The 111823-nt window shown below is 66.0% G+C and carries 110 protein-coding genes, 1 tRNA gene and 2 pseudogenes (2 of these 113 cut by a window edge); 41 read left to right on the forward strand and 72 right to left on the reverse strand.

Annotated elements, in window-relative coordinates; translation table 11 throughout:
* Positions 1–1522, reverse strand: partial view of an acetolactate synthase large subunit gene (locus tag ACQR1I_RS16970; RefSeq protein WP_434866810.1) — the 5' portion only. Its footprint begins 140 nt before the window's first position; the window shows 1522 of its 1662 coding nt (coding positions 1–1522); the start codon lies at positions 1520–1522; its stop codon lies off the left edge, out of view.
* Positions 1523–1679: 157 nt separating this feature from the next.
* On the opposite strand from ACQR1I_RS16970, the gene ACQR1I_RS16975 reads away from it, so the two are divergent.
* Positions 1680–2738, forward strand: coding sequence for a LysR family transcriptional regulator (locus ACQR1I_RS16975; RefSeq protein ID WP_434866809.1), 1059 nt, complete (start codon positions 1680–1682; stop codon positions 2736–2738).
* Positions 2739–2756: 18 nt separating this feature from the next.
* Here ACQR1I_RS16975 and ACQR1I_RS16980 read toward each other — a convergent pair whose 3' ends face one another.
* From ACQR1I_RS16980 to lepB, 7 genes are all read right to left on the reverse strand, one after another.
* Positions 2757–3167: an ACT domain-containing protein gene (locus ACQR1I_RS16980; protein WP_434866808.1), complete on the reverse strand. Its 411-nt coding sequence runs from the start codon at positions 3165–3167 to the stop codon at positions 2757–2759.
* A gap of 9 nt (positions 3168–3176) precedes the next feature.
* Complete coding sequence (locus ACQR1I_RS16985; protein WP_434866807.1) at positions 3177–4163, reverse strand: glutathione S-transferase family protein; 987 nt, start codon at positions 4161–4163, stop codon at positions 3177–3179.
* A 19-nt stretch (positions 4164–4182) separates the two neighbouring features.
* Positions 4183–4929 carry a DNA repair protein RecO gene (gene recO, locus ACQR1I_RS16990; protein ID WP_434866806.1) on the reverse strand — a complete coding sequence of 249 codons (747 nt, stop codon included), beginning with the start codon at positions 4927–4929 and terminating at the stop codon, positions 4183–4185.
* 127 nt (positions 4930–5056) lie between these two features.
* Positions 5057–5437, reverse strand: a complete 381-nt coding sequence (locus ACQR1I_RS16995; protein WP_434866805.1) for a hypothetical protein — start codon at positions 5435–5437, stop codon at positions 5057–5059.
* A gap of 2 nt (positions 5438–5439) precedes the next feature.
* The gene (era, locus tag ACQR1I_RS17000) at positions 5440–6357 is read right to left on the reverse strand and encodes a GTPase Era (protein WP_434866804.1); all 918 of its coding nucleotides are present in this window, start codon (positions 6355–6357) and stop codon (positions 5440–5442) included.
* Complete coding sequence (gene rnc, locus ACQR1I_RS17005) at positions 6347–7432, reverse strand: ribonuclease III (RefSeq protein ID WP_434866803.1); 1086 nt, start codon at positions 7430–7432, stop codon at positions 6347–6349. The genes era and rnc overlap by 11 nt, the downstream gene beginning before the upstream one ends.
* Positions 7429–8190, reverse strand: a complete 762-nt coding sequence (gene lepB / locus ACQR1I_RS17010; protein WP_434866802.1) for a signal peptidase I — start codon at positions 8188–8190, stop codon at positions 7429–7431. The genes rnc and lepB overlap by 4 nt, the downstream gene beginning before the upstream one ends.
* A 121-nt stretch (positions 8191–8311) precedes the next feature.
* Between lepB and ACQR1I_RS17015 the strand changes: the two genes are divergently transcribed.
* A complete protein-coding gene (locus ACQR1I_RS17015; RefSeq protein ID WP_434866801.1) occupies positions 8312–8506 on the forward strand; it encodes a hypothetical protein in 195 nt (64 codons plus the stop codon).
* Here ACQR1I_RS17015 and acpS read toward each other — a convergent pair.
* The 4 genes from acpS to rpoZ all read right to left on the reverse strand — a co-directional run bounded on the left by acpS (position 8480) and on the right by rpoZ (position 12623).
* On the reverse strand, positions 8480–8899 hold the full coding sequence (gene acpS / locus ACQR1I_RS17020) for a holo-ACP synthase (RefSeq protein WP_434866800.1): 420 nt from the start codon (positions 8897–8899) through the stop codon (positions 8480–8482). The genes ACQR1I_RS17015 and acpS overlap by 27 nt on opposite strands.
* Complete coding sequence (locus tag ACQR1I_RS17025; protein WP_434866799.1) at positions 8896–9684, reverse strand: pyridoxine 5'-phosphate synthase; 789 nt, start codon at positions 9682–9684, stop codon at positions 8896–8898. Before ACQR1I_RS17025 ends, acpS begins: the two co-directional genes overlap by 4 nt.
* An 82-nt stretch (positions 9685–9766) precedes the next feature.
* Complete coding sequence (locus tag ACQR1I_RS17030; protein WP_434866798.1) at positions 9767–12067, reverse strand: RelA/SpoT family protein; 2301 nt, start codon at positions 12065–12067, stop codon at positions 9767–9769.
* Between the two features lie 163 nt (positions 12068–12230).
* On the reverse strand, positions 12231–12623 hold the full coding sequence (rpoZ, locus tag ACQR1I_RS17035) for a DNA-directed RNA polymerase subunit omega (protein ID WP_006612728.1): 393 nt from the start codon (positions 12621–12623) through the stop codon (positions 12231–12233).
* A 353-nt stretch (positions 12624–12976) separates the two neighbouring features.
* Between rpoZ and ACQR1I_RS17040 the strand changes: the two genes are divergently transcribed.
* Both ACQR1I_RS17040 and ACQR1I_RS17045 read left to right on the forward strand, forming a co-directional pair.
* Entirely contained in the window at positions 12977–13621 is a 645-nt protein-coding gene (locus ACQR1I_RS17040; RefSeq protein WP_434866797.1) for an NYN domain-containing protein, read from the forward strand.
* Complete coding sequence (locus ACQR1I_RS17045) at positions 13602–14288, forward strand: uracil-DNA glycosylase (RefSeq protein WP_434866796.1); 687 nt, start codon at positions 13602–13604, stop codon at positions 14286–14288. Before ACQR1I_RS17040 ends, ACQR1I_RS17045 begins: the two co-directional genes overlap by 20 nt.
* 131 nt (positions 14289–14419) lie before the next feature.
* On the opposite strand, the gene ACQR1I_RS17050 is transcribed toward ACQR1I_RS17045, so the two are convergent.
* Genes ACQR1I_RS17050 through dapA form a run of 4 tightly spaced genes read right to left on the reverse strand, consistent with a single transcriptional unit; the run spans position 14420 to position 16894 of the window.
* On the reverse strand, positions 14420–15007 hold the full coding sequence (locus tag ACQR1I_RS17050) for a peroxiredoxin (protein WP_434866795.1): 588 nt from the start codon (positions 15005–15007) through the stop codon (positions 14420–14422).
* A 53-nt stretch (positions 15008–15060) separates the two neighbouring features.
* Entirely contained in the window at positions 15061–15534 is a 474-nt protein-coding gene (smpB, locus tag ACQR1I_RS17055; protein WP_434866794.1) for an SsrA-binding protein SmpB, read from the reverse strand.
* A 1-nt stretch (position 15535) separates the two neighbouring features.
* Positions 15536–15955, reverse strand: a complete 420-nt coding sequence (gene mscL, locus ACQR1I_RS17060) for a large conductance mechanosensitive channel protein MscL (RefSeq protein WP_434866793.1) — start codon at positions 15953–15955, stop codon at positions 15536–15538.
* 48 nt (positions 15956–16003) lie between these two features.
* The gene (gene dapA / locus ACQR1I_RS17065; RefSeq protein ID WP_434866792.1) at positions 16004–16894 is read right to left on the reverse strand and encodes a 4-hydroxy-tetrahydrodipicolinate synthase; all 891 of its coding nucleotides are present in this window, start codon (positions 16892–16894) and stop codon (positions 16004–16006) included.
* A 351-nt stretch (positions 16895–17245) separates the two neighbouring features.
* Here dapA and ACQR1I_RS17070 point away from each other — a divergent pair, with 351 nt between their 5' ends.
* Entirely contained in the window at positions 17246–19552 is a 2307-nt protein-coding gene (locus ACQR1I_RS17070) for a transglycosylase SLT domain-containing protein (RefSeq protein WP_434866791.1), read from the forward strand.
* Between the two features lie 71 nt (positions 19553–19623).
* On the opposite strand, the gene ACQR1I_RS17075 is transcribed toward ACQR1I_RS17070, so the two are convergent.
* The 5 genes from ACQR1I_RS17075 to ACQR1I_RS17095 all read right to left on the reverse strand — a co-directional run bounded on the left by ACQR1I_RS17075 (position 19624) and on the right by ACQR1I_RS17095 (position 25189).
* Entirely contained in the window at positions 19624–21114 is a 1491-nt protein-coding gene (locus tag ACQR1I_RS17075; protein ID WP_434866790.1) for a porin, read from the reverse strand.
* 639 nt (positions 21115–21753) lie between these two features.
* The gene (locus ACQR1I_RS17080; protein WP_434866789.1) at positions 21754–23232 is read right to left on the reverse strand and encodes a porin; all 1479 of its coding nucleotides are present in this window, start codon (positions 23230–23232) and stop codon (positions 21754–21756) included.
* A gap of 896 nt (positions 23233–24128) precedes the next feature.
* Positions 24129–24222 (reverse strand) — tRNA-Ser (locus ACQR1I_RS17085).
* Between the two features lie 145 nt (positions 24223–24367).
* A complete protein-coding gene (locus ACQR1I_RS17090; protein ID WP_434866788.1) occupies positions 24368–24724 on the reverse strand; it encodes a hypothetical protein in 357 nt (118 codons plus the stop codon).
* A gap of 198 nt (positions 24725–24922) precedes the next feature.
* On the reverse strand, positions 24923–25189 hold the full coding sequence (locus ACQR1I_RS17095; RefSeq protein ID WP_434866787.1) for a hypothetical protein: 267 nt from the start codon (positions 25187–25189) through the stop codon (positions 24923–24925).
* Positions 25190–26161: 972 nt separating this feature from the next.
* Here ACQR1I_RS17095 and ACQR1I_RS17100 point away from each other — a divergent pair.
* Positions 26162–26449, forward strand: coding sequence for a hypothetical protein (locus ACQR1I_RS17100; RefSeq protein ID WP_434866786.1), 288 nt, complete (start codon positions 26162–26164; stop codon positions 26447–26449).
* 176 nt (positions 26450–26625) lie between these two features.
* On the opposite strand, the gene gatB is transcribed toward ACQR1I_RS17100, so the two are convergent.
* The 7 genes from gatB to ACQR1I_RS17135 all read right to left on the reverse strand — a co-directional run bounded on the left by gatB (position 26626) and on the right by ACQR1I_RS17135 (position 32647).
* A complete protein-coding gene (gene gatB / locus ACQR1I_RS17105; RefSeq protein ID WP_434866785.1) occupies positions 26626–28104 on the reverse strand; it encodes an Asp-tRNA(Asn)/Glu-tRNA(Gln) amidotransferase subunit GatB in 1479 nt (492 codons plus the stop codon).
* A gap of 5 nt (positions 28105–28109) precedes the next feature.
* Positions 28110–28406 (reverse strand): hypothetical protein, encoded by a 297-nt coding sequence (locus tag ACQR1I_RS17110; protein ID WP_434866784.1) that lies wholly within the window; start codon positions 28404–28406, stop codon positions 28110–28112.
* On the reverse strand, positions 28397–29872 hold the full coding sequence (gene gatA / locus ACQR1I_RS17115) for an Asp-tRNA(Asn)/Glu-tRNA(Gln) amidotransferase subunit GatA (protein WP_434866783.1): 1476 nt from the start codon (positions 29870–29872) through the stop codon (positions 28397–28399). The genes ACQR1I_RS17110 and gatA overlap by 10 nt, the downstream gene beginning before the upstream one ends.
* Positions 29869–30102 (reverse strand): hypothetical protein, encoded by a 234-nt coding sequence (locus ACQR1I_RS17120; protein ID WP_434866782.1) that lies wholly within the window; start codon positions 30100–30102, stop codon positions 29869–29871. Before ACQR1I_RS17120 ends, gatA begins: the two co-directional genes overlap by 4 nt.
* A gap of 63 nt (positions 30103–30165) precedes the next feature.
* Positions 30166–30453 (reverse strand): Asp-tRNA(Asn)/Glu-tRNA(Gln) amidotransferase subunit GatC, encoded by a 288-nt coding sequence (gene gatC / locus ACQR1I_RS17125; RefSeq protein ID WP_315804081.1) that lies wholly within the window; start codon positions 30451–30453, stop codon positions 30166–30168.
* An 82-nt stretch (positions 30454–30535) separates the two neighbouring features.
* Positions 30536–31639, reverse strand: coding sequence for an NAD(P)H-dependent flavin oxidoreductase (locus ACQR1I_RS17130; protein WP_434866781.1), 1104 nt, complete (start codon positions 31637–31639; stop codon positions 30536–30538).
* 15 nt (positions 31640–31654) lie between these two features.
* Positions 31655–32647, reverse strand: a complete 993-nt coding sequence (locus ACQR1I_RS17135; protein ID WP_434866780.1) for an NAD(P)H-dependent flavin oxidoreductase — start codon at positions 32645–32647, stop codon at positions 31655–31657.
* Positions 32648–32752: 105 nt separating this feature from the next.
* Between ACQR1I_RS17135 and ACQR1I_RS17140 the strand changes: the two genes are divergently transcribed.
* Positions 32753–33643 carry a LysR substrate-binding domain-containing protein gene (locus tag ACQR1I_RS17140; protein WP_434866779.1) on the forward strand — a complete coding sequence of 297 codons (891 nt, stop codon included), beginning with the start codon at positions 32753–32755 and terminating at the stop codon, positions 33641–33643.
* 230 nt (positions 33644–33873) lie between these two features.
* Entirely contained in the window at positions 33874–34809 is a 936-nt protein-coding gene (locus ACQR1I_RS17145) for a cyclase family protein (protein ID WP_434866778.1), read from the forward strand.
* A gap of 291 nt (positions 34810–35100) precedes the next feature.
* Here ACQR1I_RS17145 and ACQR1I_RS17150 read toward each other — a convergent pair whose 3' ends face one another.
* Positions 35101–36678, reverse strand: a complete 1578-nt coding sequence (locus ACQR1I_RS17150) for an ABC-F family ATP-binding cassette domain-containing protein (protein ID WP_434866777.1) — start codon at positions 36676–36678, stop codon at positions 35101–35103.
* A gap of 202 nt (positions 36679–36880) precedes the next feature.
* On the opposite strand from ACQR1I_RS17150, the gene ruvX reads away from it, so the two are divergent.
* Positions 36881–37366, forward strand: coding sequence for a Holliday junction resolvase RuvX (gene ruvX, locus ACQR1I_RS17155; protein WP_434866776.1), 486 nt, complete (start codon positions 36881–36883; stop codon positions 37364–37366).
* 3 nt (positions 37367–37369) lie between these two features.
* On the forward strand, positions 37370–38299 hold the full coding sequence (locus ACQR1I_RS17160; protein WP_434866775.1) for an AEC family transporter: 930 nt from the start codon (positions 37370–37372) through the stop codon (positions 38297–38299).
* Here ACQR1I_RS17160 and ACQR1I_RS17165 read toward each other — a convergent pair.
* The 3 genes from ACQR1I_RS17165 to ACQR1I_RS17175 all read right to left on the reverse strand — a co-directional run bounded on the left by ACQR1I_RS17165 (position 38296) and on the right by ACQR1I_RS17175 (position 41520).
* Positions 38296–39009 carry a CPBP family intramembrane glutamic endopeptidase gene (locus ACQR1I_RS17165; protein ID WP_434866774.1) on the reverse strand — a complete coding sequence of 238 codons (714 nt, stop codon included), beginning with the start codon at positions 39007–39009 and terminating at the stop codon, positions 38296–38298. The two genes, ACQR1I_RS17160 and ACQR1I_RS17165, sit on opposite strands and share 4 nt — an antisense overlap.
* A 73-nt stretch (positions 39010–39082) precedes the next feature.
* Entirely contained in the window at positions 39083–39880 is a 798-nt protein-coding gene (locus tag ACQR1I_RS17170) for a CPBP family intramembrane glutamic endopeptidase (RefSeq protein WP_434866773.1), read from the reverse strand.
* The gene (locus ACQR1I_RS17175) at positions 39877–41520 is read right to left on the reverse strand and encodes an acyl-CoA dehydrogenase family protein (RefSeq protein ID WP_434866772.1); all 1644 of its coding nucleotides are present in this window, start codon (positions 41518–41520) and stop codon (positions 39877–39879) included. Before ACQR1I_RS17175 ends, ACQR1I_RS17170 begins: the two co-directional genes overlap by 4 nt.
* Positions 41521–41748: 228 nt before the next feature.
* On the opposite strand from ACQR1I_RS17175, the gene ACQR1I_RS17180 reads away from it, so the two are divergent.
* The 5 genes from ACQR1I_RS17180 to dprA all read left to right on the forward strand — a co-directional run bounded on the left by ACQR1I_RS17180 (position 41749) and on the right by dprA (position 47374).
* On the forward strand, positions 41749–42702 hold the full coding sequence (locus ACQR1I_RS17180) for an aspartate carbamoyltransferase catalytic subunit (protein WP_434867416.1): 954 nt from the start codon (positions 41749–41751) through the stop codon (positions 42700–42702).
* Positions 42703–42724: 22 nt separating this feature from the next.
* Positions 42725–44026, forward strand: a complete 1302-nt coding sequence (locus tag ACQR1I_RS17185) for a dihydroorotase (protein WP_434866771.1) — start codon at positions 42725–42727, stop codon at positions 44024–44026.
* Positions 44027–44053: 27 nt separating this feature from the next.
* Positions 44054–44650, forward strand: coding sequence for a glycerol-3-phosphate 1-O-acyltransferase PlsY (gene plsY, locus ACQR1I_RS17190; protein ID WP_434866770.1), 597 nt, complete (start codon positions 44054–44056; stop codon positions 44648–44650).
* A gap of 216 nt (positions 44651–44866) precedes the next feature.
* Complete coding sequence (locus ACQR1I_RS17195; protein WP_434866769.1) at positions 44867–46192, forward strand: patatin-like phospholipase family protein; 1326 nt, start codon at positions 44867–44869, stop codon at positions 46190–46192.
* Between the two features lie 63 nt (positions 46193–46255).
* Positions 46256–47374, forward strand: a complete 1119-nt coding sequence (dprA, locus tag ACQR1I_RS17200; protein ID WP_434866768.1) for a DNA-processing protein DprA — start codon at positions 46256–46258, stop codon at positions 47372–47374.
* 111 nt (positions 47375–47485) lie between these two features.
* Here dprA and ACQR1I_RS17205 read toward each other — a convergent pair whose 3' ends face one another.
* Together ACQR1I_RS17205 and ACQR1I_RS17210 are read right to left on the reverse strand one after the other, a co-directional pair.
* Positions 47486–47662, reverse strand: a complete 177-nt coding sequence (locus ACQR1I_RS17205) for a hypothetical protein (RefSeq protein WP_434866767.1) — start codon at positions 47660–47662, stop codon at positions 47486–47488.
* A 345-nt stretch (positions 47663–48007) separates the two neighbouring features.
* A complete protein-coding gene (locus ACQR1I_RS17210; protein WP_434866766.1) occupies positions 48008–48217 on the reverse strand; it encodes a hypothetical protein in 210 nt (69 codons plus the stop codon).
* Between the two features lie 225 nt (positions 48218–48442).
* Here ACQR1I_RS17210 and topA point away from each other — a divergent pair, with 225 nt between their 5' ends.
* The 7 genes from topA (at position 48443) to ACQR1I_RS17245 (ending at position 58438) form a co-directional block, all read left to right on the forward strand.
* Positions 48443–51220 carry a type I DNA topoisomerase gene (gene topA, locus ACQR1I_RS17215; RefSeq protein ID WP_434866765.1) on the forward strand — a complete coding sequence of 926 codons (2778 nt, stop codon included), beginning with the start codon at positions 48443–48445 and terminating at the stop codon, positions 51218–51220.
* A 4-nt stretch (positions 51221–51224) separates the two neighbouring features.
* On the forward strand, positions 51225–53600 hold the full coding sequence (gene rnr, locus ACQR1I_RS17220; RefSeq protein ID WP_434866764.1) for a ribonuclease R: 2376 nt from the start codon (positions 51225–51227) through the stop codon (positions 53598–53600).
* Complete coding sequence (locus tag ACQR1I_RS17225) at positions 53597–54040, forward strand: DUF983 domain-containing protein (RefSeq protein ID WP_434866763.1); 444 nt, start codon at positions 53597–53599, stop codon at positions 54038–54040. The genes rnr and ACQR1I_RS17225 overlap by 4 nt, the downstream gene beginning before the upstream one ends.
* A 40-nt stretch (positions 54041–54080) precedes the next feature.
* Positions 54081–54839, forward strand: coding sequence for an NUDIX hydrolase (locus ACQR1I_RS17230; RefSeq protein ID WP_434866762.1), 759 nt, complete (start codon positions 54081–54083; stop codon positions 54837–54839).
* 370 nt (positions 54840–55209) lie between these two features.
* Positions 55210–56535 (forward strand): LLM class flavin-dependent oxidoreductase, encoded by a 1326-nt coding sequence (locus ACQR1I_RS17235; protein WP_434866761.1) that lies wholly within the window; start codon positions 55210–55212, stop codon positions 56533–56535.
* Between the two features lie 118 nt (positions 56536–56653).
* Positions 56654–56821, forward strand: coding sequence for a 50S ribosomal protein L33 (gene rpmG, locus ACQR1I_RS17240; RefSeq protein ID WP_006611239.1), 168 nt, complete (start codon positions 56654–56656; stop codon positions 56819–56821).
* A 264-nt stretch (positions 56822–57085) separates the two neighbouring features.
* Complete coding sequence (locus ACQR1I_RS17245) at positions 57086–58438, forward strand: protoglobin domain-containing protein (protein WP_434866760.1); 1353 nt, start codon at positions 57086–57088, stop codon at positions 58436–58438.
* Positions 58439–58507: 69 nt separating this feature from the next.
* Here ACQR1I_RS17245 and ACQR1I_RS17250 read toward each other — a convergent pair whose 3' ends face one another.
* The 7 genes from ACQR1I_RS17250 to ACQR1I_RS17280 form a co-directional block, all read right to left on the reverse strand.
* Positions 58508–58738 (reverse strand): hypothetical protein, encoded by a 231-nt coding sequence (locus ACQR1I_RS17250; protein ID WP_434866759.1) that lies wholly within the window; start codon positions 58736–58738, stop codon positions 58508–58510.
* A gap of 327 nt (positions 58739–59065) precedes the next feature.
* Positions 59066–59209, reverse strand: coding sequence for a DUF1127 domain-containing protein (locus ACQR1I_RS17255; protein WP_434866758.1), 144 nt, complete (start codon positions 59207–59209; stop codon positions 59066–59068).
* A gap of 705 nt (positions 59210–59914) precedes the next feature.
* Complete coding sequence (locus tag ACQR1I_RS17260) at positions 59915–60328, reverse strand: DUF1127 domain-containing protein (RefSeq protein ID WP_434866757.1); 414 nt, start codon at positions 60326–60328, stop codon at positions 59915–59917.
* A 289-nt stretch (positions 60329–60617) separates the two neighbouring features.
* Positions 60618–60794, reverse strand: a complete 177-nt coding sequence (locus ACQR1I_RS17265) for a hypothetical protein (protein ID WP_434866756.1) — start codon at positions 60792–60794, stop codon at positions 60618–60620.
* Between the two features lie 87 nt (positions 60795–60881).
* On the reverse strand, positions 60882–61061 hold the full coding sequence (locus tag ACQR1I_RS17270) for a hypothetical protein (RefSeq protein ID WP_434866755.1): 180 nt from the start codon (positions 61059–61061) through the stop codon (positions 60882–60884).
* Positions 61062–62162: 1101 nt separating this feature from the next.
* Positions 62163–63584, reverse strand: coding sequence for a PleD family two-component system response regulator (locus tag ACQR1I_RS17275; protein WP_434866754.1), 1422 nt, complete (start codon positions 63582–63584; stop codon positions 62163–62165).
* 12 nt (positions 63585–63596) lie between these two features.
* Positions 63597–63962 carry a response regulator gene (locus ACQR1I_RS17280; RefSeq protein WP_434866753.1) on the reverse strand — a complete coding sequence of 122 codons (366 nt, stop codon included), beginning with the start codon at positions 63960–63962 and terminating at the stop codon, positions 63597–63599.
* Between the two features lie 216 nt (positions 63963–64178).
* On the opposite strand from ACQR1I_RS17280, the gene ACQR1I_RS17285 reads away from it, so the two are divergent.
* The gene (locus ACQR1I_RS17285; RefSeq protein ID WP_434866752.1) at positions 64179–64478 is read left to right on the forward strand and encodes a DUF3572 domain-containing protein; all 300 of its coding nucleotides are present in this window, start codon (positions 64179–64181) and stop codon (positions 64476–64478) included.
* Positions 64457–65782 (forward strand): DNA polymerase IV, encoded by a 1326-nt coding sequence (locus ACQR1I_RS17290; protein WP_434866751.1) that lies wholly within the window; start codon positions 64457–64459, stop codon positions 65780–65782. The genes ACQR1I_RS17285 and ACQR1I_RS17290 overlap by 22 nt, the downstream gene beginning before the upstream one ends.
* Before the next feature lie 8 nt (positions 65783–65790).
* On the opposite strand, the gene ACQR1I_RS17295 is transcribed toward ACQR1I_RS17290, so the two are convergent.
* Positions 65791–66648, reverse strand: a complete 858-nt coding sequence (locus ACQR1I_RS17295; RefSeq protein WP_434866750.1) for a cell envelope integrity EipB family protein — start codon at positions 66646–66648, stop codon at positions 65791–65793.
* Between the two features lie 205 nt (positions 66649–66853).
* Here ACQR1I_RS17295 and ACQR1I_RS17300 point away from each other — a divergent pair, with 205 nt between their 5' ends.
* The 4 genes from ACQR1I_RS17300 (at position 66854) to ACQR1I_RS17315 (ending at position 69899) form a co-directional block, all read left to right on the forward strand.
* A complete protein-coding gene (locus tag ACQR1I_RS17300; protein WP_434866749.1) occupies positions 66854–67321 on the forward strand; it encodes a RidA family protein in 468 nt (155 codons plus the stop codon).
* A 30-nt stretch (positions 67322–67351) separates the two neighbouring features.
* Entirely contained in the window at positions 67352–68104 is a 753-nt protein-coding gene (locus tag ACQR1I_RS17305) for a glycerophosphodiester phosphodiesterase (protein ID WP_434866748.1), read from the forward strand.
* 101 nt (positions 68105–68205) lie between these two features.
* Positions 68206–69414 carry a GNAT family N-acetyltransferase gene (locus tag ACQR1I_RS17310; protein ID WP_434866747.1) on the forward strand — a complete coding sequence of 403 codons (1209 nt, stop codon included), beginning with the start codon at positions 68206–68208 and terminating at the stop codon, positions 69412–69414.
* Positions 69415–69473: 59 nt separating this feature from the next.
* Positions 69474–69899 (forward strand): HIT family protein, encoded by a 426-nt coding sequence (locus ACQR1I_RS17315; RefSeq protein WP_434866746.1) that lies wholly within the window; start codon positions 69474–69476, stop codon positions 69897–69899.
* Positions 69900–69906: 7 nt separating this feature from the next.
* Here the strand turns inward: ACQR1I_RS17315 and nadC are convergent, their stop codons facing one another.
* From nadC to ACQR1I_RS17355, 8 genes are all read right to left on the reverse strand, one after another.
* Positions 69907–70755 carry a carboxylating nicotinate-nucleotide diphosphorylase gene (nadC, locus tag ACQR1I_RS17320; protein ID WP_434866745.1) on the reverse strand — a complete coding sequence of 283 codons (849 nt, stop codon included), beginning with the start codon at positions 70753–70755 and terminating at the stop codon, positions 69907–69909.
* Positions 70752–72299 carry an L-aspartate oxidase gene (locus tag ACQR1I_RS17325; RefSeq protein ID WP_434866744.1) on the reverse strand — a complete coding sequence of 516 codons (1548 nt, stop codon included), beginning with the start codon at positions 72297–72299 and terminating at the stop codon, positions 70752–70754. The genes nadC and ACQR1I_RS17325 overlap by 4 nt, the downstream gene beginning before the upstream one ends.
* Positions 72296–73282: a quinolinate synthase NadA gene (nadA, locus tag ACQR1I_RS17330; RefSeq protein ID WP_434866743.1), complete on the reverse strand. Its 987-nt coding sequence runs from the start codon at positions 73280–73282 to the stop codon at positions 72296–72298. The genes ACQR1I_RS17325 and nadA overlap by 4 nt, the downstream gene beginning before the upstream one ends.
* A gap of 68 nt (positions 73283–73350) precedes the next feature.
* Positions 73351–74307 carry an NUDIX hydrolase gene (locus ACQR1I_RS17335; protein ID WP_434866742.1) on the reverse strand — a complete coding sequence of 319 codons (957 nt, stop codon included), beginning with the start codon at positions 74305–74307 and terminating at the stop codon, positions 73351–73353.
* A 14-nt stretch (positions 74308–74321) separates the two neighbouring features.
* The gene (tsaA, locus tag ACQR1I_RS17340; RefSeq protein ID WP_434866741.1) at positions 74322–74798 is read right to left on the reverse strand and encodes a tRNA (N6-threonylcarbamoyladenosine(37)-N6)-methyltransferase TrmO; all 477 of its coding nucleotides are present in this window, start codon (positions 74796–74798) and stop codon (positions 74322–74324) included.
* 62 nt (positions 74799–74860) lie between these two features.
* A complete protein-coding gene (locus tag ACQR1I_RS17345; protein ID WP_434866740.1) occupies positions 74861–75205 on the reverse strand; it encodes an AzlD domain-containing protein in 345 nt (114 codons plus the stop codon).
* Complete coding sequence (locus tag ACQR1I_RS17350; protein WP_434866739.1) at positions 75202–75948, reverse strand: AzlC family ABC transporter permease; 747 nt, start codon at positions 75946–75948, stop codon at positions 75202–75204. Before ACQR1I_RS17350 ends, ACQR1I_RS17345 begins: the two co-directional genes overlap by 4 nt.
* 103 nt (positions 75949–76051) lie before the next feature.
* Entirely contained in the window at positions 76052–77023 is a 972-nt protein-coding gene (locus ACQR1I_RS17355; protein ID WP_434867415.1) for a transglycosylase SLT domain-containing protein, read from the reverse strand.
* Positions 77024–77179: 156 nt separating this feature from the next.
* Here ACQR1I_RS17355 and ACQR1I_RS17360 point away from each other — a divergent pair, with 156 nt between their 5' ends.
* Together ACQR1I_RS17360 and ACQR1I_RS17365 are read left to right on the forward strand one after the other, a co-directional pair.
* The gene (locus ACQR1I_RS17360; protein WP_434866738.1) at positions 77180–78115 is read left to right on the forward strand and encodes a glycine reductase; all 936 of its coding nucleotides are present in this window, start codon (positions 77180–77182) and stop codon (positions 78113–78115) included.
* A 114-nt stretch (positions 78116–78229) separates the two neighbouring features.
* Positions 78230–78700: a PEGA domain-containing protein gene (locus tag ACQR1I_RS17365; protein WP_434866737.1), complete on the forward strand. Its 471-nt coding sequence runs from the start codon at positions 78230–78232 to the stop codon at positions 78698–78700.
* A 7-nt stretch (positions 78701–78707) separates the two neighbouring features.
* Here the strand turns inward: ACQR1I_RS17365 and ACQR1I_RS17370 are convergent, their stop codons facing one another.
* Positions 78708–79718, reverse strand: coding sequence for a carbon-nitrogen hydrolase family protein (locus ACQR1I_RS17370; protein WP_434866736.1), 1011 nt, complete (start codon positions 79716–79718; stop codon positions 78708–78710).
* Between the two features lie 188 nt (positions 79719–79906).
* On the opposite strand from ACQR1I_RS17370, the gene ACQR1I_RS17375 reads away from it, so the two are divergent.
* From ACQR1I_RS17375 to ACQR1I_RS17395, 5 genes are all read left to right on the forward strand, one after another.
* Positions 79907–80863, forward strand: coding sequence for a helix-turn-helix domain-containing protein (locus tag ACQR1I_RS17375; RefSeq protein ID WP_434866735.1), 957 nt, complete (start codon positions 79907–79909; stop codon positions 80861–80863).
* A 53-nt stretch (positions 80864–80916) separates the two neighbouring features.
* Positions 80917–81078: a hypothetical protein gene (locus ACQR1I_RS17380; RefSeq protein ID WP_434866734.1), complete on the forward strand. Its 162-nt coding sequence runs from the start codon at positions 80917–80919 to the stop codon at positions 81076–81078.
* Between the two features lie 33 nt (positions 81079–81111).
* On the forward strand, positions 81112–81450 hold the full coding sequence (locus tag ACQR1I_RS17385) for a c-type cytochrome (RefSeq protein WP_434866733.1): 339 nt from the start codon (positions 81112–81114) through the stop codon (positions 81448–81450).
* A gap of 99 nt (positions 81451–81549) precedes the next feature.
* On the forward strand, positions 81550–82974 hold the full coding sequence (locus ACQR1I_RS17390; RefSeq protein ID WP_434866732.1) for an MFS transporter: 1425 nt from the start codon (positions 81550–81552) through the stop codon (positions 82972–82974).
* Positions 82975–82984: 10 nt separating this feature from the next.
* Positions 82985–83749, forward strand: a complete 765-nt coding sequence (locus ACQR1I_RS17395) for a sulfite exporter TauE/SafE family protein (RefSeq protein ID WP_434866731.1) — start codon at positions 82985–82987, stop codon at positions 83747–83749.
* A gap of 72 nt (positions 83750–83821) precedes the next feature.
* On the opposite strand, the gene clpA is transcribed toward ACQR1I_RS17395, so the two are convergent.
* Together clpA and clpS are read right to left on the reverse strand one after the other, a co-directional pair.
* Positions 83822–86215 carry an ATP-dependent Clp protease ATP-binding subunit ClpA gene (gene clpA / locus ACQR1I_RS17400; RefSeq protein WP_434866730.1) on the reverse strand — a complete coding sequence of 798 codons (2394 nt, stop codon included), beginning with the start codon at positions 86213–86215 and terminating at the stop codon, positions 83822–83824.
* A 398-nt stretch (positions 86216–86613) separates the two neighbouring features.
* Positions 86614–86946, reverse strand: a complete 333-nt coding sequence (gene clpS / locus ACQR1I_RS17405) for an ATP-dependent Clp protease adapter ClpS (RefSeq protein ID WP_434866729.1) — start codon at positions 86944–86946, stop codon at positions 86614–86616.
* Between the two features lie 527 nt (positions 86947–87473).
* Here clpS and ACQR1I_RS17410 point away from each other — a divergent pair.
* Entirely contained in the window at positions 87474–89249 is a 1776-nt protein-coding gene (locus tag ACQR1I_RS17410; RefSeq protein ID WP_434866728.1) for a pilus assembly protein TadG-related protein, read from the forward strand.
* 89 nt (positions 89250–89338) lie between these two features.
* Here the strand turns inward: ACQR1I_RS17410 and ACQR1I_RS17415 are convergent, their stop codons facing one another.
* Complete coding sequence (locus ACQR1I_RS17415; protein ID WP_434866727.1) at positions 89339–89680, reverse strand: phasin family protein; 342 nt, start codon at positions 89678–89680, stop codon at positions 89339–89341.
* Between the two features lie 410 nt (positions 89681–90090).
* On the opposite strand from ACQR1I_RS17415, the gene ACQR1I_RS17420 reads away from it, so the two are divergent.
* Positions 90091–91869 (forward strand): serine hydrolase, encoded by a 1779-nt coding sequence (locus ACQR1I_RS17420; protein WP_434866726.1) that lies wholly within the window; start codon positions 90091–90093, stop codon positions 91867–91869.
* A 231-nt stretch (positions 91870–92100) separates the two neighbouring features.
* On the opposite strand, the gene ACQR1I_RS17425 is transcribed toward ACQR1I_RS17420, so the two are convergent.
* From ACQR1I_RS17425 to ACQR1I_RS17440, 4 genes are all read right to left on the reverse strand, one after another.
* Positions 92101–92817, reverse strand: a complete 717-nt coding sequence (locus ACQR1I_RS17425; RefSeq protein WP_434867414.1) for a DnaJ domain-containing protein — start codon at positions 92815–92817, stop codon at positions 92101–92103.
* A gap of 88 nt (positions 92818–92905) precedes the next feature.
* Positions 92906–93664 (reverse strand): VWA domain-containing protein, encoded by a 759-nt coding sequence (locus ACQR1I_RS17430; RefSeq protein WP_434866725.1) that lies wholly within the window; start codon positions 93662–93664, stop codon positions 92906–92908.
* A 165-nt stretch (positions 93665–93829) separates the two neighbouring features.
* Positions 93830–94717 (reverse strand): alpha/beta fold hydrolase, encoded by an 888-nt coding sequence (locus ACQR1I_RS17435; RefSeq protein WP_434866724.1) that lies wholly within the window; start codon positions 94715–94717, stop codon positions 93830–93832.
* Between the two features lie 555 nt (positions 94718–95272).
* The gene (locus ACQR1I_RS17440; RefSeq protein WP_434866723.1) at positions 95273–96196 is read right to left on the reverse strand and encodes a division plane positioning ATPase MipZ; all 924 of its coding nucleotides are present in this window, start codon (positions 96194–96196) and stop codon (positions 95273–95275) included.
* A gap of 236 nt (positions 96197–96432) precedes the next feature.
* On the opposite strand from ACQR1I_RS17440, the pseudogene ACQR1I_RS17445 reads away from it, so the two are divergent.
* Positions 96433–96887, forward strand: a pseudogene (locus ACQR1I_RS17445) (pantoate--beta-alanine ligase); the annotation flags it as partial.
* A 51-nt stretch (positions 96888–96938) separates the two neighbouring features.
* On the opposite strand, the gene ACQR1I_RS17450 reads toward ACQR1I_RS17445, so the two are convergent.
* From ACQR1I_RS17450 to mgtE, 9 genes and pseudogenes are all read right to left on the reverse strand, one after another.
* Positions 96939–97379: a DUF1489 family protein gene (locus ACQR1I_RS17450; protein ID WP_434866722.1), complete on the reverse strand. Its 441-nt coding sequence runs from the start codon at positions 97377–97379 to the stop codon at positions 96939–96941.
* Between the two features lie 20 nt (positions 97380–97399).
* A complete protein-coding gene (locus ACQR1I_RS17455) occupies positions 97400–98380 on the reverse strand; it encodes a hypothetical protein (RefSeq protein ID WP_434866721.1) in 981 nt (326 codons plus the stop codon).
* 332 nt (positions 98381–98712) lie between these two features.
* Complete coding sequence (locus tag ACQR1I_RS17460) at positions 98713–98904, reverse strand: hypothetical protein (protein ID WP_006609003.1); 192 nt, start codon at positions 98902–98904, stop codon at positions 98713–98715.
* Positions 98905–99100: 196 nt separating this feature from the next.
* Positions 99101–99511, reverse strand: a pseudogene (locus tag ACQR1I_RS17465) (YidB family protein); the annotation flags it as partial.
* Between the two features lie 51 nt (positions 99512–99562).
* A complete protein-coding gene (locus ACQR1I_RS17470; RefSeq protein WP_434866720.1) occupies positions 99563–100222 on the reverse strand; it encodes a glutathione S-transferase family protein in 660 nt (219 codons plus the stop codon).
* Positions 100223–100365: 143 nt separating this feature from the next.
* Positions 100366–101232, reverse strand: coding sequence for a hypothetical protein (locus ACQR1I_RS17475; protein ID WP_434866719.1), 867 nt, complete (start codon positions 101230–101232; stop codon positions 100366–100368).
* 76 nt (positions 101233–101308) lie between these two features.
* Positions 101309–102127, reverse strand: coding sequence for an aldo/keto reductase (locus ACQR1I_RS17480; protein WP_434866718.1), 819 nt, complete (start codon positions 102125–102127; stop codon positions 101309–101311).
* 74 nt (positions 102128–102201) lie between these two features.
* On the reverse strand, positions 102202–102492 hold the full coding sequence (locus tag ACQR1I_RS17485) for a helix-turn-helix domain-containing protein (RefSeq protein WP_434866717.1): 291 nt from the start codon (positions 102490–102492) through the stop codon (positions 102202–102204).
* Between the two features lie 80 nt (positions 102493–102572).
* Entirely contained in the window at positions 102573–103991 is a 1419-nt protein-coding gene (gene mgtE / locus ACQR1I_RS17490) for a magnesium transporter (protein WP_434866716.1), read from the reverse strand.
* 109 nt (positions 103992–104100) lie between these two features.
* On the opposite strand from mgtE, the gene ACQR1I_RS17495 reads away from it, so the two are divergent.
* Entirely contained in the window at positions 104101–104919 is an 819-nt protein-coding gene (locus ACQR1I_RS17495) for a polysaccharide deacetylase family protein (protein WP_434866715.1), read from the forward strand.
* A 221-nt stretch (positions 104920–105140) separates the two neighbouring features.
* A complete protein-coding gene (locus ACQR1I_RS17500; RefSeq protein ID WP_434866714.1) occupies positions 105141–106331 on the forward strand; it encodes a polysaccharide deacetylase family protein in 1191 nt (396 codons plus the stop codon).
* A 67-nt stretch (positions 106332–106398) separates the two neighbouring features.
* Here ACQR1I_RS17500 and ACQR1I_RS17505 read toward each other — a convergent pair whose 3' ends face one another.
* From ACQR1I_RS17505 to ACQR1I_RS17520, 4 genes are all read right to left on the reverse strand, one after another.
* Positions 106399–106773: a hypothetical protein gene (locus tag ACQR1I_RS17505; protein WP_434866713.1), complete on the reverse strand. Its 375-nt coding sequence runs from the start codon at positions 106771–106773 to the stop codon at positions 106399–106401.
* A 254-nt stretch (positions 106774–107027) separates the two neighbouring features.
* Positions 107028–108266 (reverse strand): NAD(P)/FAD-dependent oxidoreductase, encoded by a 1239-nt coding sequence (locus ACQR1I_RS17510; protein ID WP_434866712.1) that lies wholly within the window; start codon positions 108264–108266, stop codon positions 107028–107030.
* Positions 108267–108281: 15 nt separating this feature from the next.
* A complete protein-coding gene (locus ACQR1I_RS17515; RefSeq protein WP_434866711.1) occupies positions 108282–108404 on the reverse strand; it encodes a hypothetical protein in 123 nt (40 codons plus the stop codon).
* Between the two features lie 11 nt (positions 108405–108415).
* Complete coding sequence (locus ACQR1I_RS17520) at positions 108416–109912, reverse strand: amidase (RefSeq protein WP_434866710.1); 1497 nt, start codon at positions 109910–109912, stop codon at positions 108416–108418.
* A 210-nt stretch (positions 109913–110122) separates the two neighbouring features.
* On the opposite strand from ACQR1I_RS17520, the gene ACQR1I_RS17525 reads away from it, so the two are divergent.
* Positions 110123–110788 (forward strand): helix-turn-helix domain-containing protein, encoded by a 666-nt coding sequence (locus tag ACQR1I_RS17525; protein ID WP_434866709.1) that lies wholly within the window; start codon positions 110123–110125, stop codon positions 110786–110788.
* A 356-nt stretch (positions 110789–111144) separates the two neighbouring features.
* Here ACQR1I_RS17525 and ACQR1I_RS17530 read toward each other — a convergent pair whose 3' ends face one another.
* Positions 111145–111823, reverse strand: the 3' portion of a protein-coding gene (locus ACQR1I_RS17530) for an NAD-dependent epimerase/dehydratase family protein (RefSeq protein WP_434866708.1). It continues 293 nt past the right edge of the window; the window shows 679 of its 972 coding nt (coding positions 294–972); its start codon lies beyond the right edge, outside the window; its stop codon occupies positions 111145–111147.

Here is a 111823-nt window from a genome sequence, read left to right on the forward strand (position 1 = left end):
GCCGGTCCAGCGCGCCCTTCAGCGCGCAGGTGAATTCGTCGGGCGTGCTGACGCGGGTCGCGCGCACGCCCATGCCGTCGGCGATCTGCGCCAGCTTCAGGACCGGCCCGTGCAGGTCGAGCTGCGATCGCGCCTTCGGTCCGATCTTCTCTGCGCCGACCCGCTCGAGCTCGACATTGAGCACCGAATAGGACGCGTTGTTGAAGATCACGGCTGTGACGTTGAGCCGCTCGCGCGCGATCGTCCACAGCGACTGGATCGTGTACATCGAGCTGCCGTCGCCGATCAGCGCAATCACCGGCCGGTCAGGACAGGCGATCGCGGCGCCGATCGCATTCGGCAAACCTTGCCCGATGGCGCCGCCGGTGAGCGTGATCAGGTCGTGCCGGGGCGCGCCGGCCGTGAACTTCGACAGCATCAGGCCGGAGCTGATGGCCTCGTCGACGATGATGGCGTTCTCGGGCAGGAGATGCCCGACCGCCTTGCAGACCTTCTCGGCCGTGAGCTTGTTGCCGCGCGGACGTCCGGGCCGCGACGCCGGCGCCAAAACCGGCGTGGCGTTCTCGGCCTCGAGCGCGGCGGCCAGCCTGGTCAGGCTGCCGGCCGCGTCCTGCGCCGGTGTCGACAGGGTCAGCACGTTGCAGCCGTCGTGCGGCAGATAGCTCTTCTTGCCGGGATAGGCGAAGAACGACACCGGCGCCTTGGCGTCGACCAGGATCAGCGTGTCGATCTCCTTGAGCTGCAGCGAGGCCATCTCCGCGAGATAGGCGATGCGCTCCACGCCCGGCAGGCCGGCGCCGCGCTGCATGCGGGTCGGGAAGGTTTCGGCGAAGATCTTGACGCCATGGGTCGCGGCGATGCGCGCCGCCGCCAGCAGCGACTCCTCGTGCAGCGCCGTGCCGCCGAGCAGAATGGCGCTGCGGCCGCCCACCTTGATCGCCTCCGCGACCGCCTTGATGGTCGCCTCGTCGGCGGCGGCCGGCGGCGCGATCACCGGCGCCGGCTCGGCCACGCCGCCCTCGCCCCAGGACACGTCGGCCGGCAGGATCAGGGTCGCAACCTGCCCGGGCCACGAGCACGCCGCCTTCACCGCCGCGGCCGCGTCGCGGCCGAGCTCCGACGTTACCTGGGAGGTCCAGACGAATTCGGGCGAGACGTTGCGGGCGACGGTCTCGATGTCGGACTGCAGCTGCGCGTCATACTTGACGTGATAGGTGGCATGGTCGCCGACGATATTGACCAGGGGCACCTTGCCCTTGCGGGCGTTGTGCAGGTTGGCGAGGCCGTTGCCGAGGCCGCAGCCGAGATGCAGCAGCGTCGCCGCCGGCATGCCGGTCATGCGGGCGTAGCCGTCGGCAGCACCGGTTGCGACGCCCTCGAACAGGCACAGCACGGCGCGCATTTCCGGCGCGGAATCGAGCGCCGCCACGAAATGCATCTCCGAGGTGCCGGGATTGGTGAAGCAGACCCGCACGCCGCAATTGACGAGGGTCTGGACCAGAGCTTGTGCGCCATTGGGCATGGGAAAAGCCTGTTGCCTGGGGGTACGCCGAAGCACGGGTCGACTTTGTCCGGTCCCCGCCATCGCATTTCCCCTGATGTATTTGCGCCATTTTGGAGTTGACCGTCTCAGAAATCCAATGAATTGTTCTGCCTTGATCAATGATCTGGGTGCATCGATGCATATCCCCACCCTGCGGCAGCTGCAGCAATTGGTCTACCTCGCCGAGGAGCGGCATTTCGCCCGGGCCGCGCAACGCGCCCTTGTCACGCAGTCGGCGCTCAGCCGCAGCTTGCAGAACCTGGAGGACGCCGCGGGGATGCGGCTGTTCGACCGCAGCTCGCGCTCGGTGGAGATCACCCCGGTCGGCGAACGGATGGTTGCACGGGCGCGGTCGCTGCTGTCCGGGGCCGACGATCTCGGCCGCGAGATGCGCCTGCTGCGCTCGGGAGATGCCGGCGAGGTGACGGTGGGCGTCGGCGCCTTCACGGGGTTGACGCTGCTGCCGGACGCCATGGCCCGGCTGTATTCGGAGCATTCGTCCGTCCGCATCATCGTGGTGCAGGACAATTGGCGAGCGCTGATGGAGGCGCTGCAGCAAGGAAAGCTCGATTTCTTCCTCGCGCACATCACCGACATCCGCGCCGACGACAGCCTGGACATCGAGCCGCTCGGCAGCCTGCCCGGCCACTTCTACTGTCGGCCGACACATCCGCTGGCGCGGCGGCGCGAGCTTTCGGCGCGCGATCTCGCCGGCCAGCACTTCGCCTCCGTTGCACTGCCGCCGGAATTCAGCCGGCGCCTGGATGACCTGATCGCTGCGCCCGGCGGTCGCGGCTTCGACGTCGCGCTCGAATCGGAGAATGCGAGCCTGCTGGTGCAAATGGCGATTCGGTCCGACATCATCCTCGTTGCCGGCGACGCCGTCCTCACCCAGGAGCTTGCCTCAGGGCAGTTGGTCCGGCTCAAGGTGGCCGAGTTGAAGGAGCCCCGCACGCCGGACCTGCTGGTCGCGCAGTTCGGCATCTTGCGGATGAGGGGCCGGACGCTGTCGCCCGCTGCGATGATGCTGACGGATCTGGTGCGCGCGCAGGCCGCGCGAATCCTGATCGCGCCACGCCGGCCTCCGGCGCCCCGCGCCGCGCGTGCTACGCAGCGGTCGCCGGCCAGCCCGCGCAAGAAGCCGAGTGGCCTGCGGCGCGGCCGGGCGCGTCACGTCAGCAGAGGCAAGGCATGACCCGGCCGCTGCCTTCCGTCACCTTGTGGCGGCGCGGCGAGACGTCTCCTGCAGGAGCAGCACGGCTTCGTGAGCGCGAGCTTCCGGCACGAACAGATGATCGTGGTGAAACGCGGAGACCGCGTTGACGCTGATGCCGGCAGCCGCGAGCGCCGTCGTCACGGCGGCAAGGAGCCCAACCGCATCGAGCGCTGAGTGCACCGTCAGCGTGATCAGGCGCGCGGCGAACTGATAGCTCAGCCCTGCCCGCTCCGCATCCTCACGCCGCACGATCAGGGTGGTCGCTTCTCGCTCACGGAACAGCATCAGGGGCGTCAGCCCGGCTGGCGGGCCGACCTCCGGCGCGACGGTGCAGAACACGAAAACGCCGTCCTGCAACTCGGGCGCCATCGAGCACAGCAGACAATCGAGATCGCGCTCCGCCGCCATGCGCCCTCGTCAGGCCGATGCGAGATGCGCGCGTCCGTGCGGCGCCGTGAAATCCTGCAACGGCCCGACCGGCACGATGCCGGTTGGATTGATGGTGCGGTGGCTCTCGTAATAATGCCGCTTGATGTGCTCGATGTTGACCGTCGCGGCGATCCCAGGCCACTGGTAGATATCGCGCGTGTAGGCTGCGAGATGCGGATAGTCGGCGATGCGGCGGATGTTGCACTTGAAGTGGCCGACATAGACGGCATCGAAGCGGATCAGCGTCGTGAACAGCCGGATGTCGGCCTCGGTCATGGCATCGCCGAGCAGGAAGCGGCGCGTGGACAGGATCTCCTCGAGCCAGTCGAGTGTCGCAAACAGCGGCGCGATCGCCTCCTCATAGGCGGCCTGCGTGGTCGCGAAGCCGCACTTGTAGACGCCATTGTTGAGCGTGTCGTAGACGCGGGCATTGATCGCGTCGATCTCGCCGCGCGAGGTCTCCGGATAGTAGTCGCCGGGCAAGGCGCCGACGTTGTCGAACGCCGAATTGAGCATGCGGATGATCTCGGCCGACTCGTTGTTCACGATCGTCCGCTGCGCCTTGTCCCACAGCACCGGGACCGTGACGCGCCCGGAATAGGTGTTCTCGGCGGCCGTGTAGACCTGGTGCAGATATTGAGCGTGGTTGACGTCATCGGCCACGACGCCGGGCCCTTCCGCAAACGTCCAGCCCTGCTCGCGCATCAGCCAGTGCACGACGGACACCGAGATCATGTCGCCGAGCCCCTTCAGCGCGCGCATGATCAGGGTGCGGTGCGCCCATGGGCAGGCCAGGCTGACATACAGATGATAGCGTCCGGCCTCCGCCTTGAAGCCGCCGGAACCGGTCGGCCCCGGACGGCCGTCAGGGGTGACGAAGCTGCGGAACGCCGAATCCTTGCGCACGAAGCGGCCGCCAGAGGCCGCCGTGTCGTACCAGACGTCATGCCATTGGCCGTCGACGAGCAATCCCATTGATCAGTCCCCTCGGGCCCTACGCCCGCGCCTGCCGCGCCCTGGCCCGAGTCACGGCGTTGATGAAGCCCTCGCGGGCATCCGAATGGCCCTGGCCGCGCGGCTCCAGCACGTGACGCAACAGGAACAGGCCGGTCAGGCGGAAGCCGTCCGCGAGGTCCTGGTCGGACCAGCCATGGTCCGGCTCGCTCTCGCGCAGGAACGGCGGCAACCGCAGCAGCCGGTCGGCCCACGGCGCGCCGGCCGTGCGCGACACCGCGCCGCCGGATTTCGGCGACACGTAGATCAGGTCAGTGGTTTCGCCCGTGGCCGCACAGGATTCCAGGTCGAGGCCGAAGCCGAGCTCGGCAAGGATCGCGAGCTCGAAGCGCACGATGTGGGCAGCGGCCTCGCCGGCGTCGTCGAAATCATCGAGCGCGTTTTCGAGCCGGAGATACATGTCTTCATGCGGATCACGCTCGGGCAGCAGCCGCGCCAGCGCAGCCAGATGGGTCACGCCATAGGCGCCGTGCGAAGCGGACATCAACCCGGCGGCGCGCAGGGTCAGCCCGTCGATGGCGTACATGCCGAGATGCTCGTCGAGCCGCGCGCGCCAGATCGCGCGCACCGTGTTGCCGGGCTGCAGCACCGGCCGCATGCGCTTGCCGCTGGCGCCGCGGACGAGGCCGAGATGGCGGCCGTGTTCGCGGGTCAGCAGCTCGAGCACGGCGGAGGATTCGCCGTGTCGCCGGATGCCGAGCACGATGCCATCATCGGTCCATTCCATCGGACGAGCGGTCTCCAGGAGACGAGCAACAGAACGTGGCGTGGGCAAAGCGCAGCGTGCCCACCATGTGCAGCAACGCACGCGTCGCGGTGGGCACGCTGCGCTTTGCCCACCCTACTCGACTTCATCACGCATTGAACCAGCCGCGCGAATCGCCGGTGAACGAGTAGTACAGCCCGATCGTCGTCAGCGCACAGGAGATCACCTCGATGCCAGCGTCGAGCGTCATACCCTTCTGGTAGATGACCTGCACCAGCGAAATGTCGGACAGCACCAGCGCCGCCAGCAGCACCCAGCGCGGCCAGTTCTTGCGCCGCTGTGCAGCCAAGTAGACGAAATAGAACATCAGCAGGATGACGACGCCGTTGAGAATGGTCTGCGCCGCGATCATGTCCTCGGTGATCTCGAACGTCGGAGTCCGATCCGACACGGCGACCGACAGCGCATCCAGCATCAGCGAGATGTAGAGCAGCACTTCGAACCACAACACGTTGCGCGGCACGCTCATCGTCATTCCCTGGGGAACTCGAGTCCCATTTCCCGGTAGCGGTCGGGATCGTCGCCCCAGTTCTCGCGGACTTTCACGAACAGGAACAGGTGCACAGGCACGCCGGTGATCTCGGCGATTTCCTTGCGCGACTGCGCGCCGATCGACTTGATGGTCGCGCCGCCCTTGCCGAGCACGATCTTGCGCTGGCTGTCGCGCTCCACGAAGATCGTCTGCTCGATCCGGATCGAACCGTCCTTGCGCTCGGTCCAGCTGTCGGTCTCGACCGTGGACTGGTACGGCAGCTCCTGATGCAGATGCGAATAGATCTTCTCGCGGGTGATCTCGGCCGCGAGGTGACGCATCGGCGCGTCCGACATCTGGTCTTCGGGGTAATGGAACGGACCGGGCGGCACCATCTCCGCCAGCGCCCGCCTGAGATCGTCGACGCCGTCGCCCGAGATCGCCGAGATCATGAAGGTGCGCGCGAAGGGCAGCTTCTCGTTGGCCGCGGCGACCAGCGACAGCAGCTTTTCGCGCGGCACCAGGTCGACCTTGTTGACCACGAGGATCTTCTCGTGCGCAACCGAGGCCGCCTTGTCGATGATGGCCTGCGCCTCGTCGTCGATGCCCTTCTTGGCATCGAGCAGCACGCACACCAGGTCGGCGTCATGCGCCCCGCTCCAGGCCGTCGTGACCATCGCGCGGTCGAGCCGCCGCTTCGGCGAGAAGATGCCGGGCGTGTCGACCAGGATGATCTGCGACGCGCCTTCGATGACGATGCCGCGGATCAGCGCGCGCGTCGTCTGCACCTTGCGCGAGACGATCGTGACCTTGGAGCCGACCAGGGCATTGACGAGCGTCGACTTGCCGACATTGGGCGCGCCGATCAGCGCGACAAAACCGCAGCGGGTCTGCCCCGCCTGTTGTTCAGCCGTCATTGCTGCCGCCGCTGACGCCTTCGCGCTCGATCATGACAGATGCCGCCACCTTCTCGGCCGCGCGCTTGGAGCCGCCGACGCCTTCGGCCGGCTCCAGGCCCGGGAGATCGACGGCGACGCGGAATTGCGGATCGTGATGCGGCCCGGTGCGCTCGACCTCGCGATAGACCGGCGTGGGCAGGCCCTTGCCCTGCGCCCATTCCTGCAACACGGTCTTCGGATCGCGCAGCGGACGCCGCGGCTTGTGCATGCGCTCGGTCCAGTTGCGCTCGACAAAGCCGGCGGCAGCCGTGTAGCCGCCGTCGAGAAAGATGGCGCCGATCACGGCTTCGCAGACGTCACCCAGCACCGACTTGCGCAGCCGCGCGCCGGCGCCGGCACCGACCGCGCCGAGCTTGATGTCATCGAGCAGGCCGAGCGACTTGGCGACATCGGCGCAGCTCTCCTTGCGCACGAGATCGGCCAGCCGCTTCGACAGCTCGCCTTCATCGGCGCTCGGGAACGAGCGGTACAGCATGTCCGAGACGATGAGGCCGAGCACGTGGTCACCGAGAAACTCCAGCCGCTGATAGCTGTCACCGCGCTTCTTGGACGATTTCAGCGCCGACACATGCGTGAAGGCGGTGCTGAGCAGGGACGGATCGGCAAAGTGATGACCGATGCGCGCTTCGATCGCGGCGTTGGCGGCCTTGTCGGCAGCCTTCGCGCCCTTGGCTGCGCTGGTGCCCGCGCTCTTGGCGCCGCTTCTGCCCTTCGTCTTGCTCCGCGGCGATTTGGCATCGGGCTGACCATCGGCCGACGCGGACACCGCCTCGGACCGGGTCTCGCGCACGCCGGCAACCGGCTCGGCTTGCATGTCGGTCAGCTTGGTCTCTTTCGACTCGGTCTTCGCCTCAGTCTTGGCGTCGGTCTTGGCGTCGGTCTTGGCGTCGGTCTTGGCCTCGGACTTGTCAGACCGCGCCTCGGATTTCGGCCGCGACACAGACTTCGGCGCAGCCTCGAGCGCACCCGTGCCGGGTTGCGGGCTCGCAGCAGCGGCCTGTGTGGTCTGAATCTCGGGTGAATCGTCCGTCATCGCACGAATTTGAAAATACGGTTCCAACGCACCGCCACTGGCCAGCGCCAAAACGCCCAGGCGTGTTCGCCCTCGGCGATCGAGAAGAAGATCAGCTGAGCCCGACCGACGATGTTCTCGAACGGGACGTATCCGACCTGAGAGAGGAAGCGGCTGTCGGTCGAGTTGTCGCGGTTGTCGCCCATCATGAAGAAGTGGCCCGGCGGGACGGTGTAGACATTGGTGTTGTCGACATAGCCGTTGTCGACGCAATCGAGCGTCTCGTAGCTCACGCCGTTCGGAAGGGTTTCCTTCCAGCGTTTCACCCGGGCGGTCGAGTCGGGCTGACCGCAGGGGTCCTCGCCGACGAAGTCACTGAGACGCTCGCGCTGCACGGGCTTTTCGTTGACGTAGAGCAGCCCTTCGCGCACCTGGATGTGGTCGCCAGGAAGACCGATCACCCGCTTGATGTAGTCGGTGGTGTCGTCCTTCGGCAGACGGAACACGACGATGTCGCCCCGGTTCGGCTCCGAGCCGAAGACACGCCCCGAGAACAGCGGCGGCGACAGCGGGATGGAGTAGTGGCTGTAGCCGTAGGAATATTTCGATACGAACAGGTAATCGCCGACCAGCAGCGTCGCCTTCATCGATCCCGAGGGGATGTTGAAGGGCTGAAACAGGAAGGTGCGGATCACGAGCGCGATGAGAAGCGCATGAACGACGACGCGAACGGTTTCGCCGACGCCGCTCTCAGTCTTGGTTCCGGAGGTCACGCTCATCGCTCTTTCACTGTCCCTTGGCGAACGGTCCGACGATTCGCCAGCCTTTGCAGAACACCCCTCCCGCCCCGCGAACAACCTAACGTTCCGCAGTTTAAGGGATTCTGTCCTGATTCTGGTGGTGAAGGCCAATCCCGGTATGACCCAGGACCGGCCCCTGCTGCAGTCGCTCGATTTGGCGGGTTTTAGACGACTGTTCCGGCCCGCGCAATCAACGGCCGCATCAAAACTCTATAACGTGCTGGAATCGATTGCATTTTTGTTTTTCCGGACCGAAGGCCGCGATCATTCAGGTCGTGTCGCGGCGCACGGCTGAAATTATGACGAACGCCTGCGCCAGCGGCCAGTCGTCGGTGATCGACAGATCGATGCGGGCCTCGCAACCTTCGGGGGTCAGCGCCTTCAGGCGTTCTGCAGCACCACCCGTGAGTTGCATCGTCGGCCGGCCACCCGGCATGTTGACGACGCCCATGTCGCGCCACCACACGCCATGGCGGATGCCGGTGCCGAGCGCCTTGGAACAGGCCTCCTTGGCGGCGAATCGCTTGGCATAGGTCGCGACCACCATTTTCTCGTTCTTGGCCCGCCGCTCGGCCTTGGCGCGCTCGGCCGGGGTGAAAATGCGGTTGAGGAAGCGCTCGCCATGACGCTCGATCACCTCGCCGACGCGCCGGATGTCGATCAGGTCGGAGCCGATGCCGATGATCATGCCGCCCGGCTCCGGCCGCGATCCATCGCCGCGCGCATGGTTCGCACCGATTCGCCCAGGCCGACGAACAGCGCCTCGCCCATCATGAAGTAGCCGATGTTGAGCTCGACGAACTCCGGCAGGGTCGCGATCTGCTCGGCGGTCGCATAATCGAGGCCGTGCCCGGCATGGACTTCGAGGCCCGCCGCATAGGCCTGCCGGGCGCCGGCCACGATCCGCTGCCACTCGGCCTCGGCCTTCTCGTGATGACCATCGGTGATGGCATCGCACCAGCCGCCGGTGTGGATCTCGATCACCGGCGCACGCAGCCGCGCCGCCATCTCGATCTGGGCCGGGTCGGCGGCAATGAACAGCGAGACCCGGATCCCGGCCTCGCTCAGCCGGGCAATCGCGGGCGCCAAAGCATTGTGCTGCCCCACCACGTCGAGGCCCCCCTCCGTCGTCAATTCCTCGCGCCGTTCCGGCACCAGGCAGCAGGCGTGCGGGCGGGTCGCAAGCGCGATGCGCACCATCTCCTCGGTGGCCGCCATCTCGAAGTTCAGCGGCTTGGAGGTCTCGGCTTTCAACCTGATCATGTCGTCGTCGCGGATGTGCCGGCGGTCCTCGCGCAGATGCGCGGTGATGCCGTCGGCGCCGGCCTCGATCGCGAGCAGTGCGGCCCGCACCGGATCCGGGCTGCGGCCGCCGCGGGCGTTCCGCAGGGTCGCGACGTGGTCGACATTGACACCGAGGCGGAGCTTCGGAGGGTGTGATTTCGAAGTATCTGACTTCAAACGATCTGACATGGGCCGGCTCGCAGAACTCTTGAAAACCATGCGCGTGGTTTAGCGCTATCCGGTGACAGAACGAAGCCGCCAAACCGGCAGATTAGCCATTCACGCGGTCGACCTTCGCCACGATAGTCTTGGCGCGGAGCTGGTTGATGATCGCCGAGAGATGCTTGAGGTCGTAGACCTCGAGGTCGATCGTCAGCTCGGTGAAATCGGGCGAGCGGCGGCTCATGCTGATGTTGTCGATGTTGCCGTCATGCTCGGCGATCACGGTCGCGACCTGCGCCAGGCTGCCGGGCTCGTTGACGTTCTCCACCCGGATGCGCGCCGGAAAACGCTGCGGCGAGGTCTCGTCGACATCCCAGCGGACGTCGAGCCAGCGCTCGGGCTCGTCCTCGAAATCCTTCAGCGCCGGCGACTGGATCGGATAGATCGTGATCCCCTCGCCCGGCGTCACAATGCCGACGATGCGGTCGCCCGGGACGGCGCCGCCATTGGGCGCGAACTTGACCGGCAGGCCGGAATTCAACCCGCTGATCGGAATCGCGAACGGACCACGATGCGGCTCGGCCGCGGGCGGCGCCGCTGCCTTGGCCGCGGTCGTCGCCGCCGCGGTCTTCTTGGCGCCGTAGCGCACGACCCGCTCTTCCTTGTAGTCCGGATACATCGCGCGGGCGACGTCGGAGGCCTTGATCTCGCCGCGCCCGACCGCCGCCATGACGTCCTCGATCGAGGCCCGCGCCAGCCGCGGCAACGCGCCCTTGAGCTTGTCGTCGGCATATTCGAGCTTCGTGCGCTCGAACAGTCGCTCGACGATGCGCCGGCCGAGCCCGGCATATTGATCGCGCACGGCGGTGCGCGTCGCCCGCCGGATCGCCGCCCTCGCCTTGCCGGTGATGGCCAGCGTCTCCCAGGCCGACGGCGGCGCGGACTGCGCGTCCGACGTCAGTACCTCGACTTCGTCGCCATTCTGCAGCTCCGACGATAACGCGGCGAACTTGCCGTTGATCTTGCAGCCGACGGCGCTGTTGCCGACGTCGGTGTGCACGGCATAGGCGAAATCGATCACGTTTGCGTGGCGCGGCAACGCGATCAACTTGCCCTTCGGCGTGAAGCAGAACACCTGATCGTGAAACAGCTCGAGCTTGGTGTGCTCGAGGAACTCCTCCGGATTGGCGCTCTCCGACAGGATACCGATGGTGTGCCGCAGCCAGGCAAAGGCGTTCGATTCGCGCTTGAGCAGCTCGGTCGGGGAGCCGATGCCGTCCTTGTAGAAGGCATGCGCCGCGATGCCGAGCTCGGCGATCTGGTCCATCTCCTCGGTGCGGATCTGCAGCTCGACGCGCTGCTTGCCGGGGCCGATGACCGTGGTGTGAATCGAGCGGTAGTCGTTCTGCTTGGGCGTCGATATGTAGTCCTTGAACCGGCCCGGCACGACCGGCCAGGTCGTGTGCACGATGCCGAGCGCGCGGTAGCAGGACTCGACATCCGGCATGATCACGCGGAAGCCGAAGATGTCCGACAGCTGCTCGAAGCCGACCGATTTGCGCTCCATCTTGGTCCAGATCGAGAATGGGCGCTTGCGCCGGCCCGAGACGCGCGCGGTCAGGCCGTGGTCGCGAAACTTGCGCGCCAGCTGGCTCTCGATCTCGCCGATCAGGTTGCGGTTGCGCTCCGCAAGCGCATCGAGCCGCTGCATCACGACGTCATAGGCCTGCTGGTCCAGCGTCCGGAACGAGAGATCCTCCAGTTCCTCGCGCATTTCCTGCATGCCCATGCGGCCGGCCAGCGGTGCATAGATGTCGAGGGTCTCCTCGGCGATTCGGCGCCGCGACGCCTCCGGCACGAATTCCAGCGTGCGCATGTTGTGCAGGCGGTCGGCGAGCTTGACCAGCAGCACGCGGACATCGTCGGCGATCGCCAGCAGCAGCTTGCGCAAGTTTTCGGCCTGCTTGGCCTCGCGCGACACCAGCTCCAGCCGCTTCAGCTTGGTCAGGCCCTCGACCAGCGCGCCGATCTCCGGCCCGAAGAAGCGGTCAATCTCGGCGCGCGTCGCCTCGGTGTCCTCGATCGTGTCGTGGAGCAGCGCAGCGACGATGGTGGCGTCATCGAGCTTGAGGTCGGTCAGAATGGCCGCGACCTCGAGCGGATGGGTGAAATAGGGATCGCCGGAAGCCCGGGTCTGCGACCCATGCGCCTTCATGGCGTAGACATAGGCCTGGTTGAGCAGATCCTCGTTCGTGTCCGGATTATAGGAGCGGACCCGCTCGACGAGATCGTACTGCCGCATCATCCGCGAGCGCGGCTTTTGCGATCGCGGCCGCTCGGCCGACGGGGCTGCCACGGCCGGTTCGGCTGCAGCTTGCATCTGCGAAGGAGTGTGGCGCGAGACCACCATGAAAACTGTCTAAACCTTTATCTTTGGGAGCGATTCGGCGGTGCCCGCGCTCGATCCATTTCTCCTATGGTAATCACGAAATCACGCCCAAATGCAAAGGCCCGGACGTGGTCCGGGCCTTCACAATCTCATAAGTTAATTTGAAGCCGCGAGTCTGACGAGGTCACTCGTCCTCTTCCGGCTGCTCTTCCGGCGGCGCGAGGCCTTCGAGGCCCTTCAGCAGCTCTTCCTCGGTCATGCGCTCGACGGCCACCTCGGTGTCGTCGGCATCGACGCTGGCGCCGGCCGAACCGATCAGCGGCACCGTATCGGGCTCGGGCTCGTCGACTTCGACGAACTTCTGCAGCGAATGCACCAGTTCTTCCTTCAGATCCTCGGGAGAAATGGTCGAATCCGCAATTTCCCGGAGTGCCACAACGGGATTCTTGTCATTATCTCTATCAATTGTAAGTTGTGATCCGGACGAGATCATACGGGCACGGTGCGCGGCCAGGAGGACCAGGTCGAACCGGTTGTCCACTTTGTCGATGCAATCTTCCACGGTGACGCGCGCCATCGATTGTCGCTCCGGTCGGTTGTGTGCTTAATATGCTGATTATGTTGGGCTAGTTATAGAGGCTGACCGGGTTTCGCAAGGCCAAACTGGCGATCGGCCCAGGTATCCGGCAGGCAGTGTCAATCCGGGGACTTGAACTGGCGGCCATCCTGGTCCGCATAATAACGGGCATGGACAAGAAAACGCTTCATTGCGTCGTCACAACTGCGCCTTTGTTGCCCTGATCGCTTCCGTTTGCGGTAACCTCACACCAGACCGACCGCTCGACGCCTGCGCAGTATATCTTGAGATGGAAAGCGCGACCGACTGGAGTCGCGCCAAAAAACAGAAGCTAACTGAACGCGAGACACTGAATGTCATCTTCGACCAACAAGATTGCGCTCTTCATTGATGGCGCCAACCTATATGCAACGGCCAAGACGCTCGGCTTCGACATCGATTATAAGCGCTTGCTCAAGGAATTTCAGAGCCGCGGCACGCTGCTCCGGGCGTTCTATTACACGGCGATCATCGAGGATCAGGAGTACTCGTCGATTCGCCCCTTGATCGATTGGCTCGACTACAACGGCTATACCGTCGTGACCAAGGCGACCAAGGAGTTCATCGACGCCAGCGGCCGCCGCAAGGTCAAAGGCAACATGGATATCGAGCTCGCCGTCGACGCCATGGAGCTCGCCGAGCACATCGACCAGATGGTGCTGTTTTCGGGCGACGGCGACTTCCGCTCGCTGGTGGAAGCGATGCAGCGCCGCGGCGTTCGCGTGACGGTGATCTCCACGATCTCGAGCCAGCCGCCGATGATCGCCGACGAGTTGCGGCGCCAGGCCGACGTCTTCACCGATCTCATGGAGCTGCAGTCGAAGCTCGGTCGCGACCCGTCGGAACGTCCTGCCCCGCGCGAGCCGCGCCACCATTCCCCGCAATTCTTGCAGCGCTCGACGGCGCCCGCAGCACGGACCCCCACGACAACTCCGAACGATGAAGATTTCGAGGACTAGGCCCGCCAAGGGCGCGGTGCCCGCAAGCGCCTCTCCATCGTCGACCGATCCGAACCGAGACTGTCCGCTGTGCCCGCGCCTCGTGGAATTCCGCGAGGCGCAGCGGGCGCGCGAGCCGTCCTGGTTCAATGCGCCGGTGCCTTCGTTTGGCGCGGCCGATGCCCGCCTGCTGATCGTCGGGCTGGCTCCGGGGCTGCAGGGCGCCAACCGCACGGGACGGCCGTTCACCGGCGATTACGCCGGCGAACTGCTGTACGGGACGCTGCTGAAATACGGCTTCGCCCGGGGGCGATTCGAGGCGCGCCCCGACGACGGGCTGACGCTGGTGGATTGCCGAATCAGCAACGCCGTGCGCTGCGTGCCGCCGCAGAACAAGCCGCTGCCGGCCGAGATCAACCAGTGCCGCACGTTTCTCGGCGCCACGATCGCCGCGATGCCGCGCCTGCGCAGCATCGTCGCGCTCGGCCGCATCTCGCACGACACGCTGCTCAAGCTGCTCGGACTTCGCGCCGTCACCGCCCCGTTCGCGCATGGCGCCGTGCATCAGGCCGGCGGGATCAGGCTGTACGACAGCTACCACTGCTCACGCTACAACACGAACACCGGCGTGCTCACGACCGAGATGTTTCACGCCGTGTTCGCGCGGGTGAAGGCGGAGCTGGATTAGCTCGTAGGGTGGGCAAAGGCGCGCCCGGATCTTTGTCGTTAGCGTTGCTAGTTCGCGCGCCGTGCCCACCGCGGTCCCTCGCCGGCACCGCCGGTGGGCACGCGCCGCCTGATGGCGCCGCTTTGCCCACCCTACGTAGCCTCGCGCGCCGGATGATCCTTCAGCCACGCCAACACATCGCCTGCATTCCGGTCCGGCGGAAACACCGGATAGAACATTTGCGTGATGCGTGCATCATCCACGATCAAGGCCAGCCGCTTGATCATGGTCAGCCCGACGATCTCCATGGTCGGCAGCCGCAGCGCGTTGGTCAGCTCGAGCGTCTCGTCGGACAGCACCGGAAACGGCAGGTGCAGGCGCGAGGCCATTTCGGTCTGGTAGGCGTTGCTCTGCGTCGACAGCCCGAACACATGGGCGGCGCCGGCCGCCTTCAGCTCGCCGAACAGATCGCGGAAACTGCAGGTCTGCGGCGTGCAGCCGCGCGCGCCCGGGATCATGTCCCAGTCCTCGACCAGCGACACCTTGCCGGGCTCGCCGGTCCGCGGATAGGCAAACACGACGGTGCGCCCCGGCAGAGCCGACAAATCGACCAGCGTATCGTCGGTCGCGCGCAGGCCGATGGAAGGAAGGGTCATCCCGACCAGATGATCAGCGGCGCCATCATCGATCGGCGCCGGAATCGCGCTCCAGTCGACGTGCAACAGATTCTTCTGAGGCATCGGATTGCTTCCCTGGCTTGGCTATCGGCGTCCGAGACCGCCGCGAGGCTGCGTCAGCCACGCGCCCGCAACAGCCGGCCCTTCTCACGGCCCCAGTCGCGCTTCTTCTCGCTCTCGCGCTTGTCGTGCAGCTTCTTGCCCTTGGCCACCGCGAGCAGCAGCTTGGCGCGGCCGCGCTCGTTGAAATAGAGCTTGAGCGGAATCAGCGTCATGCCCTCGCGCTCGACCGCGCCCATCAACTTGTGGATCTGCTTGCGATGGAGCAGCAGCTTGCGCGGCCGTTTCGGCTCGTGGTTGAAGCGGTTGGCCTGCAGATATTCGGGAATGTTGGCGTTGATCAGCCAGATCTCGCCATCGCGCGAATCCGCATAGGATTCCGCGATGGTCGATTTGCCGCCGCGCACCGATTTCACCTCGGTGCCGGTCAATGCGATGCCGGCCTCGATGGTGTCCTCGATCGCGTAGTTGAACCGCGCCTTGCGGTTCTCGGCGGCGACGGTGATCTTCGGCTCGTTCTTGTTGGCCACGTCAGGCTTTCTTCAGGAGATCCCTGATTTCGGTCAGGAGCTCGACCTCGGCCGAGGGCTTCGGCGGAGCCGCGGGAGCCGCCTCCTGCTTGCGCTTCAGCTTGTTCATGCCGCGGATCACCATGAACAGCACGAAAGCAACGATGAAGAAGTTGAGCGTGATCGTCAGGAAGCTGCCATAGGCGAGGACAGCGCCAAGCTTCTTTGCGTCCGCCAGATTGGTCGCCTCGGCCGCCTTCTTCGACAGCGCGATGAAGTAGTTCGAGAAGTCGAGGCCGCCGGTGACCGCGCCGATGATCGGCATGATGATGTCGCCGACCAGCGAGTTGACGATGGCCCCGAACGCCGCGCCGATGACGACGCCGACCGCGAGGTCGACGACGTTGCCCTTCATGGCGAATTCACGAAATTCCTTCAACATGTCCGCTTCCCCCTCAGACTTGCAAAAAGACCTCGGCCGATTGGCCGCTCAGTTGATCAGCCCGGCATGGACCATGGCGTCGCGCACGGCGATCCGGGTCGGCTCGGACACCGGCACCATCGGCAACCGCAGCTTCTCGTCGATCTTGCCGAGCAGCGACAGCGCGTATTTCACCGGCGCCGGGTTGGACTCGATGAACAGGTTGGTGTGCAACGGCATCAGCTTGTCGTGGATCTTGAGCGCCGCGGCGACGTCACCCTTCTGCCACGCGGTGTGAAACTCCGAGCACAGCCGCGGCGCGACGTTCGAGGTCACCGAAATGCAGCCATGGCCGCCATGGGCCATGTAGCCGATGATGGTCGCATCCTCGCCCGACAGCTGGTTGAAATCCTCGCCCATCGCGGCGCGCTGCTGCGAGACACGCACCATGCTGGCGGTGGCATCCTTGACGCCTGCGATGTTCTTGAGCTCGAACAGGCGCTTCATGGTGTCGACGGACATGTCAATCACCGAGCGCGGCGGGATGTTGTAGATGATGATCGGGATGCCGATCGCGTCGTTGATCGCCTTGAAGTGCTGGTAGAGACCCTCCTGGGTCGGCTTGTTGTAGTACGGCGTCACCACCAGCACTGCATTGGCGCCGGCCTTCTCGGCATGCTGGGCGAGCTCGACGGCTTCCTTGGTGGAGTTGGAGCCAGCGCCGGCGATCACCGGCACGCGGCCCTTGGCCTCGGCGATGCACCACTCGACCACCCGCTTGTGCTCGTCATGGCTGAGCGTCGGGCTCTCGCCGGTCGTGCCGACCGGAACGAGCCCGTGGGTGCCCTCGTCGATCTGCCAGTTCACAAGGCTGCGAAACGCCGCCTCGTCGACCGCCCCGTTCTTGAAAGGAGTGACCAAGGCGGTAAAAGAGCCTCGGAAATTCGTCTTGGCTGCCATGGAACTCCCTCCCAAACGCGTGCGGCCCTGTCCAAGCGCACTTCATACCGGGTCCAGAGACAGGGCGGAAGGCCCGCCCTCGCCAGAGCTGCCTTCTCAACAAGCACCTCACCCCCCGGCGAATCAGCTGCTTCGGGTGTGCACCGTCCGGGGGCGCATGAAACGACGCCGTTTCCGGCGCCGGGCCAGACCTCGGTTTTGCGTTGCAGTATCGCACCGCCGCCCTTCGGTCGTGATTTTGCCGCGGTGTTGGCGCAGGTTGCAACCGATCCCAGTACATTTAGGATTTGTTCACCTTTTCGATAGACCAAGGTCGTCAGGGATCGAAGTCATCCGCCGCAAAGGAACGCCGTGCCCTTTTTTGCCCGCGCTGCCGCATTGCGATCGACCGCCCTGTCGCTGTCTCTCTCGGTGTCACTGGCCGTGGGCCTGACGCTCGGATGCGCAGGCGGAGACGTCGCCCAGGCCAAGGACAAGGTGCCGCTGCCGAAGGCGCGGCCGATCGCCCGCGGCGCAACGCCCAAGAGTCCTGCGAGCCCGACTGACACTGCGGAGATTCGCAGCAAGTCCGACGCCCGCGCGGAGATCAAGGCCGACACGAAAGGCGCCAAGGGCTCCGGTGAGCCGCCGCGGACGGCTCCCAGGGACCTCACGCCCGGAGCGGCCGCGCCGAGCCTGCCCCCGCGCCAGCACGCCGCCCTGCCCGCCTCCCGCAAGCCGGTGATTCCCGCCGCTGTCGCCGCGACGTCCTCGACCTCGGAATCCGACAAGGAGGCGCTCGGTAACGTCATCGAGCTGGTGCGCAAGCGCAAGCCGGACGACGCCACCCAGGTCGAGCAGGCCATCTCCGATCCGGTTGCCCGCAAGCTCGCCGAATGGGTGATCCTGCGCAGCGACAACAACAATGCCAGCGTCGAGCGCTATCGGGCGTTCATCACCGCCAATCCGAGCTGGCCATCGCAGAGCTTCCTGCGCCGCCGCCTCGAAGCCGCGCTATGGGACGACAAGCGCGACGACGCGGTGGTGTGGTCCTGGTTCGAGAACGAGTCGCCACTCTCGGCCAAGGGCCGATTCGCGCTTGCCCGCGTGATGCTCAATCGCGGCGACCGTGCCAATGCCGAACGCCTGGTGCGCGAGGCCTGGCGCGGCGATGCGATGTCGGAGGACACCGAGAACAACATTCTCGACCAGTTCGGCCCGCTGATCTCCGGAGGCGATCACAAGGCGCGGATGGACACGCTGCTGTATGGCAGCGAGCACGAGGCGGCGCTGCGCGCGGCCAAGCGCCTCGGTTCCGGCTATGTGGCTTTGGCAAAGGCGAGGATCGCAGCCTATCGGAAGGCTGCCAACAGCCGCGCGCTGCTCGACGCCGTTCCGCACGAGCTGCATGGCGACGCCGGCTACATGTTCAGCCGCATCCAGCTGCTCCGCCGCGACGAGAAATTCACCGAGGCGGCGCAGCTGATGCTGAGCGCGCCGAAGGATCCGGGCCGGCTGCACAATCTCGACGAATGGTGGATCGAGCGCCGTCTGCTGGCGCGCAAGATGATCGACAGCGGCGACTACCGCAGCGCCTATCTGATCGCGCGGGACGCGGCGCTGCCGAATCGCGACATCTACAAGACCGAGCAGGAATTCACCGCCGGCTGGATCGCGCTGCGATTCCTCAACGATCCCCAGACCGCCGCGCAGCATTTCGCCCGCATCGGGGTGGGCAGCGTCAATCCGACCACACTGGCGCGGGCCGGCTATTGGCAGGGCCGCGCCGCGGAGGCGATGGGTCGCGCCCAGGAGGCGCGCGCGGCCTATACGTCGGCAGCCGAGCAGTCGACGAGCTATTACGGGCAGCTGGCGCGGGCCAAGCTCGGCCTGCCGCAGCTCGGGCTGAACGGAGCCCCGACCGGCCGCGGCCGTGGCGTCGAGCGGCTCGAAGTCGTACGCGCCGCGCAGCTGCTGTACGAACTCGACGAAGGCGAGGTCGCGATCCCGATGTTCGCCGACATGGGCGACAATGGCGATCCGGATGTGCTGGTCGGTCTTGCCGAGATCGCCGGGCGGCACAGTGACGCCCGCGCGATGCTGCTGGTCGGCAAGGCTGCCCTCAACCGCGGGCTGCCGTTCGACCATTACGCCTATCCGGTCAACGGCATTCCGGCGTTCCGGTCGATCGGGCCCGAGGTCGAGCAGAGCGTGATCTTCTCGATCGCGCGCCAGGAAAGCGCCTTCAACCAGGCCGTGGTGTCCCCGGCGCAAGCCTATGGGTTGATGCAGGTGACGCCGGATGCCGGCCGCTACGTCTGCAAGCGTGCCGGCGTCAGCTTCGACCTGAACCGGATGAAGACCGACCCGGTCTACAACGCCCAGCTTGGCGCAGCCGAACTCGGCGGCCTGCTCGAGGACTACCGCGGCTCCTACATCATGACGTTCGCGGCCTACAATGCCGGCCGCGGCAGCGTGAAGAAATGGATCGATCGCTACGGCGACCCGCGCGATCCCAAGGTGGACGCGGTCGACTGGGTCGAGCTGATCCCGTTCGCGGAAACCCGCAACTACGTGCAGCGCGTGATGGAGAATCTGCAGGTCTATCGCGCCCGCTTCGGCGGCGGATCACGGCTGCAGATCGAGGCCGATCTGCGCCGTGGGTCCGTTGTCGAGTAGCGAGGAACGAGGCTGACGATCGATTGTCCGTCAGCCCTATTCGCTACTCCCGATTCGCCGCTCGCCCCTGATCACCAGTTGCGCTGGGCGCGCAGCAGCATCGAGACCGAATCCTGGTCCTTCAGCTGGTAGGTGGCTGCGGGCTTCGCCACGGCGGCGACGGCCGGAGCGACAGCGGTGCCGGTGAACTTCTGATCCAGCCGGGTCCAGGCCACATCGGCCGAGAACGTCAGGTTCTTGACCGGCGTCCAGCGGGTGATCACACCCAGCGTCGAGATGTTGAAGTCGGGGTTGCAGTTGGCCGCCGCGATCTTCAGATCGACGATGCCTGCGCCGTTACAGATCAGGCCCTTGGCCGTGGCGTTGTAACGCACGGCGGCATAGGAGCCGTAGACGGCCGTGTTCCAGAACGGATCCCAATTGTGGGTGAACGCGCCGCGGACACCATAGGTCGTCGTCAGCTGCTGCTGGGTGCCCGCCGCGAACACGGAGTCGGAGACGCCGGCGAAGCCGAGGCTCTGGTAGGCGCCGGCCATGTTGCTGCCGCCGTACATCGCGTAGTTGATCGGCGAGAGGCTCTGGAAATTGTAGCGGCTGGCGCCGTTGGTGTAGACGCCCTGCACGTTGATCGTGTCGCCGACACCGGTCGGGATGTTCTTGACCGACAACGCCACCTGGGCGGCGTAGCCCCACTTGTCAGCCGGATGGCCCGTGACCTCGGTGGCACCGTTGAAGGCGGTGTGGTTGTCGTGAACCGCGACCGACGCCTGGACGAGACCCCAGGCCTGATCGACGCGCACCATACCAATGATGTCGGGAGCCACGTTGCCGCCGAACGACGTCGTACCGTAATTGCCGGTGAGCACGCCGGCCGCGGTCTGTCCCGTCGTGTTGAAGATGTTGGATTGCGAGTACAGCGTCGGATCCTGTGCCGAAATCGCCGCCGTGATGCCGGAGCCGAAATCAGCCGTATAGGTGAACTGGTTCACACCGGTGATGGTCCCGCCGCCACCGGCCAGGCCGTCGAAGTTGTTGCCGGGATAGTTCGCCCAGGGTGCATCGAATTGCGACAGGGCCCTACCGATGGTGAAGCCGGCGAACTGGATGAAGGCGTTGAAGACACCGAGCGTGCCGCCGCCGATCGCGTCACCGGTGAAGGTCGACGGATTCGACCCGGTGACGCTACCGCCGGTGAATTGGAACGCACCTTCGAAGAAGGTGCGGACGACGCCGTACTCCGTCGCCGTGCGGGTATCGATGGTCAAATCGGCGCGCGAGCGGGTCGTGTAGTAGTTGCTGAGGCGGTTGCGGGCACCGCCGACACCGTTGGCCTGATTTTGAAAAATGTTGTTGGTATTGAACGCGGCATCGACGCGGATATAGCCGCCCAGCTTGATGCACGTGTCGGTTCCGGGAATGTAGAAGAAGCCCGCGCCATACAGCGAGCAGACCCGCACATACTCGATCGCCTTCGCCTTGATCGGAAGGTCGGCGGCCTGAGCTCCACCGACAGCGAGCAACGCCGCCGCCGAGCCAAGTACAAGGCTCTTCACCGTCTTCATTCCAACCTCCAAACTGCTGTCTTAGTCACGTTATCTGGATCACGGCCCACATCCCGGCGCCCACCAGCTCCGGTCCGATCACCTATTGGCGGCACCGTGACAGCGATTAGGGTTGGGGTCGCAGCGCTCGCGGGGCACTTTTGGTGTATTCTCGGACCATTCTCGTGGCGGTGCGAAAGAAGAACACGCGTTGCGCCTTATGCTCGGCACGGCGTTGCCCCCGCATGGACGCGAATGCTTCGCGGATTCTTCGCGATGGAACTCGGCAGACGCGACCTGCACCCCGAAAATCAGCAGCCACGAGCGCGCAACAGCTGTCGCCGCCCGTGAACTGCGAGCGGCTCGCAAGAATAGTCCCTGTTCAGGAAGATGGCGCGCCCCGGGCCTGACCCAGCTTTGGCCAGCGCGAATTTGGGCGTGCCTGCCACAAGTCCACGCCACACCGGAATCGATCAGCCGGCCGACGAATTTCCGCCGTGCCAGGGCCTTCCGTCGTGCCGCGCCCGGGCATGGGTCGGACAGGCTCTTCAGGCGACGGTGGACGCGACCGCCACTGCCACTTGGATCTTACCGGCGCATACAAAAACCCCCGGCAGTTGCCTGCCGGGGGTCTGTTCGATCACCGTCGGATGACGAGGATCAGAAGTTACGCTGAGCGCGCAGCAGGAAGTTCAGCGAGTTCTGGTCCTTCAGCTCGTACGTGGCCGCCGGCTTGCCGAACGCGGCAACCGCCGTGTTCGCACCCGAAATCGTGCCGGAGTACTTCTGGTCGAGGTTCATCCAGTGCACGTCAGCCGTGAACGCCAGGTTCTTGACCGGGGTCCAGACAACGTTGGCGCCGACAGTCGCGACGTTGAAGTCCGGGTTACAGACTGCACCCACGGACGGGCCAAGGGTCGCGAAGTTGTTGCAGATCAGCGCAGCACCCGCGGCACCATAACGCACCTGAGCATAGCCACCGTAGACGCCGGTCGCCCAGTTCGGGCTCCAGTTGTGGGTGTAGCCACCGCGGAAGCCCCAGGCCTTGGAGGTCTCGATCTGGGTACCCGCGGCACCGAACACGCCGTCCACCAAGCTGGCGAAACCGACGCTCTGGTAGGCCGTGGTCGAACCGCTGTACATGCCGAAGTTCAGCGGCCAAGCGATATTGCCGAGAACGGCGTGGATGTCACCGTCGGCGTAGACCGCCTGCATGTTGATCGAGTCACCCGGACCCGTCGGGATGTTCTTGATCGACAGGCCAGCCTGAACCGCCCAGCCCCACTTGTCGCTCGGATGACCTGTGGTTTCGGTCGTGCCGTAGAAGGTCGGGTGGATGTCGTGCGCGGCAACACCGAACTGGAAGAGACCCCAAGCCTGGTCGACGCGGACGGCGCCGACGATGTCAGGAGAACGCGAACCGCCCCAGCTGTTGGTGCCGTAGATGCCGCTCTGGAACTGACCGGCGGTCAGAGGGAGCGACGTATTGAAGACGTTCGCCTGGCCGTTACCGGGAGTGGTCGGATCTTCCAGCGCGATCGAAGCAGTGACGCCCTGGCCGAAGTCAGCCGTGTAGGCGACCTGGTTGATACCGGTCACGTGGTTGCTGCCGCCCGGAACGGTGTCGGGACCGCCAGCCGGATAGCCCTGCCACGGCATGTCGAAGATCGAGACCGTGCGACCGAACGTGAATCCAGCGAACTGGATGAACGCATGGTACAAACCGAGGCCCGCTGCGGCGCCAGCACCAGCCGTGCCGCTATCCACCGTGAAGACCATGTCGGCAAAGGTGCGAACCACGCCGTACTCGGTCGCCGTGCGCGTATCGACGTTGAAGTCCATACGAGCGCGAGTGGTCCAGTAGTTGGTCAGGCGATTGTTCGAACCACCGTTGCCGGTGCCCGAGCTCTGCATGAAACCATAGTCGCCGCCCGCGCCAGTGTAGTCGGCGCGAACGTAGCCGCCGAGCTTGATGCAGGTGTCAGTGCCGGGGATGTAGTAGAATCCCGCACCATACAGGGAGCAAACCTTCACATACTCGACCGCTTTGGCCTTGATCGGAAGGTCGGCCGCCTGGGCTCCGCTCATGGCGAACAGGGCCGCCGCTGAGCCGAGGATAAGGCTCTTAACCGTCTTCATGTTAAACCTCCAAGTTGCTCTCTTGGGAAATTCCGGATCAAGATCCCCCAGGACGATCCGCTTCTCCCATCCCGAAAAACCGCTTCAGCCGCTTCGCGCCATCGGACACTCCCGCATCACGCGAGGGACTTTAGCGAAACCTCTGTAACGGGACGATCGAGTAACCCCCCACCGTCACGAGGAACTATGCCTTCGCTCGTTTGGTAAGCAAAACGGTTTGTGCATTGGTGCCATCGAATGGACACACGATGTGGCCCGCCAGCAACAGTGGATGTGGGTACGCGGCACCGCAAAATTTCGCTCGGCGATCGATCTAAGCAACTGTTTTATATAGCTTTTTTAGCAGCCTTGATGACGGCAGAAACCCGGCGCAACGCAATCCCGCGTTCATCGTTGAGCCGGGAGCGGGTCCACTTGAGATTGCGGAAGGGGCACACCGTGGGCCGATATGAGCCGGAATCAGGTCGCGCGGGCAGAATCGCCACGAGGTGGCAAAGCCCGGCCTTGGGTGCCGTGGTGTTGCTCGCCGGACACGGCAGGCGCGCTCCCGAGAGCAGACCGCAAAATTCAAAACGTCGATCGGTTCGAGATGAGCCCGAGCACGGACGAGTCGCCCAGCTTTCTCGACCGGGACCAAAGTGTCTGACCGTCCTCGCGTGAGGCGGCCATGCGGCGCGGCGACTCGAATCGTACATCGCTTGTCCTGGGCGGCGACAACGACAATCGAGAGACCGATGGCCTGATCCGCCTGCTCTCGATGTTGGAGAGCCTGACTGTTCGGCTGATGAATGTGGGGACGGCCCGATCGCAGAACAGCCAAAATGTCGTGCAGGCTGAAGGTCGGACAATCTCAACCGTCCGGGGTCCAACCGTCCGAGATCTGCGGAGACGAGATCTGGCGGAGACGGAGGGATTCGAACCCTCGATAGGGCTTTACAACCCTATAACGGTTTAGCAAACCGCCGCCTTCAGCCACTCGGCCACGTCTCCGGCTGTGCTCCGTATGCCCCACTCGGCGCCGCACCGCAAGCGGCAGATGCGCCCAGGATAGCCTGGACCGCAGCCTTCGGCGCAGGCGCGTGCATTGACCGAGTCTCGAGTGACGACGGCCGCCCGCCCCCATCCGAAGCGAGCCTCAGTCGAACAGGTTCCTGCTGATATTGATCACGAAGGCGGCGGGCACGCCGATGACGGCGCCGACGAAGCCGTAGCCGAGCGCCGCCCACCAGGACGATGTCCCTCCTGCCCCCATCACCGCGCCGTACAATGTGCCGAGACCAGCACACAGCGCGGTCACGACGACGAGACGCTTGTCGTTGGTGGCCTCGACCCGCAACCGCCGCAACTCGCGCCGGCTCTGCATCAGAGGCCCGGCCGGCTCGGTCGATCCGCAATGCGGACACGCAGCTGCGCTGAACGACACGCCGTTCCCGCAGTCATGGCAGTCGATCAATTCCTGCCGTCCCGCCTGTCGCTGCCGCGCCTGCCTCATGCCCATCGATCCCGCCACCGTGAATCACTTGCGCGGACAGATAGGAGATTTGGCGGCAGACGACGAGGCTTGCTCTCGACGCCCCCATGGATCTCAGCCCGATCTCAGCCGATCACCCCGCGAACGGATCTCGACGCGGCGTCACGGCTTGGCCGACCTCGCCCTCATTGTCGACGAGGGCTGAGCCGGACCAGATGATCAGTGCGCCGTCATCCAGGCCCGCGCTTCGCGCTGCGCCGCGGCGATCTCGGCTTCCGACATCTGCTCGGCGATCTCACGGCGCATCGCGACGGCGTCGGCGCGTCCCCTGAGGGCGGCGAGATTGAACCATTTGTGCGCGGCGATCAGATCGACCACGCCATCGCGGCCGCTCGCATAGAGCATGCCGAGATCGAACAGCACGTCGCCATTGGCGCCCTGCTCGGCGGTGGTCACATCAACGAAATCGAGTTGTCCCTGAAACATCGTCGCTCTCCTTCATTCAAGGAGGCGGCTCGCATCCCGAGCTCTGCCCCCGTCCAACTGTTCAACGCCTGGTTAGTCCCCATGCCGTTTGACGGCTTATGCGCGAAGGATGGCCGATCAAGTTTGAAGGGCAGTTTAAGCATCGTGCTGAAAGAAACCTGAACGGAAACCGCCCGATCTTTCCGGCCGTCGCGCAAGCGCTTGATCGGGATTGATTTTTCTGAAGCGGTGAGAACCGGTTTACCGTTCTGTTTGGCAAACCTCTAACCATCCGCAAAACGCGATGGCGCCGCCGTTGCAACCGCCGGCACGTGCGCGCCGGGACCGCACGAGGAGCGCAGCCGCCAGCACCAGCCTGCAATCGCGCATGCTCGCGCCGAAGCTCGGGGGCTTCGCTGCCGCAGCGATCATCGCGCGGCGAGCTGATCCGCCGCCTGGCTCTCTGATTGTCGAAATGGGAGGAACATGTCGGGCGCGCGGCCATCGGGCGCGGCCAGGATCGAGGGCGTCGGCGAACACGTCAGGACCAGATCTCACACTGGCTGTTAGCCGATGGGGCTGTTAGCCGCTGGTGAGATTGCAGACCGAATGGCGATCTGCACCGAACGAAGAAATCCTGTTTCTTCTGCCGGACCGGATTGCGAGCGAAGCCGCCCTCAAGTTCGATCCGACCGTTGACCTGATGTCTCGCCGACACCCTCTATCGTCTGTTGGAGCTTCAGGAGATCCGCCGGCTCCGGAGGAGCGCTGCCGACCTTCGTTCCAACGACGTGCCGGCATCAGCTGCCGGACTCATCTCGCAGGGACTGCGAGAGTTACTTCTTCTTGGCGACCTTCTTGGTCTTCTTGGCAGTCTTCTTCGCAGCGGTCTTCGCGACCTTCTTCACTGCCTTCTTCGCCTTCTTCGCTTTCTTGGCCATGTTGCCCTCCGATGTGAGATGGCTTAGTCGATGCGTGCACTCGGGAATCGAGATGCACTCCACATCGATACACCAACGAGTGAAAAAAAACAGCTTCCGGCTTAAGGAAGTGTTGACAGCCACGCGCGCGCACGGCTGGCGCAAGGCGCGAAGCAGAGCGGCGCTCGACGACGAATTCGCGATCGTCGATGTCAGCAGGCCAACACCTGCTACTAATAGCCATCGCAAGAAAAGCCTGCGCTACAAGCCATTCCCGAACGACTGCATAAGGCGGCGAGACTCGCGCGATGCGTGGAGCGGCGCGCAGACTCATGCGGCGAGAGGTGCGCGCGGACTCTGAGTCGTAAATTTTGGCAACGAAAAAATTTTCATCGTACACGCCCTCGTGTCCGTTCGAGCGCTCGCCAAAGGTGGCTTTTCTGCGAATCGCGTGCGGCGATTCGCGGAACGCGAGGGGCAAACAAAAACGGCGCGCACCATGTGCGCGCCGTCGGAACGAAGACGAACGATCGCCGTTCAGATGCCGAGCTTGCTCTTCAGCAGATCGTTGACCGCCTGCGGGTTGGCCTTGCCGCCCGACGCCTTCATCACCTGACCGACGAACCAGCCGGCGAGCTGCGGCTTGGCGATGGCCTGTGCGACCTTGTCTGGGTTGGCCGCGATGATCTCGTCGACGACCTTCTCGATCGCGCCGAGGTCGGTGACCTGCTTCATGCCGCGGCTCTCGACCAGCGCGCGCGGATCGCCGCCTTCGCTCCAGACGATCTCGAACAGATCCTTGGCGATCTTGCCGGAGATGGTGCCCTCGCCGATCAGCGCGACGATGGCCGCGAGCTGGCTCGCCGACACCGGCGAGGACGCAATGTCGCGCCCCTCCTTGTTAAGCCGGCCGAACAGCTCGTTGATCACCCAGTTGGCCGCCAGCTTGCCGTCGCGCGCCCGGTCGGACAGCGCCGCCAGCACGCTTTCATAGAACGCCGCGCTCTCGCGCTCGGCCACCAGCACCGAGGCGTCGTAGGGCGTGAGACCGAGATCGGCGATGAAACGCGCCTTCTTCTGGTCCGGCAGCTCCGGCAGCGCGGCCTTCAGCTCGTCGACGAAGGACTGCGAGAACTCCAGCGGCAGCAGGTCCGGGTCCGGGAAGTAGCGGTAGTCATGCGCCTCCTCCTTGGAGCGCATCGAGCGCGTCTCGCCCTTGTCGGGATCGAACCGGCGGGTTTCCTGCTCGATCACGCCGCCGTCCTCGATGATCTCGATCTGGCGCCGCGCCTCGGCCTCGACCGCCTGGCCGATGAAGCTGATCGAGTTGATGTTCTTGATCTCGCAGCGGGTGCCGAGCGGCCCGCCCGGCTTGCGCACGGAGACGTTGACGTCGGCGCGCAGCGAGCCCTTCTCCATGTCGCCGTCGCAGGTGCCGAGATAGCGCATGATCGAGCGCAGCTTGGTGACATAGGCCTTGGCCTGCTCGGCGTCGCGGATATCCGGCTTGGAGACGATCTCCATCAGCGCCACGCCGCACCGGTTGAAGTCGATATAGGACAGCGACGGCGACTGGTCGTGCAGCATCTTGCCGGGATCCTGCTCGATGTGCAGGCGCTCGATGCCAACAGTGGCGGTCCTGCCGCCGTCGAGCTCGACCGTGACCTCGCCCTCGCCGACGATCGGGTCCTTGTACTGGCTGATCTGGTAGCCCTGCGGCAGGTCGGGGTAGAAATAGTTCTTGCGGTCGAACACCGAGCGCAGGTTGATCTTGGCGTTCAGCCCGAGCCCGGTGCGCACGGCCTGGCGCACGCACTCCTCGTTGATGACCGGCAGCATGCCCGGCATCGCGACGTCGACGAGCGACACGTGGGTATTCGGATCGCCGCCGAAGGCGGTGGAAGCACCGGAGAACAGTTTCGACTTCGAGGTGACCTGGGCATGGATCTCCATGCCGATCACGACCTCCCAGTCGCCGGTGGCACCCTTCATCAGCTTGCCGCTGGTTGCCGTCATGGCCCTCAACTCCCCATCAGCGCGGAGACGATCCGCTCGAATTCAATATCCAACGCATCTATTGCCGCCGGCTGCCCAGCCTGGCGATACCAGTAGGCGGCATTGCCGAGGTCACCCTCGACGCGATGCAGATGCGCGTGCGCCCAGGCCGCGTCGCGGCCGGTCTCGTCCTGGATGATCCTGTGCGCGCGGTCCCAGTCGCCCTTCGCCAGCCACCACAGGCCGGTCAGCACGGGCGTGAGCCCGGCCGCGGGCGCGTCGCCCGCGAGGCTCGTCTTGAAATCGGCGACGCTTACCACCACCGGACCGGCGTGAAGCGTCCCGCCGCCTGCTCGATGACCTCACCGAGCGAGAACAGCGTCTCCTCGTCGAACGGACGGCCGATCAGCTGCAGCCCGAGCGGCAGGCCCTGCGCATCCTTGCCGGCCGGCACCGCGATGCCGGGAAGGCCGGCCATGTTCACCGTCACCGTGAAGATGTCGTTGAGATACATCTCGACCGGATCGGCGCCGCCCTTCTCGCCGATGCCGAAGGCGGCCGACGGCGTCGCCGGCGTCAGGATCGCGTTCACGCCCTTGGCGAAGCAGTCCTCGAAGTCCTTCTTGATGAGGGTGCGAACTCTCTGCGCCCGGATGTAATAGGCGTCATAATAGCCGGCCGACAGCACATAGGTGCCGATCATCACGCGGCGCCGCACCTCGGGCCCGAACCCTTCGGCGCGGGTGTTCTCGTACAGCTCGCCGATGGACTTGCCGGGCACGCGCAATCCGTAGCGGACGCCGTCGTAGCGGGCGAGGTTCGAGGACGCTTCCGCCGGCGCGACGATGTAATACGCCGGCAGTGCGTACTTCGTGTGCGGCAGCGACACCTCGACGAGCTCGGCGCCGGCCGCCTTCAGCCAGGCCGCGCCCTCGGCCCACAGCTTCTCGATCTCGGCCGGCATGCCGTCGAGGCGATACTCCTTGGGAATGCCGATCTTCATGCCCTTCACGGACTTGCCGATCGAAGCCTCGTAGTCCGGCACGGGGACGTCGACCGAGGTCGTGTCCTTCTCGTCGTGGCCGGCCATCGAGCGCAGCAGGATCGCGGCATCGCGCGTGGAGCGCGCGATCGGGCCGGCCTGGTCGAGCGACGAAGCGAAGGCGACGATGCCCCAGCGCGAGCAGCGGCCATAGGTCGGCTTGATGCCGACGGTGGCGGTGAACGCCGCGGGCTGGCGGATCGAGCCGCCGGTGTCGGTCGCGGTCGCGCCCATGCAGAGCAGCGCCGCCACCGCCGAGGCCGAGCCGCCGGACGAGCCGCCCGGCACCAGCGTGGTATTGGAGCCCTCGCGGCGCCAGGGGTTGCCGACCGGGCCGAAGCACGAGGTCTCGTTGGACGAGCCCATCGCGAACTCGTCATTATTGAGCTTGCCGAGCATGACCGCGCCGTCGCGCCACAGCTGCGAGGTCACCGTCGACTCGTAGGTCGGCACGAAATTGCCGAGGATCTTCGAGCACGCGGTGGTGCGGACGTCCTTGGTGGCGAACAGATCCTTGATCCCGAGCGGAATGCCGGCCAGCGGCCCGCCCTCGCCCTTGTTGATCTTGGCGTCGGCGTCGCGCGCCATCGCGCGCGCCTGGTCCGGCGTCTCCATCACGAAGGCGTTGAGCGCCCGTGCCTCCTCGATCGCCTTGAGATGGGCGTCGGTCAGCTCGAGCGACGTGAAGGTCTTGTCCGCGAGGCCCTTGCGGGCCTCGGCGAGCGTCAGGGAAGTCAAATCGGTCATTTGTTGATCGGGCTGCAGAAGAAGGGAGAAAGCGTCTTGTCGTCGGCCGGGTCGTCGGCGAAGAACTTGTTCTTCTTCGCATCGGCCTTGGTGGCATTGGCCGCCTCGAGCTGGTCGAGGATCTCGTTCACGGTCTTGTCCGGATCGGCGGCCTTGCCCTGCCGCTCCATCGCGTCGAGATAATCCATATAGGCCTTGTAGGCCGCTTCATCGTCGCAGAGCAGGCACATGGCGTTGGCTCGCTTGTCGGTTTGAAGGAGCGGACGCGCGACGAACGCGCGGATCTCCTCTGGCTATTCCACGACCTTCGGCACGAGAAAGAAGTTGTTCTCGGTCATCGGCGCGTTCTTGACGATGTCGTCGGCGATGTCGCCGTCGGTGACGACGTCCTGGCGCTTCTTCATCGCCATCGGCGTCACCGAGGTCATCGGCTCGACGCCCTCGACATTGACCTCCGAGAGCTGCTCGACGAAGGCCAGCATCGCATTGAGCTCGCCCTGCAGATGCGGGACCTCGGCGTCAGTGACAGCGATCCGCGCCAATTGCGCGATCTTGCGGACGGTGGCGGCATCGACCGACATTATATAGGGCCTCACGGGAAACAGTGAACCCGCCCTATAGCAGAGCCCGCTTTCGCGCCGCAACCGGCAGCGTCCAAGGTTTTCAGGGGGCCCGCAAGGGCCGCACCCTCCAGCCCGCCATTTTCGAGAGCTGCGTCAGCGCCTGCTCGGTCAGCATCCGCGTCAGCTCGGCCGCCGGTCTCTCACGCCCCAGCGGCAGCGCCTGCCCTGCCCAGAGATTGGTGAAATCGACCTTGCCCTGCTTCTCCGCGGCCGCCTTGAGCGGGCCGAGCGCGGTCGCGGCATGCGGAAACGCCGGAGCATCCGGCGAGATCGGCCCGACCTCGCGCATCAGCCGGTTGGCGACGCCGCGGGCGAGCCGGCCGGTCATCACATTGGTGATGACGGTCGATTCGTCATCGGCCGCGGCGAGAGCGGCGCGCGCCAGCGGTGACACCTTGGATTCGGGGCAACGCAAAAAGGCACTGCCGATCTGCACGCCGGAGGCGCCGAGAGCGATCGCTGCGGCGATGCCGCGCCCATCGGCGATGCCGCCTGCAGCAATCACCGGGACCTTCACCGCATCGACGATCTGCGGCACCAGCGCAATCGTACCGACCTGCTCGGCGAGCTTGTCGGTCAGGAACATGCCGCGATGGCCGCCGGCCTCCGCGCCTTGCGCGATGATCACGTCCGCCCCGTTCCGCTCCAGCCACACCGCTTCGCGGACGACGGTCGCGGACGCCATCACGACGGCGCCGGTCGCCTTCACGCGCGCGAGCAGGCCCGGCTCCGGCAAGCCGAAATGGAAGCTGACGACCTCTGGCCTCAGTTCCTCGACGACGGCGCACATCGCCGCATCGAATGGCGCACGGTTCGCGGCCGTGACCGGAGCCTCGGGATCAACGCCGTACTCTTCATAATAGGCGCCGAGCCGCCGCTTCCACCCGGCCTCACGTGCCGCGTCGGCCTCCACCGGCGTATGGCAGAAAAAGTTCAGGTTGATCGGCGCCGAGACGCGCTGGCGGATGATCTTGACCTGCTCGCGGGCCTTGTCCGCCGAGAGCATCGCGCACGGCAGCGAACCGAGCCCGCCGCCTTGCGCGACTGCGATGACGAGATCGGCGTCCATCACGCCGGCCATCGGCGCCAGCACGATCGGGTGCTCGGTCTTGACGAGATTCAGGAAGCGGCGATCGGGCCACATGGTTCACCTCACTCTTTATTCTTTTGAATTCCGGAGCGGCACGGATGAGTTGCGCCGCCCCTGCAGGATCTGCTCGGCCTCGCCGACGATCCGCTCGACGATCTCGGCAGCCGGCGGGATATCATGGATCAGCCCGACCGCCTCGCCGGCGATGACGGCTGCGACATCGAAATTGCCTTCGGCCCTCGCCTTCACATAGTCGGCCGAGACGCGCTCGAGCTGCTGCAGCAGTTCGACCTCGCGCCCCATCCAGCGCCGCGCATGATCGTTGATCAGGCAGCGTCCGGTGAACGGGGCCGGCCAGATCGTGTTGCGCGACAGGTCGAAGATGATGCCGCGCACCGTCTCGCCGGCCTTTGCAGCACAGATGCGCCGCTTGGCCCCGTCGGCTCCCGCAGCTTCCTGGCTGGCATAGAAGCGCGTGCCGAGCAGCACGCCGTCGGCCCCCAGCGTCAGCATGGCCGCAAGGCCGCGGCCGTCCGCGAGCCCACCGGCGGCCACCACCGGCACACGGCCAGCCGCGAGATCGACGATCGCCGGCACGATGTCGAGCGTGGTGCGCGAGGCGCCATGGCCGCCCGCCTCGGTTCCTTGAGCGATCAGGATGTCGGCGCCGGCCGCGAGCGCCTGCTCCGCCATGGCCTCATCCTGCACCTGGCAGATCAGAAGCGCGCCCGCCTGCTTGATCGCGGGCGCAAAGCGCCGGGGATCGCCGAACGACAGCATTACGGCCGTGGGCTTGGCCGCCAGCGCGATGTCGAGCAGATCGGGCTGCTTCGCCAGCGACCAGGTGATGAAGCCGATGCCGAACGGCGCACGCAGGCCATCGAGCTTCGCTGTCTCCTGCATGAGCCACGCGCGATTGCCATAGCCGCCGCCGAGAATGCCGAAGCCGCCGGCTTCGCTGACCGCGCGCACCAGCCGCGCATCGGCAATCAAGTCCATCGGTGCCAGCAGGATCGGATGATCGATGCCGAGCTTCTCCGTCAGCGCCGTTGTCAGCGGCATGAAGACTCTCCTGCGTTCTGGACGCGGAGACTAGGCGCGGCTAGCATTCTCTGAAAATGAATAGTTGAGAACTCTGCCATCGCAGATTCAAAACGGAGAGCGGCCATGGAACTGAGCGACCTCCAGACCTTTGCCGCGGTAGCGCGCGCCGGCGGCATCACGCGCGCCGCGGAGGTGCTCAACACGGTCCAGTCCAACGTCACGCAAAGGATCAAGGCACTGGAAGCTGAGATCGGCACCGCCTTGTTCGAACGCCATAGCCGCGGCATGACCCTGACCGGCGCCGGACAGCGCCTGTTGCCTTACGCCGATCGCATCGCGGCGCTGTCGCGTGAAGCCGTGCTGGCCGCGCGTGACGACGGCGAGCCGCAGGGACCGCTGATGATCGGCTCGATGGAGACGACCGCCGCCGTCCGCCTGCCGACGCGGCTCGCCGACTTCCACCGGCGCTTTCCGGCCGTGGCCTTGAGCCTGCGCACCGCGCCAACCGCCGATCTCGTGGCCGGTGTGCTCGACGGCACGCTCGATGGTGCCTTCGTCGCCGGTCCGATCGATCATCCCGACCTCACCGGAATCGTCGCGTTCGAAGAGGAGCTGGTGCTGGTCACGGCACGGCGGTTCGAGAGTCTGACCGCGCTGCGCGCCGCGACACCGGGCTCCGGGCCGACCGCCCTGGTGTTCAGGGCCGGCTGCACCTATCGCCAGCGGCTCGAGCAGGTGTTCAACGATTTTGGCTGGCCCGCTGCGGCTCGCATCGAGCTCGGCACTCTCGACGGCATGATCGGCTGCGTCGCCGCGGGCATGGGCGTCGCGCTGCTGCCGCGCGCGGTCGTGACGCGGCACGCGATGAGCGGCAGCGTCGGGCTGCACGCGCTCGATCCGTCCCATGCTCGGGTCGAGACGCTCTTCATCCACCGCCGCGCGGCACATTGCAGCAGCGCGCTGTCGGCCTTCATGGAAGGCCTCGGCCATCGGGATCGCGACATCGCGGCGTAGCACTGTTCGCCCAGAGATTGTGCATCGGTGTTGCCGCCGCAAGCCGCATTCCACGGCACGAAATGATCAATTGCTACAGCAAAACACGGCCATTTCGGCCGATGCGACGTTCGGGCGCTGTGCAGCGCACGCATCATAAAAACACTTTGTCCGGTGGTACCGCACTACGTTAGGATGCAGCGCTGGCCAGCGCGAAATACAACAAACATCAACAAGTCGGAGGAAATGCGATGCGCAACGCGTTCGTGTTGTGCTGCTCGATTGCCATGATGGGGGCGATCGGGACAGCGAATGCTCAGGACTGGACGAAATCGAAATGGGGGCCGAACGACGAGATCGGCGCCGCCAACTACATGACGCCGGAGCTGGTGGTCAAAGCGGCCTCGCTGGTCAAGACCGGCAAGACCTACCCGCTCGGCATGATCATCGACGGCAAGACCCCGGCCTATCCGCCGCGCTCGTTCAAGATCACCGTGGTGCAGCCCGGACAGGCGGGCATTCCAGGGCTTGGACCGAACAAGGCGACCTACAATGACGACATCGTCGAAGGCTGGGTCGGCGTCGGCAGCCAGCTCGACGGTCTCGGTCATCTCGGCATCGAGCACGTCTATTACAACGGCAACAAGCTGCTCGACTTCGCCGATCCGACCGGCCTGAAGAAGCTGGGGATCGAGAAGGTGCCGCCGCTGGTCGCACGCGGCGTGCTGCTCGACATGGCCGCCTACTACGGCACCGACGTCGTCAAGGAGGGCACGGCGTTCAATGTCAAGGAGATCGAGGAGGCCGCCAAGAAACAGGGCGTCGAGATCCGCCAGGGCGACATCGTGATCTTCCATACCGGCTGGCTCGGCCTCGTCGGCAAGGACGACAAGCGCTATGGGGCTGGCGAGCCGGGCCTGGGCGTCGAGGGCGCGAAGTACCTGACGTCGAAGGGCGTGGTCGCCGTCGGCGCCGACAATTGGGCGGTGGAAGCGATCCCGTTCGAGTCGAAAAACCTGTTCGAGGTGCACCAGATCCTGCTCGCCATGAACGGCACCTACATCCTGGAGAACATGGACACGGCTGAGCTCGCCAAGGACAAGGGCTACGAGTTCCTGTTCGTGCTGGGACAGCCGCGCTGGCGCGGCGGCGTCCAGGGCAACATCAACCCGATCGCGATCCGGTAGGTGCTTTCTTTACCTCTCCCTTCGGGAGTTGAGGCTATCGTGTATCGAGGCTGAGGCTTTGCGTTCGTCGGCCTCCGCATCGTCATGGCCGGGCTTGTCCCGGCCATCCACGTCGTTCGGCATCCTCGGAGCGGCGTGGATGCCCGGGACAAGCCCGGGCATGACGGAGTCACTCATTGGCAGGGTTACTCTTCGCGAGAGCCAGAAATCGGCATAGGCGATAGTCTCTCTTCCGGAGAGGTGGACTCGGTTGCGGCACCGATCGCACCTCGTCGGCTTGTGACGAGTCAGTCAGCCCCTGACCACGAACTCCTCGGTCACGCCGATCGCCGCGAGGAACGACGGATCGTGGCTGACCACGAGCAGCGCGCCGTCGAAGGCGCTGAGCGACTGCTCCAGGATCTCGATCGAATGGACGTCGAGATGATTGGTCGGTTCGTCCAACAGCAGCAGCCATGGCGGCCGTTCGCCGCCGAACGTGCAGGCAAGCCCGGCACGCAGCCGCTCGCCGCCGGACAGCGTCTCCACGATCTGCTCCGCGTCATGGTTGCGAAACGCGAAGCGCGCGCAGGCCGCATGGGCCGCCTCACGGCTGATCGCCGGATGCAGCCTGCGGAAATTGCCGATGATGCTGTCGCCGCGATCGAGCAGCGCGACGTGCTGGTCGAGCATCGCGATCCTTCCCTCCGCGCGCCGGAGCGTGCCGCCGGATAATGAAATGGCACCCGTGGCAACGCGCAGCAGCGTGGTCTTGCCGGCGCCGTTCCGTCCGGTCACCGCGATCCGCTGACGCCCTTTGATGTGCAGGGTCCAGGGGCCGAAGCTGCGGTCGCCCGCCGTCACGAGCGCACCGTCCATGACCAGCAGCTCCGTGCCGGCACCCAGCCCGGTCGGCGGCAGCGCCATCGAGAGCGGCGTCAGCACCTCGACCTGCTGCCGCGCCTGATTGCGCTGCTCGGTCGCTTCGCCGATCAGGCGCTCGGCGAGCCGCTGCGAGCGGCCTCCGGTATTCTCCGCGCGCTCGGCGCGCGCCCCGAGCATGATTCTCGGCACCGAGCCGCGTTCTGCGAAGGCGCGCCCTGCCCGATCCTTGCGCGCCTTGGCCTCGCGCTGCCGTTGCACGGCAAGCCCGACGTCGCGCACACGCGCATCGGCGCGCTCCAACGCAGCCGCCGCGCGACCCCGCGCTTCGTCGCGCGCCTGCGTGAACATCGACCAGCCGCCGCCGACGATGTGGACGCCGACCGGCGTGAGCTCCGCGATCCTGTCCATCGTCTCGAGCAGCGCACGATCATGGCTAGCGACCAGCACGCCGCCGCGCCAGCGCTGCAGCAGACGGCCGATTGCGGCGCGTCCGTCGGCATCGAGATTGTTGGTCGGCTCATCCAGCAGCAGCAGATCGGGCGCCTCGATCAGCAGCCGCGCGATGCCGATACGCGTGCGCTCGCCGCCGCTGAGGGACTCGATCCTGCGGTCAAGCGCCATCTTGGGAAGACCGGCATCGATCAGCGCCTGCTCGATCCGGGCCGGAAGGCTCCAATCAGCACCCGCGAGATCATCGTCATCGCCGGTCCCGGCGACGATCCGGTCGATGGCTGCAAGGCCATTCGCGACGCCGAGCGCCTCGTCGATGCGCAGCGAGTCCTCCCAATGCTGCGCGAGCAGGCCGAGCGTCCCGCTTCGCGTCACCTCGCCCGCGGCCGGCTCAGAGAGACCGGCAATGATCCGGAGCAGCGTCGATTTGCCGGAGCCATTGCGCCCGACCAGACCGACGCGTTCGGCGCCGATCGAAAGTGTGAAATTTTGGAAGAGAGAATGACCGTCAGGCGTGGCGGCAGCGACCGCGTCGAGCGTCAGGAAGGAGGACATGAGCAACCGTGATGGCAGAGGACACAAACCGGCGGGCAATGTTGGTCCTGCGATCCACGGCACCACTCCTGTTCACGGTACGATGCTCCATATAGGCCGATCGCAGTGCAACGACAACCCGAGCCAACAACTCAAGCCAACCCCTCAAGTCATGCGCGGCGCCAGCTGGCCCGATGCACGCCCGCGTGCTAAGCGGCGCGCCATGCCCGCTCCCATTCTCCCCCTCATCGAAGCCGCCGGCCGCTGGCCCGAGCGCGGCGCGCTCGTCGGCCTCGACCTGGGCACCAAGACGATCGGCGTCGCGGTCTCCGATCCCGATCGCCGGCTCGCGACCGGCGTCGAGACCATCCAGCGCAAGGCGTTCAAGGCCGACGCGGCGCGGCTGCTTGCGATCTCGGCGGAGCGCAAGGTGGTCGGTTTCGTCCTGGGCCTCCCCATCAACATGGACGGCAGCGAGGGGCCGCGGGCGCAATCGACGCGCGCCTTTGCGCGTAATCTCGCCGGCCTCACCGACCTGCCGATCGGCCTGTGGGACGAGCGGCTGTCGACGGCCGCCGTCGAGCGCGAGCTGATCGGTATGGATGTCAGCCGCGCCAGGCGTGCCGAGGTGATCGACACCCATGCCGCGATCTTCATCCTGCAGGGCGCGCTCGACCGGCTGGCAACGCTGCGACGGTCGGGCCAGTAGGTCATGACACCGGTCATCGCGGCGCTGGCGCCGGTGTTCCTGCTGATCGTGATCGGCTTCGGCCTGCGGCGCAGCCTGATCCGTCTCGACGCGCAATGGCACGGGCTGGAGCGGCTGACCTACTACGTGCTGTTCCCCGCGCTGCTGCTGCAGAGCCTGGTCAAGGCCGATCTGAGCAAGGTGCCGGTGGCCGGCATCGGCGGCGCATTGTTCCTGGCGATGCTGGCGATGTCCGCGCTGTGCCTTGCGCTGCGGCCCGTGCTCGCGCGTTCCGGCATCGATGGACCGGCTTTCACCTCGATCTTCCAGGGCGCGACGCGCTGGCAGACCTACGTCGCGCTCAGCGTCTCCGGCAGCCTGTTCGGTCCGACCGGACTGGCGGTGGCCTCCGTCGGCATGATCGCAATCATCCCGATGGTCAACGTCTTCAGCGTGGCCGTGCTCGCCCACTACGCCTCGCCGAACCGGCGCTCGCTGGGCGAGATCGCCGCCACGATCATCCGCAATCCGCTGATCTGGGCCTGCGCCGTCGGGCTCACGCTCAACGTCGCGCAGGTGCCGCTGCCAAAGCTCTGGCACGACGCCGCCGACGCGCTCGGCCAGGCCTCGCTGCCGATCGGCCTGCTGGTGAGCGGCGCGGGACTGCACTTCGAAGGGCTGCGGCGCGCCGGGACGGCCGCAGCGCTCGGCGTCGTCCTGAAGCTGGTGCTGATGCCGATCCTGGCGATCGGGCTCGCCGGATGGTTCGGCGTCACCGGCCCGAGCCTCGTGGTGGTCGCGATCTGCGCCGCGGTGCCGACGTCGCCTAGCGCCTATGTGCTGGCGAAACAGATGGGCGGCGACGCCCCGCTGCTGGCGCAGATCATCTCGCTGCAGACCGTGCTGGCCGCACTGACGATGCCGCTGTTCATCGCGCTGGTCGGCACCGGCTAGGCGATCGCGAGACAGATAACGAGATTGATCGCGGAGTGCACGACGACCGGCAGGAAGGTCGAGCCGCTGCGGTAGCGGAAGTAGCCGAGCACGAGACCCATGACGAAGATCTCGAATCTGCCGAACAGATCGTACTGAAAGTGATACCCAGCCCAAATCGCCGAGCTGAGCACGATCGCGCCTTCGGGCCTGACCGGGGATTCCGACCAGCCGCGGAACAGAAATCCCCGCACTGCGAACTCCTCGAAGATCGGCGCGCCGATGCAGGCGGCGACGAGAAAGAGAAACAACGAACCCGCACCTTTCAGGCCCTTGAATTCGGCGACCACGCCGGGATCGGAGGACACGCCGATCGAAGCACCCAACAGGCCCAGCATCTGCAGGACGACGTACATGACGATCAGGGCGAGCACGATCTCGTTGCGCTCAGGCCATGTCAGCGCAAGGTATTCGGAGAACGACCGCCCTGCGCGTCGCACCGCGATCCAAAGAACGCCCAGGACGCAAGGCAGTGCGCCGAGCACGACGACGGCATGAAAGTATCCCGAGTTTGAAAGCTCCGCCTCCGGCACGTCGTAAAGCGCAAGCAAAGCGACCAAGCTCAGCCAACTACTGATCGCAAACGCCGCATAGGCCAGCAGCGCAAAGCCGAGAGTTTCAAAAAAGCCGAGGGTTCGCGGCGGCTTGGGAGCAGGAACAGCGTCGGTCATCGTCGCTCACCGTTGGTCGCGGTCGATCCTGGCGTCAGGCTGCCACCAAAGCATGGCTGCCGGATCCCCGTCATCAACCATTGCCGCTGGCGAGCCACATCGTCTGCAGCGTGGCGGCGAGGTTGTTGAGGCCGTGCAGCACGATGGTCAGCCAGGTCGAATGGCTGACCGAGCGCAGATAGCCGAACCACACGCCGAGTGCGAACACCTCGAGGAAGAAGTACCAGTCGTACTGCAGATGCATAGCCGTCCAGACCAGCGAGGACAGCACGATCGCGCCGGGCACCCGCAGGAACGAGTCCGACCAGCCGCGATACAGGAAGCCGCGGGCAAACAGCTCCTCGGACAGCGGGGCCGCCACGCAGAACGCGATCACCATCAGCCAGACAGTGCCGTCACCCCGCGCCGTCTTCAGCACGTCCATCATGAAGCCGGGCGAGACCTCGCGCCCCGTCGCGCGCGACATCAGGTCCCACGCGACCACGATCACGATCATGCCGGCGATGCCGATCCCGACATACTTCCACGATGTCCAGCGCAGGCCGAGATACTCGGCGAACGGCGTGCGGGTGTGGCGGACGGCGAAATAGGTCGCGAGCAGCACCGCCGGAAGTCCCATCATCACGGACAGCGACAGCGTCAGCCCCCGCCCCGCAGCGCGGGCGAGCGCCGACAGATCCAAGGCGCTGTCGGCCAGAACGAGAACGGCGACGGATTGTCCGATCAGCATCGCGATGAAGATCACGACGCCCCACAGCAACGTCCACCAGAAGCCGAGCGTACGCGGCTGGTGCTGCGCCGGTCCTACCTGCTGCGGGGGATTGGCCGGATCGAGAGAATCCATGACGGCGGCTTCGGGCGTATCGGTCAAGGCAGGGCGCGCTCCAGCAAGCCACGGATGGCGGTGGGATCGAGATCGACGGCGCCGTACATGCTCGGATGGGTAGCGGCGAGCCGCGTCGTTGCGAACAGCTCGGCACGATCGGGGGACACCGCGTTCAGCGCGGCGGCGGCCGCCAGCAGGGCCAGCTTCTCCACCGCAAGACGCGCGACGCGCTCGCTGTCGCCGCGACGGAACGCCTGGCTGATCATCGCAACGGCTTCAGTGGCTCCGGGCAGCCCGCGCGTATCAGCGGCAAGCGTTGTCATCACCGCGGCCGCCGCCTCGGCCTCGCGCGACAGCGCGCGCAGCACGTCGAGGCACATCACGTTGCCCGAGCCTTCCCAGATCGCGTTGACCGGCGACTCCCGGAAGTGGCGCGCAAGGATGCCGTCCTCGACATAGCCGTTGCCGCCGAGGCACTCCATCGCCTCATAGAGCAACGGCGGCGCGCTCTTGCACACCCAGTATTTGATCGCGGGCGTCAGCAGCCGCATGTAGGCGGCCTCGCTGGCGTCGGCCGCCATGCAGTCGAACGCTCGGCACAGCCGCATCACCAGCGCCACCGTGGCCTCGACATGGAGGGCCATATCGGCGAGCACGGTCTGCATCATCGGCTGGTCGGCCAGATGCTTCTGGAACACGCTGCGGTGACGCGCATGATGCAGCGCATGCGAAAGCCCCGAGCGCATCAGCCCGGCGGAGGATATCGCGCAGTCCTGCCGCGTCAGCTGCACCATCTGGATGATGGTGCTGATGCCCCTGCCCTCCTCGCCGACGCGCTCCGCATAGGCGCCCGCGAACTCCACCTCCGACGAGGCATTCGAGCGGTTGCCGAGCTTGTCCTTCAGGCGCTGAAAGCGGAGCGCATTGACCACGCCATCGGGCGTGAAGCGCGGCATGAAGAAGCAGGTCAGGCCCTCGTCAGCCTGCGCCAGCACCAGGAACGCGTCGCACATCGGCGCCGACATGAACCATTTGTGCCCGGTGATGCGGTAGCCGTCGGCGGTACGCTCCGCTGTCGTCATGTTGGCGCGCACGTCGGTGCCGCCCTGCTTCTCGGTCATGCCCATGCCGAGCGTCATGCCGCGCTTGCCCCACCACGGCGCAAACGCCGGATCGTAGTCGCGGGTGGCGATCACCGGCATGGTCCGCGCGAGCAGATCGGGCTGCGCCGCCAGCGCCGCGACCGACGCACGCGTCATCGTGATCGGACAGAGGTGACCACTCTCGACCTGCGAGGCGATGTAGAACTTCGCTGCGCGAACGACCTCCGAACGGCCGCCAACGGGCTCGCCTTCAGCCGTCCAAGTCGAATTGTGCAGCCCGTCCTCGATCGAGCGCGTCATCATCTGATGATACGCCGGATGAAACTCGACGATGTCGCGACGGAAGCCCTTGGCGTCGAAAGTGCGGAGCTTCGGGGTGTTCTCGTTGGCGAGCCGGCCCTGCTCGGCCATCTCGGCCGAGCCCCACAGTGCGCCGAATGCCGTCAGGTCCTGCTCGGCGCCCGCCCCGCCATTCGCCTTGACGGCCGCCATCAGCGGCCGGTCGGCCGTGAACAGGTTGACGTCCGCAAACGGCGGCGACTGGTTGAAGACCTCATGGGTCTCGAACGATGGCTGGGTCATGGCCGGGCTTTCAACATAGGCTGCATCGGCACGGCCGAATGCTGAAATCTTACGGGGTCGGCCCCGCGCCGGGCAGCGAAAACAGCCGGCATTCCCGGGCATAGTTCACAAAACCTTGCGGCACCACCCATCCGGCGCCCGCCCGCGCCGGACGGAACGGGGGATAACTCGGAACCCCGGCTTTCGGCCTTGCCCCCTACGGAAACCGCCCCTATAGCTCTGGCTTTAATGGCAACCTCACCGAAATCGAGTTTCGTCCTCGGGCACCGGCATCTGCTGGGAATCGAGGGCCTTTCCGCTCACGACATCACCGGTCTCCTCGACCTGTCCGAGGAATATGTCGAACTGAATCGTCAGGTCGACAAGAAGCGCACCGTGCTGCGCGGCCGGACCCAGGTCAACCTGTTCTTCGAGGCCTCGACGCGGACGCAGTCCTCGTTCGAGTTGGCCGGCAAGCGGCTCGGCGCCGACGTCATGAACATGTCGGTGTCGTCCTCGTCCATCAAGAAGGGCGAGACGCTGATCGACACCGCGGTCACGCTCAACGCCATGCATCCGGACATCCTGGTGGTCCGCCACCACGCCTCCGGCGCCGTGGAACTGCTGGCGCGCAAGGTCGACGGTTCCGTGATCAACGCCGGCGACGGCGCTCATGAACACCCGACGCAGGCCCTGCTCGATGCGCTGACCATCCGCCGCAACAAGGGCCGTCTCGAAGGCCTGGTCATCGCGATCTGCGGCGACGTGCTGCATTCGCGCGTCGCGCGCTCGAACATCCTGTTGCTGAACACGATGGGCGCCCGCGTCCGCGTCGTCGCGCCCTCCACCTTGCTCCCGCCGGGAATCGAGCGCATGGGCGTCGAGGTCGCGCGCGACATGCGCGAGGGGCTCAACGGCGCCGACATCGTGATGATGCTCCGCCTGCAGCGCGAGCGCATGAACGGCTCCTTCGTGCCGTCGTCGTCGGAATATTTCCAGTATTTCGGCCTCGACCAGAAGAAGCTCGCCTACGCCAAGCCGGATGCGCTCGTGATGCATCCGGGGCCGATGAATCGCGGCGTCGAGATCGACTCCATCGTCGCCGACGGCGCGCAGTCGCTGATCCGGGAACAGGTTGAAATGGGTGTCGCCGTGCGCATGGCCGTGCTCGAGGCGCTGGCCCGCAACCTGCCGAACGCTTGAGAGAGAAGTCGGGACGAAACGCATGCTGACCGATCGCCGACCGATCCTGCTCGCCAACGCGCGCGTCATCGATCCCTCCCGCGACATCGACGGTCCCGGTGACGTGCTGATCGCCGACGGCGTCATCCGCGACCTCAAGCGCGGCATCGGCGCCGCCGGCGTCCCCGAGGGGACTGACGTCGTCAACTGCGCCGGCAAGATCGTCGCGCCCGGGCTGATCGACATGTGCGCCTTCGTCGGCGAGCCAGGTCTGGGCCATCGCGAGACCTTTGCCAGCGCCAGCCAGGCCGCCGCGACCGGCGGCATCACCACCATCATCTGCCAGCCCGGCACCGAGCCGGTGATCGACAATTCGGCCACCGTCGACTTCGTTCTGCGGCGGTCGCGCGACACCGCGATCGTCAACATCCAGCCGATGGCCGCGCTCACCAAGGGGCTGCGCGGCGACGAGATGACCGAGATCGGGCTCTTGCGCGCGGCAGGCGCGGTCGCTTTCTCCAACGGCCACACCAGCGTGATGAACGCCCAGGTGATGCGCCGCGCCCTGACCTACGCCCGCGACTTCGACGCGCTGATCGTGCATCACACCGAGGACCCGAACCTCGTCGGCGAAGGCGTCATGAACGAAGGCGAGTTTGCCGCGCGCCTCGGCCTCTACGGCATTCCGGCCGCGGCAGAGGCCGTCGTGCTCGAGCGCGACATGCGCCTCGTGGCCCTCACCAGGGGGCGCTACCATGCCGCGGCGCTGAGCTCGGTCGACTCGCTCGATGTCCTGAAGCGCGCGCGCGACGCCGGCCTCGCCGTCAGCGCCTCGGTGTCGATCAACCACGTCACGCTCAACGAGAACGACATCGGTCCCTACCGCACCTTCCTCAAGCTCACCCCGCCACTGCGCACCGAGGTCGACCGCCGCGCTTTGGTCGAGGCGCTCGCCTCCGGCCTGATCGACGTCATCATGTCCGACCACAATCCGCAGGACGTCGAGGTCAAGCGGCTGCCATTCGCGGAAGCCGCCAGCGGCGCGGTCGGCTTGGAGACGATGCTGCCGGCGGCGTTGCGGCTCGTGCACAGTGGCGAATTGAGCTGGACCAGCCTGATCCGCGCGATGTCGACCCGCCCGGCGGAACTGCTCGGCCTGCCCGGCGGCACGTTGCGCGCGGGCGCGCCGGCCGACGTCATCGTGATCGATCCGGACGTGCCCTGGATTCTCGATCCGGCCGACCTCAAATCGCTGTGCAAGAACACGCCGTTCGACGAGGCCCGCTTCACCGGCCGCGTCGTCCGCACCATCGTCGGCGGCCGCACCGTGTTCGAACATGTCTGACGCGCGTCGCCCGCAAGGAGTTGTGTGATGGCATCCGAAGCCTTCCTGCCGGTCGCCCTGATCATCGGCTATCTCTTCGGATCCATTCCGTTCGGCCTGATCCTGACCAGGCTCGCCGGCACACAGGACCTGCGCAGCATCGGCTCCGGCAACATCGGCGCCACCAACGTGCTGCGCACCGGCCGCAAGGGGCTGGCCGCCGCGACCCTGCTCGGCGATGCGCTTAAGGGCACGGCGGCGGTGATCATCTGCGGCTATCTCGGCGGCCCGAACGCGGCGATGATCGCCGGCCTCGGCGCCTTCCTCGGACATTTGTTCCCGGTGTGGCTGAAGTTCCGTGGCGGCAAGGGCGTCGCGGTCTACATCGGTATCCTGATCGGCCTGCTTTGGCCGTTCGCGATCTTCTTCTGCCTCGTGTGGCTCGCGACCGCATTCGCGTTCCGCTACTCATCATTAGCTGCACTCGTCGCGAGCGTGCTGACTCCGATCGTGCTGTGGGCTTTCGGCCACGTTGCGCTCGCTGCCTTGTTTGCGCTGCTCACCTTGTTGCTCATTTACATGCATCGCGAAAACATCAGGCGATTACAGAGCGGCACCGAGAGCAAAATCGGCGCGAAGAAGTAGAATCTCCGGTGAATTACGGGCAAAACCGCGTCAGGCGCTGAACTCACAGCGGCAGCGCAGCAACACCGCCACATGATTAACTGATAAGTTAACGCCGCACCCTGGTGTGAATCATGATTGCCTGTCATGATTCCGGCCTCTGATTACGCAACACCCATTCGAGCGGTCGATCGGCCTTGCACGATGATCGCAGGTGATGAGGAGTCGGCGCAGCAAATGTCCACCCAGGCGCGATCCAACGCTAGTCTCCTGCTCTCGGCGGCCCAGATCTGGTCGACGGGCGCTGTGGGTGCCGACGAGGCAGAAACCGCGGCCACGCCGGCTACGCCCGACATTGAGGTGATGGTGCCCGCGGCCCCGATCGTGTCGGATAGCGCGGCCGTCGCCGAGGTTTGCGAGCCAAGTCCTGCCCCGGAACAGCCTGACGTCGCGCCAGCCGTGGCCGAGACGATCGTCGCGCCGACCAATGCGGAGTGCATTGCCGAGACTCGCGTGATGGAGGCGCCGGAACGCTCTCTCGTCGAAGCGATCGCCACCGTGACGCTGCCGCCGCCCCGGCGGGTGTGGCCGCCGCGCAAGCTGTCGCTGGCGCTGCAGGGCGGCGGAACCTTCTCGGCCTTCACCTGGGGCGTGCTCGACCGGCTGCTGCAAGAGCCTAACTGTGATTTCGATACGATCAGCGGTGCCAGCGCTGGCGCCGTCAACGCGGCCCTGCTCGCCAGCGGCCTTGCCAGAAGCGGCCGCGAAGAGGCCCGCAACCGGCTCGCGCTGTTCTGGACGCGGCTTACGGAACAGGCCTCGTTCCGCGCGCTGATGGTGATCGGGGCGTTCTCGCCGCCGAGCAGCGCCGTCTCGTTCGGCTCGGGATTGCGCGGCGGTCGCGCCGACCCGCTCGATCTCGATCCGCTGCGCGACATCCTCGCCGAGACGATCGATTTCGACGCGGTTCACAGCGCGTCAGCCCCTCGCCTGCTGGTCGCCGCGACCCGGGTTCGCGACGGCGCGCCGCAGATCTTCCGCAACGCTGCCATCACGCCGGACGTGCTGCTCGCCTCGACCTGCCCGGCGCAGCTCCACGCCGCCATCGAGATCGGCGATGAGACCTACTGGGACGGCGGCCACGTCGCCAACCCGCCGCTGATCCAGATCGCGCACGAATCCAGCGCCGCCGACCTGCTGGTCGTTCAGGTTACGCCGTCGCGGGACGGTTACATCCCGGTGACCTCGGCGGCGATCGACCGCCGGCTCGACCAGATCGCCGCCAATGCCGTCCTCAATGCCGAGCTCGCGGCGCTCGAATGGGCGCGCAGCGACGGCCTGCATCCGCCGCGCGTGCACCGTCTCGCGGCCGAGGACGCGATCGAGGCGCTGGCGCAGCGCGACGCGACGGATTTCGGCGCCGACCTGATCGAGATGCTGCATCAGCGCGGCCGCGAAGCCGCCGACCGCTGGCTGCGCGAGGCCCCTCCCGGCACCGCGTTCGTCATCCCGGACGAGCCAGCGTCCGTCTCAGAGGACACGCGAGACCTTGCGTTGACGTAGCGCGCCCTCTTCCCTGCGCTCTCGGGTTGTTCCATGCTGGGCCCTCTGCGAGGGGGCTTTCGCGTGGACGCCATCAATCCGACGATCGAGCTGAGCGCGACCGAGCGGCGCGACCGGCTGCGCCTGATCCGCTCCGACAACGTCGGGCCGCGCACCTTCCGCTCGCTGCTCGACTATTTCGGCACCGCGCGCCTGGCGCTCGATCGCCTGCCGGATTTGGCGCGCCGCGGCGGCGCCGCGAGAGCGGGCCGCATCTGCACGATCGACGAAGCCGAGGCCGAGCTCGACGCCTGCCAACGCTACGGCATCGAGCTGCGGGCGCCGCAAGAGGACGGCTATCCGTCCCGCCTTGCCACCTGCGACGACGCACCACCATTGCTCGCGGTGCGCGGCGCCCGGGAGACGTTGATGCGCCCGATGATCGCCATCGTGGGTTCGCGCAACGCCTCTGCCGCCGGGCTCAAATTCGCCGGCCAGCTCGCGTACGAGCTCGGCCAGGTCGGCTTCGTCATCATTTCCGGCCTGGCGCGCGGCATCGATCAGGCCGCGCATCGCGCGAGCCTGTCGGGCGGCACCGTCGCGGTGCTCGCCGGCGGCCATGACCGGATCTATCCGCCGGAGCATGTCGATCTGCTCGGCGCCATCGTCGGCGGCCTGGGAGCAGCGATCTCCGAGATGCCGCTCGGCCACGAGCCGCGGGCCCGCGATTTTCCCCGCCGCAACCGGCTGATCTCGGGCGCTTCGCTCGGCGTCGTCGTTGTCGAGGCGGCGCATCGCTCGGGCTCGCTGATCACCGCACGCATGGCCGGCGAACAGGGCCGCGAGGTGTTCGCCGTCCCAGGCTCGCCGCTCGATCCGCGTTCGGCTGGCACCAATGATCTCATCAAGCAGGGCGCCACCCTGGTCACCGAGGCTGCCGATATCATTCAGGCCGTCGGCCCGATCATGGAGCGGCCGCTGCCGTCCTCGCTGCGCGAGCCCGACGAGGAGCTGTTCGCTCCCGATCCCGAGAGCCACGACCGCGCGCAGGTCATCGCGCTGCTCGGGCTGACGCCGGTGTCGATCGACGACCTGATCCGGATCAGCGGACTGTCTCCCGCGGTGCTGCGCATGGTGCTGCTCGAACTCGAGCTGGCAGGCCGCCTCGAGCGGCACGGCGGCGGGATGGTGTCGCTCAGCTAGCACCATGCGTCCCATCGCTACGAGCGACGGAGCACGAACCTGCCGGAGGATCTGCCGCTGCTGCCGCACGAACGAGCGGCAGCAGGCTTGCGACGGACAACAGTGATCCGCTCAGTTCCAGACGTAAGGCGCTCCTGCCAACAACAAGCCGAGCGAGACCACCAGACCGCCCCCGCAGAACAACAATATGGTGAGCAATTCATCCCGGTCGGACCGGGCTGCGGCCTCCTTCTTCTGAGTCGCAGCCGAAACGGAAACTGATGAAGAGACGCGCGCAGCCTTGGTCATGGCAACTCTCCCAAATATGAATACGTCAAAATGACCCGGCCTTTGCGGGGGTCTGCACCGCTGAAGCAAAGGTTCAAATAAGAGGAAGATTCAACAGCACGAGCTCAGCGCTGCCCCAACGCCTGAAGTTCCGGTTGGTCGCTCCGGGCGGTCGCGGGAGTTCGTGGTGAGGCCACCACGAACGAGTCCCGTGGGCTATCGATAGACCGGCGCGCCGGCCGGCGAACTTGTGGCACCATAGACCGTGCAAATCGCCGGGCGGTCCGCAAGCTGCTGCCGAGATCAGAGAGGGCGGCCGGCCGCTGGCGCCGGAGGTGACCATGCTCGCTCCGCGATGAGCGGACGTCAGCAGAGTCTGTTGCGGCTCCGCAGCCGGAGGTGATCCTCGGCTTCCAGGTTCGCCATGCGCAACAGGTAATCCAGCATGTCGAGATGGTGGCGCTGGGCGAGCTGGGCCAGGCCTGCCGTCACTTCGGCGACCAGCGCCGCCGCGGCGTCAGCATCTTCCACCGCCAGCTCGATATCGGGATCGCTTTTGTCCGCTGCCTGGGCCAACAAATCTATCCAGCAAGGAGAATTTGAGGAAAACGAACGCCAAATCAGAGCGGTTCCAAGCACGCTCCTCACAACCTGATAGGTACTTCGCGACTCCAACGCAATCGACTTTCAACACTCCTCGATTTGACAGGAACCGCCTCACCACCCATGTTCGGGTCAACGAGCCCTTGCGCGAATCCCGCGAAACCGGCTTCAATCCTTCCACTAAGCCATTGGAATTTCATGAATATCGTCATCGTGGAGTCGCCTGCGAAGGCCAAGACGATCAATAAGTATCTGGGCTCCTCTTACGAGGTTTTAGCCTCTTTTGGTCATGTCCGCGACCTTCCCGCGAAGAACGGTTCCGTCGATCCGGAGGAAAATTTCCGGATGATCTGGGAGGTCGACCCCAAGGCGGCCGGCCGACTCAACGACATCGCCAAATCCCTGAAGGGTGCGGACCGCCTGATTCTCGCCACCGACCCTGATCGCGAGGGCGAAGCGATCTCCTGGCACGTGCTCGAGGTGCTGAAGGAGAAGCGCGCGCTCAAGGATCAGAAGATCGAGCGCGTCGTCTTCAACGCCATCACCAAGCAGGCCGTCTCCGAGGCGATGAAGCATCCGCGCCAGATCGACGGCGCGCTGGTCGACGCCTATATGGCGCGCCGCGCCCTCGATTACCTCGTCGGCTTCACCCTCTCTCCCGTCTTGTGGCGCAAGCTGCCGGGCGCCCGCTCGGCCGGCCGCGTGCAGTCGGTGGCGCTGCGCCTCGTCTGCGACCGCGAGCTGGAGATCGAGAAGTTCGTCCCGCGCGAATATTGGTCGCTGATCGCAACCTTGGCGACACCGCGCGGCGACACGTTCGAGGCGCGCCTCGTCGGTGCCGACGGCAAGAAGATCCAGCGCCTCGACATCGGCACCGGCGCGGAAGCGGAAGACTTCAAGACTGCGCTGAACGCGGCGAGCTACACGGTCGCAACCGTCGATGCCAAGCCGGCGCGGCGCAATCCGCAGGCGCCCTTCACCACCTCGACCCTGCAGCAGGAGGCGAGCCGCAAGCTCGGCTTTGCGCCGGCGCACACCATGCGCATCGCGCAGCGCCTCTATGAAGGCATCGACATCGGCGGTGAGACCACCGGTCTCATTACCTATATGCGAACCGACGGCGTGCAGATCGACGGCTCGGCGATCACCCAGGCGCGCAAGGTGATCGGCGAGATCTACGGCAACAAATATGTGCCGGACAGCCCGCGCCAGTACCAGACCAAGGCCAAGAACGCCCAGGAAGCGCACGAGGCGATCCGCCCGACCGACCTGTCGCGCAAGCCGGCCGATCTGCGCAAGCGGCTCGATGACGACCAGGCCAAGCTCTACGAGCTGATCTGGACACGCACCATCGCCAGCCAGATGGAATCCGCCGAGCTCGAACGCACCACGGTCGATATCGTCGCCAAGGCCGGCGCGCGCACGCTGGAGCTGCGCGCCACCGGTCAGGTCGTCAAGTTCGACGGCTTCCTCGCGCTCTATCAGGAAGGCCGCGACGACGAAGAGGACGAGGACAGCCGCCGCCTGCCGCAGATGAGCCCGAACGATCCGCTCAAGCGCCAGAACCTCGCGGTCACCCAGCACTTCACCGAGCCGCCGCCGCGCTTCTCGGAGGCGTCGCTGGTCAAGCGCATGGAGGAGCTCGGCATCGGCCGGCCCTCGACCTACGCCTCGATCCTCGATGTGCTCAAGGCGCGCGGCTATGTGAAGCTGGAGAAGAAGCGGCTGCATGGCGAGGACAAGGGCCGCGTCGTCATCGCCTTCCTGGAGAACTTCTTCCGCCGCTACGTCGAGTACGATTTCACGGCGGATCTGGAGGAGCAGCTCGACCGCATCTCCAACAACGAGATCGCCTGGCAGCAGGTGCTCAAGGATTTCTGGACCGGCTTCATCGGCGCCGTCGACGACATCAAGGACCTGCGCGTGGCGCAGGTGCTCGACTCGCTGGACGAGATGCTCGGCCCGCACATCTATCCGCCGCGCGAGGATGGTGGCGACGTCCGGCAATGCCCGACCTGCGGCACCGGACGGCTCAACCTCAAGGCCGGCAAGTTCGGCGCCTTCGTCGGCTGCTCGAACTATCCGGAGTGCCGCTACACCCGCCCGCTCGCTGCGGACAGCGAAGCTGCGGCCGACCGCATGCTCGGCCAGGATCCGGAGTCGGGCCTCGAGGTCGCGGTCAAGGCCGGCCGTTTCGGGCCCTACATCCAGCTTGGTGAGCAGAAAGACTACGCCGAGGGCGAGAAGCCGAAGCGCGCCGGCATCCCGAAGGGCACGCAGCCGTCGGATGTCGATCTCGAACTGGCGCTGAAGCTGCTGTCGCTGCCGCGCGAGATCGGCAAGCATCCGGAAACGGGCCTGCCGATCACCGCGGGGCTCGGCCGCTTCGGACCGTTCGTGAAGCACGACAAGACCTATGCAAGCCTGGAAGCCGGCGACGAGGTGTTCGACATCGGCCTCAACCGCGCCGTCACCCTGATCGCCGAGAAGATCGCCAAGGGCCCGAGCAAGCGTTTTGGCGCCGATCCGGGCAAGGCGCTCGGCGACCATCCCTCGCTCGGCCCGGTCGCCGTGAAGGCCGGCCGCTATGGCGCCTATGTCACCGCAGGCGGCGTCAACGCCACCATTCCCGGCGACAAGGAAAAGGACACGATCACCCTCGCCGAAGCGATCGTCCTGCTCGACGAGCGCGCCGCCAAGGCTGGCGGCAAGCCCAAGGCGGCGAAGAAGGCTGCGAAGCCCAAGGCTGCTTCAGGTAAGGCCGCTTCAAGTAAGGCGGCTGCCAAGCCGAAGGCTGGCGGCGACGACGACACGCCGAAGCCGGCCAAGAAGGCCGTCGCGAAGAAGGCCGCGGCCAAGCCGAAATCAGATTCCACCAGCAAGGCGCGTGCGCCGGTTGCCAAGGCCGCCAAGACGTCGGCCAAGCCTGCGACCAAGGCGACGCCCAAGAAGAGCGCCGGCAAGGCCCGCGGATGAGAAAATGAAACAAAAGCGCGACATCGGCTTCCCTCCGCGGGAGGCCATCGTCGCCTTCATCCGCGCCAATCCGGGCAAGGTTGGCACCAAGGACATCGCCCGCGAGTTCGGCCTGAAGAATGCCGACCGCGCCGCGCTCAAGCAGCTGTTGCGCGAGCTCGTGGCCGACGGCACCGTCAAGAAGGGCGGCCGCAAGACGATCATCGAGCCCGCGACCTTGCCGGCCACGCTGGTGGCCGACATCACCGGTCGTGACAGCGACGGCGAGCTGATCGCCAAGCCCGCCGAGTGGGACGAGGCCGAACAGTCCGAGCCGCCGCGCATCCGTATCTACGCCTCTCGCCTCGCCAAGCCAGGCGCCACCGCCGGCGTCGGTGATCGCGCCCTGCTCCGCGTCGAGCCGATCCAGGATGCCGAAGGCGTCGCCTATCGCGGCCGCGTGCTAAAGGTGCTCGACCAGGCGCGCAACCGCGTGCTCGGCATCTTCAAGAGCAATCCCAATGGCGGCGGACGCCTGATCCCGGTCGACAAGAAGCAGGCCGGACGCGAGCTCTCGATCGCGCCAAACGACACCAGGGACGCGAAGGACGGCGATCTCATCAGCGTCGACCTGCTACGCGGCCGCGGCTACGGCCTGCCCGCGGGACGGGTGAAGGAGCGCCACGGCTCGGTCGCGACCGAGAAGGCGATCAGCCTGATCGCGATCCACGCGCACGAGATCCCGATGGAGTTCTCGCAAGCTGCGGTCGCCGAGGCCGAGGCGGCGCAGCCGGCGACCTTGAAGGGCCGCGAAGACTGGCGCGAGCTGCCGCTGGTGACGATCGATCCGCCCGATGCCAAGGATCACGACGACGCGGTTCATGCCGAGCCGGATCCCGATCCGAACAATGCCGGCGGCATCATCGTCCATGTCGCCATCGCCGACGTCGCCTACTACGTGCGGCCGGGCTCGGCGCTCGATCGCGACGCCCTGATCCGCGGCAACTCGGTCTACTTCCCAGACCGCGTCGTGCCGATGCTGCCCGAGCGCATCTCCAACAACCTCTGCTCGCTGGTGCCGGGCGAAGCGCGCGGCGCGCTCGCGGTGCGCATGGTGCTGGGCGCCGATGGCCGCAAGCGCTCGCACTCCTTCCACCGCGTGCTGATGCGCTCGGCCGCAAAACTCTCCTACGCGCAGGCGCAGGCCGCCATCGACGGCAAGCCTGACGATGTCACAGGTCCGCTGCTCGAGCCGATCCTGAAGCCACTCTACGCAGCCTACGAGGTCGCCAAGCGCGGCCGCGACGCGCGCGATCCGCTCGACCTCGATCTGCCCGAGCGCAAGATCCTCTTGAACAAGGACGGCACCGTCGACCGCGTCGTCGTGCCGGAACGGCTCGATGCGCACAAGCTCATCGAGGAGTTCATGATCCTCGCCAACGTCGCAGCAGCGGAAGCGCTGGAGAAGAAGGCGCTGCCGCTGATCTACCGCGTGCATGACGAGCCGACGGTGGAGAAGGTCCACGCGCTGCAGGAGTTCCTGCGCACGCTCGACGTGCCCTTCGCCAAGGCCGGCGCGCTCCGGCCGTCGCTGTTCAACCGCGTGCTGACGCTGGTGGCGGGCCAGGACTACGAGCAACTCGTCAACGAGGTCGTGCTGCGCTCGCAGGCGCAGGCCGAATACTCCTCGGAAAACTACGGGCACTTCGGCCTGAACCTGCGCCGCTACGCGCATTTCACCTCGCCGATCCGCCGCTACGCCGATCTCGTCGTGCATCGCGGCCTGCTGCGGGCGCTGAACCTCGGCGACGGCGCCCTGCCCGACAGCGAGACGCCGGATCATCTCGCCGAGGTGGCAGCGCAGATCTCGGTCACCGAGCGGCGCGCGATGAAGGCCGAGCGCGAGACCGCTGACCGGCTCATCGCCCATCACCTCGCCGACCGCGTCGGCGCCAGCTTCCAGGGCCGCATCTCCGGCGTCACCCGCGCCGGCCTCTTCATCAAGCTGGATGATACCGGCGCCGACGGGCTGGTGCCGATCCGGACCCTCGGCACGGAATATTTCGACTATGACGAGACGCGCCACGCGCTGATCGGCCAGCGCAGCGGTGCCATGCACCGGCTGGGTGACGTCGTCGACGTCCGTCTGGTAGAAGCTCAGCCGGTGGCCGGCGCACTGCGCTTCGAGCTGCTGACGCAGGCCGACGTGCTGGTGTCGCGGCATCCGCGCGGCGCCGGACCGAAGCGCAAGAATACCGTCAAGGCGAATGCCAAGGCGGCCAAGCGGGGCAAGTCCGAGGCCCGGCCGAAGCGCGAGAAGAAAAGTCGCGACAAGAGCCAGAAGGCAGGGGCAAAACGCAAGCCCGGCACATCGAAGAAAGGCAGATCATGGACGCCATGAGCTCACCGCCCCGCGCATTGCCACAGACCTGGACACGAGACGCCGGCGCCGTCGAGAAGCGCGACGTGTGGACGGCGATGAAGCGCGGCTTCCGCGGCCGCTGCCCGCGCTGCGGCGAGGGCAAGCTGTTCCGCGCCTTCCTGAAGGTCGCCGACAAGTGTGATCGTTGCGATCAGGACTTTTCGGGCCATCGCGCCGACGACCTGCCGGCCTATCTCGTCATCGTCATCGTCGGCCACATCATCGTGCCGCTGGTGCTCTCGATCGAGACCAACTATGCGCCGCCGGTGGCACTGCAGCTCGCGATTTATCTGCCGGTGACCTTGATTGCCGCGCTCGCCTTGATCCAGCCGGTCAAGGGCGCCGTCGTCGGACTGCAATGGGCGTTCCGCATGCACGGCTTCGACGACAATCCGGCGGAAGGCATTCCACCGGTGTGAGCCGTCGGCAGTTCAACAAACAAGAAAAAGCGGGGAGGACATGAGCGACACGGCACAGGCGACGGGCGCGCCGGCGGGCAAGCCCGCCGAGAAGGAAGCGGACCATCATCCCTACACCAAGCCCCGCGATGCCGCGACCCTGATCCTGGTCGATCGCAGCAGCGCGGTGCCGAAGGTGCTGGTCGGCAAGCGCCACGACAAGGTCGTGTTCATGCCGGGCAAGTTCGTCTTCCCGGGCGGTCGGGTCGACAAGACCGATCACCGCATTCCCGTCGCAGCGCCGATGCCGGCGGAGCTCGAAGCCAATCTGTTCAAGGGCAAGCCGCAGACGACGGCGTCACGCGCGAAGTCGCTGGCGGTCGCTGCGATCCGCGAGGCGTGCGAAGAGACCGGCCTCTGCCTGGGACGCAAGGTCGACGGCCCCGCGCCGAAGCTCGACGGCCCCTGGGCGCCCTTCTCCGAAGCCGGCCTGCTGCCCGATCCTTCCGGCCTGTTCCTGATCGCGCGCGCCATCACCCCGCCCGGCCGCATCAAGCGCTTCGACACCCGCTTCTTCACCGCGGATGCCTCCGCCATCACGCATCACGTGCCAGGCGTCATCCACGCCGATGCCGAGCTGGTCGAGCTGGTCTGGGTCGAGCTCGGCTCCAAGCCGCTCGCCGACCTGCACCCGATGACCAGGAACGTCCTCCACGAACTCGACAAGCGCCTCGCCACCGGCCCGCTGCGCCACGACGCCCCTGTGCCGTTCTTCCACTTCTACGGCGGCAAGATGCAGAAGGACGTGCTGGGCGCGTAGCATCAAGGCGACGGCACCATGTCGCTGCCCGCGAATGCTCGCCAGCATCTCTGGTCAGTCCCACCGCACTCGCAATGCGATGGGCAATCGCGCCACATACACAGTGTCGTCCCGGCGAACGCCGGGACCCATACCGCGGAATTTCTCTTTGGCCCGGATGGCAGAAACTGTGCCTCAAACATCCTTCACGGAGTATAGGTCCCGGCGTTCGCCGGGACGACACCGTTGTTTGGTTCGCCTGCTCGGCCCCCATTGGAATGACCGTGCTACGTCCGCCACGAAAAACGAAATCGTGTTCTGCGGCGGGTTGCTGACACGCATCGGCCGAGTTCCTATCTGCTTCAGATAGCAACAATTCCCGGACGCCCCCATGGCCCCACGTCAACTCAAGCTCGGCGCGTTCATGCGCCCGGTGTCGATCCATACCGGCGCGTGGCGCTATCCCGGCGCCTGGCCGGATGCGAACTTCAATTTCGGGCATCTCAAGCAGCTGATCCGCAAGCTCGAGGCCGGCAAGTTCGACGCCTTCTTCATGGCGGATCATCTCGCCGTGCTGAATATGCCGGTCAATGCGCTGAAGCGCAGCCACACCGTGACCTCGTTCGAGCCGTTCACGCTTCTCTCGGCCTTGTCTGCGGTCACCGAGAACATCGGCCTGATCGCGACGGGATCGACAACCTTCGACGAGCCCTATCACGTCGCCCGCCGCTTCGCTTCGCTCGACCACATCTCCGGCGGCCGTGCGGGGTGGAATATCGTCACCACGTCGAATCCCGACGCGGCTCTGAACTTCGGCCTCGACGACCACATGGAGCACGCCGAGCGCTACAAGCGTGCGCGCGAGTTCTACGACGTCGTCACCGGCCTGTGGGATTCGTTCGCCGACGACGCGTTCGTGCGCGACGTCGAGAGCGGGCTGTTCTTCGATCCCGACAAGATGCACGTGCTCGACCACAAGGGCAAATATCTCAAAGTGCGCGGGCCGCTGAACATCGCCCGCCCCGTGCAGGGCTGGCCGGTCATCGTGCAGGCCGGCGCGTCCGAGGACGGCAAGCAGCTCGCGGCGGAGACGGCGGAGGCCGTGTTCACCGGCGGCGGCAGTCTCGCCGACGGGCAGAAGCTCTATGCCGACATCAAGGGCCGGATGGAAAAGATCGGCCGCAACCCCGACCATCTGAAGATTCTGCCCGGCGCCTTCGTGGTGGTCGGCGACAGCGTCGAGGAGGCCAAGGAGAAGCGCGCGCTGCTCGACAGCAGGGTGCACTACGACAGCGCCATCGCCTCGCTGTCGGTCATCCTCGGCACCGATGCCTCCGGCTTCGATCCGGACGGTCCGCTGCCGGAGATTCCCGAGACCAATGCCTCCAAGAGCGGCCGGCAGCGTCTGGTCGACGTCGCCGCCCGCGACAAGCTGACGGTGCGGCAGCTGGCTCAGCGCGTCGGCGGTTACGGCGGGCTCGCCTTCGTCGGCACCGCCAAAACCATCGCCGACCAGATGCAGGACTGGCTGGAGAGCCGCGGCTCGGACGGCTTCAACATCATGTTCCCGTTCCTGCCCGCAGGCCTCGACGATTTCGTCGACAAGGTGATTCCCGAGCTGCAGCGCCGTGGGATCTTCCGGAAGGAGTATGAGGGCCCCACTTTGCGCGACAATCTCGGCCTGCCCCGGCCGGAAAACCGGTTCTTCAACGCCTAGGGGTCGAGAATCTGGCCCGGCAACCTTGACTTTGGGGGCTGGCTGGGTAGGTTGCCGGCCAACGGCGCCCCCTCTTTGGCCGGTGCCCACCCCCGATTCCATTCCAGAGGTTCAAGACATGGCCAAAGCGGTCACCATCAAGGTCAAGCTCGTGTCGTCGGCCGACACCGGCTTCTATTACGTTGCCAAGAAGAATTCGCGCACCATGACCGACAAGATGGTCAAGAAGAAGTACGACCCGGTCGCGCGCAAGCACGTCGAATTCCGCGAAGCCAAGATCAAGTAAGTGCTCAAGTAAGATCGCGGATCTGCTTTCGACTTCGACGGGGCCGTTTCGGCCCCGTTTTTTATTGCAGGCTCGCTTCCGGAGATCAGCCCCCGCGCCCGTGCGGCAGACACCAGGAGGAGCGTGCAAGGTAACATTCTCCGCCCGGTTGAAATTTGGGTTCCATTGGTAAGGATCCATCAACCAAACCCGTGCAATTCCGGGGGTAGTGAGGCACCCGCGAGGTTCGCCTCTTCCTTGTCCCTCAGTTGACCGGGCCCAGCGATGACCGATCCCCAGACCTTGCAGTCCCGTCTCGACTTCCTCGGCATCGACAATGCCACGCGGGAGGCGCTTCGCGAGCTGCGGCCGCTGATCGGCAAGGTGCTGCCGGGCCTGCTCGACAAGTTCTACGCCCATCTCGGCAAATATCCGCCGCTGGCGAAGATGTTCGCCAGCCAGGCCGCCATTCGGCACGCCGCGCAGGCCCAGCTCGATCATTGGATGTCGCTGGCGACCGCCAGGTTCGACGACGCCTATGTGGCGTCGGTGACCCGGATCGGCCGCGCCCACCACCGCATGGGGCTGGAGCCGCGCTGGTACATCGCCGGCTATTCGCTGATCGTCACCGGGCTGCAGCGGGCGATTGAGACCGAGCTGCCGGACGGCTGGTTCGCCGGCCAGGCTGCGCGCGAGAAGAAGGCTGCGCTGCAGGCCGCCATCACCCGCGCGGCGATGCTCGACATGGACCTCGCCATTTCGGTCTATCTCGACGCCGCCAAGACCGAGCAGCACGTCGCCATGCGCGGCATGGCCGACGAGTTCGAGTCGACCGTCGGCCAGATCATCAACAAGGTCCACGCCGACGCGCGCACGCTCGAGACCTCGGCCAATACGCTGAGCAAGACTGCCGAGCAGACCCAGCAGCTGTCGACCAGCGCCGCCGCGGCCTCCGGGCAGGTCTCGGCCAACGTCCACTCGGTGGCCTCGGCCGCCGAGGAGATGACCTCCTCGGTGCACGAGATCGGCCGCCAGGTTACGGAATCGACTGCCATCGCCAAGCAGGCCGTGCGCCAGATCGAGCAGACCGATGTCGGCATCAGCGAGCTGTCGCGCACCGCCGAGCGCATCGGCGACGTGCTGAAGCTGATCACCTCGATCGCTGCCCAGACCAACCTGCTCGCCTTGAACGCCACCATCGAGGCGGCGCGCGCCGGCGATGCCGGCCGCGGCTTCGCGGTGGTCGCCTCCGAGGTCAAGGCGCTGGCGTCGCAGACCGCCAAGGCGACCGAGGAGATCGGCCAGCAGATCGAGGGCATTCAGAACGCAACGCAGGCCTCGGTCGCCTCGATCAAGCAGATCGGCGGCACCATCCAGCACATCTCGGAGATCGCCGCCGGCATCGCTGCGGCCGTCGAGCAGCAGGGTACCGCGACGGGACAGATCTCGCGCAACGTGCAGGAGGTCGCCAGCGGCACCGCGCGCGTCGCCGGCAACATCGGCGACGTCAGCACCGGCGCCAACGCCACCGGCAGCGCCTCCTCCCAGGTCCTCGCATCGGCGCATTCGCTGTCGCGCGAGAGCGACCACCTCAAGACCGAGCTGGACAAATTCCTGCGCAAGGTGCGCGCGGCTTGATCACGATGCAAACGCGGATCGGCGTGAGCCGTCCGCGCCTGGTGTCATCGTGAAAGGGTGAGCGCCGGCTTACATGCCGTGGCTCTGGAACACTGCCGAGCAGCGCTTGCTCAGCTTCTGCCGGTTCTGCGTCAGGCAATTCTGCACCGCGAAGTCGTCGCCCATCTGACTGCGGCAGAAGCGCTTGGCGTCCGGCGCGCACGCCTTCTGCTCCTGTGGCGTACCCATATGGCCCTGGGCCAATGCGAGCGAGGGCAGAACGGACAGCGACACGGCAACCGCGAACATCAGCTTTGTCATTGGGGCTCCTCCTTGGGCCCAGACAAACGTCCGCGAGAGCGGGCGGTTCCGGCGAAAGCTCCGGTGAAAGCGCCCGCGAGGGCGCATGAGTCCCTCCCCGCACATTGTCGGAGAACGCTCGTATCTGGCTCCGTCATTGCGAGCGCAGCGAGGCAATCCAGAGTCCCGTCACGGATAGTCCTGGATTGCTTCGCTGCGCTCGCAATGACGCTGTGGCAACCAGCATCGCGCACCGCAAGCACTCATCCTCTTGCGACACAATATAGTCATGGCAGGACAGATCACGTGGATCTGCCCTGAACACTCCGATATCCAACCCGCACGCCGCTACATCACGCCGCGCGACATCATCAGCTGTGCCGTGCCGTCCTTGAGCTTCTCCAGTTCGCGGTGCGCGGCGAGGTGCTCGATGTCGCTGCGCGCCAGGCCGATATCGATCAGTTGCGCCTCGCTGAGATCGCGCAGCGTCACGCGCATCTTGCGCTGTCTGCGGCCATCCTGAAACGCCTGCCAATATCCCGCGACAAGACTGAACAATCCGGGCGCAGCGACGCCTGGCGGCGCGGCGGCCCCTTCTCCGACAAATTGTGCAGCACTGAGATGGGCGCAGCAGAGCGCGGCGCAGCTTGCACATCACGCGCGGCGTTGGCCGTGACCGAGATGGGACGATCGAGAACGAGAGGCACGACATTGCGAGCAGTCTCGGCAGTGAGGTGGGTCTGAGGTGGCATCGGTCGCTCCTGCTGTGTGATGCCGGCAGGACGCGTGGCCAAACAAAAGGCCCCGTCCGATGCCGGCGGGGCCTGGTGGAATGATCGTGTCGTCGAAAACCTAGCGCACGACTCCTCCCACGGCCCGACTACGGCGGGTCGTATGTTTGCGGTTGGAATTGCGCACGACGTTGATCATGATTTGCATCTACCACGGCGATTGCGCCAGATCAAGGCATGTAGTTCGTGCGCGCGCGGAGGAGCACCCATGCGCAAGCAGGGCTATCGCATATGACGATCGCAGTGGCGTGCTCGTCTGCCTCCACGTCGTCATGGCCGGGCTTGTCCCGGCCATCCACGTCGTTCAGACCCGTAGGGCGGATGAGCGTAGCGTAATCCGCTAATGAGACGCGCGCCGCAAAGTGGCGGATCACGCTGCGCTGATCCGCCCTGCAAACCGCACCCGCTACATGATCCTGCGCGAGACGAGTGCGAAATAGCGCGGGTCGTCCCTCAGACCGTCGAGCGCCTGCATCGCGGCGATGTGCTCGATCTCGGCGCGCGTGATGCCGATGTCGGTGAGCTCGCGTTCGTTCAGCTCGTACAGATTTGCACGCACGTGCTCGCGGCGTTGCCGCGCTTGAATAGCGCGCCAGCACCAGCCGATCAGGCGGATGATCAGCCAGGTCGGCGTGACCGGCGGGCCGGCCGCGTCCTTTTCCGGAGACGCGTCCTGGAGCGCGGCAACGGCTGCATTGGGATACGTCGCTTGCAGCACGTCATTGGCCGCGTCGTGGATCGACGCGATGGTGAGATCGGCGCCCGGCCGTGCATCACGGCACGCGGCGTCGATGGTCTGACTGGTCTGATGAGGTGGCATCTATCGCTCCTGCTGTTGTGCCGGCAGGGAGCGTGGCCAAACAAAAGGCCCCGTCCGATGCCGGCGGGGCCTGGTGAGAACATCGCGTCGTCAAACTCCTAGCGCGCGACTCCTTCCACGGCCCGGCCGAACCAGGTCATGTGGGTGAAGTTCATGATGCGCACGAGTTTGCTCATGGCATCTTAGTACCACGATGCGAGCGTCATATCAAGCGACATGGATATCTCACACAGCCTCAGAGCGAGTAGTGACATTCCGACAACATGGGGCGCTGACTGCATTCGAAAGATCACTCCCCTGCCCGAAGATGCATAAAGCGATCCTCCACGTATTCAGCCAACCACGCCGAAACACCTGCGAGGGCTGCCATGCCCAGAACATTGGTCTGAACACCGAGCGCATCCAGGAGCCAGAGTCCGCTCAGCATCAACACACCGATCGTCGCACCTATCCGAAGCCGTCTCATGACTTCCCTCCCGGATGACATCTCGTTGTACACGCACATCCTAGCGCGACAAACGAGACGGATCACGCTCCGCTGACCGGTCTCGGCCTAGTTCACCTCGGCCGGCCGCCTGGTATCACCGAGGATGAGCAGCGCCAGTGGCGCGAGTGGTCCGACGATCGCGGCGGTCCACAACCAGCGCCTCGACGATCTCCGGCGTTCGAGCGCCATGGCCGATGCGAGCGGGATGGATCCGATCGACACGATCATGAAAAGCCAGAACTCCATGTCCGTCTCCCGAGCTTTGATCCGATCCTAGCACGTCAGCAGCCCGCGCGATCGAGCTTCATCGGAAAGTGGAGCCGGCTTGCGCCGGGCCGCACATCACGCCGGAAGCGCTGCGCCAGAAAACTAATTTATCGAAGCAATTCAATCAGATCACCTCCATCTGCCAATTGCGCTGCAATATTCTTCTTTCGTTTTTTCAGAATGCATGCTATCTCCCGATCATCCCACCTCGCCAGAGGGGCGCATCGCGATCGTCACGAGCGTGAGGTGGGTTGCGGTGGGCGTGTCGGGGTGCAGCGTGGCTTGGCCGCGCGGACGAACATCCTGATGCGCACGGTGAAGCCGTGTGGTCCTGGCCTCCCGACGCTGAGGCCAAGTCCGCGCTGCGACGAGCGCGCTGATGACGGGGGCAAGAACGCCGGTCCCCGGGGAGAGCACGGAATAAGTCGTAAAGCCATCGCGCAGGGAGGGCCGGATGTCCGGCTCGTACCTGTGGTTCTGCCGCGTGCTTTTTGTTGCACGCGGACCATGGGTGCGACCTGCACCCGGCCTTCCCTGCGCCCTCTGTTCTCGAAGAGGGTTGTGACTGGCAAAGCTCGGGCGCGGAATGCGCGGCGAGGACGAGTAGTCATGCGTGGAAGACTGTCGAACGACACTCGCTGTCATTCCGGGGCGCGACGCAGTCGCGAGCCCGGAATCCATACTCCCGATCGTGGTTATGGATTCCGGGCTCGCGCTCCGCGCGCCCCGGAATGACGATGTGGAGAGATGTGTGGATTATCGTTGGCAGCTTGCCGGCTTTAGCGACAGGACAAAACAGCCGCCCTTCCCGTCAACGCCCATGGCCTTCCTTCGAGACGCACGCCTGCGGCGTGCTCCTCAGGACGAGGTCTGTGGTCTTGGTATGGTCTTTGGGGTCTTGGAGCCCTGGAAGGATCTCCAAGGGCTGCGAAGCTCGCTCTCGCCCCTCATGCTGAGGAGCGCCGCTTGCGGCGCGTCTCGAAGCACGAGGCCCGGATCGACATGACGGGCGATGCGATGAGTTGTCCTGACGATCATCGTCTTCAGCCAAGGACGGAGAAGGCGTGCCCTCCCCGCTCCTCAGCGGCCGCGGCCGGCAGCCTGCGGCAGGAACGACGCCGGCGTGTGCACCGGCGCGATGGCCACCGCGCGGTTGCGGCCTTCGTGCTTGGCGCGGTACAGCGCATTGTCGGCGCGCTTCATGACGTCGGCGATCGGCTCGCCCTTCTGCTCCAGGGTGGAGATGCCAATCGAGGTCGTCACTTCGATGCGCTTCTCGCCCTTGTGCACCGAGAACGGCTCGTTGGCGACCGAGCGGCGCAGCCGCTCGGCGACCATGCCGGCGACGTGCAGATCGGTCTCGGGCATCACGATGACGAACTCCTCGCCGCCATAGCGGCAGGCGAGATCGATGCCGCGGATCGACTTGCGCACCCGCATCGCGAATTCGCGCAGCACATCGTCGCCGGCGTCATGGCCGTAATTGTCGTTGATCGACTTGAAGAAGTCGATGTCGAGCATCATCAGCGCCAGCGGCTTGCCGCGGCTCGCCGCCTGGTCGGCCAGCGTCGAAAGATGAGTCTCCATGTAGCGCCGATTGTGCAGGCCGGTGAGCGCGTCGGTGATCGCCATCTCGATCGAGTTCTGGACGTTGTCGCGCAAATGGTCGGTGTAGCGGCGCTTGCGGATCTGGGTGCGGGCGCGCGCCAGCAGCTCGTTCTTGTCGACCGGGCGCAGCAGATAGTCGTTGACGCCGATCTCGAGGCCGCGCAGCAGCCGCGAATTGTTCTCGGGCTCGGCGATCGCCAGGATCGGCACGTGCCGCGTGCGCTCCAGCGAGCGCAGCTGGCTGCACAGCCGCAAGCCGTCGAAATCGTTGAGGTCGAGCGAGACGATGACGAGATCGTAGTTGCCGTCGGCCGCGTTGAACACGGCTTCCGCCGGATGAGTCTCCACGTCGACCGTATGATCGGTGGCCAGCATCGGCCCGAGCCGCTCGTAGGACGACGGCCGGTCGTCGACCAGCAGCACCCGGCCGCCCTTGCCGGCATCGGCCACGGCGTTGCGCTCCGGCGCCTGCACGCCGATCTCGAGCGAGGTCAGCGCACGCATGCGCAGCTCGTCCGTCATCATCTTCAGCCGCGTCAGCGAGCGCACGCGCGCGATCAGCACGACGTCGGACACCGGCTTGGTCAGGAAATCGTCGGCGCCGGCCTCGAGCCCGCGCACGCGGTCGGACGGGCTGTCGAGCGCCGTCACCATCACCACCGGGATGAAATGCGTCGCCGGGTTCGACTTCAGCCGGCGGCAGACCTCGAAGCCGTCCATGTCCGGCATCATGACGTCGAGCAGGATGATGTCGCATTCGGCGCGCTGGCAGATCTGCAGCGCCTCGGCGCCGTTCGAGGCAGTCAGCACGTCGAAATATTCGGCCGACAGCCGGGCTTCCAAGAGCTTGACGTTGGCCGGGACGTCGTCGACGACGAGGATGCGCGCGGACACTGCAGGAACTCCCTAGCCGATAAAGCGTCGTACCGTTTCAATGAATTTTCCGACCGAGATCGGCTTCGAAAGATAGGCTTCGCAGCCGCCCTCGCGGATGCGCTCTTCGTCGCCCTTCATGGCGAAGGCCGTCACCGCGACCACCGGGATCGCGCGCAGATCCGGATCGTCCTTGATCCATTTCGTCACTTCGAGGCCCGAGACCTGGGGCAGCTGGATGTCCATCAGGATCAGGTCGGGACGCGTCTTGCGCACGAGATCGAGCGCCTCGACGCCGCTGGAGGTGCCCGACGTCTGATAGCCGTGAGCCTCCAACAGGTCGCGGAAGAGCTTCATGTTGAGCTCATTGTCTTCCACGATCAGGACGGTCTTACCCATCCGCCCCTCCGAATCACTGACACCCGACTGCCCTCCGGTGGACGCCTGCCCACCGCTACCATCTCGTTCAAACTAGCCCCAGATTCGTTCAAAGCCGTTAAGGCGGTATTCCATCTTCGCCCGAGATGGTTTCCACTTGCTTGAACCCGCGCCGAAGACTCGGGCATGATGGTTTTAAAGTAGCGACGACAAGTTAATGGAAAGGCATATGCGCCGTTGAAAAAGCCCGTTCGAAATCCGCGCGAAGTCGCTGAAATCGTTGCAGTTCAGGCCCTTTCTTTCCTGGCCGGGGAACCGGAACGCCTGGGCCGCTTCCTGGCCGAGACCGGGATTGGGCCTGAGACGCTGCGATCCTCCGCCGCCGACCCGAATTTTCTGGTCAGCGTGCTCGATTTCGTGCTGCGCGACGAGGAGACGGTAAAGGCTTTTGCCGCCCACTCCAAGTTACATCCGACCAATATCATGGCGGCAAGGCAAGCCTTGGGCGACCCGCAATGGGAGCGCGACGTGCCGTGACCACGATCGCGCCAGAGGGAGCGTCGCGCGCGGCTGCCGGCCCGACCTGCTTCTGCCGAGACTGCCTGACAGATCTGGAGCGCGCCGCCCGCCGCTGCATCGCCTGCGGCTCGCCGCGCCTGGTGCGCCATCCCACCCTGCCCCGGCTGACGCTCGCCCATATCGACTGCGATGCGTTCTACGCGACGGTCGAGAAGCGCGACAACCCGGATGTCGCCGACCGTCCCGTCATCATCGGCGGCGGCAAGCGCGGCGTGGTGTCGGCGGCCTGTTACATCGCGCGCACCTATGGCGTGCGCTCGGCGATGCCGATGTTCAAGGCGCTGGAGCTGTGCCCGTCGGCGGCGGTGATTCGCCCGGACATGGCAAAATATGTCCGCGTCGGCCGCGAGGTGCGGCAGGCGATGCTGGCGCTGACGCCATTGGTCGAGCCGCTGTCGATCGACGAGGCTTTCCTCGACCTCTCCGGCACCGAGCGTGTCCACGGCATGATCCCGGCTAAGGTGCTGGCGCGGTTCGCCCGCGAGGTCGAGCAGAGCATCGGGATCACCGTCTCGGTCGGGCTGTCCTGCAACAAGTTCCTGGCCAAGATCGCCTCCGATCTCGACAAGCCGCGCGGCTTCGCCGCGCTCGACCAGGACGAGGCGGTGACGATGCTCGCCGACAAGCCTGTCGGCTTCATCTTCGGCGTCGGCCCCGCCACCCAGCAGCGGCTGGCGAACTGCGGCTTCCGCACCATCGCCGACCTGCAGCGCGCCGACGAGATCGCGCTGATGAAGCAGTTCGGCGGCGAAGGCCGCAGGCTGTGGCGGCTGGCGCGCGGCCTGGACGATCGCAAGGTGGTGGCGGACCGCGGCGCCAAGACGATCTCCAACGAGACGACGTTCGAGACCGACATTCGCGACTATGCGACCCTTGAAAAGACGCTCTGGCGGCTGTGCGAGAAGGTGTCGTCGCGGCTGAAGTCCAGCCAACTCGCCGGCTCGACCGTCACGCTGAAGCTGAAGACCGCGGATTTCCGCCAGCGCACGCGCTCGCAGTCGATCGCGGCACCGACCCAGCTCGCGGGCAGGATCTTTGCGATCTGCAAGGAGATGCTGGCGCGCGAGACTGACGGCACCGCGTTCCGCCTGATGGGCGCCGGCGTCAGCGCGCTGCGCCCGGGATCGGAAGCGTCCGATACGGACATGCTGGACCGCCGCTCGGCTTCGGCCGAGCGCGCCATGGATGCGTTACGCAAGAAGTTCGGTCAGGCCGCCGTCATTCGCGGCATTGCCTATGACGGCCCGGAGACGGCGGAATGAGTGCCGTCTCAATTGCTGCAGGGCTTGCCGTCCTTGACGTCCTTGGCGTCGAACTTGCCGAGCGCCCCCGCAATGACGAAGTCGTTGTAGTCGAGCACGAGCGCGCGCGAGACGCCGTTCTCGTACAGCTCGAACGACATCGCATAGACCGGCGTCTGCTCGCCCTCGGTGCGCTTGGCGTCGCGGTCATAGTAGCTGACCGTCACCGGCCAGCGCGTCATCGACTTCATCTCGCTGTTGTCAGTCGAGGCGTCGGGCTTGGCCGCAGCCTTGTCGGCCGGCACCGGCGCGCCGATCACCGTCAGCGTGTTGTAGACCTTCTCGCCATTGTCGGAGCCGTCATAGACCGTCAGCTCGAGCAGCGACTTGCCCTCGCGGGCAGCCGCGATGATGCGCTGGATCTGCTCGGTCGGAAACACGGTCGAGCCGTCGAGCGTGAAGGTCTTCGCCTCCGGCTGCTTCAGCTTGACGGTGATGTGGTCACCGGTGCGCTCGGCGATGCCGTCGACCGGGCTGGAGGACTGGTCGTTCATCCGCGAGTCGATCTTGAAGCGATAGCTCTTGCCGGCGCCGTCCTCCCAGGCGGTGGAGCGCAGGTCGCTCAAGGTCACCTTGCCCTCGCCGAGGTCGAGCTCGGACACCTGGCGGAAATCCGACGTGTAGCCGCTGCAGGCATTGCCAGAGAAATTGTACAGGATGCGGCCGCGGGCGCTGTTGACGGGGCTCGAGCCGCGCGACTTCACCAGGCTCAGCTCGTACAGCGCCTGATGCGGCAGGAACGGTACCCCCGCCCCGGCCTGCGCCGGACCGAACGTAATCGCCGCGACAGCCAGCGCTCCCAGCGACAGTCGAAACGAATGAGCCATGAGTTTTCCTCGGGAGACGTATCGTTGAACCGTCACATTAGAGACCGCTGCATTACGTCGCAACTGCGGCTGGCTCACGGAAACGTGCGTTCGGCCGGCCGAGTCAACGCCGCCGCGGGCGCCTTGCATGTCACTGGCAACTGCGCCAAACAGGGCCGCGGTCCGGCACGGGACGGGTTTTCAGGCGACAGAACGGGGATGTGAGATGGCAGGTACGGTTGAACAGAATCTGGCGGCACAGGGCATCACGTTGCCGGCGCCGAAAGCACCGGTGGCCAATTATGTCCCCTTCGTGCGCACCGGCAATCTGCTGTTCGTCTCGGGCCAGGTCTGCCTCGGCGGCGACGGCAAGCTGATCGCGGCCGGCAAGCTCGGCGGCGGCGTGTCGCTCGAGGACGGCTATGCCGCGGCCAAGGGCTGCGCGGTGAACCTGCTGGCACAGGTCAAGGCGGCGGTCGGCGATCTCGACAAGGTCGTGCGCGTGGTCCGGCTCGGCGGCTTCGTGAATTCGGCGCCCGACTTCCTCGACGGGCCGAAGGTGCTCAACGGCGCCTCCGACCTGATGGTCGCCGCGTTCGGCGACAAGGGCCGCCACGCCCGCACCACCGTCGGCGTCGCATCGCTGCCGTCGGACGCGGCGGTCGAGGTCGAAGGCGTGTTCGAGGTCGCGTGAGATTGAACAGAAAATGGATGGACGGGGCGAATGCGCGCACCTGACTGGCTGACGGCCCGCCCCGTCGCCCATCGCGGCCTGCACGATGCGGCCAGCGGCATCATCGAGAACATGCCGGCCGCCGCGCGAGGCGCGGTCGCCGGCAACTTCGCCATCGAATGCGACATCCAGCTGTCGGCCGATGGCGAGGCGATGGTGCATCATGACTACGATCTCGGCCGGCTCACCGAGGGCTCCGGCCCGCTGATCGAGAAGACGGCGGCCGAGCTCAAGGCCGTCAGGTTCAAGCAGACCGACGAGCGGATGATGACGCTCAAGGATCTCTGCGACCTGATCGGCGGACGCGTGCCGCTGGTCGTCGAGGTCAAGAGCAAGTTTCAAGGCGATCATCGCCTGGTCCGGCGCATGGCCGAGGTGCTCGCCACGTATTCCGGCCCGGTCGTCGGCATGTCGTTCGATCCGGACCAGGTGCATGCGCTGCGCGAGACCATGCCGAAGCTGACGCGCGGCATCGTCGCCCAGCGCACCTACGAGGACGGCTATTGGGCCACGCTGACCCAGGCGCAGCGCGACAGCATGCTGCATCTGAAACACGGCTTCAGCACCCAACCGCATTTCGTCGCCTATTGGGTGCAAGAGCTGCCGGCCGCCCCGCCCTGGATCGCGCGCAACGTGTTCGGCTGCCCGCTGCTGACCTGGACGGTCCGGACGGCCGAACAGCGCGCCACGGCAGCCCGGTACGCGGATCAAATGATCTTCGAAGGCTTTACGCCGGAGACGTGAGGCCGGCCTTGAACTCGCTGCTGCGATGCACGATCTTCAGGACGTGGCAATCCGGACGTCTCGGCTGAGCGTTCTCCTGCCAGACGCTTTGTAAGGGTTCGATGGCCTCACCTGAGATTACGCTCGAAGCCGTTCCGGGGGTCAGCGACATCCCCGCTGCCGCCTGGGACGCCTGCGCCAATCCCGACGGCCGCGTCACACCGGGCTCATCCGGCGCCTGCGGTCACGCCTACAATCCGTTCGTCTCCCACGCCTTTTTCTCGGCTCTGGAAGCCTCCGGCTCGGCCACCCTGCGCACCGGCTGGGCGCCGCGCCACCTGGTCGCGAAGCTGGGCGAGGAGATCCTGGCCGTCATCCCCTGCTATCTGAAGTCGCATTCGCAGGGCGAATATGTCTTCGACCGCGGCTGGGCCGATGCCTATGAGCGTGCCGGCGGGCGCTATTATCCCAAGCTCCAGGTCTCCGTCCCCTTCACGCCCGCGACCGGACCGCGGCTGCTGATCCGCCCCGACCAGGATCGGGAGGTGATCGGCAACGCGCTGGCGCAGGGGCTCAAGGCCCTGTGCGGGATCAGCGAGGCCTCCTCGGTCCACGTCACCTTCGCGCGCGAGGCAGAATGGCAGCTGCTCGCCGCACAGGGCTTCCTGCAGCGCACCGACCAGCAGTTCCACTGGCACAACCAGGGCTTTTCGACGTTCGACGACTTCCTGGCGACGCTCAACTCGCGGCATCGCAAGGCGATGAAGCGCGAACGCCGCGACGCGCTCAGCGCCGGCATCACCATCCACTGGCTGACCGGCAAGGACATCACCGAGGACGCCTGGGACGCCTTCTTCGCGTTCTACATGGAGACCGGCTCGCGCAAATGGGGCCGGCCTTATCTCACCCGCAAGTTCTTCGCGCTGATCGGCGAGACCATGGCCGACGATGTGCTGCTGGTGATGGCCAGGCGCGACGGGCGCTGGATCGCCGGCGCCATCAACTTCATCGGCTCGGACACGCTGTTCGGGCGCAACTGGGGCGCCGTCGAGCACCACCCGTTCCTGCATTTCGAGGTCTGCTACTATCAGGCGATCGATTTCGCGATCCAGCACAAGCTCGCGGTCGTCGAGGCCGGCGCCCAAGGCGAGCACAAGATCGCGCGCGGCTACCTGCCGCAGACCACCTACTCCGCGCACTACATCGCCGATCGCGGCCTGCGCCGCGCCATCGACGACTATCTCAAGCGCGAGCGCGCCTATGTCGAGGAGGCCGGCCGCGAGCTCGCCGAATCCGCGCCGTTCCGGAAAGGCATCGACGAGCCGTCTTGACCGGCGGCACGCGCCGGTGAGAGTAAGGCGCATCACGAGGAACCGCCGAGGGACTGCCCATGACCGCCTATGATCCCAACAACCCGTTCGCAAAAATCCTGCGCGGCGAATTCCCCTGCACCAAGGTCTACGAGAACGACCACGTCCTGGCCTTCCTCGACATCATGCCGCGCGTGCCCGGCCATACGCTGGTCATCCCGAAGGCCCCGGCCCGCAACATCCTCGATATCACCGAGGAGGACTACCTCCATGTCGGCCGCGCCGTGCGTATCATCGCGCGCGCCGCCAAGACCGCTTTCGCCGCCGACGGCATCACGGTGCAGCAGTTCAACGAGCACGCCGGCGGCCAGATGGTGTTCCACCTCCACGTCCACGTCATGCCGCGCCACGAGGGCACAGCCCTGCTGCCGGCCGCCAGCCGCAAGGAGGACCCGAAGGTGCTGGAAGACAACGCCGCAAAGCTGATCGCGGCGCTGAAGGGCTGATCAGACCTCACGTCTCATCGAGCCCGATGTCCAGCGCGGCCGATGAATGCGTGATCCAGCCGACCGAGATCAGATCGACGCCGGTCGCGGCGATCGCGGGCGCGGTCTCGACGGTGATCCGGCCCGAGGCCTCGGTGATGGCTCTGCCCCGGGTCATGGCCACGGCGCGTTCGAGCTCCGCCGGCGTCATGTTGTCGAGCAGGACGGCGTCGACGCCGAGCGCCAGCGCCTCCTCGAGCTGCGCCAGCGTGTCGACCTCGACCTCGATCTTGACGAGGTGCCCGGCATGAGCCTTCGCCCTCGTGATCGCAGCCGTGATGCCACCGGCGATCGCGATGTGGTTGTCCTTGATCAGAACGGCATCATCGAGCCCGAATCGGTGATTGCCCCCGCCGCCGGCGCGCACCGCATATTTCTCCAGCGCGCGCAGCCCCGGCGTCGTCTTGCGGGTGCAGACGATCTGCGCCCGCGTGCCTTTCACCGCAACGACGAGCTGAGCCGTCGCGGTGGCGACGCCGCTGAGGTGACAGAGAAAGTTGAGCGCGACGCGCTCGCCGGTCAGCAGCGCTCGTGCCGGACCGCTGATGGTGGCGATGACATCGCCGGGCGCGACGACGCTGCCGTCGCCGCGGATCGTCTCCATACGGACCTCGGGCGAGACCATCTGGAACGCGCAGCGCGCCACATCGAGGCCGGCGATCACGCCGTGCTGGCGCGCCCGCAGCTGCAACGACGCACGCCGCTCACGGGGCACGATCGCATCTGTGGTGATGTCGCCGGCGTGGCCGAGATCCTCCAGCAGCGCGGTGCGCACCAGCGGCTCGTAGAGCAAGGGCGAGAGAGGATTGAGGCTCATGATACGGCACTCCTGAACGACTCTGTCTCGGCGAGACCGCGGGCTGCGGCGATGGCTTCGGACATGGTGAAGCGGGACGGCTGCGCGACGGGCTGCGTGTCCGGACAATCGCTGCGGAAATGCCCGCCACGGCTCTCCTCGCGGGCATGCGCCGCGACCGCCATCATCAGGCCGACCAGGGCCGGATCGGCTGAAGCCCCTGCTCCCTCAGCCAGCGGGAGAAGGCTTCGGATAGCGGCTGCCATCGTGCCGCGCTCACGCAACACGCCGAGCGCCTGCGACAGGATTGGGCGCACGGCGGAAGGCTCCGACGGAGGCGGCATCGCTGCGATCTCGCGCGGCCGGCTGATGCCACGCGGCGCACCGGCCACGCTCTCGGCCACCCAACGCGCGCAGACGATCGCCTCCATCAGCGAGTTGCTGGCGAGCCGGTTGGCGCCGTGCAGGCCGGTGCGGCTGGCCTCGCCGCAGGCCCACAGCCCGTCGACGCTGCTGCGCCCCATCGCATCAACGGCGATGCCGCCCATATGGTAGTGCACGGCCGGCCGCACCGGGATGGGATCGACGGCCGGATCGATGCCGGCCATCCGGCAGGACGCACTGATCACCGGATAGCGCGCGGCAAACTCCTTACCGGGGTTCGCGCGCGCATCGAGAAACACGCGATGGCCTTGCGCGCGATGACGCCACACCGCCCGCGCCACCACGTCGCGCGGCGCAAGCTCGGCGCCGGGCTCGTCGGCCATGAAGCGCGTGCCCTGCTCGTCGATCAGAACAGCGCCATCGCCGCGGATCGCCTCGGTGAGCAGCGGCAGCGGCCGCGACGGTCCATCGAAGGCGGTCGGATGGAATTGCACGAATTCGAGGTCGGACAGCACGGCCCCTGCTCGCGCCGCCAGCGCGAGGCCCTGGCCGAAACAGCCGGACGGATTGGTGCTGTCGAGGAACAGCCCGCCGATGCCGCCGGTGGCGATCACGACGCGCGTGGTGGCGAGCACGAGCGGCTCATCACCACGCACCGCAAGCACGCCCTGGACTGCATTGTCCTCGAAGAGCAGCCGGCGCGCCTCGACGCCTTCCAGCAGCGTCACCGACGGACATCGCCTGACGGCTGCGATCAGCGCGCGCATGATCTCGCGCCCGGTGCCGTCGCCGGTGGCGTGGACGATGCGATTGCGGCTGTGCGCGGCTTCCAGGCCGAGGCGCCAGCGCCCGTCAACATGCCGGTCGAACGCGACGCCGAGCTCAGCGAGATGCGCGACCGCCGCTGGCGCTGCAGCGATGATGCGGCTTGCCGCGATCTCGTCGCACAGTCCGGCCCCCGCTGCGATCGTGTCCTGCAGATGCAGCGCCGGATCATCGTCGTCGCCGACGGCCGCGGCGAGGCCGCCCTGCGCCCACATGCTGGACGCCTCGGCGCCGAGCGGCGATTTCGACAGCAGCACGACCGGTTCGGGTGCGAGCTGCAGCGCCGTCATGAGGCCCGCGGCACCGCCGCCGATGATCACGGGACGGCCGATGAGGTCGGAGAAATCGTTGCTCATAGCGCCAGCATCCTTTCCACCGAACGCCGTGCGCGCTCGGCCATGGCCGGATCAATCGTCACTTCGTGCGTGTTGGTCTCGAGCGCGTGACGGATGTTCTTCAGAGTGATCCGCTTCATGTGGGGACACAGATTGCAGGGACGCACGAACTCGATGTCCGGATACATCACCGCGACGTTGTCGCTCATCGAGCACTCCGTCAGCAGCACCACGCGGGCCGGCCTCTTCGTCCCGACGAAGTCCGACATCGCCGCCGTCGAGCCGGCAAAATCGGCCTCCGCCACCACCTCCGGCGGGCATTCTGGATGGGCCAGCACGGTGACGCCGGGATGATTGTCGCGCAGCGTACGGACATCCTCGGCGCTGAAGCGCTCATGCACCTCGCAATGGCCCTTCCAGGCCGTGATCCTCACCTTCGTCTGCGCGGCGACGTTGCGCGCGAGATACTCGTCCGGCAGCATGATGACGTGATCCGTGCCGAGCGACTCCACGACCGCTCGCGCGTTGCCGGAGGTACAGCAGATGTCGGACTCCGCCTTCACGGCGACCGACGTGTTGACATAGGCAACGACGGGCACGCCGGGATGACGGGCGCGCATCAAACGGACGTCGGCAGCGGTGATGGAGTCCGCAAGCGAACAGCCCGCCTCCGTGTCCGGGATCAGCACGGTCTTCCCGGGATTGAGCAGCTTGGCGGTCTCGGCCATGAAATGCACGCCAGCCAGCACGATGACCTCGGCATCGACCCTCATCGCCTCGCGGGCCAACAGGAGACTGTCGCCGACGATGTCGGCGACGCCGTGGAAGATCTCGGGCGTCTGGTAGTTGTGCGCGAGCACCACGGCGTTGCGCTCGCGCTTCAGCGCCAGGATGGCTTCGACATCATCGGCGAAGACCGCCCATTCCGGCGGTGGGATAACGCGGCTCAAGCGCTCGGCGAGCGGTGCAGACGAGGCGACGGGAGGGAGGATAAGCTCGGCCATTTATACTCTCCATGAGCATAATATGGCTTATACTTATCCTGAGCATAAGTTGTGTCAAGCGCTTGGGATCACGATCGCGAGAGCGGCAGCTTGGTGCCGACGACGGCGCGTTCGGCAAGAATGCCCTGGCGGAAGCGAAACAGCTTGGCTGGGCGGCCGATGGTGTCGGCGGCCATCGCGCCTGTCTCTTCAACCAGTTCCTGCTGCTCGATGAGGCGGCGGAAGTTCTGCTTGTGCACTAGCCTCCCAGCCAGCGCCTCGACGCTGCGTTGCAGTTGCAGCAGCGTGAACTCGTCCGGCATCAGCTCGAATACGACCGGCCGGTATTTGATCTTGGCGCGGAGACGCGCGATGCCGGTGGCGAGAATGCGACGGTGGTCGGACGTCATCGCACGGCCTGCGACGGCAGCCTCGCCGCGCTTCTCGCGCACGCTCTCGGGGATCAGCGCCGCCTCGTACAGCAGCTCGTAGCGCTGCAGCGTCAGCTCCTCGTTCCACTCGCGGCCGTCGAGGCCGAAGGTGATGGCGGCACGCCGCCACCTCGCCTTCTGCAGCGCCGGCTCGTCGGCAGACCGCGCCCACGCCTTCAGCCTCGGCGCAATGATCTTGGCCAGGATGGCCGGCGGTCCGTCGCGAAGATCCTCCCAGGGAAAGTAGTCGTACCAGGACGACCATTGCGCATCCGCGCCCTCGCGCCCGCCCTCCTCGCGCGTCAGCCCGAGATAGCTGATCGAGATGCGATGCGGCGCATCGGGGTCACCACTGCGGCCGCGATCCGCAAACGTATACAGCTGCTCGACATAGCCGAGCGGATGACCGGTCTGCGCCTCGACCCAGGCGCGCAGCCCCATCTGCAGCGAGCGATGCGCGAACTGAAACGGTCCGCTCGGCAATGCCGCAGCATGATCGATGGTCATGATCTTGGGATGGCCGTCGGTCACCGCCACCAGCACGGCGACGAGGTCCGCCGTGATCGCATCCAGAGCCGTCACGGTCTTCTGCGGCCGCTTGTTCACGTTCGACATCCGGATCGCAGGTCCTATTTGTCCTCGGCCGCGCCAGGTGTGAACACGCAATGATCCGGCTTCAGGTCGATCAGCGGCGTCTCGTCCAGGCAATCCAGTCCGCGCACCAGCACGACGTTGCCCTCCAGCGCGACGAAACGGACGGTGGACACGCCGATCGGATTGGGACGCACCGGCGAGCGCAGGGCGAAGGTGCCGCGGGTCTCGCCGTCATGGTGCCGCGGGCTCTGCTTGACCAGATCGCGGCGCGCTCGGTTGAGCCAGTACAGCACCTGGAGATGGCTGAAGGCGTCGATGCCCTGCAGCGCCGGGACCCATGGCTCGAAGATCTCCAGCCGGCAGACCGGTCCCTCGAAGCTGCCCTGCCGGGGCGTCTCCAGACGAGAGCTCCAGGGCGTGCGGATGCGGCCGATGAAGGTCAGCGCGGCGTCCCGCGGCTGCGGGGCGTCGACGGCGACTTCACCAGGGCGGAGTTCGGTAGCTGTGGTCATGCCAATGTCCTCTCTCCGCAACTTAGCCGAACCCGGCCGCACCGCAATTGCGGCCGCGCAAGTCAGCCGAGCCACCATTTGCCGGCCAGCATGACCGCTTCCCCGCAGATGACACCGGCGAAGATCGAGCGGCGCGTCGCCAGGAACGCCGCAAGGCCGGCCACGACGGCGCCATAGCGCAGCCCCCAGGGCACGCTGGCGAGCGCGCCGGGCGGCTGCACCAGGATTTGGGCGATGACGCCGGCCAGGATCGCGGTCGCGACCGCCTTGACCCACATCAGCAGGTCCGAGCCCTCGTCGAGGCCGCTGCCGAACCACAGCCCGAGCAGCCGCCAGATCTGGTTCGGAATCACGCCCGCCACCAGCAGCACGACGAGCGCGTGCCAATCGCCGATGAAATCGCTCATGCCGCCTCCCGCCGTTCGCGCCATTTGTGGACGCTGAACGCGAGCGTGCCAGCCACGACGCCGCTGACCAGGATGTCGACGCCGCTGTTGAGCTGGGCAGCCAGCGGATAGAGCACGAGACCGAGGCCGAGCGCGAGCACGTCGGCAAGCTCCTTGGCGTTGCGCAAGGTCGAGAACAGGAAGGCCAGCGGCGTCAGCAGCAGCACCGCAGCGCCGAAGGTCTGCGACAGGTTAGCGGCCAGGAGATAGCCGATGATGGTCGCCACCAGCGCCACGCCCATCAGTCCCGAGCCGAGGCCGTGTACGAAGGCGATGCGGCGATCACGCGGCACATGCGGCAGGAAGCGATAGCATTCCACCCACAAGGTCACCGCGGTGAAGTGGGCGATCAGGACCAGATGCCGCCGCTTCGTCGTGGGCCCCCGGATCAGCGGCAGCACCGCCACCACCATCGGAAACAGACGGATCGCGCTCATCGTGACCGCGATCGCCGATTGCAGGATGGTCTGGCCGGAGCCTAGCGTCGAGACAAGGATGATCTGCGCCGGGCCGGCCCAGACGAGCACGGTGCTCAGGATCGCCCAGAGCATGCTGAAATGGGTGTCGTGGGCGAGCGCGCCGATGCCGATGAAGGTGACGAACAGCACCACTGACAGGATGGTCGCCGACGTCGCGCGCAGCCCCCAGCCGAAGGCTCGCAGCGAACCATGCCATTGCGGCGAATCGAGTGGAGGAAGTGTCACGGGCGGCCCAGCGGAACGGACCGCGATAAGGCTGGCGAAAGCGCCTCTCGTCAACCATCATCGGGCGCGCGCGGCTCTGCAGCCGGCGCAAGCCGCCCGTTCGTCAGGCCCGGTTGCGCAGCACGAAACAGGCGCCGCCAGCGCGGCGAATGCGCGTGCACAGTTGGTCCGCCTCGGGCCGGGTCTCGGCGCCGATGCGCACCTGATAGAATGCGCGATTGCCGCGCGTGCGCATCACGGACGACAGCAGGCTCGGATCGCGGCCGGCGATCACGGTGCCGAGCCCCTTGATCGCGCGCGAATACATCGACAGCGCCCGGTTGCGGTCGAAGCCGGCAGCCAGTTGCACGCCCCAGGGCTTGGCCGCAGCCAGGGCGACGTGCTGCTCGAGCTCGCGAACGAACGGATTCGGCGCGCGCTTGAGCAGTGCCATCAGCTGATGACAGGAGGTCGGCGGCGGGCTCGGCGGCGTCTTGCCGCCCTTCCCGGCCGCGGCCCAGTCGTCGATCGAGGAGCCGGTGATGACGGAGACGTAGTTGCGTGTCTCCCAGGGCATCTGGCCCTTGCCGGCCAGCCAGTCCTGCACGCGGCGCGGGCCCGCATTGTAGGCGGCCGCAGCCAGGCCGAGATTGCCGAACTGATTGCGCAGTTCGGCGAGGAACTCCGCCGACTTCGGCAGCGCCTGCACCGGATCGAATGGATCCAGCAATGCGCGCTCGCTCGCGGTGCCCGGCATGAACTGCGCAATGCCCTGGGCGCGCTGACCGCTCCGCGTCACCGGTCCGACCGCATCGCTCTGGAAGCGGCTCTCCTGCCAGATCACGCGGGCGAAGAATTCCAGTGGCAGGTCGTTGGCCTTGGCCGCGGCTTCGATGATCAGGCAGAGCGCCTCGCGCGTACCGCTCTCCTTCGGCTCGTCCCGCTTTGCAGCCGCATCCTGCGAGCCCTGCCGTGCAGGCTCATCCTTCACCAATGGCCACACGGTCTCGCCCTCGTTGGCCGCGACGATGTCGGCGGTCGTGACGAGGAGACAGGCAACCACTCCAAGAGAGCGCAACGCCGCCAAGATCGAAATGCTCACGGAAATGCTGAAAAACCGGCCGGCCTGGCTGCCGGAGAGACCCAAGGACGACAGACAAAGCTTCAGCAGCCCTCCGGTTCCAAGGCGCCGCGCCTTGACACGGAAGGCCATGCCGCTAGCAATCGGCGCATCTCCAGGGGAGAGCGACCGATGACTGCTACGTCCTACGACCCACCAGGCTTTGCGCCCGAGGAGGCCGCGCCGCTGTCCTACATGGCGCGGACACGCGACTACTATCTCGCGATCGGCTACGACACGCCCTATCGATGGGCGCACTACACGTCCGCGCCGTTTCAGCCGCTGCGCAAACCGCTCGCGCAATCGCGAGTCACGATCGTGACGACGGCTGCCCCGTATGATCCGGCCAAGGGCGATCAGGGTCCCGGCGCTGCCTACAACGGCAGCGCCAAGTTCTACACGGTGTATGACGGCGACACGTCAGCGCGACACGATTTGCGCATTTCCCATATTGCGTATGATCGCGTGCACACCTCGGCGCAGGATTCCGGCACCTGGTTTCCGCTGCCGCAACTCAACCGTCTCGCGCGCGAGGGGCGCATCGGCGCGGTCGGGCCGCGCTTCTTCGGCGCGCCGACCAATCGCAGCCAGCGCGTCACCATCGAGACCGATGCGCCGGAGATTCTCGCACGCTGCCGCGCCGACGCGATCGATGCCGTCGTTCTGGCGCCGAACTGTCCGGTGTGCCATCAGACCGTGAGCCTCGTGGCGCGCCATCTCGAAGCCAACGGCATCGCCACGGTCGTGATGGGCTGCGCCAAGGACATCGTCGAGCACGCGGCTGCGCCGCGCTTCCTGTTCTCGGATTTTCCGCTCGGCAATTCCGCGGGCAAGCCGCAAGACATCGCCTCGCAGGCGTTCACGCTCGAACTCGCACTGCGCGTTCTCGAGAGTGCACCAGTCGCACGAACGACCGTGCAATCGCCGCTGCAATGGAGTGACGATCACCGCTGGAAGCGTGACTACAGCAATCCGGCGTTACTTCCTGCGGAGGAGCTCGCAAGGCGGCGCTCCGAGTTCGATGCCCAGAAGGCGATCGCGCGCGAGGCCCGAAAGACGCAGGTCTGAAAGACACACTCGGCCGAAACTCGGCCGGATTGTTCTTCGGATTAGACTGATTGCGCTTGCCGTCGCGCTCCAGTTGCGCTTGAGTTCCCCCGGGGTCCATGGGGAAAGTACCAAATGAGAGTTGTCGTGCTGGTGGCGCTTTGTGCCACCCTGGGTGGTTGCGCGTCGGTGACCCGAGGTACAACCGAGACGATCAGTGTGGCATCCACTCCCTCCGGCGCGGAAGCGACGATCGCCGGCCTGGAGGCGCCGATGAGCTGCACCACGCCTTGCTCATTCGTGGCCAAGCGCAACGCCGACATCTCCGTGACCATCGAAAAGCCGGGCTATGAGACCCAGATCATCCCGCTTCAGAAGGATATTCCCACGGCAGGCGCAGCCGGCTTTGCCGGCAACCTGCTGCTCGGCGGCGTCATCGGCATGGGTGTCGACGCAGCAACCGGCGCGGCGACCGACCACAAGCCGAACCCGGTGATCGTCACCCTGCAGCCGCGCATGGCAGCGCCCCCCGTCGCGCGCCAGCAGCGGCCACCTCGGCGTGGTGCGCCAGCGGCGGCCCCGGCGCAGCCGGAGGCCGGGACCTAGCGGCCGGTCACCCGGTCGCCGCGTCCCCGGGCGCTACGGTATCGACCGGCAGCGCAAACGGCTCGACACGGTTGAACGGCTTCTTGTTGAGCAGCAGCCGCGTCACATCGGGACGCGAATAGTGCCCGGCCGGATCGGCGGCGTTCTTGGCGATGCCGATCATGCCGAGGTCGATCTCGGCGATCAGCAGCCCTTCCTGATCCGGCGGCAGCTTCTCGACCAGCGACGAGCCGTCGGGACCGAAGATCGCGGCATGACCGCCCCCGACATGCAGCAGCGCGTGCTTGTCCGGCCGGTCGCACAGCTCGTCGATCATTGTCTGCGAGACGGTGGCGCATGGCGCCAGCACGAAGCACGAGCCCTCGACCGCGTAGACCCGCGACGCCGCGTTGTTGACCTCGGCGCCGAGCGCGGGCGCAAACGGGTCGTACAGCGAGAAGCTCGGCCAGGATGCGACGTGCACCTGCTCGTTCTGGGCATACATCGCGTATTTCGACAGCGGCTGCAGATGCTCCCAGCAGCACAGCGCGCCGATCCGGCCGATGTCCGCGCGGTCATGCACGGCGAGATCGCTGCCGTCACCCTCGCCGTAAACCGTGCGCTCCGCATGGGTCGGGCGCAGCTTGCGGCGCTTCGCGATGGTCTCGCCGTCGGGGCCGATCAGCCATTGGGCGATGTACAGGCTGCCGCCGTCACGCTCCGACAGGCCGAGCACGGCCGTCAGCTTCGCCTTGTGCACCGCAGCGCGTAGCGCCTCCGCCTGAGGACTGTCATAGGCCAGCGAGTTGTCGAAATAGCGCTGCACGAAGCCGCGGCCGATGCACCAGGCTGGTGAATCCATCCAGATGTGCCAGGGATAGCCCGGGATGAACACCTCCGGGAATGCGATCAGCTTGGCGCCCTTGTCGGCCGCCTCCTCGATCAGGGCGATCGTCTTCTTGATCGAGGCGTCGAGGTCGAGCCAGGCCGGCGCCGCCTGCACCACGGCCACCTTGTATTTCGGATGTGCCAGTCCCATCGCTCGTCTCCCCTGTTCCGGATAGCGGCTGCGCCGCCGTTCACTCGGGGAGTATTGACCTGCGTCGTCATTCGCGCTCGTCTTGCAGGGAACGAAAACTCGACTGCGCTTGGCCCAGAGCGACCAGCGGCGCGAAATTTGCTCCATTCCGACGGTTCGTTGTCACAGGTGCAAGGGGAGACCGAGCGATGCCGGTCCTGTTCACCACGGAGGGAAGCCCGGGCCACCGCCGGCTGGCGCTGTGGCAGGACATCGTCTGCGACGTCTATGTCGGGCTCGATTGCGCTTCCGATCTAGGCAGCGCCTTTCGCGGCTCGGTGACCCACAGCAAGCTGGGACGCGCCGTCTGCTCCGAGGTCGCATCCGACCGGCAGCGCGTGCACCGCACGTCGCAGCGCATCGCGCGGGCGGACGCCGACTACGTTCTGGTCGCGCTCGGACGGGAGGGGATCGGCGGCGTGACCCAGGACGGCCGCGACACCGTGATCCGGCCGGGCGAATTCGCCATCTATGACACGACGCGACCTTATGAGCTGCAATTCGACGCCGCCTTCCGGCAGACCGTGTTCAAGCTGCCGCGCGAGATGTTGCAGCGCAGGATCGGCGCGACGGAAGCCCTGACGGCAATCACTTTCGGCCCTGAAAACCCGCTGCAACCGCTCTCCTACGACTTCATCATCAGGCTCTGCGAGCGCGCCGACCAGATCGGTGCCGAGCATGGCGAACGCCTGTCGGACCAGGCCGCCGATCTCCTGGCCATGACTTTGGCCGAGCGGCTCCGCACTCAGCCTCTGCCCGCCTCCAGCCATCGCGCAGCGCTGCTCTACCGCATCAAGGGCCATGTTCGCACACGGCTGTCCGATCCCGACCTCTCTCTGCCGCAGGTCGCGCGCGAGCTCGGCCTGTCGGCGCGCTATATCAACGACCTGTTTTCTGACGAGGAGCTGTCGTTCCAGCGCTTCGTGCTGGCCGAGCGGCTGAAGCTGAGCCGGCGCGACCTCGCCTCGCCGGCGCTGGCGCACCGGCAGATCAGCGACATTGCGTTCAGCTGGGGCTTCAACGATCTCTCGCATTTCGGCCGCGTGTTCCGCGAGCAGTTCGGCCTGTCGCCGCGCGAGTGGCGGCGCAGCCGTGCTTCGGGCTAAGCTCCAGATGAGGCCTGCTCCGTCGCGGGCGGCCCGTTGCCGGGACCGGTCGAATGCGCCGCTTCGCCATGAAGGCCCTGTTTTCGCTGCTGACCCTGCAGCGCGACGATGAAACCGAGCTGCGCTGGGACCGCATCGTCATGATCGGCTCGACGCTGGTGACGCTTGGGCTCATCGCGCTGTACGCCTATGGCAAGGTCGAAGGCCGCTGGTAGGCCGATGCGCCCCGGATGTGAAACGAGCTCCCGATGATACGTCGCCTTGGATCAACCGGCCTACTGCTGCTCACGATCACCACGACCAGCCATGCGCTGGATAGCGAGCAGAAGCGTGGAAAAGCGCTCTTGCAAAGCCTTTGCAGCCGATGCCATGCCGTAGGTCCCACCGGCGCCAGCCCGCATCCGGACGCGCCACCGTTCAGGACCTTCGGTGACAGCAAGCTCTACGACGAGGATTTTGCGTTGCGGCTTCAGACCGGCCTCACGACGATCCACAAGGACATGCCGAGCTTCCAGTTCGATCGGCGCGAGGCAGAGGCCGTCGTCAATTACCTCAAGGCCATCCAGGTTCGCCGCAAACAGCGGTGACGCGTCGGCGCGCCCGCCGGGGTTGGAACAGGGTTTGTGCGCTGCGGTTTCCCGTGCCCGTTCTCTTTCCGCCGCCCGGCCGCGGCCGGAGCCCGCACCATGACGCCACCGAGCAAGGTCCTGCACGCCGACGGGCTTCCCCTGCCCCAGCGGACCTGGGCGATCGTGACGATTGCGCTCGGCATCGTGCTCGCCGTGGTCGACGGCGCGATCGCCAACGTGGCGCTGCCCACCATCGCCCGCGATCTCAACGCCAGCCCGGCCTTTTCCATCTGGATCGTCAACGGCTATCAGCTCGCGGTCACGATCTCGCTGCTGCCCTTGGCTTCACTCGGCGAGATCATCGGCTACCGCCGGGTGTATCTCCCCGGCCTCGTGCTGTTCACCGCCGCGTCAGCCTTCTGCGCGCTGGCCGATAGCCTGCCGATGCTGACGCTCGCGCGCATTCTGCAGGGGTTCGGCGCCGCGGGGATCTTGAGCGTGAACTCGGCGCTGGTGCGCTTCACCTATCCGCATGCCTTGCTCGGACGCGGCATCGGTATCAACGCGATGGTGGTCGCGGTCTCAGCTGCGGTCGGTCCGACGATCGCCGCCGGCATTCTCTCCGTCGGCAGCTGGCCCTGGTTGTTCGCGATCAACGTGCCGCTCGGCATCGTCACCTTCGTCTTCGGCTTCCGCTTCCTGCCGCATACGCCGCGCGCGCCGCACATGTTCGACTGGCAGAGCGCGGCCTTGAGCGCGGTGACGTTCGGCTTCCTGATCGCCGCGGTCGACAGCCTCGGCCATGGCGAGGCGCTGGTCACCTGCGCCATCGAGTTCGTCGTCGCGGTCACGGCCGGCGTGTGGCTGGTGTATCGGCAGACCCACATGGCCTCGCCGCTGCTACCGCTCGATCTGCTGCGCATCCCGGTCTTCGCATTGTCGATCGCGACCTCGATCTCGTCGTTCTGCGGCCAGATGCTCGCCTTCGTCGCGATCCCGTTCTATCTCGAAAGCCACTTCGGCTATTCACCGGTCCAGATGGGCCTGCTGATCACCCCGTGGCCGATCGCGGTCGGGCTGACCGCGCCGATTGCCGGACGGCTGGTGGAGCGCGTGCCGGCCGGCCTGCTCGGCGGCATCGGCCTCGTGATCTTCGCCAGTGGTCTGCTCGCGCTCGGCCTGCTGCCACAGCAGCCCTCGTCGTGGGACGTCGTCTGGCGCATGGCGCTGGCCGGCTGTGGCTTCGGCCTGTTCCAGACGCCCAACAACCGCACGATGATCGCCGCGGCCCCGCGCGAGCGCGCCGGCGGCGCCAGCGGCATGCTCGGCACCGCCCGCCTGCTCGGCCAGACCACCGGTGCGGCGCTGGTCGCGATGTTCCTCGCCATCGATCCGGCCGACGGCACCCGGCTGTCGCTGCTGACCGGCGTCGGCTTCGCGCTGGTCGGCGCATTCCTGAGCATGCTCAGGCTCTCGCCGGCCGGTTCGCGCGGCGCCGAGCGCGTGCGGATCCACGAGGGCCAGCGGCTGAAGGGCGAATAGGCCAACGATCATGATCATCGACTGGACGATGCTCGCTCTGCTCGCGCTCGCGGCTTTCGGCTCCGGGATCGTCAATGCGCTTGCCGGCGGCGGCGCGTTCCTGACCTTCCCGACGCTGCTCGCGGCCGGCATCCCCGCGATCGACGCCAATGCCTCCAGCACGGTGGCGCTCTGCCCCGGCCAGTTCGTCAGCGCCTTCGCCTCGCGCGATATTCTCACGGACACCAAGGCGCCGTGGCGCCGCGACCTCGTGCGGCTCTCGATCATCAGCCTGATCGGCGGCACCTTGGGCGCCGTGCTGCTGCTGGTGACGCCGTCGGCGGCGTTCAGCCGGCTCGTGCCCTGGCTGCTGCTGTTTGCCACCGCCGTCTTTGCGTTCGGCATGCGTTTCACGCCGAAAGACGGCAAGCCTTGGCTCGGTCCGCTGACCATCCAGGCGGTGCAGTTCGTGATCGCGATCTATGGCGGCTATTTTGGCGGAGGCATCGGCATCCTAATGCTCGCGGCCCTGGTGTTCTATGGAATGCGCGACATCCGCGCGATGAACGGGCTGAAGATCTGGCTGGCCGCGCTGATGAACATCATGGCCTCGATCATCTTCGCGTTTTCGGACCGCGTGCATTGGCTGGAGACACTGACGATGATGTGCACGGGCATGCTCGGCGGCTTCGTCGGCGCCCGGCTCGGCCGGATCATTCCACCCACCTATGTTCGCCGCTTCATCATCGCGGTCGGCTGTGGCTTGACCGTCTACTTCTTCATCAAGCCGGCCTGAGCAGAAACATCTCGGCCAAAGAAAAAGGCCGGCGTGAGCCGGCCTTTCGCATTCCTTGGCATTGTCGAGGCGCTACGCCTTGACCAGCGGCCCCTTCGAGGCCGGGCCCTTCGAGCCGCCACCGCCGCCGGACTTCGGCTTGCGCTTGCGCGCCGCCGGGACCTCCGACTTCGGCGAGACCGGACCATCGACGAACTCGAATCCGATCTTCTCGTCGACGCCGGACTCGTCCTTGACGAGAACGACGCGGACGTGGCCGCCGCCCTTCAGCTTGCCGAACAGCACCTCGTCGGCCAGCGGCTTCTTGATGTGCTCCTGGATCACGCGGCCCATCGGACGCGCGCCCATCTGCTCGTCATAGCCGTGCTGGATCAGCCACGCCTTGGCCGGCTCCGACAGCTCGATCGTGACGTCGCGATCGGCCAGCTGGGCTTCGAGCTGCAGCACGAACTTCTCGACCACCATGCCGATCACGTCGACCGACAGATGCGCGAACGAGACGATCGCATCGAGACGGTTGCGGAATTCCGGCGCGAACTGCCGGTTGATCGCCTCGTGGTCGTCGCCTTCTCGCTTGTGGCGGTGGAAGCCGAACGCCTGCTTGGCAAGGTCGGCCGCGCCGGCATTCGTGGTCATGATCAGGATCACGTTGCGGAAGTTGACCTGCTTGCCGTTGTGGTCGGTGAGCCGGCCGTGGTCCATGATCTGCAGCAGCACATTGTACAGATCCGGATGCGCCTTCTCGATCTCGTCCAGCAGCACCACGCAATGCGGATGCTGGTCGACGCCATCGGTCAGCAGGCCGCCCTGATCGAAGCCGACATAGCCCGGAGGTGCACCGATCAGGCGGGACACCGTGTGCCGCTCCATGTACTCCGACATATCGAAGCGCAGCAGCTCGACGCCCAGGGTCGACGCCAGCTGCTTGGCGACCTCGGTCTTGCCGACGCCGGTGGGACCTGAGAACAGATAGCAGCCGATCGGCTTCTCCGGCTCGCGCAGGCCGGCGCGCGCCAGCTTGATCGAGGCTGACAGCGAGTCGATCGCCTTGTCCTGGCCGAACACGACGCGCTTCAGGGTCTGCTCGAGATGCTTGAGCACCTCGGCATCGTCCTTCGACACGCTCTTCGGCGGAATCCGCGCCATCGTGGCGATCGTGGTCTCGATCTCCTTGATGCCGATCGTCTTCTTGCGCTTGTTCTCGGCGAGCAGCATCTGCGCCGCGCCGGATTCGTCGATCACGTCGATCGCCTTGTCCGGCAGCTTGCGGTCGTGGATGTAGCGCGACGACAGCTGCACCGCGGCCTCGATGGCCTCGTTGGTGTATTTCAGCCGGTGATAATCCTCGAAGTACGGCTTAAGGCCCTTGAGGATCGCGATCGCATCCTCGACGGAGGGCTCATTAACGTCGATCTTCTGGAACCGGCGCACCAGCGCGCGGTCCTTCTCGAAGTGCTGGCGATATTCCTTGTAGGTCGTCGAGCCCATGCAGCGGATCGAGCCCGAAGCCAGTGCCGGCTTCAGGAGGTTCGAGGCATCCATGGCGCCGCCCGACGTCGCACCCGCACCGATCACGGTGTGGATCTCGTCGATGAACAGGATCGCGTTCGGATGCGCCTCAAGCTCCTTGAGGACCTGCTTCAGCCGCTCCTCGAAGTCGCCACGATAGCGCGTACCGGCCAGCAGCGTTCCCATGTCGAGCGAGAACACGGTGGCCGCCGACAGCACCTCGGGCACCTCGCTGTCGACGATGCGCTTGGCAAGCCCTTCGGCGATCGCGGTCTTGCCGACGCCGGCCTCGCCGACGAACAGCGGATTGTTCTTCTGGCGCCGGCACAGCACCTGGATGGCGCGGTTGATTTCGGAGTTACGGCCGATCACCGGATCGATCTTGCCGTCGCGAGCTTTCTTGTTGAGATTGACGCAATAGGTTTCCAGCGCCTCGCCCTTTTTCTTGGTGTCGTCGTTGCCCTTGGTCTCGGTTTCCTCGTCGACGCCGCGCACGGGGCGTGCTTCGGAGACGCCCGGACGCTTGGCAATGCCATGGCTGATGTAGTTCACGGCGTCGTAGCGCGTCATGTCCTGCTCCTGCAGGAAATACGCGGCGTGGCTTTCGCGCTCTGCGAAGATCGCGATCAGCACGTTGGCGCCGGTGACCTCTTCGCGGCCCGACGACTGAACGTGGATCACGGCGCGCTGGATCACACGCTGGAAACCGGCGGTCGGCTTGGCGTCGTCGCTGCCGTCCGTGACCAGGTTTTCGAACTCGGTTTCGAGATAGTTCACGAGACTGCCGCGCAGCTTGTCGAGGTCGACGCTGCATGCGCGCATCACGGCCGCTGCATCGCTGTCATCGATCAAGGACAAGAGGAGATGTTCCAATGTCGCGTATTGATGATGACGCTCGTTGGCAATCGCCAGCGCACGATGCAGGGATTGTTCAAGGCTTTGAGAAAAAGTCGGCATGCGCGTCCTCTGTGGCCCCCTGCCATCATGATCGCCGCCGCCCGGTCAGGCAACAACAACCTTTGTCAAATATAGTTATAACCGAGTGCGACAAAAGACCGTCCGAACGCCTCGATTACGGGTTCACCGGATCGTCAATGCAAAACCCGTTCCGGACATGACGCCCGCACACGGCGCCGGCGCGCCAGTTCGCGGTAAACCCGCCAGGAATCTCCGCAAAACCCCGGCTCACTCATGGCCGTCAGCGGAGGCACGAGGATGTCGGCTGGGTCGCTCGGTCCGGGCGCGAGGCCACGGACTGCCCAGGCGCTCGCCACGATAATCATTCCAAACGCGGATCGGGATTCAACCGGGCGGAGCCCCCCAGATTGCGGATCGCCCGCCGTGCGCACGCCGCCCTATTTCTTCTCCATCACGCATTGCAGGGGATGCTGGTGCTTGCGGGCGAAATCCATCACCTGCGTCACCTTGGTCTCGGCGATCTCGTAGGTGAAGACGCCGCACTCCCCGATGCCGTGATGGTGCACGTGGAGCATGATCTTGGTCGCAGCCTCGACGTCCTTGTTGAAGAACTTTTCGAGGACGTGAACCACGAACTCCATCGGAGTGTAGTCGTCATTGAGAATCAGAACACGGTAAAGGTTCGGACGCTTGGTCTTCGGCTTGACCTTGGTGATGACGGACGTCACCGGGCCGCTGGTTCCGCCAGACTTGTTGTCGTTATTGCTCATCCTAGGCGCGGATCGGTTCAATCTGGAAGTTGGCTGCGACATCGTACATGCATCAGATATGGCTGCGAGGATCCCAAAAAAGGGTTTCCCGCATCGTCCCCTTCGGGCGTGGTCCCTTGAAGGCGTTACCCCTCCGGGATCGTCCCTTGATGGGCCGCTTACACGGCCCGGTGCTGCTTTCCAGATCGCCTGTCCCAGCCGACCGGGTCCGCCCCGGACCGACACCAGAAAACCGACACCAGGAATATGGGGCAGCGGCCGGCTTGCCGCAAGCAGAGCCCCATCAGCCTACCCGTCTCTGGACCGGCGCTCCGGCGGACCGATTCCCGGCCCCGGCGATGAACAAGGTTACTCAAACCGCTCGCATTTTACAAAGCCGATTCAGCGGACGTTGACAGGGAACCCTCGGCCAGCCCGATGTCAGGCCATCCTGCGGGAATGGCGCGGTTTTTCATCAATTGGATTCACCGACCCTTGACGGTCGGCGCCTCGAAATGGCCGGCGAAAAACCATCAGTGGTGAGCGACATGACCGATGTATCCACCGTCCGATTTTGCCGCCGCGTCCTCCGGCGCTTCGCAGGCGACCAGCGGGGCAATATCGCGACGATCTTTGCCATCGCCCTCGTCCCCATCCTGGCCTTCGTCGGCGCCGGCGTCGATTACAGCCGGGTGAACGCCGCCAGATCGTCGATGCAGGCCGCGCTGGACTCCACCGCACTGATGTTGTCCCGCGACCTGGCACAAGGAACGATTACGGCCGCGGATGTCGGAACCAAGGCAAACAACTATTTCAAGGCACTGTACACCAGCACCGACACCCAGAGCGTCTCGGTGACCGCCACTTACGTCGCGTCAACCACGACGACGCCGTCCAACATCCAGCTATCGGCGGATGGACAGATGGCCACGCAGTTCATGAAGGTCGTGAACTTCCCGACGATGAGCTTCAGCTCCAAGGCGACCACCACCTGGGGCGACGTCAAGATGCGGGTGGCGCTGGCGCTCGACAACACCGGCTCGATGGCCTCCAGCAACAAGATGACGGCCCTGCAGAACGCGGTCGCGGGCAGCGGTGGCCTGATCGACCAGCTCAGCGCGCTCGCCAAGGCGCCGGGCGACGTCTACATCTCCGTCGTTCCGTTCGCCAAGGTCGTCAACGTCGGCGCCAGCAACTATACCCAGAACTGGCTCGACTGGACCGACTGGCAGAATCCGCCCACGGTGCAGCCCAACAACGGCTCCTACGAGGCGGCAATTCCGAACTCGAGCTACACCCAGGCGCAGTGGGACATGGTCGGGCCTGGGTCGTCCTGTCCGTTCAACTCCAGCAACGGATTCCCGTATTTCTCTTGCACGAGCGCGCCGACGACTGGAAGCTCGAGCGCCTCGAAGATCCCATCGAGCGGGACTTATAGCGGCTACATCTGCCCGGGCTACGATTCTGCATCCCACAGCTACTACAATGGGTGTTGGACCAGCACGCAGACCAGCACCCGGGTCAACTGGTGCACCGGCAGCTACTGCAGCTGCCCGACCTCCGGCAGCAACGTTCCGAACAATACGTGCAGTTGCACCGGAAGCGGCTCCAGCACCGTATGCAAGGTCAATACCTTCACGAAAACCTGGGTCGCCAACGCCGCAAGCACCTGGACCGGCTGCGTCGCCGACCGCACACAGCCGAACGACGCCAACGCCGTGTCGCCGGCCACGTCCGACGTGACGACGCTGTTCCCGGCCAATCAGCACATGGAGAACAGCATCCAATACTGCAGCAGCACGGCCACGACCAAGCTCGAGCAGATCGTCCCGCTCAGCTACAATTGGAACTCGTTGAAGACGGCCGTGAATGCGATGCAGCCGACCGGCGGCACCAACCAGGCGATCGGCCTGGCCTGGGCGGTGCAGTCGCTGATCCCGAACGGCGTGCTGGGCGCCCCGGCGGAGGCCACCAACACGACCTACAACCGCGTCATCATCCTGCTGTCGGATGGTCTCAACACCGAGGACCGCTGGCCGGACTATGGCAACGGCTCCACGCAGGCCTCCGGCAATCCGATCGATGCGCGCCAGGCGCTGCTCTGCTCGAACTTGAAGAATACGAAGGACGCCAAGGGCAACGCCATGTACACGATCTACACGATCCAGGTGAACACCAGCTCGCCTGCCGATCCGACCTCGACCGTGCTGCAGAACTGCGCGAGCAGCCCCGACAAGTTCTACATGCTCACCAGTTCCAGCCAGATCGTGACCACCTTCAACTCGATCGGCACCGCGCTGTCGAAGCTCCGCGTCGCCAAATAGCGCGCTCGGTTTTCACCGCAGGTCCCATTGGACAACAAAAAAGCCCGGCATCTGCCGGGCTTCTGCATTCACGAGCGGGCGCTTGACGATTAGTGCGTCGCCGGCGGCGTGAACTTGGAGGCAAGACCTTCAAGCGGCTTGAAAGCCTGCTTGGCGAGATCGGAGTACAGACCCGCGATCTTCTGCGAATCGGCGACGAACGTCTCATAGGCCGACTTGGCGAACTCGGTCTGCGCCTCGAGCACCTTGTCGAGCGACTTCACGCCCTGGAGCTTCTCGACGAACGACTTGGTGTCCTCGAACGACTTCTTGGTGTAGTCGCCGTAAGCGGTGGCGATCGCATGCAGGCCGTTCTGGACCGTGGTCGCGGAGTTCACGACGGTCTCGAAGTGCTCCTTGCCGTAGTTCTGGAAATCTTCAACCTTAAACATGTGGCATTCCTTTCCCTGATTCTTGAGCGCCCTCAGGAAAGCCCCGGCTCCCTGACGCAGTGCAAACATACTGCACCGCACAAAGGAAATCAAGTTTCTTGTGCAACGCACAATTCAGGGCATTTGCCCCAGTCCGGGCCGAATCGCCGAGAATGCAGCAGCACGGAGCAAGGTTTCTTTAATCTTTTGGCAACCCGACCGTCCTAACCTCTCCGGTGGTCCCGGCCAACGTCGGCGGAACCGTAAAGCTGTTCTAAAACAGTGTCTTAACAAAACCTCAGTTCCGGACTTTCGATGGCAGGGCCACATCGGGCCGCTGCAAGCGAGGCCGGCAGGTGAGATCACGGGGACGTTTGGCACAATTTCGCCTTACGGGCCGGTGATCACGTCAGAAATTGGACGGGGATTTCATGCTTCGCAAAAACTTGGCTTCCTCGCGCCTGATGCGGGTTGGCGTCTACGGGCTCCTCACCCTCAGCGTGGCAGCGCTGGTCACTATCGACAGCGCGGAAGCGCGCCGGCGCCATCGCCATCATCACGCACGTCACTCTCCTCACAACGACGAGGGCAGCTACAGCCCCGCCTTCTCGTCGATCGTGGTGGACGGCAACTCGGGCGCGACGCTCACCGCGACCAATCCGGACGCGCTGCGCCATCCTGCGTCGCTCACCAAGATCATGACGCTGTATCTGCTGTTCGAGCGCCTCGATTCCGGCAGGATGAAGCTGGACACAGAGATGCCGGTGTCGGAACACGCCTCCGAGCAGTCACCGACCAAGCTCGGCCTGCGCCCTGGACAGAGCATCCGCGTCGAGGACGCGATCAAGGGCCTGGTGACGCGTTCCGCCAATGACGCCGCAGTGGTCATCGCCGAAGCGATCGGCGGCGACGAGGATGAGTTCGCCAAGCTGATGACGCGCAAGGCGCGTTCGCTCGGCATGAGCCGCACCACCTATGTCAACGCGTCCGGCCTGCCCGCCGACGAGCAGATCACGACCGCGCGTGACCAGTCGATTCTCGGCCGCGCGATCCAGGACCGCTTCCCGCGCTACTATCGTTATTTCTCGACCGTGGTCTTCAACTATCGCGGCCAGTCGATCCGCAACCACAATCACCTGCTCGGCAATGTCGAGGGCATCGACGGCATCAAGACCGGCTACACCCGCGCGTCCGGCTTCAACATCGTCACCTCGCTCCGCCGCGGCAACCGCCATCTGGTCGGCGTCGTTCTCGGCGGCCGCAGCGGCGGCTCGCGCGACGCCATCATGCGCAATTTGCTGGCGGAGAACCTCGAGAAGGGCGCGACCAAGCGCACCGTCGCGGCGATCGGCGAGCGCGGCGGATCCGACAATGGCGATGCGGCCGACCAGAGCTCGATGCAGCTGGCGTCTGCGGCGCCGGAGACGCCCGCCCCGAGCCGTGCCGCCAAGATGATGTCGGCGCTGTCCGAAGCGACCGCCGCGTTGCCGCCGCCGGCACCGAAAGAGGCCAAGGTCGAGCCCGCACCGATGACCTCGGGCGTGATCCAGAACCAGCCGATGTCGATCATTCCCGGCTCGACCGATCCGATGAAGCCGGTCAAGGTGAAGACGGTCCAGGTCAAAGCCGGCCCCGTCAAGCTGGCCACGGCTGCGCCGCAGCCGGTTGCTGCTGCTCCCGTGGTTGCACCTGCTCCCGCCCCCGCTCCGTTCGCTCAGCGCGTCGAGGCGGTGGCGCCCTCGCCTCCGCTGGTCCGTGCCGAAGCGCCGCGCCCCGAGCTGCCGCCGCAGCCGGCGGGACACGGCACTGGCAACGGCATTCTCGGCGTGCTCCCGGCCTCCAGCCTGCCCCCGGCGTCCTCGCAGGCCATGGCCTACGCTCCGCCGCCGGCACAGCCCTCACCACCGACGCAGATCGCTTCTGCCAGCCCGACGCCTGAGTCCATGCCGAAGCCCGCGGCGACCCGCAGCGGCTGGATCATCCAGGTTGGCGCGCTGGACAGCGAGGCCGAGGCGCAGAAGCGCATCGACGCCGCTCGCAGTTCGGCTCAGGGTCTCCTGAGCAAGGCCGATCCGTTCACGGAGACGGTCGCGAAAGGCGACAAGACTCTGATCCGCGCCCGCTTCGCCGGTCTCGACCGCGATCAGGCCGAAGCGGTGTGCAAGAAGCTCAAGCGCGCCGACATCTCCTGCATGACCGTGCACAACTAACTCACCACCTTCACGGCAGATGAGGCCCGCGCGACACACGCGCGGGCCTTTTTGTTTGGCCCGATGCCAGCGCAAGTCGACGGCGCGAGTGCAAACCTCTCGTCAAGGATTTGCCGCTAGAACTTCTTCACCATGAAGAACGATCGCGCCGGATAACGGCGAAGGCCGCAGGCGTCGACGACGCCGCGGTGGAAGCGGGTTTCGGTCTCGTGGCGTTGGTGGCGTTCGGAGTTAGCCGTGATGCGTACGAAGCAGAGTGTCCTTGGCCTCGTTCACCCGGGCGGCGAGATACGTCGACCCCCCTTGGTCGGGATGCAGTTTCTTCATGAGCGCACGGTGGGCACGCCCGATCTCGTCACGCCCCGCGCCCGGCTGCAGGCCAAGGATCTGATAGGCCTCCTCGTCCGTCATTTTGGAGCTCGACGCCGCGCGGCGCTGCCCCCCTGCCGCGTCGCCCTGCGCGTGCTGACGCCATCCGGGAAACCGGCGGTCCAGATAAGTTTCAAGTAGCGCAACGCTCTCGGCGTCGAGGCTCGGGATGACGGCCGCGAGGCGCGGCAGATCGAACTCGTCGAGCGAATGGCCGGCATGAGGGCCGGCCACGAAGCGGCCTTCGACCCGGCCGCTGTCGTGATCCAGCGCCATCTCGATGAACTGCGAACGCACCCGCGAGCCCTGCCCCGCCGAGCGCTGCGAGCCCAGTCCGAACAGGCTGCCGACATTGCCGAACCCGGCCGGCGTCCAGCCCAGCAGCCCCGCCCCGAACACGCCGATGGGAATGGCGACCACCAGCTCGCCGCGCAGGCCGGTAAAGGCCGCCACCGCAAGACAGCCGACGCCCCCCGCAATCTTGAGCGCGCGCGCCAGCGCGGTCGGATTGGCGGAGCGGAACATCTGCAGCAACAGATACAGGGTGATGACGGCGATGACGCCAGCGATCAGTGTCATGTGCCGAATATAGGACGTGCCGGAACAAAAAGCATGCGCGGACGCCCGAGCAAGCGCGCGCACGCTGTTCTGCACGCACCCTCGTCCGTCACCTCATCTGGTCGAGGAGGAGCGCTGCACCGCCTCCGGTTGCGGCGAGCCGGCGCAGCGCATCACGGCCGCCCGCGGCATAGGCGGCCGCGGCCCGCAGCAGTTCACGCAGCTGCGCTGCCGCGCCGGGATCGAACCGGCACCAGGCGCCGCCGGACAGCCGCGCCATTTCGCGGAAGGCCTGCTCGGCGATCGCATCATCGCCCTCCTGAAACAGGAACAAGGGAACCTTGAGGATTCCGAGCTCGCCGGCCCTGGCGCAGAGATCGTCGACATTCTCCTCCATCGCGTCGCCCACGAACACGACGGCGCGAATGCCTTCCGCTGTCGCGTTGCGCCGGGCCAGGCCGAGTACTTTGCCGATCTGCGTCTCGCCGCCGCGACAATCGATCTTGCCCATCAGTCGCGCGAGTTCGGCACTGTCGGAGATCCAGCTCGTCGCACGACACTCGTTGAAGCCGCGGTAGTAGACGAGGCGGATATCGAGGCTACCCAGGGCGGCGGCTTCGCGGAACATCTCTACTTGCAGGGCGCAGGCCAGGTCCCAGGTCGGTTGCCGGCTCAGCGTCGCGTCGAGTGCAAACACCAGCCTGCCTCTGGCGCCCTGCGCCGCTGGCGCCATGGCGCGGGCCTGTGCGACGAAGGCGGCAATCGCGTCGGAACTGGACTGTCCGGCGTCGGGCCGAAGCTCCCCGGACTTGCGGTCGCCTGGCGACGAGACGGAGCCATGAGGGGACTGGGAAGGACGATCAGCCATCTTCGCACACCCTGCTGGTTTGAGCGGGTGGAAACGTCGCTAGTGCCGCGAAGTTCTGCGCGGCAGATCTCACCGATAAAGCGAGAGCGCCCGGAAGCTTCGGCTCCGAGCGCCAGATCACTGCAGCGACAAGCCGTCCATCAGGGCCGGGGTCGATTGTGAACCTTAGTGCGTCAACGGCTTGACGGGCGGAGCGCTCTTGCCGACCGGCGCATAGGGGGCGACAGGCCCCGGATCGAGCAGCGGCGTCTTCGACTTGACCGGCGAGATGGCGCTCGAGGCGTCGCTGTCGGCCAGGAACTTGTCGAGCATGGCCTGGATCGACTCCTTGGCGTCGTCGGGCCCGGTGTCACGCATGTCGTTGTGCTGGAAGTCGGTCTTGACGACGGTGATGCCTTCCTTCTCGCAGATCTCCTCGTCCGGAACGACGCCGGGATCGGCCTTGAACTGCGGATCGTTGGAGCGGAACGACAGGATCTTGAACTTGCCGTCGGTCACGAACGGAACGCGCAGATTGTCCAGCGTCACCACCTTGCGGACTTCGTCCGGATACTGCTTGGCGAAGTACATCGTGATGTCGCCGCCCATCGAATGGCCGACGACGGTGAGATGATCGTAGTCCGCATTCGGCCGGACCTGGCGCATCTGCTCGATTGCGAATTTGATGTTGGCGACGCCACGCTGGATCTGCGGCAGGCGGCCGACATAGAGCTCGCCGACCTTCGTCACCATGGGCGCATCGGTCGGGAGATCATGCTGAATGCTGACCGCGAGGTAGCCGCGCGCAGCAAACACGTTCGCCAGGAACGAGTACTCCGTAAACTTAACCGTGTTGCCGTGGTTGAGCACGGCCACCGGAAGCTTGATCATGCCGGCCTCGGCCTGCATATCCTTGTCGCGCCGTACCGCCAGGTCGACCTCGACCAGGCGATTGCCACGCGACGGATCGTAGAACCGCACGGTCTCGTGCCGGATCGCCCACTTGCTAGCCGTGAAGTAGCCGACGGCCGCCAGGACACTGACAGACAGAAGAACGGTTATTCCACGCTTCATGTTCGTCCCTCGGGGTCTACAACCCAAAGTCGCTCAGTTCTCGCAAGACTCTCGCGGACCGTTCTGTTCAATATACGTAACGGTCCGATGACAGGAAGGCCAAATGTTGTGTCTTCCGCGCCTCTTCGTTGTGCGGCGCACTTAGTTGCTATGCAGCAATTCCGGTTCCCGCGCCTTCCTTCTGACCGCGAACTCTGAACGTCCGGTTCAGATCAGTTCTCAATTTGCCGGTAATTTAGCCAAAACGACGACATGGGCCTTTGACCTGCGACAAAACCCACTGCCGCAGACCGCGCCGTCCAAGACACCGGCAGACATGGTGGTAATCAGGACCGGACCGCCCGCCAAGTCGCGAGATTGTCTCAGCGACGCCTCGCCTCAGTTGCGGAGCTGGACAGCTTGTTCAGGAGACTTCAACAGGCCGTGCCCAGGGGTGCCCACCGGATTACCGCGCTTAACGGCCGATTTCACGACCGCGATCCGCGTCGCGCTTGCGCGTCACCGAGCCCCCCGAACGATAGGGCTGGGCGGACGGGCGCCCTCGAACCAGCCGCCTCAGGCGCTGATGATGTCGTGCAGGTCGAGCGGCTTGTCGACCTGGGCGAACCACTCGGCGCGGTTGGCGGCGCGGCGGCGGCCGCGCTCGTCCAGCGGCAGCTTGAGCTGGCGCAGCAGGCTCGTGACCTCCTCCCGGGCCGTGACGTGGCCGAGATTGGGGCGCGTGCCGAGCGTTGCCTCGTCGATGTCGTCCAGCGCCGTCAGGCCGCGCGGGAAGAACTCCCGGTAGACGACGCGCTCGGCAAAGCCGTCGATAGCGCGGAAGCCGAGCCGGAGCGACAGGTCCTTGAGGCCTTCAGCCACCAACTGCTTGTTGCGCGATCCGAGCATCGACAGCCGATTGCGAACCACGATCCAGTCGGTCATGGCGCCGTCGATCTGCCGGCGCTTGCGCCTGACGTCGCGCACCATCTCGGCATAGTGGCTCTCGCCGGTGACGGCATAGGTCGCCGGATCGACCGTGCCGAGCACGTCGAAATCCAGGAAGCTATCGTTGATCGGCGTCACCAGCGTATCGGCCATCGAATGCGCCAGGCGCATCAGGTAGCTGTCGTTGCCTGGCGTATCGACGACGATGAAATCGAACGCATGTTCGACCGAGCTCACCGCTTCCATGAACTGCTGGAACTCGGTGTTCTCGTTCTCATCGATCTGCAGGGTCTGGCCGAGCTGGATGCAGTAGTGAGTCGGCAGCTCGAGGTGCAGCCCCGTCCGGCGCGCCCAGGCGCTGCGGTTGTTGATGTAGTGGGTGAAGCTCTGCTGGCGGCAGTCCAGATCGATGGTGGCGACTCGCTGGCCGGCCTTGAGAAGCGCAACGGCAATGTGCAGGGCGGTGGTGGACTTTCCCGACCCGCCCTTCTCGTTTCCAAGCACAACCACGTGGGCCGAGCCCGATTGTCCTTGGCTAGTCTGCACCAGCATGTTTTCGACCCCTTGGGATCATCTTCGAGTCACGGTCGTCTGCGGTCAAGTGAAATGCATCGTCATCGTGAATCCCACGGGGGACGCATCCTCCGCTACTACTTGGCGCGCGCGTTTACCAACTCCGCATGTCATGCGGAGCCGTGCTAACAGGCGTATTCAAGTAAGCTGAGCGGCTTGTCGCGTTGTTGTGAAAGGCGGCCGCGCGAGCGTCAAGGCCGAACAGGAAAACAGCGATTTTTCGCTGCGAGATCGAGCAAAAATGTCACGACCCTACGCACGAAACGCCGGCATCGCTCGTGCCGACCATGGGCGCGCTGCATCACGGCCACATCCCGCTCGTTCGCCTGGTGAAGCGCCGCGCCGACAAGACCGTCGACTCGCGTTTGGTAAACCCGACTCAGCTCGCGCCGACAGAGGATTTCGGCTCTTACCGGCGTACCTGGAAGGAAGAGTTGCCAAGCTTGCGGCCGGGCGCGTCGATCTGATCACCCTAACGCGCAGACGATGTTTCCAGACGGAGTCGTGCCTCGGATCGCACCCGAGGGCACGGGCTGCATCGAGGACGCCGCGATCAATGTGAGACGCAGCTTCGTATCGTCGCACCGATGGCGTGCGACCTCGATCTCGCGTGCGTGTGGTGGAGTCCGGTACGGTGCACGAACGCGATGGGCTCGCGAGTCTCAAGCGGGGCCGTGCCACGCGCCATGAGCACGCCCGGCACGGGCAAACCGGCGGCGCGCTACAGCAGCCCGAGATCGCGCAGCTCGCGGCGCAGCGGCTCGGGCATCGCTTCGAGGCCGGCGGCGCCGGCCTTGCCGAGATCGGCGGGAGCGTCCTCCGACGTCAGATAGCGCCAGCCCTGGAACGGCCGCATCGGTCGCGGCGACACCGCGATCACCTTCGGCTGCATGATGATGCGGCACCGGCCGATGCCGTCGCCGTCGCGGAACGGCTCGAGACCGACGATCTTCTCCCGCGCAGCGACCTCGCCGCGGATCACCCAGTACAGCGAGCCGCCGTCGAGAATCTCCTCGACGCGCTTCGGCGTCATGCGCGTGACATGAACATGCTGCTGCGGCAGGCCCTTCTTCTTGGCCGCGAGCATGCGCTCGGCGATCCAGTCCTTGAGGTCTTTGACCGACTCGCAGCCGACGGCCAGCTTGATCAGATGCAGAGGCATGATGACGCTTCGACCGGAACCTATTCGTTGTTGGCGGCCGGCTCAGCCGCCTCGGGTGCCGCCTGCTGCGCGGTTGCGGGGGGCTTCGGCTTCGGCGCGGCGCCTTTCTTGGCCGCCGGCGCCTGGGCGTGGCTGGCAGCAACCGTCGGCGGCGGTGACGGCGCCGGCGCGAGCTGGGTCGGCGGCTTCGGAGCCGCCGGCGCAGCCGAGCGCGTCGACGCTGTCGGCTCGGGATTCATGATGCTGACCGGCGGGGTGTTCGACGAGCTCGGAAACTCGGCATTGGTCGGCTTGCCGGTTGGCGCCGACGGCGCCAGGCCGGCAAAGGTCCCGGCCGGGGCGCCCGCCGCCGCCTGGACGGCCGGCGCATTCCATTGCGAGGCGTAGCGCGTCACCAGCCCCTCATAGGTGCGGCCTTCCATGTTGTTGACGAGCTGCTGGCGGTCGCCGACGGCGCGGAACGCCACGCAATCGGTCGGCGTGCAGCGGTCGCGGGTCAGCAGCACGTAGGCCATCAGCCCGTAGCGATCGCGCTCCACGGCGCGGCGCAGCGCGAGCAGCTCCGCGGTCATCACCTTGTTGGCGGTGGCGATGTCTCCGGCGAGCGAAAGCCGGCTCAGCATGCCCGCGGCGTAGCTCACCGCGGCTGCCGTCATCTCCGGCGTGCCGAACAGGCTGCGTTCGCAATTCGACAGGACCAGGTCGCCGGCCAGATCGTCGATGCAGGCCAGTGCCGGCGGCGAGGCACCGACCGACGCCGTCGTCGCCGGCTCGCCGTTGCCGGGGCGCCCGTCCTGGTTCTGCATCATCGACGCCACCGCGATGCCGACGGCCAGCAGGGTGATCACGGTCAGGGCGCCGTTCGCCACCGACTTCTCGGCTCTGAGCAGGGTGACCAGCACGAACAGCGAGAAGAAGCCCGCAGCCGCCACGGTGAGCCACATCGGGAACGCCGGCGAGCTCAGAAGTTGGTCGAACGAGGTGGGCCAGGTCGAGTTCATGCGCGCTGATTCCTGACGCGGGCGGGCAAAACCACCCCTGACGGCGTCCTGGCACGGGACGCCCGTGAAACGATCATCAAATCCAAACGATCACCCAATCCATTGCGGCCCCGTCCACGACAATAAGACGATTCCAAGCCCCTTGCGGGCTTAGGATGGTGCGGAGCTACCCGCTATCCCCAGGGGGATCGCGCAAGCTTTCGTGTCCGTCCGTCGCGCCTCGGCAGGCTCCACCGACGGAGATCCGTCTCCTCTCGTTCGACTCGCTTCAATCCCTGTCGACCGTCGTCGTCTTCTTGGCCCGGCCGCGTCCGCCGACACGGCCGAGATCGTCAAGACAAGGCCAATTGGCTCTCCCTGGCAACCCGCTCAAAGGCTTCCGTCGAGCTTTTGATCCGATACTGGCAGTCGTCACCTTCGGTCGGAAGTTGCCGGATGATCTCGTAGGTGCCACTGGCCGCCGGGCGCGAGACGTTGCTCGCGGTGAAATAGACGGTCGATCCAATCGGGAACTTGTGTTTCAACGCCCTCTCCTGCTCGGATGCCGGCAAGAGCCCCTGGTCCCGCTGCCCGGGCCGGCGTGTCTTTATAAACTTGCGCCTCTATAGCACGACGCGGCCGGCGCTGGCCAGCGACCTCGCAGCAAAGAACGAGGCAATTTTCCAGCCGTATCAGCAGGATACCGTGACGAATTACGGCGCTGCCGGAGCGCCAGCCCGGTCAGGCGGAAGGCGGCAGCTGGCCATGCGGGCTGGCGTGATCCACCGCGAGCGGCAGCTGCTCGGCCAGGATCTTTGACAACTGGTCCACGGGCACGTTGAAGCGGGCGGCGAGCTGCCTGACCACATCGCTGCCGAGCACCTCCTGCAGCTGCTCGGCGGAAATCGGCAGGTTCTGGCCGTTGCCGAGCCATGATTTGACCTGCGTACCGAAGCCGGCCTGTTCCAGCTTGGCCACGATGGCGCCGAGCCCGCCCTGCCCGCCCTGGCCCAAGACCTCGTTGAGCACGGCCGGGAGCACGGCGGCCTCGAGCTGGCCCAGGGCGCCCTGCAGCGCCGGCGAGTTGCGCAACGTGTCGAACAGTCCCATCGTCATTCGCTCCATGGCTGGCGTGCAGCGCCCAGCGGATCGCGGCGCGGGCGCGGCGTCAAGCGCCGCGCGCCTGCGCTGCCATTCCCGCCATCACACCTTCTCGACCCGTTCGATGATCCAGTCTTCGGCCAGCCCGTCCTTCACCCAGGCCGCGAACGCCGGCATCGCCATCATGGTCGCCATGTAGGTCTTGGTGTCGGCGGCCACCGGAACCGCAAAGGTGTGGAACCGGGTGACGACGGGAGCGAACATGGCATCGGCGGCGCCGAACCGGCCGAACAGGAACGGGCCAGCGCTGCCGTGGCGCGTCCTGCAGTCGCGCCAGATCTCCTCGACCCGGGCGATGTTGGCCTTGGCGTCCGCCGACAGCGCCACCGGCTGCACCGGCCGGTGCAGGTTCATCGGACATTCGTTGCGCAGCGCCTGGAAGCCGGAATGCATCTCGGCGCACACCGATCGCGCATGGGCCCGCGCGGCGGCATCGGCGGGCCACAGCCCCGCATCCGGAAAGCGCTCGGCGAGATACTCGATGATCGCAAGCGAGTCCCACACCGAGACGGCGCCATCAATCAGGATCGGCACCTTGCCGGCGGGCGAATGACTGACAATGCGCGCCTTGTCGGCGGGATCGTCGGTGTAGAGCGGGATCACGACCTCCTCGAAGGCGATGTCGCAGCCGCGCAGAGCCAGCCACGGACGCATCGACCACGACGAGTAGTTCTTGTTGCCGATCACCAGCTTCAGGGTCATGTCGCAATGTCTCCGATCAGGGCGTCGTGCGGATCGCCCGGGGCCGGTCACCACACGCTCCCGGCATGGAGAACGCATACAGGATCACGGGCGAGCGCGTCGACAGGAAGGCATCACGTCGCTCGCGGTCTCGTCCGCGTCGGTCAGCCGCCGAAATCCTGCGGCCGGAACGACATCTCCAGCACGCGCCACTCCGCGTAGCGATCCGCCGGCAGCATCGAATAGGGCTGGCACGCATCGAGCGCTGCGATCACGCTCTGCTTGAGCTGCAGCGCCTTGACCGCCTTCTCGGGATTGGAGGGGCCGCCGAGCATCTCCGGTTCGGCCATCAGCCGGCCCTCGGGCGTCATTTCGACGACGAGCTTCACGAAGATGTCGTCCGATCGCGACAGCGAGGCCGGCAGGCGCGCGCAGGTCCTGAAGCGCTGACGCATCGCCGCTTCCAGATCGACTGCCAGCGCCTTGGTCGCATTGGCGCCGACCTCCGGATTGTTCCCCGCAGGCAACGGGAGCATCGGATCGGGCAACCCGAGGCGGACGCCGTATTTGACCGTGATGTCCGGCTCGGCGGGAACGTAGCCCGGCGCGGCAGCAGCTGCGGGCGCCGGTGCCGCTTTCGCCGCAGCAAGCTTGCTCTCCGCCTTGGCGGCCTTCGCAGACTTGGCCGGCGGCGTGGGCTGCGGCGGCGCCGCCGGTGGCGGCTTCGAGGGCGCCTGGGCCTCGGGTTGCGGGGGCGGCGCCGCGGCAGCGGGCGGAGCCGGCGCTGGCGGCGGGGAGTTCAGTGCGAATTGCGGCAGCGATGGTTCGGGCGTCGGCGACGGTGACGGCGCAACGGCGGGCTCGGGAGTCTTGGGCGGCTCATCGGGATCGACGACATCGACCGCGATCTCGTCAGTCCTGGAAAGCTCGTAGGGACGCACCGTGGTCGAGACCGTGACCCCGCCGAGGATCAGGAGATGGGCCAGCACGGAAGCGGCGATGCCCCACCATATGACCTGCCAACGTTCCATGCTGATTCGCTGCACCCGCGCGCGAGCCCGCCTGCCCGCTCGACGACCCCAGTGTAGCGGCTCGGGCGCGCGCCCCTCAATCCCATTTGGGCGCGAAGGCAAACGTAGTTATGCGCCCCTCGGGGCTGCCCATGGCGAAGATGTCGGCCATGTCCTGCTCGGACAGCTCGAAGTCGAACACCTCGAGATTCTCGGACAGCCGTTCGATCTTCGAGGTGCGCGGGATCGCGACGACGTTCTGTTGCACCAGCCAGCGCAGGCAGATCTGCGCCGGGCTCTTGCCGTGGAACTGGCCGATCCGCGTCAGCGTCGGATCGTTCTTAATCTTGCCCTTGGCGATCGGACTGTAGGCCACCACTGCGAGCCCGTGCCGGGCACAGGCCTCGCGAACCTTGGTCTGGTCCAGATAGGGGTGATACTCGACCTGATCGCACACCAGCGGCTCCGGCGAGACCGCCACCGCCTCGTCGAGCAGGGCGACGGTGAAGTTCGACACGCCGATATGGCGCGCCAGGCCGAGTGTCTTGGCATGCGCCAGCGCGCCGAGCGTCTCTGCCAGCGGCACGTGCGGGTTGGGCCAGTGCAGCAGCAGCAGATCGACCTCGGAGACACGCAGGCGGACCAGGCTTTCCTTGGTCGAGCGCTCGAGATCATTCGGCGCGAAATGCGTCGTCCAGATCTTGGTGGTCAGGAACAGCTCGTTGCGCCGGACGCGCGAGGCGCGCAGCCCCTCGCCGACCTCGTGCTCGTTCTCATAGACCTGGGCGGTGTCGATGTGCCGGTAGCCGAGCGTGAGCGCCTGCTCGACGATGCGGGCGCAGGTGCGTCCGCGCAATTCCCAGGTCCCCAGGCCGAGGGCGGGAATCCTGGCACCGTTGGCGTCGATCATCAGCATGGCCGTGCACTCCAGACGCGTGCAGCATTATGCACGCCACACGCTCACGGTGCCACGCAGGCCGCGTTTTTAGCTTAAGTCTTAGCTAAGGCGGCGAACACCGTGTCGGGCGCGTGGGCGATGACGGTCAGCAAGGCGCGCGCCGGGCCGCGCGGCATCCGTTTGCCCTGCTCCCAGTTGCGAATGGTCTCGACGGGAACGCCGAGCTTGGCGGCGAACTCCTGCTGGGTCAGCTGCACGCGGCGGCGGAGATCGCGAACCTCGAGCGGAGCTGCGGGCGCCGACGACGACGGCGCGAGCGGGAATTCACCGCCATCCCGCAGTTCAACGATTCGTCCGTCCGCCTTCAGCCGCAAGCGTTGCATGATCCGACTCCGTCTCAGGCGACAGTGTCGCCGAGCCGCGTTAAGGCCGGATTAACGATATAAGTCGTTCAGGCACCGTACTATTTCAGGCCGAACCAGAGCGTCGCGATCCCTAAGAAGGAGAAGAAGCCGACGACGTCGGTCACCGTCGTGACGAAGGTCCCAGAGGCGACGGCGGGATCGGCGCGCACCCGCTCGAGCACCATCGGGATCAGGATGCCGCCGAGCGCGCCGGCGACGAGGTTGGAGATGATCGCAAGCCCGATCACGATGCCGAGGCCAGGCGTCTTGAACCAGGCCACCGCGGCGACGCCGGTGATCAGGGCGAAGGCAATGCCGTTGACCAGCCCGACCAGGGCCTCGCGTAGCACCACGCGGGTGGCATTGTTGGCGCCGAGTTCGCGCGTCGCCAGTGCGCGCACCGCGACCGTCATGGTCTGGGTCGCGGCATTGCCGCCCTGGCTGGCGACGATCGGCGCGAGCACGGCGAGCGCCACCATCTGCTGCAGCTGGCCCTCGAACAGGCCGAGTACCGAGGATGCCAGGAACGCGGTGGCGAGGTTGATCAGGAGCCAGTTGAAGCGCCCCTTGGCGATCGTCCAGACGCTGTCGGACAGTTCCTCGTCGCGCGACACGCCGCCGACCGCCTTGAAATCCTCGTCGGCCTCCTCCTCGATGACGTCGACGACGTCGTCGATGGTGATGACGCCGACCAGCCGGTTCTCGGCATCGACGACGGGCGCTGCGACCAGATTGTACTTGCCGAACAGCCGCGCCACCTCGGCGAGATCGTCGGTGACCGTCACGCGGCGGCGGTCTTCGTCGATGAGTTCGGCGAGCGGCACCGGACGCCGCGAGCGCAGCAGCGCATCGAGCGAGACCGCGCCCTGCCAATGCCGCGCGTCGTCCACCGCGTAGATCTCGTAGAAGCGCTCGGGCAGATCGCGCGTCTCGCGCATGTAGTCGATCGCCTGCCCGACCGTCCAGGCGGGCGGAACCGCGATGAACTCGCTCTGCATGCGCCGGCCGGCGGACCCTTCGGGATAGTCGAGGCTGCGCTCGAGCACGTCGCGCTCGGACGGCGGCAGGCGCTCGAGGATCTCCTCCTTGTCCTGTTCGTCGAGGCTTTCCAGAAGCTCGACCGCGTCGTCGGATTCGAGCTCGCGGACACCCTCGGCGACGGTGGCCGGCTCCAGCTCCTCGAGGATTTCCTCGCGGACGGCATCGTCGACCTCGTTCAGCGCCGAGAAGTCGAAATCGGTGCCGGTGAGCTCCACCAGCCGGACACGGTGATCCGGTGCGAGCGCGGCGATCAGGTCGCCGAGATCGGCCTCGTGGAGCTCGGCCACCTCGGCGCGCAGGAACGCCTCGTCCTCGGCCGCGATGGCGGCGGTAATGGTCTCGATGAATTCGGGGCGAATCTCGCCGGATTCGGTGCGCATTCCGGCGCGATCGAGTAGAGTTGCATCTGCAGGGGCAACGTCCGATGTCTCGTTCATGACGTGCCTCACGAGCCTTGAATCAGAGCAACTGGTCTGATTTGTGCTTCACGCATTACATAATCGGCAACGGCGAGTGCAACGGGAAAAGATGTCTCAGGCGCGGTGGATGACAGGATGGGTAAATGCAGCCGGCGCAGCCGCCGCGCTGCTTGCCTGCCACTGCGCCCTCGCCGCACCGGCCGGCTGTCCGCGCGAGGGCACGCTCGGCACCTCCCGGGTCCTCGCCGTCGACCCGACGCAACATCCGCGCATCGGCCTGAAGAGCTTTCCGGACACGCTGCCGCTGCATGATGGCGAGGTCGTCCTGACGTTCGACGACGGCCCCTCGCCGCCGATGACCAACAAGGTGCTCGCGGCGCTCGCCAAGGAGTGCGTGCAGGCGACGTTCTTCCTGGTCGGCAAGCCGGCCTCGGGCCGCGCCGCGCTGGTGAAGAAGATCGCGGCGGAAGGCCACACGATCGGCCATCACAGCTTCACGCATGCGCATCTCGCGCACATTACGCCCGAGCAGGCGGTCGAGGAGATCGACCGCGGCATTGCCGCCGACGAACAGGCGCTCAACGGCGTCGAGACGACGACGCCATCGACGCCGTTCTTCCGCTTCCCCTATTTCGAGTCGACGCCGGCCACGCTCGACCTGCTGGCCTCGCGCGGCATCGCCGTGTTCGGTGCCGACCTATGGGCCAGCGACTGGAACCCGATGTCGCCGAAGCAGACCTTGAACCTGCTGACGAGCCGGCTCAATCAGGCGCGCAAGGGCATCATCCTGCTGCACGATCCGCAGCCGCGCACGGTGGCCATGCTGCCGTCGTTCCTGCGCTATCTCAGGGAACATGGTTATCGCGTCGTCCACGTGGTGCCGGCAAAGCCCGGAGAGCCCGAGCAGCACAGCGAAAGCCCCGCGGACAAGTCAAATGGCGGTTAATCCGCCGTTCAGGGCCGATATCTACCATTGACTGTGCCCATTCCGGCAAGTCCGCCCCTCTTGCAATCCGGCAACAGCCGTGGGCAAACGGGAACGCGGGTCGATGTCATGTCGCGATGGCCGAACATCCCTGCTATGCCTTGGCGGTCGGTTGCCCGCGCCCCTGGCGTTCGACACAACATGGATCATCGACGAGCTTGGCCAAGGGCCGTGAAGAGAACATGAGCAGCGTAGTGCGTGATCGTGCGAAAGCGTGGGCCGGACGGCCATCATGGGTCGCAGTGCTGCTGGGCGCCCTCGCCTGCTTCGCGTCGAGCCCGCGCGCATCGGCCGCCGATTGTCCCGGCCATCCCAACGCGCTCGGCACCTCGCGCATCCTGGTCGTCGATCCTCGTGAGCATCCGCGCATCGGCGCGATGCAGTACAAGGAGACGCTGCCGCTCGCCGATCACGAGGTGGTGCTCACCTTCGACGACGGGCCGCTGCCGAAATACAGCAATCAGGTGCTGCAGATCCTGGCCGACGAATGCGTCCAGGCGACGTTCTTCACGATCGGGCGCCAGGCGCAGGCCAATCCCGAAGGCGTGCGCAAGCTGGCAGCCGCCGGTCACACGATCGCCACGCACAGCTATACCCACCCGCTCAGCTTCAACCGGATGACGCTGGACAAGGTCAAGCCGGAGGTCGATCAGGGCATCGCCTGGACCTCGGCCGCGCTCACCGACCCTTCCGCGCTATCGCCGTTCTTCCGCGTCCCCGGCCTGCTCCGCGGCGACGCGGTCGAAAGCTACGCCGCTTCCCTCGGCCTGCAGATGTGGAGCGCGGACTTCCTGGCGGATGACTGGCGCAACATCTCCGGCGCCAAGGTCCATGAGCTCGCCATCAAGCGGCTGGAAGCGCGCGGCAAGGGCATCCTGCTACTGCACGACATCCACGCGCGCACCGTCGCCGCGCTGCCGAAGATCCTGGCCGACCTGAAGGCGAAGGGTTATCGCATCGTGCACGTGGTGGCGGCAACGCCGGAGCGTCCGGCGACGCCGACCGAGCCCGACGACTGGCTCGTGCATCGTCCGTCCGACGAAACGCCAGTGGCGAAATGGCCCGCGATCGCGCCGGTCGATCTCGCGGGCGCCGATACCAACGCCCGTGCCACGCTCGACGATTTCGGGGTGCTTAGCCTGCCGCCGGCAGCCGAGGCGGAGCGGAAGCAGGTGTGGCCGCGTCCCTCGCTGGGGGCGCGCATGGCAACGGCGCCTGCATTGCCGGCGCCCTCGGCCGATCTGTTTGCCTGGCCGCCCAAGGCTCCGCTGGCCACGTTGACCTCGCAGCGGCGTCAGGTCGCGCGCGTGGAGCGCCAGGCCGTCAAGCCGCCGGCGCGGCCGCTTCGTATCGCCAGCCTGAGGCGGCGCTGATCATCGCCGTCGTGACGTGACGGCCGAGCGCGGATTGCGCCAACTGTCCCCCGCGGTCTGTAACGGGTCAGTTGGTCACGAGCTTGCTGACGCAGAGGATGACGACGGCTGCGAGGAAAAACAGGTCCATATAGGACTTCTTCTCGCCGTCCTTGCGCAGCGAGCCGACGTCGGACATCACCTGCTTGTTGACGACCTGACTGACCGGGCCCTCGCCGAGCATGCCGGCAAGCCGGCGAACGTCGGATTCCAGCCTCTCGATCCGCCCGAAGAAGTGGAAGGTGCGCACCACCGCGAAGGCGCGCATGCCGGCATAGATCAAGACCACCAGCGCAAGCACCGCGCGGTTCTGATATTTCTCGATATAGTTCAGACTGAGAAAGACCGTTGCGAGAAAAACGAAGTTCAAGAAGAAGCGGTAAGCGAGGCCGGCGAAGTTCATCTAATCCCCCACATGACGTTCGGATCACTGGCCGACGACAGAACTCACGATTCGCGCTTCGCCCCCGCGTCCTGGTCTAACCGGCGTCACCTTAGGGAACGCCGGCTTGCGATTTCGTGAAGCGGGAGATTTGCAGTGCGAGAACGGACCGCCTTGGTAAACAATGCGCTGAGCGGACCGTCGAACCGCAGCCTGACATTGCATGCCTCAGGCGCGGCTCGCGCTTTCGTTGCCATCAGCGCGAGGCGCTGCGGCTACGCGCCGAAACGCGCGGGCGAACAGGCGGCGACATCCACGTTCGGCGCTTCGCCGCTCATCAGCTCGGCCAGGATCCGCCCGGTGGCCGGGCCGAGCGTGAACCCCTGGTGCCCGTGGCCGAAATGCAACCACATCCCCTTGTGGCGCGCGGTCTCGCCGACCACCGGCAGCATGTCGGGCATGCAGGGCCGCGTGCCGAGCCAGGGCTCGGGCTCGACCGGCTTGCCGAGATCGATCAGCTGACGCGCGGCGGCTTCGGCCTTGCCGAGTTGCACTGGGGTCAGCTCCGCATCCGGCTCGGACAGCTCCGCGCCGGTGGTGATGCGTACGCCCTTGGCCATCGGGTTCATCAGATAGCCGAATGCGGCGTCACGCAGCGGCAGATCGAGCGGCGCGCCACCGGTATAATGGCGGTGATAGCCGCGCTTGCGCACCATCGGGATGTCGTAGCCGAAGCGCTTCAGGAACGTCGGCGACCACGGCCCGAGCGAGACGACCACGGCCTCGGCCTCGATCCGCCCCTCGTCGGTGACCACGGCCCAGCCGCTGCCCTGTTGCGACAGCGTGGTGGCATCGCCGCGCAACAGCTTGCCGCCGCGGCGCACGAACAGCTCGGCATAGGACGTCACCAGGCTGCCGGGGTCCGACACCGTCCACGGCTCCTGCCAGTGCAGGCCGCCGATGCCGGTTTCGTTCAGGCCGGGCTCGGCCTTGGCCAGCTCAGCCGCGCTGAGCACCTTGAACTTGACGCCGAACGCCTTGCCGACGGCTTCGGCATCCCTGGCTTCCTTGTCGAACTGATCCTGCTTCCGGTGCAGCACGCGGAAGCCGTCGCGGCGCACGAGATTGCCGGCGCCGGCCGCCTCGATCAGCGGCTCGTGCTCGGGTGCGGCGCGCGCGATCAGCTGCGCATAGGTGCGCGTCAGCTCCTCGTGGCGCGCCGGGAATGAGTTCCACCAATATTGCAGCAGCGGCCGCATATGATACGGCAGCGCGGCGAGGCTGTAATGCACGTCGTTGGTGCGCGCCAGCGCGATGTCGAGCACGCCCGCGAGATCGTAAGGCATCGCATAGGGCCTGACGGCCTCGCTCTGGATGATGCCGGCATTGCCGTAGCTGGTCTCGCGGCCCGGCTCCTTGCGGTCGACCAGCGCCACCGACCAGCCCCGGCTCTGCAGATGCAGTGCCGTGCCGACGCCCACCATGCCGCCGCCGAGAACGATCGCGCTTCGCATCGTCATCACTCCTGCTCAGGTCCGCGCCGCCGCGACGACCATGATCTCGATCTTCACATCCGCCATCATCCGCGCCTGCACCGACGCATCCGACATCGTCAGCTGCAATTCCTGTCGATGAGTCACGTCGATGATCATGCCGATGCGCCTCAATCCCACGCCATGTAGCCGGGCGCCTGCGCCAACGGCGGCAGGCCGGCGAGCCGAGCCAGATCAGGCTGCGGACGACGCAGATCAGCATCGCCGGCAAACGCCTGCTCCAGCGCCGCGGCGACACCGAGCACCAGCGCATCGCCGCCGCGCGGGCCGATGATCTGCAGCCCGAACGGCAAGCCATTCTCGTCGAGGCCGAGCGGCAGGCTCAGCGCCGGATGACCGGCCAAAGTCACGGCATACGCCAGCGCCAGCCAATGGAAGTAGGAACGCGTCGGCACACCGTCAATCTCGGCCGGATACAGCTCCGACCACGGCCGCGGGCTCAACGTGATGGTCGGACTGATCAGCACGTCGTGGCCAGCGAAGAAGCTTTGGTAGGACCGGTAGATCCGGGTCTGGTTTGCGCTCGCGCGCGAAAAATCGTCGAGGCTGTAGGACAGCCCCTCCTCGACATTGGCGCGCACGTTCGGACCGAGCATCTCAGGCCGCTCGCGATAGTTCTTGCCATGCTGGGTGAGGAACAGCGACGCCCGCAGCACCGCAAAGGTCTCGTCGGCGCCGCTGCAATCCGGCGTGGCTTCGGCTGCGTCGGCAAACAGCGGCGCGATGCGCGCGACACGGACGCGGAAGGCACGGCGGATCAGTTGTTCGGTCGGCGCGAAGCCAAAGTCCTCGGTGAAGGCGAGCCGCAGCTTGCGCAGCTCAACATTGGGCGGCGTGGCCCAGCGTGCCGCTGCGCCGCGCACCGCCTCGCCCGGTAATGTGTAGGCCAGCGGATCGCGCGCATCGTCGCTGGCCATGACCGAGAGCATCAGCGCGGTGTCGCCGACGTCGCGCGCCATCGGCCCGTCGGTCGACAGGCAAGACCAGCCATGGGCGCGCTTCTCGCTGGCGACCAGGCCATAGGACGGGCGCATGCCGACAATGCCGGAGAAACCGGCCGGATTGCGCAAGGACCCACCGGTGTCGGAGCCCGAGGCCAGCGGAGCCATGCCGCAGGCCAGCGCCACCGCCGAGCCGCCGGAGGAGCCGGCCGCCGAGCGCATCGGATCGAACGGATTGCCGGTGGCGCCGAACACCGGATTGCGGGTGTTGCCGCCGGCGGCCCATTCCGGCGTGTTGGTCTTGCCGAAAATGATCGCGCCGGCCGCGCGCAGCCGCGCCACCGAGGCCTGGTCGGTGGCCGGGACGTTGTCGGCCAGGATCGGACTGCCATAGGTGGAACGCATTCCCGCGGTGTCCTGGGTGTCCTTGATCAGCACCGGCAGGCCGTGCAGCGGGCCCTTGTCCTGCCCGGCCAGCAGCTCGGCCTCGGCCGCCTTGGCCGCCGCGCGTGCCCCCGGCTCGTCGAGCGTGACGACCGCGTTGACCGCCGGGTTGACGGCTGCAATCCGCTCCAGACACGAGTCGAGCAGCGCGACCGGCGAGATCGCCTTTGATTTCAGGAGCTTGACCAGCTCATTGGCAGTTTGATCGCAGATCGACGGCACGGGGGACTTCTCTTTCCAAATCGGAAAACTATTTAGCATATAAGAAATAGAATGCACGAGGGGAAAACGCACAGTTCCACCGCTGTTCATGCATGCCCATGGACCGTGCAGACAGATGATTGATTGTGCTGCGCTTTCGCGCCAGATTGGCCAGCCGGGTCGAGAAACAGCGACATGCCCGATCCGCTAACGGATTTTCCGGAGACCCCAGTGACCGATACCGCCAGCAGCGCGTCAGCCGAAGGCCCCCATTCCCAGCTCGGCCAGTGCCTGAAGGCGGCCCGGCAGGCGCGCGGCCTGACGCTGAAGCAGGTCGCGGAGAAGACAGGGATGGCGTTGTCGACCCTGTCAAAGGTCGAGAACGGCCTGATGTCGCTGACCTACGACAAGCTGCTGCAGCTGACCTCCGGCCTGCAGATGGACATCGCCGAGCTGTTCAGCCCGGCCGCCCCGCGCCCCGAGACCGGTCGGCCGGTGACCGCCCGCCGCAGCATCAGCCGCGCCGGCCAGGGCCAGGTCGTCAACACCCGGTTCTACACCTACACCTATCAGTGCACCGACCTGATCGGAAAGCGGATGGTGCCGATGCTCGCCGAGGTGCGTGCGCGCACGCTCGATGAGTTCGGCCCCCTGCTCCGCCACAGCGGCGAGGAGTATTTCCTGGTCACCCGCGGCACCATCGCCGTGCACACCGAGTTCTACGCGCCGGAGATACTCAACGAGGGCGACGGCATCTACATCGACAGCACCATGGGGCACGCCTACCTCAACGCCGGCGAGGCGGCGTCGGCGCAAGGCGTGTGTCTGTGCACCAGCGAGCAGGCCGATCTGTTCGAGCAGTTGCATCGGATCGCGAAGAAGGATGCGGTGGAGTGAAGGGCGGGCCGCTGCAAGGAGCGCCGCGCCACGGTTCGAGCCATAGCAATCAGCATGAATAGCGGCGGCGCATTCGCGTCGATGCTCTCGCATCGCCTTGAGAACCATGAGGCCAACGGCCGGGCCTCGCCCTTCGAGACGCGCGCCAAGTGGCGCGCTCCTCAGGGTGAGGAGCAGCAGCTTGGCGTGTTCATGGTCGATGTGCAGCGTCAGTCTGGCGCTCGACCCTCATGGTGAGGAGCGTCGCACCACCGGTCGCGCTATCGCAATCAGCATGAATAACGGCGCGTCTCGAACCATGAGGCCACTGCGGCGAGAAGCACCGGCGCTTGTCTTGCACGCCGGTGTCTCGCCACTCAGGATCCGTTGAGTCCGCCCAGCGCCGCCCCCACCGCCTCATCCAGCGACGTTTGCGGTTCCTGTCCCAGCAGTCCAACCAGCCTGCCGTTATCCAGCGCCAAGCTCTTCTGCCACAGCCATCGCATCTCGATCGCCTCGCGCATGAAGCGCACGAAGGGTGCGGCGAACCACAGCACGATCCACGGGAACGGCTTCACCGGCAGGTCGGGCCGGCCCAGCGCGCGGCGGACGGCGTCGGTCATGTCGTGACCGGTCGCGTCGTAGTGGCCGGCGAAATTCAACATCGTGTAGTTCGGCAGATCGGCCCTGATGTCGACGAGGCGCGCAAAAGTCTCGGCGAGATCGGGCACGAACGCCCAGGCATGACCGGCGCCCGGCCGCGCCAGGCGCTGCAGCGACGTGGCCGCGCGGCCGCCTTTCGCCAGCGCCTGCGCGAACCAGGAATTGCCGACTCCAGGGCCGAAGAAGTCCCCGGCCCTGACCGCGATCACGCGGACGCCGTGGTCGCGCGCGGCCTGCTCGAGCATCTCTTCCATCTCGAGCCGCACCTGGCCCTTGCGCGTCGTCGGCTGCCGCGGTGAGGTCTCGCTGACGCGCGCCGGCGACGCCGACGAGTAGACGTAGACGTTCCCGGGAAACACGATGGTCGCACCGGCCGCCTTGGCGGCGGCGATG

It is taken from the genome of Bradyrhizobium sp. HKCCYLS2038 (assembly GCF_051167655.1).
GTDB lineage: Bacteria > Pseudomonadota > Alphaproteobacteria > Rhizobiales > Xanthobacteraceae > Bradyrhizobium.

Excerpts from the sequence above, each read along its gene's own strand:
- ACQR1I_RS16975 (WP_434866809.1), top strand. The coding sequence starts at position 1,680 with ATGCATATCCCCACCCTGCGGCAGCTGCAGCAATTGGTCTACCTCGCC.
- ACQR1I_RS16980 (WP_434866808.1), bottom strand. The coding sequence starts at position 3,167 with ATGGCGGCGGAGCGCGATCTCGATTGTCTGCTGTGCTCGATGGCGCCC.
- ACQR1I_RS16985 (WP_434866807.1), bottom strand. The coding sequence starts at position 4,163 with ATGGGATTGCTCGTCGACGGCCAATGGCATGACGTCTGGTACGACACG.
- recO (WP_434866806.1), bottom strand. The coding sequence starts at position 4,929 with ATGGAATGGACCGATGATGGCATCGTGCTCGGCATCCGGCGACACGGC.
- ACQR1I_RS16995 (WP_434866805.1), bottom strand. The coding sequence starts at position 5,437 with ATGAGCGTGCCGCGCAACGTGTTGTGGTTCGAAGTGCTGCTCTACATC.
- era (WP_434866804.1), bottom strand. The coding sequence starts at position 6,357 with ATGACGGCTGAACAACAGGCGGGGCAGACCCGCTGCGGTTTTGTCGCG.
- rnc (WP_434866803.1), bottom strand. The coding sequence starts at position 7,432 with ATGACGGACGATTCACCCGAGATTCAGACCACACAGGCCGCTGCTGCG.
- lepB (WP_434866802.1), bottom strand. The coding sequence starts at position 8,190 with ATGAGCGTGACCTCCGGAACCAAGACTGAGAGCGGCGTCGGCGAAACC.
- acpS (WP_434866800.1), bottom strand. The coding sequence starts at position 8,899 with ATGATCATCGGCATCGGCTCCGACCTGATCGACATCCGGCGCGTCGGC.
- ACQR1I_RS17025 (WP_434866799.1), bottom strand. The coding sequence starts at position 9,684 with ATGTCAGATCGTTTGAAGTCAGATACTTCGAAATCACACCCTCCGAAG.
- ACQR1I_RS17030 (WP_434866798.1), bottom strand. The coding sequence starts at position 12,067 with ATGGTGGTCTCGCGCCACACTCCTTCGCAGATGCAAGCTGCAGCCGAA.
- rpoZ (WP_006612728.1), bottom strand. The coding sequence starts at position 12,623 with ATGGCGCGCGTCACCGTGGAAGATTGCATCGACAAAGTGGACAACCGG.
- ACQR1I_RS17040 (WP_434866797.1), top strand. The coding sequence starts at position 12,977 with ATGTCATCTTCGACCAACAAGATTGCGCTCTTCATTGATGGCGCCAAC.
- ACQR1I_RS17045 (WP_434866796.1), top strand. The coding sequence starts at position 13,602 with ATGAAGATTTCGAGGACTAGGCCCGCCAAGGGCGCGGTGCCCGCAAGC.
- ACQR1I_RS17050 (WP_434866795.1), bottom strand. The coding sequence starts at position 15,007 with ATGCCTCAGAAGAATCTGTTGCACGTCGACTGGAGCGCGATTCCGGCG.
- mscL (WP_434866793.1), bottom strand. The coding sequence starts at position 15,955 with ATGTTGAAGGAATTTCGTGAATTCGCCATGAAGGGCAACGTCGTCGAC.
- dapA (WP_434866792.1), bottom strand. The coding sequence starts at position 16,894 with ATGGCAGCCAAGACGAATTTCCGAGGCTCTTTTACCGCCTTGGTCACT.
- ACQR1I_RS17075 (WP_434866790.1), bottom strand. The coding sequence starts at position 21,114 with ATGAAGACGGTGAAGAGCCTTGTACTTGGCTCGGCGGCGGCGTTGCTC.
- ACQR1I_RS17080 (WP_434866789.1), bottom strand. The coding sequence starts at position 23,232 with ATGAAGACGGTTAAGAGCCTTATCCTCGGCTCAGCGGCGGCCCTGTTC.
- ACQR1I_RS17090 (WP_434866788.1), bottom strand. The coding sequence starts at position 24,724 with ATGAGGCAGGCGCGGCAGCGACAGGCGGGACGGCAGGAATTGATCGAC.
- ACQR1I_RS17095 (WP_434866787.1), bottom strand. The coding sequence starts at position 25,189 with ATGTTTCAGGGACAACTCGATTTCGTTGATGTGACCACCGCCGAGCAG.
- ACQR1I_RS17100 (WP_434866786.1), top strand. The coding sequence starts at position 26,162 with ATGCACTCCACATCGATACACCAACGAGTGAAAAAAAACAGCTTCCGG.
- gatB (WP_434866785.1), bottom strand. The coding sequence starts at position 28,104 with ATGACGGCAACCAGCGGCAAGCTGATGAAGGGTGCCACCGGCGACTGG.
- gatA (WP_434866783.1), bottom strand. The coding sequence starts at position 29,872 with ATGACCGATTTGACTTCCCTGACGCTCGCCGAGGCCCGCAAGGGCCTC.
- ACQR1I_RS17120 (WP_434866782.1), bottom strand. The coding sequence starts at position 30,102 with ATGTGCCTGCTCTGCGACGATGAAGCGGCCTACAAGGCCTATATGGAT.
- gatC (WP_315804081.1), bottom strand. The coding sequence starts at position 30,453 with ATGTCGGTCGATGCCGCCACCGTCCGCAAGATCGCGCAATTGGCGCGG.
- ACQR1I_RS17130 (WP_434866781.1), bottom strand. The coding sequence starts at position 31,639 with ATGTGGCCCGATCGCCGCTTCCTGAATCTCGTCAAGACCGAGCACCCG.
- ACQR1I_RS17135 (WP_434866780.1), bottom strand. The coding sequence starts at position 32,647 with ATGCCGCTGACAACGGCGCTGACGGAGAAGCTCGGCATCGATCATCCG.
- ACQR1I_RS17140 (WP_434866779.1), top strand. The coding sequence starts at position 32,753 with ATGGAACTGAGCGACCTCCAGACCTTTGCCGCGGTAGCGCGCGCCGGC.
- ACQR1I_RS17145 (WP_434866778.1), top strand. The coding sequence starts at position 33,874 with ATGCGCAACGCGTTCGTGTTGTGCTGCTCGATTGCCATGATGGGGGCG.
- ACQR1I_RS17150 (WP_434866777.1), bottom strand. The coding sequence starts at position 36,678 with ATGTCCTCCTTCCTGACGCTCGACGCGGTCGCTGCCGCCACGCCTGAC.
- ruvX (WP_434866776.1), top strand. The coding sequence starts at position 36,881 with ATGCCCGCTCCCATTCTCCCCCTCATCGAAGCCGCCGGCCGCTGGCCC.
- ACQR1I_RS17160 (WP_434866775.1), top strand. The coding sequence starts at position 37,370 with ATGACACCGGTCATCGCGGCGCTGGCGCCGGTGTTCCTGCTGATCGTG.
- ACQR1I_RS17165 (WP_434866774.1), bottom strand. The coding sequence starts at position 39,009 with ATGACCGACGCTGTTCCTGCTCCCAAGCCGCCGCGAACCCTCGGCTTT.
- ACQR1I_RS17175 (WP_434866772.1), bottom strand. The coding sequence starts at position 41,520 with ATGACCCAGCCATCGTTCGAGACCCATGAGGTCTTCAACCAGTCGCCG.
- ACQR1I_RS17180 (WP_434867416.1), top strand. The coding sequence starts at position 41,749 with ATGGCAACCTCACCGAAATCGAGTTTCGTCCTCGGGCACCGGCATCTG.
- ACQR1I_RS17185 (WP_434866771.1), top strand. The coding sequence starts at position 42,725 with ATGCTGACCGATCGCCGACCGATCCTGCTCGCCAACGCGCGCGTCATC.
- plsY (WP_434866770.1), top strand. The coding sequence starts at position 44,054 with ATGGCATCCGAAGCCTTCCTGCCGGTCGCCCTGATCATCGGCTATCTC.
- ACQR1I_RS17195 (WP_434866769.1), top strand. The coding sequence starts at position 44,867 with ATGTCCACCCAGGCGCGATCCAACGCTAGTCTCCTGCTCTCGGCGGCC.
- ACQR1I_RS17205 (WP_434866767.1), bottom strand. The coding sequence starts at position 47,662 with ATGACCAAGGCTGCGCGCGTCTCTTCATCAGTTTCCGTTTCGGCTGCG.
- topA (WP_434866765.1), top strand. The coding sequence starts at position 48,443 with ATGAATATCGTCATCGTGGAGTCGCCTGCGAAGGCCAAGACGATCAAT.
- rnr (WP_434866764.1), top strand. The coding sequence starts at position 51,225 with ATGAAACAAAAGCGCGACATCGGCTTCCCTCCGCGGGAGGCCATCGTC.
- ACQR1I_RS17225 (WP_434866763.1), top strand. The coding sequence starts at position 53,597 with ATGAGCTCACCGCCCCGCGCATTGCCACAGACCTGGACACGAGACGCC.
- ACQR1I_RS17230 (WP_434866762.1), top strand. The coding sequence starts at position 54,081 with ATGAGCGACACGGCACAGGCGACGGGCGCGCCGGCGGGCAAGCCCGCC.
- ACQR1I_RS17235 (WP_434866761.1), top strand. The coding sequence starts at position 55,210 with ATGGCCCCACGTCAACTCAAGCTCGGCGCGTTCATGCGCCCGGTGTCG.
- rpmG (WP_006611239.1), top strand. The coding sequence starts at position 56,654 with ATGGCCAAAGCGGTCACCATCAAGGTCAAGCTCGTGTCGTCGGCCGAC.
- ACQR1I_RS17245 (WP_434866760.1), top strand. The coding sequence starts at position 57,086 with ATGACCGATCCCCAGACCTTGCAGTCCCGTCTCGACTTCCTCGGCATC.
- ACQR1I_RS17250 (WP_434866759.1), bottom strand. The coding sequence starts at position 58,738 with ATGACAAAGCTGATGTTCGCGGTTGCCGTGTCGCTGTCCGTTCTGCCC.
- ACQR1I_RS17260 (WP_434866757.1), bottom strand. The coding sequence starts at position 60,328 with ATGCCACCTCATCAGACCAGTCAGACCATCGACGCCGCGTGCCGTGAT.
- ACQR1I_RS17265 (WP_434866756.1), bottom strand. The coding sequence starts at position 60,794 with ATGAGACGGCTTCGGATAGGTGCGACGATCGGTGTGTTGATGCTGAGC.
- ACQR1I_RS17270 (WP_434866755.1), bottom strand. The coding sequence starts at position 61,061 with ATGGAGTTCTGGCTTTTCATGATCGTGTCGATCGGATCCATCCCGCTC.
- ACQR1I_RS17280 (WP_434866753.1), bottom strand. The coding sequence starts at position 63,962 with ATGGGTAAGACCGTCCTGATCGTGGAAGACAATGAGCTCAACATGAAG.
- ACQR1I_RS17290 (WP_434866751.1), top strand. The coding sequence starts at position 64,457 with ATGGGAGCGCGACGTGCCGTGACCACGATCGCGCCAGAGGGAGCGTCG.
- ACQR1I_RS17295 (WP_434866750.1), bottom strand. The coding sequence starts at position 66,648 with ATGGCTCATTCGTTTCGACTGTCGCTGGGAGCGCTGGCTGTCGCGGCG.
- ACQR1I_RS17300 (WP_434866749.1), top strand. The coding sequence starts at position 66,854 with ATGGCAGGTACGGTTGAACAGAATCTGGCGGCACAGGGCATCACGTTG.
- ACQR1I_RS17305 (WP_434866748.1), top strand. The coding sequence starts at position 67,352 with ATGCGCGCACCTGACTGGCTGACGGCCCGCCCCGTCGCCCATCGCGGC.
- ACQR1I_RS17310 (WP_434866747.1), top strand. The coding sequence starts at position 68,206 with ATGGCCTCACCTGAGATTACGCTCGAAGCCGTTCCGGGGGTCAGCGAC.
- ACQR1I_RS17315 (WP_434866746.1), top strand. The coding sequence starts at position 69,474 with ATGACCGCCTATGATCCCAACAACCCGTTCGCAAAAATCCTGCGCGGC.
- nadC (WP_434866745.1), bottom strand. The coding sequence starts at position 70,755 with ATGAGCCTCAATCCTCTCTCGCCCTTGCTCTACGAGCCGCTGGTGCGC.
- ACQR1I_RS17325 (WP_434866744.1), bottom strand. The coding sequence starts at position 72,299 with ATGAGCAACGATTTCTCCGACCTCATCGGCCGTCCCGTGATCATCGGC.
- nadA (WP_434866743.1), bottom strand. The coding sequence starts at position 73,282 with ATGGCCGAGCTTATCCTCCCTCCCGTCGCCTCGTCTGCACCGCTCGCC.
- ACQR1I_RS17335 (WP_434866742.1), bottom strand. The coding sequence starts at position 74,307 with ATGTCGAACGTGAACAAGCGGCCGCAGAAGACCGTGACGGCTCTGGAT.
- tsaA (WP_434866741.1), bottom strand. The coding sequence starts at position 74,798 with ATGACCACAGCTACCGAACTCCGCCCTGGTGAAGTCGCCGTCGACGCC.
- ACQR1I_RS17345 (WP_434866740.1), bottom strand. The coding sequence starts at position 75,205 with ATGAGCGATTTCATCGGCGATTGGCACGCGCTCGTCGTGCTGCTGGTG.
- ACQR1I_RS17360 (WP_434866738.1), top strand. The coding sequence starts at position 77,180 with ATGACTGCTACGTCCTACGACCCACCAGGCTTTGCGCCCGAGGAGGCC.
- ACQR1I_RS17365 (WP_434866737.1), top strand. The coding sequence starts at position 78,230 with ATGAGAGTTGTCGTGCTGGTGGCGCTTTGTGCCACCCTGGGTGGTTGC.
- ACQR1I_RS17370 (WP_434866736.1), bottom strand. The coding sequence starts at position 79,718 with ATGGGACTGGCACATCCGAAATACAAGGTGGCCGTGGTGCAGGCGGCG.
- ACQR1I_RS17375 (WP_434866735.1), top strand. The coding sequence starts at position 79,907 with ATGCCGGTCCTGTTCACCACGGAGGGAAGCCCGGGCCACCGCCGGCTG.
- ACQR1I_RS17380 (WP_434866734.1), top strand. The coding sequence starts at position 80,917 with ATGCGCCGCTTCGCCATGAAGGCCCTGTTTTCGCTGCTGACCCTGCAG.
- ACQR1I_RS17385 (WP_434866733.1), top strand. The coding sequence starts at position 81,112 with ATGATACGTCGCCTTGGATCAACCGGCCTACTGCTGCTCACGATCACC.
- ACQR1I_RS17390 (WP_434866732.1), top strand. The coding sequence starts at position 81,550 with ATGACGCCACCGAGCAAGGTCCTGCACGCCGACGGGCTTCCCCTGCCC.
- ACQR1I_RS17395 (WP_434866731.1), top strand. The coding sequence starts at position 82,985 with ATGATCATCGACTGGACGATGCTCGCTCTGCTCGCGCTCGCGGCTTTC.
- clpA (WP_434866730.1), bottom strand. The coding sequence starts at position 86,215 with ATGCCGACTTTTTCTCAAAGCCTTGAACAATCCCTGCATCGTGCGCTG.
- clpS (WP_434866729.1), bottom strand. The coding sequence starts at position 86,946 with ATGAGCAATAACGACAACAAGTCTGGCGGAACCAGCGGCCCGGTGACG.
- ACQR1I_RS17410 (WP_434866728.1), top strand. The coding sequence starts at position 87,474 with ATGACCGATGTATCCACCGTCCGATTTTGCCGCCGCGTCCTCCGGCGC.
- ACQR1I_RS17415 (WP_434866727.1), bottom strand. The coding sequence starts at position 89,680 with ATGTTTAAGGTTGAAGATTTCCAGAACTACGGCAAGGAGCACTTCGAG.
- ACQR1I_RS17420 (WP_434866726.1), top strand. The coding sequence starts at position 90,091 with ATGCTTCGCAAAAACTTGGCTTCCTCGCGCCTGATGCGGGTTGGCGTC.
- ACQR1I_RS17425 (WP_434867414.1), bottom strand. The coding sequence starts at position 92,817 with ATGACACTGATCGCTGGCGTCATCGCCGTCATCACCCTGTATCTGTTG.
- ACQR1I_RS17430 (WP_434866725.1), bottom strand. The coding sequence starts at position 93,664 with ATGGCTGATCGTCCTTCCCAGTCCCCTCATGGCTCCGTCTCGTCGCCA.
- ACQR1I_RS17435 (WP_434866724.1), bottom strand. The coding sequence starts at position 94,717 with ATGAAGCGTGGAATAACCGTTCTTCTGTCTGTCAGTGTCCTGGCGGCC.
- ACQR1I_RS17440 (WP_434866723.1), bottom strand. The coding sequence starts at position 96,196 with ATGCTGGTGCAGACTAGCCAAGGACAATCGGGCTCGGCCCACGTGGTT.
- ACQR1I_RS17450 (WP_434866722.1), bottom strand. The coding sequence starts at position 97,379 with ATGCCTCTGCATCTGATCAAGCTGGCCGTCGGCTGCGAGTCGGTCAAA.
- ACQR1I_RS17455 (WP_434866721.1), bottom strand. The coding sequence starts at position 98,380 with ATGAACTCGACCTGGCCCACCTCGTTCGACCAACTTCTGAGCTCGCCG.
- ACQR1I_RS17470 (WP_434866720.1), bottom strand. The coding sequence starts at position 100,222 with ATGACCCTGAAGCTGGTGATCGGCAACAAGAACTACTCGTCGTGGTCG.
- ACQR1I_RS17475 (WP_434866719.1), bottom strand. The coding sequence starts at position 101,232 with ATGGAACGTTGGCAGGTCATATGGTGGGGCATCGCCGCTTCCGTGCTG.
- ACQR1I_RS17480 (WP_434866718.1), bottom strand. The coding sequence starts at position 102,127 with ATGCTGATGATCGACGCCAACGGTGCCAGGATTCCCGCCCTCGGCCTG.
- ACQR1I_RS17485 (WP_434866717.1), bottom strand. The coding sequence starts at position 102,492 with ATGCAACGCTTGCGGCTGAAGGCGGACGGACGAATCGTTGAACTGCGG.
- mgtE (WP_434866716.1), bottom strand. The coding sequence starts at position 103,991 with ATGAACGAGACATCGGACGTTGCCCCTGCAGATGCAACTCTACTCGAT.
- ACQR1I_RS17495 (WP_434866715.1), top strand. The coding sequence starts at position 104,101 with ATGACAGGATGGGTAAATGCAGCCGGCGCAGCCGCCGCGCTGCTTGCC.
- ACQR1I_RS17500 (WP_434866714.1), top strand. The coding sequence starts at position 105,141 with ATGAGCAGCGTAGTGCGTGATCGTGCGAAAGCGTGGGCCGGACGGCCA.
- ACQR1I_RS17505 (WP_434866713.1), bottom strand. The coding sequence starts at position 106,773 with ATGAACTTCGCCGGCCTCGCTTACCGCTTCTTCTTGAACTTCGTTTTT.
- ACQR1I_RS17510 (WP_434866712.1), bottom strand. The coding sequence starts at position 108,266 with ATGCGAAGCGCGATCGTTCTCGGCGGCGGCATGGTGGGCGTCGGCACG.
- ACQR1I_RS17515 (WP_434866711.1), bottom strand. The coding sequence starts at position 108,404 with ATGATCATCGACGTGACTCATCGACAGGAATTGCAGCTGACGATGTCG.